The sequence below is a fragment of the Bacillus sp. JST-5 genome (assembly GCF_057747715.1).
In genome coordinates this window covers 1-99,254 of sequence record NZ_JBYLHW010000004.1, presented here as the reverse complement: position 1 = coordinate 99,254, position 99,254 = coordinate 1, and the positions used below count along the sequence as shown (strand labels likewise).

General features: G+C 35.4%; 100 protein-coding genes. 99 read left to right on the top strand and 1 reads right to left on the bottom strand.

The window, feature by feature from the left end:
• Nucleotides 1-181 precede the first annotated feature (181 nt).
• Nucleotides 182-370: a 50S ribosomal protein L28 gene (gene rpmB, locus AC3ASS_RS02345; RefSeq protein ID WP_488281896.1), complete on the bottom strand. Its 189-nt coding sequence runs from the start codon at nucleotides 368-370 to the stop codon at nucleotides 182-184.
• Nucleotides 371-617: 247 nt separating this feature from the next.
• Here rpmB and AC3ASS_RS02340 point away from each other — a divergent pair, with 247 nt between their 5' ends.
• The 99 genes from AC3ASS_RS02340 to AC3ASS_RS01850 form a co-directional block, all read left to right on the top strand.
• Nucleotides 618-980 carry an Asp23/Gls24 family envelope stress response protein gene (locus tag AC3ASS_RS02340; RefSeq protein WP_488281895.1) on the top strand — a complete coding sequence of 121 codons (363 nt, stop codon included), beginning with the start codon at nucleotides 618-620 and terminating at the stop codon, nucleotides 978-980.
• A gap of 15 nt (nucleotides 981-995) precedes the next feature.
• Nucleotides 996-2,666, top strand: a complete 1,671-nt coding sequence (locus AC3ASS_RS02335) for a DAK2 domain-containing protein (RefSeq protein WP_488281894.1) — start codon at nucleotides 996-998, stop codon at nucleotides 2,664-2,666.
• A gap of 80 nt (nucleotides 2,667-2,746) precedes the next feature.
• On the top strand, nucleotides 2,747-3,409 hold the full coding sequence (gene sdaAB, locus AC3ASS_RS02330) for an L-serine ammonia-lyase, iron-sulfur-dependent subunit beta (protein ID WP_488281893.1): 663 nt from the start codon (nucleotides 2,747-2,749) through the stop codon (nucleotides 3,407-3,409).
• Between the two features lie 105 nt (nucleotides 3,410-3,514).
• Nucleotides 3,515-4,357, top strand: a complete 843-nt coding sequence (gene sdaAA, locus AC3ASS_RS02325; RefSeq protein WP_488281900.1) for an L-serine ammonia-lyase, iron-sulfur-dependent, subunit alpha — start codon at nucleotides 3,515-3,517, stop codon at nucleotides 4,355-4,357.
• Nucleotides 4,347-6,395: an ATP-dependent DNA helicase RecG gene (gene recG, locus AC3ASS_RS02320; protein WP_488281892.1), complete on the top strand. Its 2,049-nt coding sequence runs from the start codon at nucleotides 4,347-4,349 to the stop codon at nucleotides 6,393-6,395. The genes sdaAA and recG overlap by 11 nt, the downstream gene beginning before the upstream one ends.
• A gap of 84 nt (nucleotides 6,396-6,479) precedes the next feature.
• Nucleotides 6,480-7,073: a transcription factor FapR gene (gene fapR / locus AC3ASS_RS02315; RefSeq protein WP_488281891.1), complete on the top strand. Its 594-nt coding sequence runs from the start codon at nucleotides 6,480-6,482 to the stop codon at nucleotides 7,071-7,073.
• Entirely contained in the window at nucleotides 7,057-8,055 is a 999-nt protein-coding gene (gene plsX / locus AC3ASS_RS02310) for a phosphate acyltransferase PlsX (protein ID WP_488281890.1), read from the top strand. Before fapR ends, plsX begins: the two co-directional genes overlap by 17 nt.
• Before the next feature lie 12 nt (nucleotides 8,056-8,067).
• Nucleotides 8,068-9,009 carry an ACP S-malonyltransferase gene (fabD, locus tag AC3ASS_RS02305; protein WP_488281889.1) on the top strand — a complete coding sequence of 314 codons (942 nt, stop codon included), beginning with the start codon at nucleotides 8,068-8,070 and terminating at the stop codon, nucleotides 9,007-9,009.
• A 2-nt stretch (nucleotides 9,010-9,011) separates the two neighbouring features.
• The gene (fabG, locus tag AC3ASS_RS02300; protein ID WP_488281888.1) at nucleotides 9,012-9,755 is read left to right on the top strand and encodes a 3-oxoacyl-[acyl-carrier-protein] reductase; all 744 of its coding nucleotides are present in this window, start codon (nucleotides 9,012-9,014) and stop codon (nucleotides 9,753-9,755) included.
• An 85-nt stretch (nucleotides 9,756-9,840) separates the two neighbouring features.
• Complete coding sequence (locus AC3ASS_RS02295) at nucleotides 9,841-10,074, top strand: acyl carrier protein (protein WP_488281887.1); 234 nt, start codon at nucleotides 9,841-9,843, stop codon at nucleotides 10,072-10,074.
• Nucleotides 10,075-10,484: 410 nt separating this feature from the next.
• Nucleotides 10,485-11,249, top strand: a complete 765-nt coding sequence (gene rnc, locus AC3ASS_RS02290) for a ribonuclease III (protein WP_488281886.1) — start codon at nucleotides 10,485-10,487, stop codon at nucleotides 11,247-11,249.
• Nucleotides 11,250-11,269: 20 nt separating this feature from the next.
• A complete protein-coding gene (gene smc, locus AC3ASS_RS02285) occupies nucleotides 11,270-14,833 on the top strand; it encodes a chromosome segregation protein SMC (RefSeq protein ID WP_488281885.1) in 3,564 nt (1,187 codons plus the stop codon).
• A gap of 22 nt (nucleotides 14,834-14,855) precedes the next feature.
• Nucleotides 14,856-15,839, top strand: coding sequence for a signal recognition particle-docking protein FtsY (ftsY, locus tag AC3ASS_RS02280; RefSeq protein WP_488281884.1), 984 nt, complete (start codon nucleotides 14,856-14,858; stop codon nucleotides 15,837-15,839).
• A 122-nt stretch (nucleotides 15,840-15,961) separates the two neighbouring features.
• Nucleotides 15,962-16,294, top strand: a complete 333-nt coding sequence (locus tag AC3ASS_RS02275) for a putative DNA-binding protein (protein ID WP_488281883.1) — start codon at nucleotides 15,962-15,964, stop codon at nucleotides 16,292-16,294.
• Between the two features lie 11 nt (nucleotides 16,295-16,305).
• Complete coding sequence (gene ffh, locus AC3ASS_RS02270) at nucleotides 16,306-17,649, top strand: signal recognition particle protein (RefSeq protein ID WP_488281882.1); 1,344 nt, start codon at nucleotides 16,306-16,308, stop codon at nucleotides 17,647-17,649.
• A 116-nt stretch (nucleotides 17,650-17,765) separates the two neighbouring features.
• The gene (gene rpsP, locus AC3ASS_RS02265; RefSeq protein ID WP_488281881.1) at nucleotides 17,766-18,038 is read left to right on the top strand and encodes a 30S ribosomal protein S16; all 273 of its coding nucleotides are present in this window, start codon (nucleotides 17,766-17,768) and stop codon (nucleotides 18,036-18,038) included.
• A gap of 8 nt (nucleotides 18,039-18,046) precedes the next feature.
• Complete coding sequence (locus AC3ASS_RS02260; protein ID WP_488281880.1) at nucleotides 18,047-18,280, top strand: KH domain-containing protein; 234 nt, start codon at nucleotides 18,047-18,049, stop codon at nucleotides 18,278-18,280.
• A 169-nt stretch (nucleotides 18,281-18,449) separates the two neighbouring features.
• Nucleotides 18,450-18,836 carry a YlqD family protein gene (locus AC3ASS_RS02255; protein WP_488281879.1) on the top strand — a complete coding sequence of 129 codons (387 nt, stop codon included), beginning with the start codon at nucleotides 18,450-18,452 and terminating at the stop codon, nucleotides 18,834-18,836.
• A gap of 12 nt (nucleotides 18,837-18,848) precedes the next feature.
• The gene (rimM, locus tag AC3ASS_RS02250) at nucleotides 18,849-19,364 is read left to right on the top strand and encodes a ribosome maturation factor RimM (protein WP_488281878.1); all 516 of its coding nucleotides are present in this window, start codon (nucleotides 18,849-18,851) and stop codon (nucleotides 19,362-19,364) included.
• Nucleotides 19,364-20,104: a tRNA (guanosine(37)-N1)-methyltransferase TrmD gene (gene trmD / locus AC3ASS_RS02245; protein ID WP_488281877.1), complete on the top strand. Its 741-nt coding sequence runs from the start codon at nucleotides 19,364-19,366 to the stop codon at nucleotides 20,102-20,104. The genes rimM and trmD overlap by 1 nt, the downstream gene beginning before the upstream one ends.
• 135 nt (nucleotides 20,105-20,239) lie before the next feature.
• Nucleotides 20,240-20,584, top strand: coding sequence for a 50S ribosomal protein L19 (rplS, locus tag AC3ASS_RS02240; RefSeq protein WP_488281876.1), 345 nt, complete (start codon nucleotides 20,240-20,242; stop codon nucleotides 20,582-20,584).
• Nucleotides 20,585-20,732: 148 nt separating this feature from the next.
• Nucleotides 20,733-21,263 carry a signal peptidase I gene (gene lepB, locus AC3ASS_RS02235; protein ID WP_488281875.1) on the top strand — a complete coding sequence of 177 codons (531 nt, stop codon included), beginning with the start codon at nucleotides 20,733-20,735 and terminating at the stop codon, nucleotides 21,261-21,263.
• 16 nt (nucleotides 21,264-21,279) lie between these two features.
• Nucleotides 21,280-22,146, top strand: coding sequence for a ribosome biogenesis GTPase YlqF (gene ylqF, locus AC3ASS_RS02230; protein WP_488281874.1), 867 nt, complete (start codon nucleotides 21,280-21,282; stop codon nucleotides 22,144-22,146).
• A 67-nt stretch (nucleotides 22,147-22,213) separates the two neighbouring features.
• Nucleotides 22,214-22,987, top strand: coding sequence for a ribonuclease HII (gene rnhB / locus AC3ASS_RS02225; RefSeq protein ID WP_488281873.1), 774 nt, complete (start codon nucleotides 22,214-22,216; stop codon nucleotides 22,985-22,987).
• A 20-nt stretch (nucleotides 22,988-23,007) separates the two neighbouring features.
• Nucleotides 23,008-24,636, top strand: a complete 1,629-nt coding sequence (locus AC3ASS_RS02220; protein ID WP_488281872.1) for a hypothetical protein — start codon at nucleotides 23,008-23,010, stop codon at nucleotides 24,634-24,636.
• The gene (locus AC3ASS_RS02215) at nucleotides 24,633-24,917 is read left to right on the top strand and encodes an EscU/YscU/HrcU family type III secretion system export apparatus switch protein (protein WP_488281871.1); all 285 of its coding nucleotides are present in this window, start codon (nucleotides 24,633-24,635) and stop codon (nucleotides 24,915-24,917) included. Before AC3ASS_RS02220 ends, AC3ASS_RS02215 begins: the two co-directional genes overlap by 4 nt.
• A gap of 332 nt (nucleotides 24,918-25,249) precedes the next feature.
• The gene (sucC, locus tag AC3ASS_RS02210) at nucleotides 25,250-26,410 is read left to right on the top strand and encodes an ADP-forming succinate--CoA ligase subunit beta (protein WP_488281870.1); all 1,161 of its coding nucleotides are present in this window, start codon (nucleotides 25,250-25,252) and stop codon (nucleotides 26,408-26,410) included.
• Between the two features lie 44 nt (nucleotides 26,411-26,454).
• Entirely contained in the window at nucleotides 26,455-27,357 is a 903-nt protein-coding gene (gene sucD, locus AC3ASS_RS02205; RefSeq protein WP_488281869.1) for a succinate--CoA ligase subunit alpha, read from the top strand.
• A gap of 49 nt (nucleotides 27,358-27,406) precedes the next feature.
• Nucleotides 27,407-28,285: a DNA-processing protein DprA gene (gene dprA / locus AC3ASS_RS02200; protein WP_488281899.1), complete on the top strand. Its 879-nt coding sequence runs from the start codon at nucleotides 27,407-27,409 to the stop codon at nucleotides 28,283-28,285.
• A 156-nt stretch (nucleotides 28,286-28,441) separates the two neighbouring features.
• Entirely contained in the window at nucleotides 28,442-30,520 is a 2,079-nt protein-coding gene (topA, locus tag AC3ASS_RS02195) for a type I DNA topoisomerase (RefSeq protein WP_488281868.1), read from the top strand.
• 230 nt (nucleotides 30,521-30,750) lie between these two features.
• Nucleotides 30,751-32,058, top strand: coding sequence for an FADH(2)-oxidizing methylenetetrahydrofolate--tRNA-(uracil(54)-C(5))-methyltransferase TrmFO (gene trmFO / locus AC3ASS_RS02190; RefSeq protein ID WP_488281867.1), 1,308 nt, complete (start codon nucleotides 30,751-30,753; stop codon nucleotides 32,056-32,058).
• A 62-nt stretch (nucleotides 32,059-32,120) separates the two neighbouring features.
• Nucleotides 32,121-33,014, top strand: coding sequence for a tyrosine recombinase XerC (gene xerC / locus AC3ASS_RS02185; RefSeq protein WP_488281866.1), 894 nt, complete (start codon nucleotides 32,121-32,123; stop codon nucleotides 33,012-33,014).
• 23 nt (nucleotides 33,015-33,037) lie between these two features.
• Nucleotides 33,038-33,580 (top strand): ATP-dependent protease subunit HslV, encoded by a 543-nt coding sequence (hslV, locus tag AC3ASS_RS02180; protein WP_488281865.1) that lies wholly within the window; start codon nucleotides 33,038-33,040, stop codon nucleotides 33,578-33,580.
• 12 nt (nucleotides 33,581-33,592) lie between these two features.
• Entirely contained in the window at nucleotides 33,593-35,005 is a 1,413-nt protein-coding gene (gene hslU, locus AC3ASS_RS02175) for an ATP-dependent protease ATPase subunit HslU (protein WP_488281864.1), read from the top strand.
• A gap of 78 nt (nucleotides 35,006-35,083) precedes the next feature.
• The gene (codY, locus tag AC3ASS_RS02170; protein WP_488281863.1) at nucleotides 35,084-35,863 is read left to right on the top strand and encodes a GTP-sensing pleiotropic transcriptional regulator CodY; all 780 of its coding nucleotides are present in this window, start codon (nucleotides 35,084-35,086) and stop codon (nucleotides 35,861-35,863) included.
• 485 nt (nucleotides 35,864-36,348) lie between these two features.
• Nucleotides 36,349-36,738, top strand: coding sequence for a flagellar basal body rod protein FlgB (flgB, locus tag AC3ASS_RS02165; RefSeq protein WP_488281862.1), 390 nt, complete (start codon nucleotides 36,349-36,351; stop codon nucleotides 36,736-36,738).
• A 2-nt stretch (nucleotides 36,739-36,740) separates the two neighbouring features.
• A complete protein-coding gene (gene flgC / locus AC3ASS_RS02160; RefSeq protein ID WP_488281861.1) occupies nucleotides 36,741-37,184 on the top strand; it encodes a flagellar basal body rod protein FlgC in 444 nt (147 codons plus the stop codon).
• Nucleotides 37,185-37,201: 17 nt separating this feature from the next.
• The gene (gene fliE, locus AC3ASS_RS02155) at nucleotides 37,202-37,516 is read left to right on the top strand and encodes a flagellar hook-basal body complex protein FliE (protein WP_488281860.1); all 315 of its coding nucleotides are present in this window, start codon (nucleotides 37,202-37,204) and stop codon (nucleotides 37,514-37,516) included.
• 48 nt (nucleotides 37,517-37,564) lie between these two features.
• Complete coding sequence (fliF, locus tag AC3ASS_RS02150; RefSeq protein WP_488281859.1) at nucleotides 37,565-39,166, top strand: flagellar basal-body MS-ring/collar protein FliF; 1,602 nt, start codon at nucleotides 37,565-37,567, stop codon at nucleotides 39,164-39,166.
• A 15-nt stretch (nucleotides 39,167-39,181) separates the two neighbouring features.
• Nucleotides 39,182-40,198: a flagellar motor switch protein FliG gene (gene fliG, locus AC3ASS_RS02145; RefSeq protein ID WP_488281858.1), complete on the top strand. Its 1,017-nt coding sequence runs from the start codon at nucleotides 39,182-39,184 to the stop codon at nucleotides 40,196-40,198.
• Complete coding sequence (fliH, locus tag AC3ASS_RS02140; protein WP_488281857.1) at nucleotides 40,191-40,937, top strand: flagellar assembly protein FliH; 747 nt, start codon at nucleotides 40,191-40,193, stop codon at nucleotides 40,935-40,937. Before fliG ends, fliH begins: the two co-directional genes overlap by 8 nt.
• Nucleotides 40,938-40,948: 11 nt before the next feature.
• Complete coding sequence (gene fliI, locus AC3ASS_RS02135; protein ID WP_488281856.1) at nucleotides 40,949-42,265, top strand: flagellar protein export ATPase FliI; 1,317 nt, start codon at nucleotides 40,949-40,951, stop codon at nucleotides 42,263-42,265.
• A gap of 1 nt (nucleotide 42,266) precedes the next feature.
• Nucleotides 42,267-42,710: a flagellar export protein FliJ gene (gene fliJ / locus AC3ASS_RS02130; protein WP_488281855.1), complete on the top strand. Its 444-nt coding sequence runs from the start codon at nucleotides 42,267-42,269 to the stop codon at nucleotides 42,708-42,710.
• An 8-nt stretch (nucleotides 42,711-42,718) separates the two neighbouring features.
• Nucleotides 42,719-43,312, top strand: coding sequence for a MotE family protein (locus tag AC3ASS_RS02125; protein ID WP_488281854.1), 594 nt, complete (start codon nucleotides 42,719-42,721; stop codon nucleotides 43,310-43,312).
• 29 nt (nucleotides 43,313-43,341) lie between these two features.
• Nucleotides 43,342-44,601, top strand: a complete 1,260-nt coding sequence (locus AC3ASS_RS02120) for a flagellar hook-length control protein FliK (RefSeq protein WP_488281853.1) — start codon at nucleotides 43,342-43,344, stop codon at nucleotides 44,599-44,601.
• 8 nt (nucleotides 44,602-44,609) lie between these two features.
• Complete coding sequence (gene flgD, locus AC3ASS_RS02115; RefSeq protein ID WP_488281852.1) at nucleotides 44,610-45,257, top strand: flagellar hook assembly protein FlgD; 648 nt, start codon at nucleotides 44,610-44,612, stop codon at nucleotides 45,255-45,257.
• Nucleotides 45,258-45,269: 12 nt separating this feature from the next.
• On the top strand, nucleotides 45,270-45,674 hold the full coding sequence (locus AC3ASS_RS02110; RefSeq protein WP_488281851.1) for a TIGR02530 family flagellar biosynthesis protein: 405 nt from the start codon (nucleotides 45,270-45,272) through the stop codon (nucleotides 45,672-45,674).
• A gap of 76 nt (nucleotides 45,675-45,750) precedes the next feature.
• A complete protein-coding gene (locus tag AC3ASS_RS02105) occupies nucleotides 45,751-46,926 on the top strand; it encodes a flagellar hook protein FlgE (protein WP_488281850.1) in 1,176 nt (391 codons plus the stop codon).
• A 56-nt stretch (nucleotides 46,927-46,982) separates the two neighbouring features.
• The gene (locus AC3ASS_RS02100; protein ID WP_488281849.1) at nucleotides 46,983-47,201 is read left to right on the top strand and encodes a flagellar FlbD family protein; all 219 of its coding nucleotides are present in this window, start codon (nucleotides 46,983-46,985) and stop codon (nucleotides 47,199-47,201) included.
• Nucleotides 47,194-47,613, top strand: a complete 420-nt coding sequence (fliL, locus tag AC3ASS_RS02095) for a flagellar basal body-associated protein FliL (RefSeq protein ID WP_488281848.1) — start codon at nucleotides 47,194-47,196, stop codon at nucleotides 47,611-47,613. The genes AC3ASS_RS02100 and fliL overlap by 8 nt, the downstream gene beginning before the upstream one ends.
• Before the next feature lie 35 nt (nucleotides 47,614-47,648).
• A complete protein-coding gene (gene fliM / locus AC3ASS_RS02090; protein ID WP_488281847.1) occupies nucleotides 47,649-48,647 on the top strand; it encodes a flagellar motor switch protein FliM in 999 nt (332 codons plus the stop codon).
• Nucleotides 48,637-49,806 (top strand): flagellar motor switch phosphatase FliY, encoded by a 1,170-nt coding sequence (fliY, locus tag AC3ASS_RS02085; protein WP_488281846.1) that lies wholly within the window; start codon nucleotides 48,637-48,639, stop codon nucleotides 49,804-49,806. The genes fliM and fliY overlap by 11 nt, the downstream gene beginning before the upstream one ends.
• Nucleotides 49,807-49,824: 18 nt before the next feature.
• The gene (locus AC3ASS_RS02080; protein ID WP_488281845.1) at nucleotides 49,825-50,187 is read left to right on the top strand and encodes a response regulator; all 363 of its coding nucleotides are present in this window, start codon (nucleotides 49,825-49,827) and stop codon (nucleotides 50,185-50,187) included.
• A 20-nt stretch (nucleotides 50,188-50,207) separates the two neighbouring features.
• Nucleotides 50,208-50,897, top strand: coding sequence for a flagellar biosynthetic protein FliO (locus tag AC3ASS_RS02075; RefSeq protein WP_488281844.1), 690 nt, complete (start codon nucleotides 50,208-50,210; stop codon nucleotides 50,895-50,897).
• The gene (gene fliP, locus AC3ASS_RS02070; protein WP_488281843.1) at nucleotides 50,894-51,562 is read left to right on the top strand and encodes a flagellar type III secretion system pore protein FliP; all 669 of its coding nucleotides are present in this window, start codon (nucleotides 50,894-50,896) and stop codon (nucleotides 51,560-51,562) included. Before AC3ASS_RS02075 ends, fliP begins: the two co-directional genes overlap by 4 nt.
• Nucleotides 51,563-51,578: 16 nt before the next feature.
• Nucleotides 51,579-51,848 (top strand): flagellar biosynthesis protein FliQ, encoded by a 270-nt coding sequence (gene fliQ, locus AC3ASS_RS02065; protein ID WP_488281842.1) that lies wholly within the window; start codon nucleotides 51,579-51,581, stop codon nucleotides 51,846-51,848.
• A gap of 5 nt (nucleotides 51,849-51,853) precedes the next feature.
• A complete protein-coding gene (gene fliR, locus AC3ASS_RS02060; RefSeq protein WP_488281841.1) occupies nucleotides 51,854-52,627 on the top strand; it encodes a flagellar biosynthetic protein FliR in 774 nt (257 codons plus the stop codon).
• 3 nt (nucleotides 52,628-52,630) lie between these two features.
• Nucleotides 52,631-53,710 carry a flagellar biosynthesis protein FlhB gene (gene flhB / locus AC3ASS_RS02055; RefSeq protein WP_488281840.1) on the top strand — a complete coding sequence of 360 codons (1,080 nt, stop codon included), beginning with the start codon at nucleotides 52,631-52,633 and terminating at the stop codon, nucleotides 53,708-53,710.
• Nucleotides 53,711-53,737: 27 nt separating this feature from the next.
• Complete coding sequence (flhA, locus tag AC3ASS_RS02050) at nucleotides 53,738-55,774, top strand: flagellar biosynthesis protein FlhA (protein WP_488281839.1); 2,037 nt, start codon at nucleotides 53,738-53,740, stop codon at nucleotides 55,772-55,774.
• Complete coding sequence (flhF, locus tag AC3ASS_RS02045) at nucleotides 55,771-56,904, top strand: flagellar biosynthesis GTPase FlhF (protein ID WP_488281838.1); 1,134 nt, start codon at nucleotides 55,771-55,773, stop codon at nucleotides 56,902-56,904. Before flhA ends, flhF begins: the two co-directional genes overlap by 4 nt.
• Nucleotides 56,897-57,763, top strand: coding sequence for a MinD/ParA family protein (locus AC3ASS_RS02040; protein ID WP_488281837.1), 867 nt, complete (start codon nucleotides 56,897-56,899; stop codon nucleotides 57,761-57,763). Before flhF ends, AC3ASS_RS02040 begins: the two co-directional genes overlap by 8 nt.
• Nucleotides 57,764-57,767: 4 nt before the next feature.
• On the top strand, nucleotides 57,768-58,832 hold the full coding sequence (locus tag AC3ASS_RS02035; RefSeq protein ID WP_488281898.1) for a protein-glutamate methylesterase/protein-glutamine glutaminase: 1,065 nt from the start codon (nucleotides 57,768-57,770) through the stop codon (nucleotides 58,830-58,832).
• 17 nt (nucleotides 58,833-58,849) lie between these two features.
• A complete protein-coding gene (locus tag AC3ASS_RS02030; RefSeq protein WP_488281836.1) occupies nucleotides 58,850-60,904 on the top strand; it encodes a chemotaxis protein CheW in 2,055 nt (684 codons plus the stop codon).
• Nucleotides 60,905-60,935: 31 nt separating this feature from the next.
• Nucleotides 60,936-61,370: a chemotaxis protein CheW gene (locus AC3ASS_RS02025; RefSeq protein WP_488281835.1), complete on the top strand. Its 435-nt coding sequence runs from the start codon at nucleotides 60,936-60,938 to the stop codon at nucleotides 61,368-61,370.
• A 10-nt stretch (nucleotides 61,371-61,380) separates the two neighbouring features.
• Nucleotides 61,381-62,010, top strand: a complete 630-nt coding sequence (locus AC3ASS_RS02020; RefSeq protein ID WP_488281834.1) for a chemotaxis protein CheC — start codon at nucleotides 61,381-61,383, stop codon at nucleotides 62,008-62,010.
• A complete protein-coding gene (locus AC3ASS_RS02015; protein ID WP_488281833.1) occupies nucleotides 62,010-62,501 on the top strand; it encodes a chemotaxis protein CheD in 492 nt (163 codons plus the stop codon). The genes AC3ASS_RS02020 and AC3ASS_RS02015 overlap by 1 nt, the downstream gene beginning before the upstream one ends.
• A 37-nt stretch (nucleotides 62,502-62,538) precedes the next feature.
• Nucleotides 62,539-63,294 carry a FliA/WhiG family RNA polymerase sigma factor gene (locus AC3ASS_RS02010; RefSeq protein ID WP_488281832.1) on the top strand — a complete coding sequence of 252 codons (756 nt, stop codon included), beginning with the start codon at nucleotides 62,539-62,541 and terminating at the stop codon, nucleotides 63,292-63,294.
• A 23-nt stretch (nucleotides 63,295-63,317) separates the two neighbouring features.
• Nucleotides 63,318-63,626, top strand: coding sequence for a hypothetical protein (locus AC3ASS_RS02005; protein WP_488281831.1), 309 nt, complete (start codon nucleotides 63,318-63,320; stop codon nucleotides 63,624-63,626).
• Between the two features lie 14 nt (nucleotides 63,627-63,640).
• Nucleotides 63,641-64,192: a hypothetical protein gene (locus tag AC3ASS_RS02000; protein ID WP_488281830.1), complete on the top strand. Its 552-nt coding sequence runs from the start codon at nucleotides 63,641-63,643 to the stop codon at nucleotides 64,190-64,192.
• 142 nt (nucleotides 64,193-64,334) lie between these two features.
• Nucleotides 64,335-65,051: a 30S ribosomal protein S2 gene (gene rpsB, locus AC3ASS_RS01995; RefSeq protein ID WP_488281829.1), complete on the top strand. Its 717-nt coding sequence runs from the start codon at nucleotides 64,335-64,337 to the stop codon at nucleotides 65,049-65,051.
• A 185-nt stretch (nucleotides 65,052-65,236) separates the two neighbouring features.
• Nucleotides 65,237-66,118 carry a translation elongation factor Ts gene (tsf, locus tag AC3ASS_RS01990; RefSeq protein WP_488281828.1) on the top strand — a complete coding sequence of 294 codons (882 nt, stop codon included), beginning with the start codon at nucleotides 65,237-65,239 and terminating at the stop codon, nucleotides 66,116-66,118.
• An 87-nt stretch (nucleotides 66,119-66,205) separates the two neighbouring features.
• Complete coding sequence (pyrH, locus tag AC3ASS_RS01985; protein WP_488281827.1) at nucleotides 66,206-66,931, top strand: UMP kinase; 726 nt, start codon at nucleotides 66,206-66,208, stop codon at nucleotides 66,929-66,931.
• The gene (frr, locus tag AC3ASS_RS01980; protein ID WP_488281826.1) at nucleotides 66,931-67,488 is read left to right on the top strand and encodes a ribosome recycling factor; all 558 of its coding nucleotides are present in this window, start codon (nucleotides 66,931-66,933) and stop codon (nucleotides 67,486-67,488) included. Before pyrH ends, frr begins: the two co-directional genes overlap by 1 nt.
• Before the next feature lie 230 nt (nucleotides 67,489-67,718).
• On the top strand, nucleotides 67,719-68,498 hold the full coding sequence (gene uppS / locus AC3ASS_RS01975) for an undecaprenyl pyrophosphate synthase (protein ID WP_488281825.1): 780 nt from the start codon (nucleotides 67,719-67,721) through the stop codon (nucleotides 68,496-68,498).
• A 21-nt stretch (nucleotides 68,499-68,519) separates the two neighbouring features.
• Nucleotides 68,520-69,314: a phosphatidate cytidylyltransferase gene (locus AC3ASS_RS01970; RefSeq protein WP_488281824.1), complete on the top strand. Its 795-nt coding sequence runs from the start codon at nucleotides 68,520-68,522 to the stop codon at nucleotides 69,312-69,314.
• A gap of 31 nt (nucleotides 69,315-69,345) precedes the next feature.
• Nucleotides 69,346-70,500, top strand: coding sequence for a 1-deoxy-D-xylulose-5-phosphate reductoisomerase (gene dxr / locus AC3ASS_RS01965; protein ID WP_488281823.1), 1,155 nt, complete (start codon nucleotides 69,346-69,348; stop codon nucleotides 70,498-70,500).
• Nucleotides 70,501-70,568: 68 nt separating this feature from the next.
• Nucleotides 70,569-71,837, top strand: coding sequence for an RIP metalloprotease RseP (gene rseP / locus AC3ASS_RS01960; RefSeq protein WP_488281822.1), 1,269 nt, complete (start codon nucleotides 70,569-70,571; stop codon nucleotides 71,835-71,837).
• An 826-nt stretch (nucleotides 71,838-72,663) separates the two neighbouring features.
• Nucleotides 72,664-76,923 carry a PolC-type DNA polymerase III gene (locus AC3ASS_RS01955; RefSeq protein ID WP_488281897.1) on the top strand — a complete coding sequence of 1,420 codons (4,260 nt, stop codon included), beginning with the start codon at nucleotides 72,664-72,666 and terminating at the stop codon, nucleotides 76,921-76,923.
• Between the two features lie 875 nt (nucleotides 76,924-77,798).
• Nucleotides 77,799-78,269 carry a ribosome maturation factor RimP gene (gene rimP / locus AC3ASS_RS01950; RefSeq protein WP_488281821.1) on the top strand — a complete coding sequence of 157 codons (471 nt, stop codon included), beginning with the start codon at nucleotides 77,799-77,801 and terminating at the stop codon, nucleotides 78,267-78,269.
• A 32-nt stretch (nucleotides 78,270-78,301) separates the two neighbouring features.
• Nucleotides 78,302-79,414 (top strand): transcription termination factor NusA, encoded by a 1,113-nt coding sequence (gene nusA, locus AC3ASS_RS01945; RefSeq protein ID WP_488281820.1) that lies wholly within the window; start codon nucleotides 78,302-78,304, stop codon nucleotides 79,412-79,414.
• A gap of 13 nt (nucleotides 79,415-79,427) precedes the next feature.
• Nucleotides 79,428-79,715, top strand: a complete 288-nt coding sequence (gene rnpM / locus AC3ASS_RS01940; protein ID WP_488281819.1) for an RNase P modulator RnpM — start codon at nucleotides 79,428-79,430, stop codon at nucleotides 79,713-79,715.
• The gene (locus AC3ASS_RS01935) at nucleotides 79,712-80,014 is read left to right on the top strand and encodes a YlxQ family RNA-binding protein (RefSeq protein WP_488281818.1); all 303 of its coding nucleotides are present in this window, start codon (nucleotides 79,712-79,714) and stop codon (nucleotides 80,012-80,014) included. The genes rnpM and AC3ASS_RS01935 overlap by 4 nt, the downstream gene beginning before the upstream one ends.
• A 19-nt stretch (nucleotides 80,015-80,033) precedes the next feature.
• Nucleotides 80,034-82,298, top strand: coding sequence for a translation initiation factor IF-2 (infB, locus tag AC3ASS_RS01930; protein ID WP_488281817.1), 2,265 nt, complete (start codon nucleotides 80,034-80,036; stop codon nucleotides 82,296-82,298).
• On the top strand, nucleotides 82,295-82,573 hold the full coding sequence (locus tag AC3ASS_RS01925; protein ID WP_488281816.1) for a DUF503 domain-containing protein: 279 nt from the start codon (nucleotides 82,295-82,297) through the stop codon (nucleotides 82,571-82,573). Before infB ends, AC3ASS_RS01925 begins: the two co-directional genes overlap by 4 nt.
• A 14-nt stretch (nucleotides 82,574-82,587) precedes the next feature.
• The gene (gene rbfA, locus AC3ASS_RS01920) at nucleotides 82,588-82,953 is read left to right on the top strand and encodes a 30S ribosome-binding factor RbfA (RefSeq protein WP_488281815.1); all 366 of its coding nucleotides are present in this window, start codon (nucleotides 82,588-82,590) and stop codon (nucleotides 82,951-82,953) included.
• Nucleotides 82,954-82,995: 42 nt separating this feature from the next.
• On the top strand, nucleotides 82,996-83,916 hold the full coding sequence (gene truB, locus AC3ASS_RS01915; RefSeq protein WP_488281814.1) for a tRNA pseudouridine(55) synthase TruB: 921 nt from the start codon (nucleotides 82,996-82,998) through the stop codon (nucleotides 83,914-83,916).
• A gap of 17 nt (nucleotides 83,917-83,933) precedes the next feature.
• Nucleotides 83,934-84,893 (top strand): bifunctional riboflavin kinase/FAD synthetase, encoded by a 960-nt coding sequence (gene ribF / locus AC3ASS_RS01910; protein WP_488281813.1) that lies wholly within the window; start codon nucleotides 83,934-83,936, stop codon nucleotides 84,891-84,893.
• Nucleotides 84,894-85,111: 218 nt separating this feature from the next.
• On the top strand, nucleotides 85,112-85,381 hold the full coding sequence (rpsO, locus tag AC3ASS_RS01905) for a 30S ribosomal protein S15 (RefSeq protein WP_488281812.1): 270 nt from the start codon (nucleotides 85,112-85,114) through the stop codon (nucleotides 85,379-85,381).
• A 200-nt stretch (nucleotides 85,382-85,581) separates the two neighbouring features.
• On the top strand, nucleotides 85,582-87,687 hold the full coding sequence (gene pnp, locus AC3ASS_RS01900; protein WP_488281811.1) for a polyribonucleotide nucleotidyltransferase: 2,106 nt from the start codon (nucleotides 85,582-85,584) through the stop codon (nucleotides 87,685-87,687).
• Nucleotides 87,688-87,831: 144 nt separating this feature from the next.
• Nucleotides 87,832-88,770 carry a polysaccharide deacetylase family protein gene (locus AC3ASS_RS01895; RefSeq protein WP_488281810.1) on the top strand — a complete coding sequence of 313 codons (939 nt, stop codon included), beginning with the start codon at nucleotides 87,832-87,834 and terminating at the stop codon, nucleotides 88,768-88,770.
• Nucleotides 88,771-88,802: 32 nt separating this feature from the next.
• A complete protein-coding gene (locus tag AC3ASS_RS01890) occupies nucleotides 88,803-90,038 on the top strand; it encodes a M16 family metallopeptidase (RefSeq protein ID WP_488281809.1) in 1,236 nt (411 codons plus the stop codon).
• 155 nt (nucleotides 90,039-90,193) lie between these two features.
• A complete protein-coding gene (locus AC3ASS_RS01885) occupies nucleotides 90,194-90,445 on the top strand; it encodes a YlmC/YmxH family sporulation protein (RefSeq protein WP_488281808.1) in 252 nt (83 codons plus the stop codon).
• Between the two features lie 145 nt (nucleotides 90,446-90,590).
• The gene (dpaA, locus tag AC3ASS_RS01880; RefSeq protein WP_488281807.1) at nucleotides 90,591-91,493 is read left to right on the top strand and encodes a dipicolinic acid synthetase subunit A; all 903 of its coding nucleotides are present in this window, start codon (nucleotides 90,591-90,593) and stop codon (nucleotides 91,491-91,493) included.
• Entirely contained in the window at nucleotides 91,490-92,086 is a 597-nt protein-coding gene (gene dpaB / locus AC3ASS_RS01875; protein WP_488281806.1) for a dipicolinate synthase subunit B, read from the top strand. Before dpaA ends, dpaB begins: the two co-directional genes overlap by 4 nt.
• A 228-nt stretch (nucleotides 92,087-92,314) precedes the next feature.
• Nucleotides 92,315-93,361, top strand: a complete 1,047-nt coding sequence (gene asd, locus AC3ASS_RS01870) for an aspartate-semialdehyde dehydrogenase (protein ID WP_488281805.1) — start codon at nucleotides 92,315-92,317, stop codon at nucleotides 93,359-93,361.
• A gap of 42 nt (nucleotides 93,362-93,403) precedes the next feature.
• Complete coding sequence (gene dapG, locus AC3ASS_RS01865; RefSeq protein WP_488281804.1) at nucleotides 93,404-94,642, top strand: aspartate kinase; 1,239 nt, start codon at nucleotides 93,404-93,406, stop codon at nucleotides 94,640-94,642.
• A 116-nt stretch (nucleotides 94,643-94,758) separates the two neighbouring features.
• The gene (gene dapA, locus AC3ASS_RS01860; protein WP_488281803.1) at nucleotides 94,759-95,634 is read left to right on the top strand and encodes a 4-hydroxy-tetrahydrodipicolinate synthase; all 876 of its coding nucleotides are present in this window, start codon (nucleotides 94,759-94,761) and stop codon (nucleotides 95,632-95,634) included.
• A gap of 311 nt (nucleotides 95,635-95,945) precedes the next feature.
• On the top strand, nucleotides 95,946-97,607 hold the full coding sequence (locus tag AC3ASS_RS01855; protein WP_488281802.1) for a ribonuclease J: 1,662 nt from the start codon (nucleotides 95,946-95,948) through the stop codon (nucleotides 97,605-97,607).
• A gap of 303 nt (nucleotides 97,608-97,910) precedes the next feature.
• Nucleotides 97,911-99,254 (top strand): IS1182 family transposase (locus AC3ASS_RS01850; protein ID WP_488281801.1); only part of this gene is annotated, 1,344 nt, incomplete at its 3' end.

The window sequence follows — 99,254 nt, the reverse complement described above, 5'->3', positions numbered from 1 at the left end:
AAATACAAAAGCAAGTGGAGAAAAACGAGTCGTTTTTCTCCACTTGCTTCATTATTAGGGACTTATCGGACAGCCCCTTTCTTTTATTTATCTCATGGAAATGACATATGTTTATAGAGAATAGGTGAAACTAAATAAAAGTAAAAAGACATCTATAGAACATAGATGTCTGATTCAAACATTATACACGTTCAACTTTACCTGATTTTAACGCACGTGCTGAAACGTAAACACGTTTAGGTTTACCATTAACAAGAATACGAACTTTTTGAAGGTTCGCACCCCACTTACGCTTGCTTGCATTCATAGCGTGAGAACGTGAATTACCGAAGCTTGTTTTTTTACCAGTAACTACACATTTACGTGGCATATATGACTCCCTCCTCACTGCCAAACTAAAGGATTGCATGATTCTTTCATTATCCAATCAGATACTTTAATAATTTATCATACTAACTATAAGAATGCAACTATCGTTTTTATTGGTTTAAAGAAAAAATACTTGACATCTATTTCGGTTCATTGCTTCAATAGGAAAGGGGACTTATCTTTTAAAAAAAGTTCTATTATAGTAAAATGTGTTTAGCTTCTAAAAAGCTATAAAGGGGGAAAAGTAAATGTCCATTGAATTAAAAACTAAGCACGGACATATTGAAATTTCCAATGATGTTATAGCTGCAATTGCAGGTGGAGCTGCAGTTGATTGCTACGGAATAGTTGGAATGGCGTCTAAAAATCAACTGAAAGATGGATTATCTGAAATTTTAAGAAGAGAAAACTTCTCTAAAGGAGTAGTTGTACGTCAGGAAAACGATGATCTACATATCGATATGTACATTATTGTCAGCTACGGAACGAAAATTTCTGAAGTAGCACATAATGTTCAATCAAAAGTGAAATATACGTTAAATAAAACACTTGGCTTATCTGTAGAATCTGTTAATATATATGTTCATGGAGTTCGAGTTGTGAACCCTTAATAAGGAGGAAAGATTGTGGCTATTACAGTATTAGACGGAAAACGTTTCGCAGAAATGGTGATTCAAGGTGCCAATCATTTAGCAGCAAATGCAAAAGCAGTCGATGCGTTAAACGTTTTTCCTGTACCTGATGGAGATACGGGAACGAATATGAATCTTTCTATGACATCAGGTGCAAAAGAAGTGAAACAACATGTACAAGAGCATATTGGAAAAGTGAGCAGTGCTTTATCGAAAGGACTGTTGATGGGCGCAAGAGGGAACTCAGGCGTTATTTTATCTCAATTATTCCGTGGATTTGCAAAAGCAATAGAAGCTAAACCTACATTAACGGCCCAAGAATTTGCCAATGCCCTTCAAGCTGGGGTGGATACGGCATATAAAGCGGTAATGAAGCCAGTAGAAGGTACGATTTTAACGGTTGCAAAAGATGCAGCGAAAAAAGGAATCGAAACAGCTAAACGTAATAAAGATATTACGGTTGTCATGGAAGAAGTTTTAAAAGAAGCGAAAGCATCGTTGCAACGTACCCCGGAACTTCTTCCTGTACTAAAAGAAGTTGGTGTCGTAGACAGTGGTGGTCAAGGACTCGTTTATGTCTATGAAGGGTTTTTATCTGTATTAAAGGGAGAAAAGCTACCTGCATCTACGGAACCATTAAATTTAGAAGATATGGTGAAAGCAGAACATCATAAAAATGTTCAAAGCCATATGAGTACGGAAGATATAGTTTATGGATATTGTACGGAATTTATGGTGAAATTTGAGAAAGAAAAATTGCGTAATCATCCGTTTTCCGAAGAAAAATTCCGTCAAGATTTAAGCCAATATGGTGATTCGTTATTAGTAATAGCGGATGATGAAATTGTGAAGGTACATATCCATTCTGAACAGCCTGGTGAAGTTTTAACATACGGGCAAAGATATGGTAGCCTAATTAATATGAAAATTGAAAACATGCGTGAACAACATTCCAGCTTAGTTGGTGAAACCTCTCCGTTAAAAACGGAAGAAAAAACAAAAGAAAAGCAACCATACGGTATCGTTACGATTGCGATGGGAAGTGGAATTGCAGATTTATTTACAAGTATAGGTGCACAAAAAGTTATTGAAGGCGGACAAACGATGAACCCGAGCACGGAAGATATCGTTAAGGCTATTGAAGAGGTTCATGCGGAAACAGTTTTTGTATTACCGAATAATAAAAATATTATTATGGCAGCTGAGCAAGCTGTAGAATTAGCGACATGTAAAGTTATTGTCATTCCTACAAAAACCATTCCACAAGGTATAAGTGCATTACTTGCTTTTAATCCTTCTATTCTTCCGGAAGAAAATGAAGAAAACATGAAGGAAGCAATGAATCATGTGAAAACAGGTCAAATTACCTTTGCCGTAAGAGATACGAATATTGATGGAATGACCATTGAAAAAGGCGACTTTATGGGTATCGCTGAAGGCAAGATCGTAATAAAAAATAAAGAAATGGTTCTAGCTGCGAAGGAATTACTTCAAAACCTTATCGATGATGATACGGAAATAGTAACCATTTTAAAAGGTGAAGATGCATCTGAAGAAGATGTCGACCATATTGTTTCATTTGTAGAAGAAAATTATCAATTTGTGGAAATTGAAGTCCATGATGGAAAACAGCCTTTATATGCGTTCATTTTTTCGATAGAATAGAGTTAAGTGAAAATAGAAGGGTTTAACCCTTCTATTTCATTGTAAACGTTTTTTTTATTTTTCCTTAAGGGGAGATGAAGATGAAATATAAAAGCGTTTTTGATATTATCGGACCGATAATGATTGGTCCATCAAGTTCTCATACCGCGGGTGCAGCAAGAATTGGAAGAGTCGCAAGAGAGTTATTCGGCCGTGAGCCGAAATGGGCAAATGTATATCTTTACGGATCTTTTGCTAAAACATATAAAGGTCATGGTACAGATGTTGCAATCGTAGGTGGACTGTTAGATTTCGATACGTTTGATGAACGAATTAAAGATTCCTTAAATATTGCCAATCAAAAAGGAATGAAAATTGAATTCTTTGAAGAAGATGCCATCACTGAACATCCAAATACCGCTCGTATTCATCTTGGTGATGACCAAGGGGATTTAGAATTAGTTGGCATCTCGATTGGTGGCGGAAAAATTGAAATTATTGAATTAAATGGTTTTGAATTAAAACTGTCCGGACACCACCCTGCCATTCTTGTTGTTCATAATGACCGATTTGGTACGATTGCCAATGTTTCAAATATCCTAGCAAAATATGAGATTAATATTGGTCATATGGAAGTATCTAGAAAAGAAAAAGGAAAAATTGCACTTATGGTCATTGAAGTTGATCAAAATATTGATCAGCATGTTATAGATGAAATTATTAAACTACCGAATATTTTACAAGTAACAAAAATTGTTGATTGAGTACGTAGTGCTTTTTTCATACACTAATGGTGAAGGAGGGAAATCCGAGTGAATATTTTATTTAGAAACGTTGCTGAACTTGTAGAATTAGCAGAAACGAAAAAAATGAAAATTGCTCATATTATGGTTGAGCAAGAAATGTTAGTAACAGGGAAAAGTAAAGAAGAAATATATGAGCAAATGGATCGAAATTTAACTGTGATGGAGCAAGCAGTCGAACGAGGATTAAATGGTGTCAAGTCTCATTCCGGTTTAACGGGAGGAGATGCGGTACTATTACAAAAATATATTGAAAAAGGTAACTTCTTATCAGGTGAATTATTACTTGACGCTGTAAGTAAAGCGGTTGCAACAAATGAGGTAAACGCTGCAATGGGAACCATTTGCGCTACCCCAACGGCTGGGTCTGCAGGAGTAGTTCCAGGAACGCTTTTTGCGGTAAAAAATAAATTGAATCCAACACGTGAGCAAATGATTGATTTTCTATTCACTTCCGGAGCATTTGGTTTTGTTGTCGCCAATAATGCATCCATTTCTGGAGCAGCAGGGGGATGTCAAGCAGAGGTTGGATCTGCAGCGGGTATGGCTGCTGCAGCAATTGTAGAGATGGCTGGAGGAACACCTAGACAATGTGCTGAAGCGATGGCAATCACATTAAAAAACATGCTGGGACTAGTATGTGATCCTGTTGCCGGGCTTGTTGAAGTTCCTTGTGTAAAAAGAAATGCGATGGGTGCGGCAAACGCAATGGTTGCTGCGGATATGGCACTTGCAGGAATTTCAAGTCGTATTCCATGCGATGAAGTCATTGAAGCAATGTTTAGAATTGGACAATCAATGCCTGTAGCATTAAAAGAAACTGCACAAGGAGGGTTAGCGGCAACTCCGACTGGCCGAGAACTGGAGGCAAAAATATTCGGAATTCCGCTTACGAAAAGTGAAGCCTAGTATTTATGATTCAGTCACGGTGATTAAAGGTATTGGCGAAGAAAATGGACAAAAGTTAGCAGACATGAATATTTTTTCTGTATATGATCTCCTTATGCACTTGCCATACCGTTATGAAGACTATTCATTACGAGATTTAGCCGAAGCACAACATGATGAGAAGGTTACTGTTGAAGGGAAAATCCACAGTGAGCCTTCTCTTGTTTATTACAATCGAAAAAAATCACGGTTAACAGTACGAGTGTTAGTTGACCGATATTTAATTACAGCTGTTTTTTTTAATCAGCCATATGTAAAAAACAAACTTCAAATAAACGACATAATTACCATAACTGGAAAATGGAATAAACATCGACAGCAAATAACGGTAAATGAATGGAAAATTGGGGTTCATAACCAACAACAAAGAATTGAACCGATATATTCTGTTAAAAGCAATTTATCAACAAAAACAATGCGTCGTTTTATTTATATGGCAATGAAACAATTTGGACAAGAGATTGAAGAAAACTTACCAGTTTCCTTAAGAGAGAGATATCGTCTCGTTACAAAAAAAGATGCCCTTCGCATGCTACATTTTCCATCCAATCCTTATGATTTGAAACAAGGGAGAAGAAGACTTGTCTATGAAGAATTTTTGCTGTTTCAACTAAAAATGCAAGCGTTGCGAAAGTTTGAGCGAGAACTTTCTAAAGGGGTTATGATGAAGTTTGAAGAAGAGAAAGTTCAACAATTCATCCAGTCTCTTCCGTTTGAATTGACGGATGCCCAACAGAAGGTAGTTAAAGAAATATTAACAGATTTGTCATCGCCTTATCGGATGAATCGTCTTTTACAAGGGGATGTTGGTTCTGGGAAAACAGTAGTTGCTGCCATAGCGTTATTTGCATCCTATACAGCTGGGTATCAAGGAGCTTTAATGGTGCCAACAGAAATTTTAGCAGAGCAACATGCAGAATCTTTGTTTCAATTGCTTGAACCATTCGGCATACATGTGGCTTTGTTAACGAGCTCTGTAAAAGGTAAAAAGCGAAAAGAAATACTCGAACGTTTAGAAAATGGTTTGATCGACGTGATCATTGGTACACATTCATTAATCCAAGATGATGTACATTTTTCTAATCTTGGACTAGTCATTACCGATGAACAACATCGCTTTGGAGTAGAGCAAAGAAGAGTATTACGAGAAAAAGGGATCAATCCTAATACGTTGTTTATGACTGCAACACCAATTCCAAGAACATTAGCCATAACCGTATTTGGTGAAATGGATGTTTCCATTATTAATCAAATGCCAAAAGGTAGGAAACCGGTGAAAACGTATTGGGCGAAACATGAGATGTTAGAGCGAGTTCTTGCTTTTATGGAGAAAGAGTTAGAAAAAGGAAGACAAGCCTATGTCATATGTCCGTTAATAGAAGAATCGGAAAAATTAGATGTGCAAAATGCGATAGACGTTTATACGATGCTCGTTCAACATTTTCAAAAAAGATATTCGATTGGCATAATGCACGGGCGTTTGCATCCAGATGAAAAAGAAGAAGTGATGAAAGCTTTTAGTGAAAATAACGTTCAAGTTTTAGTTTCCACTACTGTTGTAGAAGTGGGAGTAAATGTACCGAATGCAACCTTTATGCTTATATATGATGCCGATCGTTTTGGACTAGCTCAATTACATCAGCTTCGAGGACGTGTAGGAAGAGGGCAAGAACAATCATATTGTATTTTACTTGCGGATCCGAAATCTGAAATAGGTAAAGAACGAATGAGGATTATGACTGAGACGAATGATGGATTTGAATTGAGTGAACGTGATTTAGAATTAAGGGGTCCTGGTGACTTTTTTGGTAAAAAACAAAGCGGACTTCCGGAATTCAAAATAGCCGATATGGTTCATGACTATCGCGCTTTAGAAACAGCTAGACAAGATGCTGCTATTCTCATTCAATCAGAGGCATTTTGGAAAGATGAGCAATATCGCTTCCTTCGTAAAGAGTTGGAACAATCGAATATTATTCATGGTGAAAAATTAGATTAAAGAATGCAAACTATTGCATTCTTTTTTTTGTTTTTATATACTACTATTAGTACCTAGTCATAATAGTTGAATGGTGTGAATCAAATGCGAAGAAGTAAAAAAGAAAGGCAAGCGTTATTAAAGCAGAAGATTGAGGAAAATCCATTTATTACGGATGAAGAACTTGCCGATAAGTTTGGAGTTAGTATTCAAACAATTCGCCTTGATCGATTGGAGCTATCAATCCCAGAATTAAGAGAACGAATTAAACATGTGGCGCAAACCAATTTTGCCGAGCAAGTTCGTTCACTTCCAATCGATGAGGTAGTTGGTGAAATTATAGATATCGAATTAGATAAAAGCGCCATATCGCTTTTTGAAGTAAGACAAGAACACGTATTTAAAAGAAATCAAATTGCACGGGGTCATCACTTATTTGCTCAAGCGAATTCATTAGCCGTGGCTGTTATCAATGATGAATTGGCTTTAACAGCCAAGGCTAATATTTTGTTTACACGTCAAGTTCGTCAAGGTGAACGAGTAATAGCTAAAGCGAAAGTTATTCATCACGAAAAAGAAAAGAATCGCACAATTGTTCAAGTTGAAAGTTTCGTTGGACAAGAGCTCGTTTTTAAGGGAGAATTCCATATGTATAGAAACTCTACAGTAAAGGATGAAAGTAATGAAAATAGCAATTGATGCAATGGGAGGAGACCATGCACCTGTTGAAATTGTTAAAGGTGCAATAAGAGCGGTGGATCAATTTAAAGACCTAGAAATACTATTAGTTGGTGATGAAAAACAAATGACTCCACTGCTAACAAAAAACGAAAGAATATCCATTTTACATACAGAAGAAGTTATTAAAAGTGATGATGATCCTGTTTTTGCGGTGCGAAGAAAGAAGCAATCATCCATGGTTTTAGCAGCGAAAGAAACTGCCGAAGGGCGCGCAGATGCTTGTATTTCTGCCGGGAATACAGGTGCACTTATGACTTCAGGTTTATTTGTAGTTGGGAGAATAAAAGGGATTGAACGTCCGGCATTAGCACCAACTCTTCCTACCATCGATGGAAGCGGATTTTTGTTGTTAGATGTTGGTGCCAATAGCGATGCAAAACCAATTCATCTCGTTCAAAACGCCATCATGGGATCAATTTATTGGGAAAAGGTTCGTGGAAAAGCCAATCCTACAGTAGGATTACTAAATATCGGAACAGAAGAAAATAAAGGGAACGAATTAACGAAACAAGCATATGATTTATTAAAAGAAACGAATATTAATTTTATTGGAAATGTTGAAGCAAGGGATCTTTTAAGCGGAGTTGCCGACGTCGTTGTAACCGATGGATTTACAGGAAATATGGTATTAAAAACGATTGAAGGAACAGCTCTGTCATTATTTAAAATGTTAAAGGGAGCTTTAACCAGTAGTTTAAAAAGTAAGTTAGCTGCAGCTGTATTAAAGAACGATTTAACATCATTAAAAAATAAGCTCGATTATTCGGAGTATGGTGGTGCAGGTTTATTCGGATTAAAAGCACCTGTTATTAAAGCACATGGATCTAGTGATTCAACGGCGATCTTTCATGCCATTCGCCAAACAAGAGATATTGTCATGAATCAAGTTCCAGAAACAATCGCAAAATTTCTAGAATCAGAAAACGCACAAAAAGAATAAGGAGGAAAATGAATGGGGAAAATCGCTTTTCTTTTTCCTGGACAAGGCTCCCAAACGGTAGGGATGGGAAAAGAATTTTATGATCGATATGAAGAAGTTCGTTCAATCTTTGAAAAAGCTGATGAACGATTAGGAGAACCATTATCGCAATGTATTTTTGAAGGGCCACAAGAAAAATTAACGTTAACAACAAATGCTCAGCCAGCTTTATTAACAACAAGTATTGCTGTATTGCAATTAATAGAAAAAGAAGGAATTAAACCAGATTATGTTGCTGGTCATAGTTTAGGTGAATATTCAGCGTTAGTTGCAGCAGGTGCAATATCTTTTGAAGATGGAGTCTATGCGGTTAGAAAAAGAGGAGAATTCATGGAAGACGCTGTTCCTAATGGTGAAGGAACAATGGCAGCCATTCTTGGCATGGATCGTGAAAAAATTAAATTGATTACCGATGAAGTAACAAAAGAAGGACATTTAGTTCAACTCGCCAATTTAAATTGTCCTGGACAAATTGTCATTTCAGGAAAAAGAAAAGGTGTCGAAATAGCTGTTGAGCGTTTAAAAGAAAACGGTGCAAAACGTGCCGTCCTCCTTGAAGTGAGTGGACCGTTTCATTCCGAATTAATGAAACCTGCTTCTCAACATTTAGAAAAAGTATTAAATGAAATTACTATCAATGATGCGAAAGTACCGCTTATTGCCAATGTTACAGCTAAACCGGTTCAAGATGCTCATGAAATTAAAGATTTGTTAATTAAACAGCTGTATTCACCTGTGTTATGGGAAGATTCTGTACGCACATTGGTCGAACTAGGTGTTGACACATTTATCGAAATTGGTGCAGGTAAAGTTTTATCTGGTCTTGTTAAAAAAGTTGATCGTTCATTAAAAGTACATTCAGTCTACGATGAGAAAAGTTTAGCTGATTGTATCCAACAGTTGAAGGGGGAATAAGTGTGAGGTTAAATGGAAAAGTTGCGTTAGTGACTGGCGCATCACGTGGAATAGGAAGAGAAATTGCGCTCGAACTAGCTCGTGAAGGTGCCGATGTAGTGGTAAACTACGCAGGTAGCGAAGCAAAAGCAAAGGAAGTCGTTCAAGAAATTATCGCCATGGGGAGAAAATCTTTTTCTATCCAAGCGAATATTTCTTCTAGTGAAGATGTACAAAAAATGGTTGATGAAACGATTCAACAATTTGGAAAACTTGATATTTTAGTTAATAACGCAGGAATCACAAGAGACCAATTGTTAATGCGTATGAAAGAATCTGATTGGGACGATGTGATGAATACAAATTTAAAAGGTGTATTTCTCTGTACAAAAGCTGTCACACGTCAAATGATGAAACAACGTTCGGGAAGAATCATTAACATTTCTTCGATCGTCGGTTTTAGCGGAAATGCTGGACAAGCTAATTATGTGGCAGCTAAATCTGGTGTCATTGGGTTAACAAAGACAGCAGCTAGAGAACTTGCTGCAAGGGGAATTACAGTTAATGCAGTAGCACCTGGGTATATTGCCACTGATATGACGGAACAATTGCCGGAAGAGGTAAAAGCGGAAATGTTAAAACAAATACCACTTGCTAGAATCGGAGAACCAAAAGAAATAGCGAAAGTCGTTTCCTTTTTAGCATCTGATGATAGCAGCTATATTACCGGACAAACTATTCATGTCAATGGTGGTATGTATATGTAAATTCATCATCAATTCGATTTGTTGAAAGAAAATATAGCTTTCATCAAATGGATTGTCTATAATGACTTGAGGGGAGGTGATACATATGGCAGATGTATTAGAGCGTGTAACTAAAATTATAGTAGATCGTCTTGGAGTAGATGAATCTCAAGTAACAATGGAAGCAACTTTCAAAGATGATCTAGGAGCAGATTCCCTTGATGTAGTAGAACTTGTCATGGAATTAGAAGATGAGTTTGGAATGGAAATTTCAGACGATGAAGCTGAAAAAATCGTTACAGTTGGGGATGCTGTAAATTACATAAAAAGCAAAATGTAATGAATACAAGGGTGCCTAAATAGAAGGGCACCCATTTTTTCTAAGAAAGATTATTACTTCTTTTCAACGTAGTTTCATAAAATTTGTGTATAATCGGTTACATAAACGGCCATATACCTCAACAAATGGATTGAAACGAATCTTGCCACTTCTTTTTTACTTCAATGAAAAATTTGTTACCATATATGAACTCCATTGATTATTTATCGATAATAAAATTGTAACGATTAAAATGTGACGTTTCAAAAGATGAATTTTATTCTTGTATATTCAATGAAAAAACATATTTATGTACAATTTTATAAATGATATGATAGAAGGGTTATAGCGTAAATATTACTGTATCTCTTTTGGGAAAGATTCAGTTTGAATAAACTTTATTTGTAAAATGTTGTAGATGGAGGAACGTCATGAAAAAACTTAACCGTGACAGAGATAAACATTATCAATCCATAATTGACGCCAATTTTAAAAGGTTTCAAGAAAAAATTGGGATTCGCTTTAAAAATGAAGCGATATTAAAGCAAGCATTTACCCATTCATCGTATGTGAATGAGCATCGTAGAAAAAGGAAGGAAGACAATGAGCGTTTAGAATTTTTAGGAGATGCCGTTTTAGAATTACTTGTGTCCCATTATTTATATAAGACATATCCAACCATGAGTGAAGGGGATTTAACAAAACTTCGAGCTGCCGTTGTTTGTGAACCTTCTTTAGTCAAATTTGCAATGGAACTAAATTTCGGTGAACTTGTCCTTTTAGGAAAAGGAGAAGAAATGACAGGTGGAAGGACAAGACCAGCATTGTTAGCAGATGTATTCGAAGCATTTATTGGGGCGCTTTTTTTAGATCAAGGTATTGAAACGGCTCAACACTTTTTAGAAGAGATTGTCTTTCCAAAAATTAAAGAAGGTGCTTTTTCTCATGTGATGGATTTTAAATCTCAATTGCAAGAACTAATTCAAAGAGAATCGGCTGGCGTGATCGAATACGAAATATTATTGGAAACAGGTCCGGCACATAACCGAGAATTTGTTGCGAAAGTTTCTTTAAATGGTACGGAACTTGGTACAGGAAAAGGAAAATCGAAAAAAGAAGCGGAACAGCACGCTGCCCAAATGGCTTTAACACATTTAAAGTCCAATCATACATTCGGTAAAATCAATGAATCATAAGAAATGGGAGGAAAAAGAAAATGTTCCTCAAAAGATTAGATATAGTAGGTTTTAAATCCTTTGCAGAAAGAATTTCCGTAGAGTTTGTTAATGGTGTTACAGCGGTTGTTGGTCCTAATGGAAGTGGAAAAAGTAATATTACCGATGCCATCCGTTGGGTATTAGGAGAACAATCTGCTAAAAGTTTACGAGGAGCAAAAATGGAAGATATCATTTTTGCCGGAAGTGATTCGAGAAAACCGTTAAACTTTGCGGAAGTTACACTAACATTAGATAATGAAGATCATTTTTTGCCTATTGATTACAATGAGGTAAGTGTAACAAGAAGGATCTATCGTTCTGGCGAAAGTGAGTTTCTAATTAATAAACAAAGCTGTCGTCTAAAGGATATCGTTGATTTATTCATGGATTCCGGATTAGGACGGGAAGCTTTTTCAATTATCAGTCAAGGAAAAGTAGAAGAAATTTTGAATAGTAAGGCTGAAGAACGCCGATCCATTTTTGAGGAAGCAGCTGGAGTTTTGAAGTATAAAACGAGAAAAAAGAAAGCTGAAACGAAATTATTTGAAACCCAAGATAATTTAAATCGCGTTAATGATATTTTACATGAGTTGGAAAATCAACTTGAGCCATTGAAAATTCAATCATCCATAGCAAAGGAATATTTACAGAAAAAAGAAGAACTAGAACAATACGAAGTTGCTTTAATTGTTAAAGATATTGAAGATTTAAATAAACGATGGAACGAATTAAAACAAAAAATTGATTTACAAAAGGATCAAGAAGTACAGTTATTTACTTCCATCCAACAAAGAGAAGAAGAGATTGATAAGTTAAAAGTAGAAATTTCAGAGTTAGATCAACATATCACTCATCTACAAAATGTTCTTTTACATACTAGTGAAGAATTAGAGAAACTAGAAGGTCAAAAAGAAGTTTTAAAAGAGAGAAAGAAAAACGCTGGTCAAAACGAAGAACAGTTAAAGAAAAATATTGAAGAAATAAAGCAGCGTTTAGCTCGATTTACACAAGATAGAAATACATACGAAAAAGAGTTAAAAACATTACAAGATGAGAAATCAGAACTGACTTCAATTCTCAAAGAAAAAGAGAAATTACTTCAACTATTCTCCGAAGATGTGGAAGAAAAAATTGAAACACTAAAAAGCGATTATATAGAGCTTTTAAATGCAAAAGCTGGCAGTAAGAATGAGAAAAATTATATTGAACAACAACTATTACAACAAGAAGCCAAACTAGAAAAATTAGTTCATGAAAATGAAAAATTTTTAGAGGAAAGAAACGAAGTCATCACCAATAAAGAAAAAATAAATCAATCTTTAACATTATTAAGGAATGAGATCGAAGACTTAGTAGCCATTTATCGAAATGAGCAAAAAGAATTGGAATTAACTTTAAATCAATATAAAAAGTCCGAATCTGACCTATACAAAGCATACCAGTACATTCAACAAGCAAAATCGAGAAAAGAATTGTTAGAAGAAATGGAAGATGACTATGCAGGCTTTTTCCAAGGTGTTAAAGAAATTTTAAAAGCAAAAGGTGAATTATCTGGTATTGTAGGTGCTGTTGCGGAACTAATTCAAGTAAGCAAGGAATATGAAGTTGCTATTGAAATTTCTTTAGGTAATGCGATGCAGCATATTGTGGTAGAAAATGAAGCGAATGCCCGAGAAGCGATTCAGTTTTTAAAAAGACATTCCTTTGGAAGGGCAACATTCCTTCCGCTATCAGTAATGAAAGGCCGAGAAATTCCGCCTTCCGTCTTAAAATCCATTGAAAATCATCCTTCTTATGTAGGACTTGCGGTCCAGCTAATTACATTTGATTCAAAATATAATAATATTTTCAATCATTTGTTAGGAAATGTCGTTGTTGCAAAAGATTTAAAAGGTGCGAATGAACTAGCAAAGCATTTACAATATCGCTACCGAATCGTAACTTTAGAAGGTGATGTCGTCAATCCTGGTGGATCGATGACAGGTGGTGGTTCCAAACAAAAAACGAGTTCATTATTAAGTAGAAAAACAGAGCTCGAACAATTAAAAAAACAACTAGTTAATATGGAAGAAACCACGAAAAAATTAGAGGACAAAGTTAAATCATTAAAAGAAAAGGTAAAAATTCAAGAAGAAAAACTTCAACAGGTGCAAACAAAAGGTGAAGAGCTTCGCGAACAAGAACAGCAATTAAAAGATCTATTAAAAGATATCGAATGGGAAGAAAAAAATGTTAACGAAAGACTTTCATTATATGATCAAGAGAAGAAAACCCTTGATGAAGAACGTTCTCGCCTAACAGCAAGAAAACAAGAATTAGAATTGATGCTAGAAGAATATGAACAAAATATTCAGCAATTGGATTTGGAAATCAATCGTTTGTCCGAAAAGAAAACGTCGGATCAAACGGAAAAAGAATCGATTATGCAAGAAATTCAAGAATTAAAGATTTCACTTGCTAAAAAGGTTGAACAAGTCAACCATGCTGAAAATCAATTGAAACAAATCAATAAAGAAATTGAAGAAAATGAGAATCGTCTTTCCATGTATGAGAATGACCTACAACTGCTTCAACAAGAGATCGTCGAGAATGTTTCTGGTGAATCCGTTCTTGAAGAAGAAGCCAAAATTAAGGCAATGAAAAAAAATGAAACGATGGAAGCTATAAGCCAACATCGAGAGGAACGATTAACATTACAACAACAACGAGAAGATATTGAAAATGAATTAAAAGAATTAAAAAGGCTTCATAAAGGTGTTTCTGATTCTTTAAAAGATGAAGAAGTGAAACTAAACCGCATGGATGTAGAATTGGAAAATAAACTCGATCATTTACGTGAAGAATATATGATTTCTTTTGAAGCGGCAAAAGAACAATTCCCGCTTACTGTCCCTCATGAAGAGGCACGGAAAAAAGTAAAGTTAATCAAAAAGACGATTGACGAACTTGGTACCGTGAATTTAGGGGCCATTGAAGAATACGAAAGAGTTTCAGAGCGATATGAATTTTTGTTAGAACAAAAAAATGATTTACAAAATGCGAAGGACAATTTATTCCAAGTGATTGATGAAATGGATGAGGAAATGAAGAGACGTTTTGAAGAAACGTTTCAAGCGATTAGCAGTCACTTTGAATCCGTCTTCCAGTCATTGTTTGGTGGTGGACGTGCAGAATTAAAACTAACCGATCCGAATGATTTGCTTCATACAGGAGTAGAAATTGTAGCACAACCACCAGGGAAAAAGTTACAAAATTTAGGACTACTTTCCGGTGGAGAAAGAGCATTAACAGCTATAGCTTTACTATTTTCAATTTTAAAGGTGCGACCGGTTCCGTTTTGTGTTCTTGACGAAGTAGAGGCTGCATTGGATGAAGCTAATGTTGCGAGATTTAGTCAATACCTAAAAGCATTTAGTAAGGAAACCCAATTTATCGTCATCACTCATCGTAAAGGAACGATGGAAGGCGCGGACGTCTTATATGGAATTACGATGCAAGAGTCTGGTGTGTCCAAACTTGTATCAGTCCGTCTAGAAGATAAAGAAACGGTCGAACTAGTTTAATACGTTTGAAGGAGTGGTTGTATTGAGTTTTTTAAAAAAATTAAAGGAAACGATCGCTAAACGGACAGATTCCGTAACGGAAAAATTTAAAGAAGGGTTAGCGAAAACAAGAAATAGTTTTTCCGAAAAAGTGAACGACCTTGTAGCTCGTTATCGAAAAGTTGATGAAGATTTTTTCGAAGAATTGGAAGAAATTTTAATCCAAGCAGATGTTGGCTTTGAGACAGTAATGGAATTAGTCGACGAATTAAAAATGGAAGTAAAACGCCGTAATATTCAAGAACCGAGCGAAATGCAAGATGTTATTTCTGAAAAGTTAGTGGAGATTTATCAAGACGGCGAACAAGCACTGTCGAAAATGAATATTCAAGAAGATGGATTGACTGTTATTTTAATGGTTGGAGTAAATGGAGTTGGAAAAACAACAACGATCGGAAAATTAGCTTATAAATATAAACAAGAAGGTAAAAAAGTATTGTTAGCTGCTGGAGATACGTTTCGTGCGGGTGCTATTGACCAATTGGAAGTATGGGGAGAGCGCGTTGGAGTAGAGGTCATTAAACAAAGTGAAGGATCTGATCCAGCAGCAGTCATGTATGATGCTGCTCAGGCCGCGAAATCTAGAGGTGTAGATATTTTACTTTGTGATACAGCAGGACGTCTACAAAATAAAGTAAACTTAATGAAAGAACTTGAAAAAGTAAAAAGAGTTATTGAACGGGAAATTCCAGGGGCACCACATGAAGTATTGTTAGTTCTTGATGCTACCACTGGACAAAATGCCTTAGTGCAAGCGAAAACGTTTAAAGAATCTACAGATGTAACAGGAATAGTATTAACAAAGCTCGATGGAACCGCTAAAGGTGGAATTGTTTTAGCGATACGAAAAGAACTTAAGATTCCTGTAAAATTTGTCGGCCTTGGGGAAAAAATGGATGATTTACAGGAATTCGATCCAGAACAATATGTATATGGCTTATTCTCAAATGTGATCGAACAACAATAAGTGAGGATTGACCTCACTTATTTCTATATGAGTCCCTATTCCCTTTATAAAGTTGACAGTCTCAAATTTATTTTGTAATATATACCTGTAAAGGTTTTTCACTTAACACTGGAGGGATAACGATGCTTGAGAAAACAACGCGAATGAACTATTTATATGATTTTTATCAGTCGTTGTTGACTCCTAAGCAGCGTAGCTATATGTCCCTTTACTATCTAGATGATTACTCACTTGGTGAAATTGCGGAAGAATATAATGTTAGCCGTCAAGCAGTCTATGACAATATTAAAAGAACAGAAGCGATGCTTGAAGAGTATGAAGAAAAACTTTTACTGTTTAATAAATTTCAAGAGCGCACAAAGTTGCTTTCAAAAATGGAAAATATGATCGAAAACGATTCTTTTGATAAGAATCAATTGTTAGAAATGATTCAAACGCTTAAGAAATTAGATTAGGAGGCGGCATCATGGCATTTGAAGGGTTAGCCGACCGACTGCAACAGACGATTCAAAAAATTCGCGGAAAAGGTAAAGTTTCTGAATCTGATGTTAAAGAAATGATGCGTGAAGTCCGATTGGCATTACTGGAAGCGGACGTTAACTTTAAAGTGGTCAAAGACTTTATTAAAAAAGTAAGTGAACGAGCGGTTGGACAAGAAGTTATGAAAAGTCTGACGCCCGGTCAACAAGTAATAAAAGTGGTTAAGGAAGAATTAACCGAACTTATGGGTGGAGAACAAAGCAAAATTGCTGTTAGTTCTCGTCCTCCTACTGTCATTATGATGGTTGGGTTGCAAGGGGCTGGTAAAACAACAACAACCGGGAAATTAGCGAATTTTATTCGGAAAAAACATAACCGAAATCCGTTATTAGTTGCAGCGGATATTTATCGGCCTGCTGCGATTAAACAATTAGAAACATTAGGAAAGCAATTATCCATTCCTGTTTTTTCCCTAGGTGATCAAGTTAGCCCGGTTACGATAGCTAAAGAAGCAATTGAAAAAGCGAAAGCAGAGCATCATGATTATGTATTCATTGATACAGCCGGTCGTCTACACATCGATGTACATTTAATGGACGAATTAAAAGCCATTAAAGAAGAGGTACAACCAGATGAGATATTCCTTGTTGTCGATGCCATGACAGGTCAAGATGCAGTTAATGTTGCTAATAGCTTCAATGAACAGCTAGGGATTACCGGTGTTATATTAACTAAACTTGATGGCGATACAAGAGGTGGAGCCGCATTATCCATTCGGGCTGTAACCAATAAGCCGATTAAATTTGTCGGTCTTGGGGAGAAAATGGATGCGATTGAACCTTTCCATCCAGAACGTATGGCGTCAAGAATTTTAGGAATGGGCGATGTATTAACCTTAATAGAAAAAGCACAGGCAACAGTGGACGCAGAAAAAGCAAAAGAGTTAGAGCGGAAAATGAAAACTGCTTCATTTACACTCGATGACTTCCTCGAACAGCTTAGCCAAGTGAAAAAGATGGGTCCACTCGATGAATTGTTAAAAATGCTTCCTGGTGCAAATAAAATTAAAGGATTAAATAATTTGCAAATTGATGAAAAACAAATTAGTCATGTGGAAGCAATTATTCGCTCGATGACGCCGGAAGAAAAGATGAATCCGGAAATTATCAATGCAAGCCGCAGAAAACGAATTGCTAAAGGTAGCGGAAGAAATATTCAAGAAGTAAACCGACTATTGAAGCAATTTGAAGATATGAAGAAAATGATGAAACAAATGACCAATATGGGTAAAGGTAAGAAAAAAGGTGGATTTAAATTTCCATTTATGTAATGGACCATATATAATTTATATTGGAAAATCATACTGTTAAGAAAAAACACTTTACAAACTAAAAACTAATTGATATTATACTATCTTGTGTGAAACTATTCGGAGGTGCTTAAATAATGGCAGTAAAAATTCGTTTAAAACGTATGGGAGCAAAAAAATCTCCTTTTTATCGTATTGTAGTAGCTGACTCTCGTTCTCCACGTGACGGTCGTTTTATTGAAACGATTGGTACGTACAACCCAGTAAGTGAGCCAGCACAAATCGAAATCAACGAAGAATTAGCTCTTAAATGGTTACAAACCGGTGCAAAACCTTCTGACACAGTTCGTAACCTACTTTCTAAAAAAGGGATTATGGAAAAATTTCATAATCTAAAATACAACAAATAATGATGGCGATGAAATCATTAATTGAAACGATTGTAAAGTCGTTGGTAGATTCTCCGGATGACGTGAATGTTACCGTCACGGAAGAAGATCACCGTATTGTTTACAAACTTTCCGTTCATAAAAACGATATGGGGAAAGTTATCGGTAAACAAGGAAGAGTCGCCAAAGCTATTCGAACTGTTGTTTATGCAGCAGCAGGATCGACAGAAAAAAAGAAGGTTTTCCTAGAAATCGGTGAATAAAAAGGTGTCCCTTAGTTTGGGACACCTTTTTTCAACTAGACAATATAGAAAAAGTATGTAACCCTAACATTTGACGAAGGATTGCTTTCATCAAAGGAAATGGTATATCGGTTATAATGGGTTTTAAGGTCATAAGAAAATGGGTATTGTTGAATGGGAGGCCATATGGATGCAAATAATACAGAAGGTTGTGGTAAAACAAGTATTAACGGAAGAAAGTAAAAAATGGCTTCATGAACAGTTTCAACAAAGAAAAAATCAATGGCAAAAAGAATGTGATCAGCTTCGGTTTGAAATGAAGCGACTAAGAAAAGAAAAAAAATATCCGCCCAGCCAAGTTGTAACATATTTTGAAAAAGAAATATCCAATCGGCAAGAAAAAATAAAATTATTAGATTTTCAATTGAAACAATTAGAATTATTGCCATTAGGCAGTGAAATTAAAGATCGTGAAGTACAAGCAATCATAAATGTAGAAGTTGGCGACAAGTGGGATGAAAAAACAAGAGATAAAACGATTGTTATTAAAGATGGAATAGTAGTTGATATTCGTTAGAGGTGATAGACATTGAGTAATTGGTTTAATGTAGGAAAAATTGTTAATACACATGGGATAGCTGGAGAAGTACGTGTTATCTCTCGTACCGATTTTAAAGATGAACGATATAAAAAGGGAAATAAATTGTATTTGTTTATGCCTGACAATGCAGAACCTATTCCATTGACCGTTAAAAGTTGGAGAACACATAAAAACTTCGATTTATTATCCTTTGAAGGATATAACTCTATTAATGATGTTGAAAAATGGAAAGGAGGAATATTAAAAGTTTCTGAAGAACAATTGAATTCTCTTGATGAAGATGAATATTATTTCCATGAAATCATTGGTTGTAAAGTTTTATTACCAAATGATGAAGAAATTGGGAAAGTTACAGAAATTTTAACTCCCGGTGCGAATGACGTATGGGTGGTTAAAGGAAAAGGAAAGACGTATTATATCCCATATATTGAACATGTAGTGGTAGAAGTGAACGTAAAGGAAAAGTATATTGTCATTGAACCGATGGAAGGATTGTTAGACTAATGCGGATCGATATTTTAACGTTATTTCCAAATATGTTTACAAATGTCCTAGGAGAATCGATGTTGCATAAAGCAACATTAAATGGACAGGTTGAATACAATGTTGTGAATTTCCGCGATTTTGCTGACAATAAACACCATACTGTTGATGATTATCCTTATGGTGGAGGAGCGGGAATGGTGTTAAAAGCACAACCTATCGTAGATGCGGTTCAAGATATTAAAACAAAAAGTAATAGTAAAAATCCGAGAGTCATTTTATTATGTCCACAAGGAAAACGATATAATCAAAAGATGGCGGAACAATTGTCGAAAGAGGAACATTTAATTTTTATTTGTGGTCATTACGAAGGATATGATGAGAGAATCCGAGAAATGGTAGTAACGGATGAAATTTCGATTGGGGATTTTATTTTGACTGGTGGAGAACTTGGGGCGATGGTCATAATAGACAGTGTCGTCCGTCTATTACCTGGTGTTCTAGGGAATGAACAATCCCCAGTCCAAGATTCATTTTCTACCGGACTTTTAGAACATCCTCAATATACTAGACCTAGAGACTTTAGAGGCTATAAAGTTCCAGATGTATTACTATCTGGTGATCATAAAAAAATAGAAGAATGGAGAAAAAAAGAATCTTTGAAGAGAACACTTCAAAGAAGACCTGATCTATTGGAAGAATATCCATTGACCGAGCAAGAGAAGAAATGGCTAATCGAGTTGAAAGAGGAACAAAACTAGCTATTGCAACAACAAAACACATATGTTATGATTAATTTTGTGACTTAGGGTAGTTTTGCCCTTTTGTCTTGAAAACGATGTTCCGCTGCAATATTTTTTAGATTGTAAGAGCATCCGGAGAAGGAGTTGAGTAAAGTGCATAAATTAATTCAAGAAATCACTAAAGAACAACTTCGCACTGATTTACCGGATTTCCGCCCTGGTGACACAGTACGTGTACACGTAAAAGTTGTTGAGGGTACACGCGAGCGTATCCAAATTTTTGAAGGCGTTGTTATTAAACGTCGCGGTGGCGGAATCAGTGAAACTTTTACTGTTCGTAAGGTTTCTTACGGAGTAGGAGTTGAGCGTACATTCCCGGTTCACACTCCAAAAATTGCGAAGTTAGAAGTTGTACGTCGTGGTAAAGTACGTCGTGCGAAACTTTATTACTTACGTGAACTTCGCGGTAAAGCAGCACGTATTAAAGAAATTCGATAATAAACCGTTAAAAGGAGCTTATTTTAATAAGCTCCTTTTCCTTTTCAGAAAAATTGTTTTTTCTATTATTTTTATTTTCATTGTTTTGAAACCATATAATTATGTAAAATAAATAATAGAGCAATTATATAATTGGAGGAACTGCAAATTGACTAAGAAAAAGAAAAACGAGCTTTGGGAATGGACGAAAGCTTTATTAATTGCAGCGGCATTAGCGGGAATCATTCGATATTTTTTATTTACTCCTATTATTGTCGATGGGTCATCTATGTACCCTACCTTAAAAGATGATAATCGCATGATTGTCAATAAACTTTCCTATGTGTTTGGGGAACCGAAACGCTTCGATATCATTGTTTTCCATGCTGCAGAAAAAAAGGATTACATAAAAAGAGTGATCGGTTTACCGGGGGAAACGGTTGAATATAGAAATGATACGTTATACATAAATGGTAAAAAATATGATGAACCTTATTTAGACGAATTAAAAAAAGAAACGGAAGGCTTATTGACGGAATCTTTTATCGTAACAGTACCTAAGGATCATATATTTGTTTTAGGTGACAATCGACGTTTTAGTCGAGATAGTCGACATATTGGGGCGATCCCATTGAAAGAAATTTTAGGGAAAACGAATTTCGTTTATTGGCCATACAAAGAAATTAGATTTGTAGACTAGAAAGGAGACATTCGGTTTGACAATCCAATGGTTTCCTGGACACATGGCAAAAGCCAGGAGAGAGATAACTGAAAAATTAAAACTTATCGATATTGTTTTTGAAATTTTAGATGCTAGAGTACCATATTCTTCGCAAAATCCGATGATTGAAGAAATGATTCAACAAAAACCTAGAATCATATTATTAAATAAGGCAGATATGGCTGATCCGGATAAAACAAAATTATGGGTAGACTATTTTCAGAATAAAAATATTCCAACATTAGCCATTAACGCTCAAGAAGGAATCGGAATTAAGCAAATCGTTCAAATTTCGAAAGAATTGTTAAAAGAAAAATTCGATAAAATGAGAGCAAGAGGAATTCAAAATCCTAGAGCGATTCGCGCGATGATTGTAGGGATTCCGAATTCAGGGAAATCTACACTAATTAATCGATTAGCAAAGAAAAATATTGCTAAAACGGGGAATACACCAGGTGTCACGAAAGCTCAAAGTTGGATTAAAGTAGGGAAAGAATTAGAACTGCTCGATACACCTGGAATATTATGGCCAAAATTTGATGACCAAGAAGTTGGTTATAAACTTGCTGTAACTGGAGCGATAAAAGATACAATATTAAATTTACAAGATATCGCCGTTTATACGTTAAAATTTTTAATGAAAGAATATCCGCATCGACTAAAAGAACGGTACCAACTTCAAGAAATCCCAGAGGAAATCGTTGAATTATTTGATGCTATTGGGAAAAACAGAGGTTGTCTTATGAGCGGTGGTATGATTGATTATGATAAAACGTCTGAAATCATCATCCGCGATATTCGTTCTGAAAAATTTGGCAGAATTACGTTAGAAACGCCTATAGATATAAAGGATGTTGAGTGAAAGGTCCTACAAGGGCCTTCATTTTCTTTTTTCAGAACCGATAAAAAATAAGAGGAGAAAGTCTTTTATGGATACATATACAATAAAAGAAATTGAAGAAAAGTTACAATCCATTAAAAGTGTCGATGATCCTTTTTTCATTCGTTGTAAAAATGATTCAAGAAAAGGAGTTCAATTGCTCGTTAAAAAATGGGAGAAAAATTTTCAAAAGAGTTTAGAGCTTAACAAACAATTTGAAAACATGATGATATTTGAAAAATCATTAAAGCAAAAAGGATTCCAACGGATTGCAGGAGTTGATGAAGTTGGAAGAGGACCGCTTGCAGGACCAGTTGTAGCAGCTTCCGTCATTTTACCTGATGATTTTTATTTGCCTGGAATAAATGATTCAAAAAAATTAACGGAAGCAAAGCGGGAACAATTGTATGAAGATATCGTGAAAAATTGTGTAAGTTATGGAATTGGTATTGTTCAAGCGGAAGAAATTGACGTATTGAATATATATCAAGCAACAAAAAAAGCAATGGTCCATGCTGTCCATGCTTTATGTATGAAACCTGATTACTTACTTATTGATGCTCTCGAAATAGATGTGCCTTTCCCACAGGAAAGTATTATTAAAGGGGATGCGAAGTCTGTTTCAATTGCAGCTGCGTCGATCGTTGCGAAAGTAACCCGAGACCGCTTAATGGTGGAATATAGTAAAAAATATCCTGAATATGGATTTGAGAAAAATGCAGGATACGGGACGAAAGAGCATTTAGAAGCCATTCGACGTTACGGTCCAACACCGATCCATAGAAAATCTTTTAGTCCCATTAAAGAAATGATTGATCTATAAAGAAAAAGGAGGGGAGAGTTGTGAATGTTAATAAAGTGGATGGAACTATATCTCAAACCATTACAGATCAATCTCTCCCAATATTTCAAAAAGGCGAAGTATTTTACGGAAAAATAAAACAACTTTATCAACATCAATATGCAACCATTACAATCGGTGGTCGTGAACTAACAGCACAACTTTTAACACCTCTTGAATTAAATAAAAGTTATTGGTTTCAAGTTGTAGATGTAGACGGAAAATTAATAGTAAAAACGATCACTCCAAAATTTTTGGACGACCCAAATGATTTTATATTGAAACATTTATCCATTCCATTGACAAAAGAACGAAGAATGATTGTGGAATATTTTCAAAAGCATCAACTCCCGTTAACGAAAGAGTTGTTAATGGAAGCGAGCCACCTGATAAAACAAAGCCAGTCAATGGAAGTTGGAGTTAATGTAATAGGGGAAATGGTTAAAAAGGGCCTTCCAATACGACATGAAATATTTCAATCATTATTGGAGCAAACTCTCAATCACCCCGTTACTCATTTATTAAACCAATTACTAAATGAGATTCCTGAGGAGGATCATTCAAATCCTACGATCAAAAAACTTGAACATATGTTACAACAATTGCTTTGGAGTAATCCAAAAAAAATCGATGATATACAAAATGAGCTCCTCTTAAGGGTGATTGAGCCACAGTCTAGTGAACATATAGCACAAAACTCATTTCAATTATTAAAAAACTGGGGGTTATTCCCCAATTTAGCAACAAAAGAGCAATTTATTCAAATCCTTTACCACTCGCTTTTTGAACCAATCGAGCAAGATGTTTCCATTAATCAAATGAAAGAAAAGATAGTGGTCATGCTAAATAAACAAAATAATGACCATGCTCCGCTTTTGAATGTATTAAAACAAATGGAAATTATTTCTTCCAATGTAAAACATGAAACTATTTTTCAATTTTTGCGAAAAGATCATTTATTAGTTCAACAGTTACTAAATCAAAAAATTCCCAAGGTTGTTGAATGGAAGAACGGAACTGAAGTAGCTCATTTTATACGAGATATTATTAAAGAAATTGGATTTCAATACGAATATGATAAATTTGTAAAATTGAACGTTCAAGAGGAACAGACAACCCTTAAGGAATTACTGCTTCAATTGGTTAAAAGTGAGCAGGCTTCATCATTAAGTAAAACAGCGGAACAAGTTCTTTATCGAATTACTGGTCAACAATTATTCAATGAATCTTCTTCTACAATGATTCAATATCAATTACAAATCCCAATCGCAATGTTTGATCAACCGATCGATGCAACAATCTCTTGGACGGGGAAAAAGGATGAAACTGGTAAAATCGATCCGAATTTTTGCAGAATTTTATTCGTGTTACAATTAGAAAGTTTGGGAGATTTAGCGATTGATTTAAATATACAAAATCGGATCATTTCGATGAGAATTTTCAACGATCATCCATTGATTGAAAAAGGAATTCAACAATTTTTTCCTATGCTAAAAGAACGATTACAATCGATTGAATATCATTTGCAAAGTGTTGTCATAAAACCATTTCAGGAACAAAAGAATTTAAAAATGGTTACCAAAGGTAAAAACGATCCGATCGTCCATTCTAAATTGGATGTGAGAATATGAAACCATATGTTAGAAAAACGGCTATTGCTTTAAGATATGAAGAAGGAAAGCATAAAAGTCCAATTGTCACTGCGAAAGGTAAAGGGAAAATTGCTGAAAAAATCATTGAAAAAGCAAAGGAAAATCAAATTCCCATACACGAAGATCCGTCTCTTGTTCAAATGTTAAGTAAATTGGACATTCACGATTCAATCCCTGAAGAATTGTATGTCGCAGTAGCAGAAGTATTTGCTTTTATTTATCAAATTGAAAAGGATATTGAAAAAAATGCTGAAGAATAATGTACTTTAACATGAAAAGCTCGATTACAGCTAATTAGTAGTCGAGCTTTTTATACTCTTTGCTTCTTTACATCTAGATATTGAATTGCTATTGTTAAGGGCTCGCTTAAGGAAGGCGGTAATGTTTACTATAAAACGAAACTATGAATAAAAGTTCTTTAATTTCTTAGTTCAAAATGTCAAAATTCCATAGTTTTACCCAAATTTTTCTATTTGAATTTAGGGAATTATTTTTTTAGATTTTAAGCTCGAACGGTAGACAATAATGTCGTCATTTTATAAAATGGAGACGCAGTGTATTTTTATTGAACAGTTTGATAGGAGGATGGAAAATGAATATCCATGAGTACCAAGGAAAAGAAATCCTCAGAAAATATGGGGTTAGCGTTCCTAATGGGAAAGTTGCGTTTACTGTTGAAGAAGCAGTAGAAGCAGCGAAAAGTCTTGGGACGGATGTAACAGTAGTAAAAGCGCAAATCCATGCTGGTGGCCGTGGAAAAGCTGGTGGAGTAAAAGTTGCGAAAAATTTAGATGAAGTTCGTACATATGCTAGTGAAATTTTAGGTAAAGTTTTAGTTACCCATCAAACAGGTCCAGAAGGAAAAGAAGTTAAGCGCTTACTTATTGAAGAAGGCTGCGATATTAAGAAAGAATATTATGTAGGATTAGTTTTAGACCGCGCAACTTCTAGAGTGGTATTAATGGCATCTGAAGAAGGTGGAACAGAAATCGAAGAAGTTGCAGCGAAAACTCCTGAAAAGATTTTCAAAGAATATATCGATCCTGTTGTAGGACTAACAGCTTTCCAAGCTCGTCGTATTGCATTTAATATTAATATTCCAGCAGAGCTTGTCAATCAAGCAGTGAAATTCATGATGGGCTTATACAATGTATTTGTGGAAAAAGATTGCTCCGTTGCGGAAATCAATCCACTTGTTGTAACTGGTGACGGAAAAGTTATGGCGCTTGATGCTAAATTAAACTTTGATTCCAACGCGCTATATCGTCATAAAGACATTTTAGAATATCGTGATTTAGATGAAGAAGATCCAAAAGAAATTGAAGCTTCTAAATATGATTTAAGTTATATTTCTTTAGACGGAAATATTGGATGTATGGTTAATGGTGCCGGTCTTGCGATGGCAACGATGGACATCATTAAATATTACGGTGGTGAGCCAGCTAACTTCTTAGATGTTGGTGGCGGTGCTACAGCTGAAAAAGTTACAGAAGCGTTCAAAATTATTCTTTCTGATCCAAATGTAAAAGGAATTTTCGTCAACATTTTTGGTGGAATTATGAAATGTGACGTTATCGCAACTGGTGTTGTTGAAGCTGCGAAACAAGTTGGTTTATCTGTTCCGTTAGTTGTACGCTTAGAAGGTACAAACGTGGACTTAGGTAAAAAGATTCTAAATGAATCTGGATTAAATATTATCGCTGCTGAATCAATGGCTGACGGTGCTCAAAAAATTGTTGAACTTGTAAAATAAATAGGTAAATATTGCTTGTCTAGAAATGAAAGGTGGGAAAGAACGTGAGCGTTTTTATTAATAAAGATACAAAAGTGATTGTTCAAGGTATCACTGGTAAAACAGCTCTCTTCCATACAAAACAAATGTTGGAATATGGAACAAACATCGTTGGAGGAACATCACCTGGTAAAGGTGGTACAGAAGTTGAAGGTGTACCTGTATTTAATACAGTTGAAGAAGCTGTAAAAGCAACTGGTGCGAATGCTTCTGTTATATATGTTCCAGCACCATTTGCAGCTGATGCGATTATGGAAGCAGTAGACGCTGAATTAGATTTAGTTATCTGTATTACAGAACATATCCCTGTTTTAGATATGGTAAAAGTAAAACGTTATATGGAAGGGAAAAAGACTCGTTTAATTGGTCCAAACTGCCCTGGAGTAATTACACCTGGCGAATGTAAAATTGGAATTATGCCTGGATACATTCATACAAAAGGCCATATCGGTGTCGTTTCTCGTTCTGGTACGTTAACTTATGAAGCAGTACATCAATTATCTCAAGCAGGTATCGGTCAATCAACAGCAGTTGGTATCGGTGGAGACCCTGTCAATGGTACAAACTTTATTGATGTATTAAAAGCATTTAACGAAGATCCTGAAACATATGCGGTTATTATGATTGGGGAAATTGGCGGTACTGCGGAAGAAGAAGCTGCTGAATGGGTAAAAGCAAATATGACAAAACCTGTTGTTGGCTTTATCGGTGGTCGTACAGCACCTCCTGGAAAACGTATGGGCCATGCTGGTGCAATTATCTCTGGTGGTAAAGGTACGGCAGATGAAAAAATTCGTGTAATGAACGAATGCGGCATTCAAGTAGCTGAAACGCCTTCTGTTATTGGTGAAACATTAATTAAAGTATTAAAAGAAAAAGGTTTATACGAAAAATGTAAAACACATTAATGAATACCCGCCTCCTGAAATAGGAGGCGTTTTCATCATATTGCAAAGGGTGATAGTTTTGGATGATGTGCGAAAGCGATTAATCCATTTACATCATTGTGACGGTATTGGTTGGAAAACGATCTATCAATTGTTGAAAATAGATTCCACTCTTAAATTCCTCAACGATAGTAATGAACTATTAAAATCCTCACCTTTAAAACTCCCAAACCACTTTGTCGATAATTTTCAAAACATTGATATTGAAGAAAAGTTGAAAACTTATAATAATCATGGTATAAAAATAATCACGATTATGGACAAGGAATACCCACCATTGCTTAAACAAATATTTGAACCACCATGGGTATTATATTTGAAAGGAAATATAAACTTATTACATAATAGAAAGAAAATCGCAGTTGTTGGTTCGAGAACGCCAACAGATTATGGACGACAATGCACAAACTATTTTGTAACAGAATTAGTTAAAAATGGATATACCATTATAAGTGGATTAGCAAGAGGGATAGATTCTCATGCTCATATAACTGCGATTAAGACTAATGGTCACACGATTGCGGTTCTTGGAAGTGGTTTTGCTCATATTTACCCAAAAGAACATACGTCCCTTGCGAACCTGATCGGGGAAAACCATTTATTAGTTTCTGAATATCCCCCGATGAGAAGGCCAGCTAAAATGAATTTCCCCGCGAGAAACAGAATTATTAGCGGCTTATCACAAGCAGTATTAGTAGTAGAAGCGAAAGAGAAAAGCGGCTCATTAATTACTGCACAATTCGCATTAAACGAAGGTAGAGACGTATATTCTGTACCAGGTTCCATCTTTAGCGAATGGTCTAAGGGAACCAATCAATTAATTCAAGACGGAGCAAAACCGGTTATTTCCATCGATGACATATTAGAGGAACTTCAAATATTTGAGTGAATGTTGGAAACAAACAAGCAAAAATGTATATATAAAATAATAAACGGGTATTTTTACAATCATTGAAAGAATTAATGGAATACAGTTGACAAATGTTAAATAATTCTTTAATAATTAGTGGAGATTTGTAATTTACCCCTCTAAGGAGGATAATAGATGTCAGACTACTTAGTAATAGTGGAATCGCCAGCAAAAGCAAAAACTATTGAACGTTATTTAGGAAAAAAATATAAGGTTAAAGCATCTATGGGACATGTTCGTGATTTACCGAAAAGTCAAATGGGTGTTGATATAAAAAATCATTATGAACCAAAATATATCACCATTAGGGGAAAAGGTCCCTTATTGAAAGAGTTAAAGAATGCTGCAAAAAAAGCGAAGAAAGTATTCCTAGCAGCTGACCCTGACCGAGAAGGGGAAGCAATCGCATGGCACTTAGCAAATAGCTTAGACTTAGATATTCATTCCGATTTAAGAGTTGTGTTCAATGAGATTACAAAAGATGCGATCAAAGAATCTTTTAAACATCCACGTCCAATCAATATGGATTTAGTAGACGCTCAACAAGCAAGAAGAATTTTGGACCGACTAGTCGGATATAATATTAGCCCTTTATTATGGAAAAAGGTGAAGAAAGGACTAAGCGCAGGTAGAGTTCAATCTGTAGCTGTTCGATTAATTATCGACAGAGAAAAGGAAATCAAAAATTTCAAACCTGAAGAATACTGGACAATTGATGGTCATTTTCTCATAGATAAACATTCATTTACCGCATCTTTTTATGGTAAAGGCGGGAAAAAGATTCAGCTTAAAACGGAAGATGAAGTGAAAGCAATTTTAAGGGAAATTGAAAATTCTGCTTTTACTGTTAAAACGGTTACAAAAAAAGAGCGTAGAAGAAGTCCAGCACCGCCGTTTACGACATCATCACTTCAACAAGAAGCAGCTCGTAAATTAAATTTCCGAGCGAAAAAAACAATGATGTTGGCTCAACAATTATATGAAGGAATCGATATAGGAAAAGAAGGAACAATCGGATTAATTACATATATGAGAACCGATTCCACACGTGTGTCAGAAGTGGCACAAAAAGAAGCAACTCAATATATTGAACAACAGTTCGGAAAAGAATTTGTATCAAATGAGTTGAAAAAAGAAAAGAAACAGCAGAATAAAACGCAAGATGCACACGAAGCGATTCGTCCAACAAGCGTTTTTAGGGACCCGAATTCAATAAAACCATACTTGTCCCGAGATCAATGGAGATTGTATAAATTAATTTGGGAACGATTTATCGCTAGTCAAATGGCTCAGGCGATTATGGATACAATGACCGTTGATTTATCAAACGGGTCCGTTGTTTTCAGAGCTAATGGATCAAAAATAAAGTTTCAAGGTTTTATGAAAGTATATGTTGAAGGTACCGATGATCAAAACGAAGAAAGGGAAAATATGCTTCCGGATTTAAAAGAAGGAGATCAGGTAAAAACAGACAAAATCACACCAAAACAGCATTTCACACAACCGCCTCCTCGATATACGGAAGCAAGACTGGTGAAAACTTTAGAAGAGTTAGGGATCGGGCGTCCTTCTACGTATGCACCGACACTAGATACGATTCAGCGACGTGGTTATGTATCATTGGAAAATAAACGCTTTGTTCCCACCGAGCTTGGGGAAATTGTTACAGAATTGATGTTGCAATTTTTCCCGGAAATATTAGATGTTGAATTTACGGCAAAAATGGAAAAAAATCTTGACGAGATTGAAGAAGGTAAAGTCAAATGGGTAACGATTATTGATGAATTTTATAAAGGTTTGGAAAAGAATTTAAAAAATGCTGAGCAAGAAATGCAAGAAGTTGAAATAGAAGATGAACAAACCGGAGAAAACTGTGAATTATGTGGCAATCCGATGGTCTATAAAATGGGGCGTTTTGGAAAATTTATGGCTTGCAGTAACTTCCCTGAATGTCGAAATACAAAAGCAATCGTGAAAAACATTGGTGTCAAATGTCCGAAATGTCATGAAGGAAATATTGTAGAACGAAAAAGTAAAAAGAAAAGATTATTTTACGGTTGTGATCGTTTCCCAGCTTGCGACTTCGTTTCTTGGGATAAACCGTTACAAAGACCTTGTCCAAATTGTAATGGTTTACTCGTAGAGAAAAAATTAAAAAAAGGAATACAAGTTCAATGTACTGAATGTCAATATAAAGAGGAACCGCAGCAATAGAGTAGAGTGGGCGTTTGCTCACTCTTTTCCAATTGCCTTCAATATTGGAATTTTCTTTAAAAGTTGTTACAGTCATTTGTCAATTTTATTACAGCTGAATATGAAACTTTTTTATTTTTGTTTCGTATTGTAAAATGCTATTGGTTACAATCAATATAGAAGAGTAAGATTTGAATAAAATGGGTAGAAAAATATACATAAGAAGCTATTAGCTCCATAGGAGGATGAATATGACTGAACCGATCGTAAATGTAGTGGGAGCAGGGTTAGCAGGAAGTGAAGCCGCATGGCAAATCGCTAATCGTGGAATTAAAGTGAAACTTTATGAGATGAGACCGGTTAAACAAACACCGGCCCATCATACCGATAAATTCGCTGAATTAGTATGTAGTAATTCTTTAAGAGCTAATTCGCTGACGAATGCTGTTGGTGTCATAAAAGAGGAGATGAGAAAATTAAATTCATTAATTATTTCCTCTGCCGATAAATGTCAAGTACCAGCAGGTGGTGCATTAGCTGTTGATCGTCACGAATTTGCCGGATATGTAACATCGAGTTTAAAAAATCACCCGAATGTAGAGGTAATTCATGAGGAAGTTACTTCGATTCCAGAAGGTATTACGGTTATAGCAACTGGACCATTAACAAGTCCAACTTTATCTGAACAACTAAAAAAATTAACAGGCGAGGACTACTTATATTTTTATGATGCTGCTGCTCCGATTATTGAAAAAGAGAGCATTAACATGGACAAAGTTTATTATAAATCTCGCTATGATAAAGGGGAAGCGGCTTATATAAATTGTCCAATGACAGAAGAAGAATTTGATCGTTTTTACGAAGCATTAATCTATGCGGAAACAGTACCTTTAAAAGAATTTGAAAAAGAGATATTCTTTGAAGGATGTATGCCCATTGAAGTAATGGCTAAACGAGGAAAAAAGACGATGTTATTTGGACCATTAAAGCCTGTTGGTTTGGAAGATCCAAGAACAGGTAAAAGGCCGTATGCAGTCGTTCAACTCCGTCAAGATGATGCAGCTGGGACATTATATAATATAGTAGGTTTCCAAACACACTTAAAATGGGGACCTCAAAAAGAAGTCATTCAAATGATACCTGGTCTTGAAAACGCAGAAATTGTTCGTTACGGTGTCATGCATCGAAATACTTTTATTAATTCACCGAAAGTTTTAATGCCAACCTATCAATTTAAAATGAAATCTACCTTATTTTTTGCTGGTCAAATGACAGGTGTGGAAGGGTATGTTGAATCTGCTGCAAGCGGTCTAGTTGCAGGGATCAATGCCGCTAGAATAGCCGCTGGTCAGGATCCAGTGATTTTTCCTGAAGAAACTGCTATTGGTAGTATGGCACGATACATTACAACGGCTAATCCAAATAATTTCCAACCGATGAATGTGAATTTTGGCTTATTCCCAGAGCTTCCTTATAAAGTGAAAGGGAAAGCTGAAAGAGCGGAACTTCACGCAAAAAGGGCATTAGAAACAATTCAGAACTTTGTGAAAAAATTGTAAAATTCGTTGCTTTTACAAGAAAACTATGTTAATATTTAGTAGCCCTTTGTGAGGTGAAGGCCATGAAAGAGCGTTCGTTATATACATTTATTGAATACTTAACGATTGAAAAAAATTATTCCGAACATACTGTTAGTCAATACAAAAAGGATATCGAAGATTTTTTTATGTTCATGAATGAACAAGGAATCTCAGATATCTGTGAGGTTGACGTAAATGTTGCAAGATTGTATATGACGAGCCTTTATGAAAAAAGGTATGCCAAAAGGTCAATATCACGCAAAATTTCTAGCTTACGCAGTTTTTACAAACTATTAAATCGTGAAAAAATCGTGGAAGATAATCCTTTCTCCTATGTCTCTACACCCAAACTGGAAAAACGGCTTCCGCAATTTTTTTATGAAGAAGAGTTAGAACATTTGTTTCATGTTTGTGATGAGTCAACACCTATAGGGCAGAGAAATAAGGCATTGCTTGAACTACTATACGGAACAGGTATACGTGTAAGTGAATGTGTGAATATAGAGTTACAACATATTGATGAATTTTTATCCGTTATTTTAGTTAAAGGAAAAGGAAATAAAGAAAGATATGTTCCTTTTGGTTCAATGGCCAAGAATGCTATCGTTCAATATATCAATGATGGCAGAAAAAAATTAATGGAAAATAAACAAAGTCACTCGTTTTTGTTTGTTAACCATCGAGGCGGTAAATTAACGGATCGAGGAATCAGACATATTTTAAATGACTTAATAGAAAAAACAGCAAAGTTATCCCACATTCACCCGCATATGTTGAGGCATACCTTTGCTACTCACATGTTGAATAATGGTGCAGATTTACGTTCTGTTCAAGAGCTTTTAGGTCATTCATCATTATCTTCAACGCAAGTGTATACACATGTTACGAAGGAACATTTAAGAAGGTCATACTTAAAGCATCATCCACGCGCATAATTGAGCGGGAGGGAGGTTTTTTTATGGGCAACTTTCATGCAACTACCATTTTTGCCATCCATCATAAAGGAAGTGCTGCAATGGCAGGAGATGGTCAAGTAACTTTTGGAAATGCAGTTGTCATGAAACATACTGCAAGAAAAGTAAGAAAGTTATTTAACGGAAAAGTATTAGCCGGTTTTGCGGGGTCAGTTGCGGATGCATTTACATTGTTTGAAATGTTTGAAGGGAAGTTGGAAGAATTTAATGGAAATCTCCAAAGAGCTGCGGTGGAACTTGCGAAACAATGGAGAAGCGATAAAGTATTAAGGAAGCTAGAAGCCATGTTAATCGTAATGAATGAATCTCATTTATTATTAATTTCAGGAACCGGAGAAGTAATTGAACCGGATGATGGTATTTTAGCCATTGGTTCCGGTGGGAATTATGCTTTAGCTGCAGGAAGAGCGTTAAAAAAATTTGCTGGTGGCCAACTAACAGCAAAAGAAATTGCAAAAGCAGCGTTAGAAACCGCGGCAGAGATATGTGTGTATACAAATGAAAATATTATTGTTGAAGAACTATAATGGGGTGATCCAATGAACCAAAAAGGGTTTCAATTAACTCCTCGACAAATTGTTGAAAAGCTTGATCAATATATTGTTGGTCAAAAAGAAGCAAAACGAGCTGTTGCCATTGCATTAAGAAACCGCTATCGCAGGTCATTATTAGGAGAAAATATTCGTGACGAAATTGTTCCAAAAAATATTTTAATGATTGGACCAACAGGAGTAGGGAAAACTGAAATTGCTCGGAGAATTGCCAAACTAGTAGGAGCGCCTTTCGTAAAAGTTGAAGCGACTAAATTTACGGAAGTAGGTTATGTCGGTCGTGATGTTGAATCGATGGTTCGTGATTTAGTGGAAACGAGCGTAAGATTAGTGAAAGAAGAAAAAATGCTACAGGTAAAAGAAAAAGCAGAAATTAACGCCAATCGTCGTCTTGTAGAAATTTTAGCACCATCATCTAATAAGTCTAACAATCAATTTAAAAATCCTTTCGAAATGTTGTTTGGAACAAATAACCAACAACAAAACAATTCTGAATCAGAAGAACAAGAAATGAAACTAACTGAACGAAGAAAAATGATTCGTGAAAAACTTGAAAAAGGCGAGCTAGAAAATGAGCTTGTAACCATTGAAGTTGAAGAACAAGCTCCATCCATGTTTGATTTATTCCAAGGTTCTGGTTTGGAACAAATGGGAATGAATATGCAAGATGCTTTAAGTAGTTTAATGCCAAGGAAAAAGAAAAAGCGGAAACTCCCTGTGAAAGATGCAAGAAAAATTTTAACAAATGAGGAAGCACAAAAATTAATTGACATGGATGAAGTTACACAAGAAGCAATTTTCCGCGCTGAACAAACAGGCATAATTTTTATCGATGAAATTGATAAAATTGCTAGTAAATCTTCCAATCAATCATCAGCGGATATTTCGCGGGAAGGTGTTCAACGAGATATTTTGCCAGTGGTAGAAGGATCAACAGTTGTTACAAAATATGGTCCAGTAAAAACGGATCACATCTTATTTATTGCAGCTGGGGCCTTTCATATGGCAAAACCATCCGACTTAATACCAGAGCTTCAAGGAAGATTTCCGATTCGAGTGGAATTGAAGAAATTGTTAGTTGAAGATTTTGTTCGTATTTTAGTGGAGCCGGATAATGCGCTCATCAAACAATATATTGCGCTACTTGAAACGGAAGGTATAAAAATTGAATTTTCTGACGATGCTATTCGTAGAATTGCAGAGATTGCGTTTGAAGTAAACCAAACGACGGATAATATCGGCGCAAGACGATTGCATACGATTATGGAAAAACTATTAGAAGATTTGTCATTTGAGGCGCCAGATATTACGTTAGAAAAGATTACGATTACCCCTCAATATGTGGATGAAAAATTACAAGCGATTTCGAAAGATAAAGATTTAAGTCAATTTATTTTATAATTAACTCGATTCAATCTTACATAGCAATGAACCTACATTATATCGAAATAATGAATATAGTATTAGGAGGAAACGAAAATGAATTTATTATCAAAAACAAGAAAAATTAATTCAATGTTACAAAATGCTGCAGGAAAACCCGTAAACTTTAAAGAAATGGCGGAAACTTTAAGAGATGTAATTGAAGCGAATGTATTCGTCGTAAGTAGACGTGGAAAATTACTTGGATTTGCTATTAACCAACAAATTGAAAATGAACGTATGAAAAAAATGTTAGAAGATCGTCAATTTCCAGAAGAATATACAAAAAACTTATTTAATGTTAAAGAAACTTCTCCAAACTTGGATGTTAATAGTGAATACACTGCTTTCCCTGTGGAAAACAAGGATCTATTCAAAGATGGTTTAACAACCATCGTTCCAATTATCGGTGGAGGAGAACGTCTAGGAACGTTAATTTTAGCTCGCTTGGATAAAGAATTTAATGACGATGACTTAATTTTAGGAGAGTATGGTGCAACAGTTGTAGGGATGGAAATTCTTCGTGAAAAAGCTGAAGAAATCGAAGAAGAAGCAAGAAGTAAAGCCGTTGTACAAATGGCAATCAGCTCACTTTCATATAGTGAATTAGAAGCTATCGAACATATTTTTGAAGAGTTAAAAGGAACAGAAGGACTTTTAGTTGCATCAAAAATTGCCGATCGTGTTGGAATTACTAGATCTGTTATCGTTAATGCACTTAGAAAATTAGAGAGTGCAGGAGTTATTGAATCTCGCTCATTAGGTATGAAAGGTACGTATATTAAAGTATTAAATGACAAGTTCCTAGTTGAATTGGAAAAATTAAAATCAAATTAATATAGTTAAATTAAAGCAGGTGTTTAGCATCGCCGAAAAGAATAGAATTGCTCTATCTTTTGGCGATTCAACACCTGCTTTTTTATTGTAATTATTGACAATATTTTTTCATGAGTTTGACAATATATTTTCGAATTTTATATTCATGTAATAGTTGTTACATATGTTAATTTAGTATAAAAGGACTATATAATAAGGCAGGAAATTTGAGAAATATGTCGAAAAATAGAATTATTCATGGAATTTTTTCGAATTTAACTTAAAAATAATAAAAACGTTTTTTCTTTTTTGGTAATCTATAAATATTCGTAAATAAGTATATTTTATGAGGGTATTTTATAAAAAACAGGAAAAAAGACACAAGAAATATTACTTATTTCACATAGACAATTGGGAATACCTACCTTAAAATGTAACGTAGATATCGAAATTTGTCAGAAAATAAAATGTAATAAATGATACAAAAAGATTACGAGGTGATGAAATTGTTATTCTCCAATACTATTTCAATATTGGAAAAAGGACTAGATTATTCTTCTGTTAAGCAAAAAGTCATATCTAGCAATATAGCTAATGTTGATACACCAAACTATAAGGCAAAAGATGTAAACTTTAGTGCATTTTTCGCACAAGAAAAAGCAAAAGTGATCGAAGCTAAACGCACAAATATCCGTCACATTCCTTTTCAATCATCATCTGGTAATCTTTCAATTGTTAATCGAAAAAATGTTCAATATAACCATAACGGAAATAGTGTCGATTTAGATAAAGAAATGGCAGATTTAGCAACGAACCAAATTTATTACAACGCATTAACGGAAAGAATAAATGGGAAATTTCAAACGTTACAAACGGTCATTAAAGGAGGGAAATAGAGATGTTTCATAGCTTGAATGTAACGACAAGCGCATTAACGGCACAACGATTAAGAATGGATGTTATTTCGTCTAATATGGCCAATGTCGATTCTACTAGAGCTAATTACGTAAATGGGCAATGGGTACCTTATAGGAGAAAAATGGTTGTTATGCAACCGAACGGAACGTCCTTCTCCAATATGTTACAAAGAGCGATGAATGATCACCAAGGGACAGGCGGTGTGAAGGTTTCTAGAATTGTAGAAGATCGAACTCCTTTTAAAATGGTTTATGATCCTGAGCACCCAGATGCCAATGACGAAGGTTATGTTGCTATGCCGAACGTTGATCCATTAAAAGAGATGGTCGATTTAATCAGTGCTACTCGTTCTTATGAAGCAAATGTTACGGTATTCAATGCGTCAAAAGGTTTACTTATGAAAGCATTAGAAATAGGAAAATAATTTAGGAGTTGAATCAAATGGAAGGATTGACTTTGCCATTAGTTAATAAATCCCCAATATTAACAAATGGAACAACAACAAACAAACTTAAAGTTACTCCAAATGAAGCTCAACAATCGTTTGCAACGTTTTTAAAAAAATCATTAAACAGTGTAAATGAATTACAAAATCAATCAGATTTAATGACTGAGAAATTAGTAAAAGGTGAAAATATAGATTTACACCAAGTGATGATTGCAGCCCAAAAAGCTTCTATCAGTTTACAGACAACGATTGAAATTAGAAATAAAGTCATTGAAGCATACCAAGAAGTAATGAGAATGCAAATTTAATCTTTTTTCAGCAAATTAATGTTAATAAGTAGATAGCGGAGGACTAGAATGAATGGCACGTTACAAAATCTAACAGAAAAAATAAAAACGTTTTGGTCAGATAGAAGTAAAAAGCAAAAAGGAATATTCATCGGGTCCGTTTTCGTTTTCATTATTCTGATTATTACTTTATCAATCTTTTTTTCCAGTCCTAAAATGGTTCCACTATATAGTGACTTAACACCTACTGAAACAGGAAGCATTAAAGAAAGCCTGGATTCCAGAGGAATTAAGTCGGAAATTACCAATGGTGGAACAACCATCAAAGTACCTGAAAGTGAAGTAGAGACTTTGTTAGTTGAATTGGCAGCTGAAGGGCTTCCACAATCAGGAAATATCGATTATTCCTTTTTTGCACAAAATTCTGGAATCGGAATGACTGACAATGAATTTAACGTAATGAAAATCGATGCTATGCAAACAGAAATCGCAAATTTAATAAAAGGCATCGATGGAATTAAAGATGCGAAAGTGATGATATCTATACCTGAACAAGGAATATTTGTTTCTGATCAAAAACAAGAAGCATCAGCATCAATTGTTTTAAATACAAAACCTGGATATCACTTCGAAGAAAAACAAATTAAAGCATTATATCATTTAGTTTCAAAAAGTGTTCCAAACCTTCCTACTGATAATATCGTCATCATGAATCAAAATTTTGAATATTTCGACCTAGAAAATACTGATAATTATTCATCTGGAAATCAACTTGCAACACAGCTTGCATTTAAAAAAGAAATAGAGAAAGACTTGCAGCGCCAAGTGCAAAATATGTTAGGAATGCTTATGGGTCATGATAAAGTTGTTGTTTCTGTAACAGCTGACCTGGATTTTACTCAAGAAAGACGAGATGAAAATATTGTTCTACCAGTTGACGAAGAGAATATGGAAGGTATAGCAATTAGCGCTCAACGGATTACTGAAACTTATACTGGGAGCGGGGCGACCGTAGGTGGAGTTCCTCAAAGTGAAGATCCTGCTGACTCATTAGGTACATCTTATTTAGAAGGTACTAATGGGGATGGTGAATACGAACGAATTGAAGAAACAATCAATAACGAAGTAAGTAGAGTACAAAAAGAAATTATTGAAAGTCCATATAAAATTAGAGATTTAGGCATTCAAGTAATGGTAGAACCACCAAATGCGAAAGATCCGAATTCATTATCTGCACAAACAGTAGAAGATATTACCAAAATATTAAGTACAATAGTCAGAACAACGATCGATAAAAGTTACACAGATCCATTAACAGATGAAGATATTAAAGATAAAATAGCAGTTTCTGTTCACCAATTAAATGGGAAGTCTTTATTTGATCAAGCAAATAGTAAAAATACATCGATCCCATGGTGGGTATACATTGTCGGTGCTGCTTTAATATTAGCCATCATCTTATTGCTAGTTTTATTCCTTCGATCTAGAAAAACTAAAGAGGAAGAGATGATGGAAGAAGTAATTGAATCGGAAGAAGTATTTGACATTCCTGATGTAAATGAAGAAAAAGAAACCGAGGATAAAGTACGAAGAAGACAATTAGAAAAGATGGCAAAAGAAAAGCCAGAAGAATTTGCTAAACTTATTAGAACTTGGCTTGCACAAGATTAGGAGGACAATAGAATTATGGTTGCTAGAAAAGAAAGAGACCTAACAGGCAAGCAAAAAGCGGCAATCCTTCTCATTGCTCTAGGTCCTGATGTGTCAGCGTCAATATATAAATACTTAACCGAAGAAGAAATAGAAAAATTAACATTAGAAATTTCAAGTATAAAAAAAGTTGATTCCGCCAAAAAGGAAGAAATCATCGAAGAATTTCATGAACTTGCTCTAGCACAAGACTACATTTCTCAAGGTGGAATTGGTTATGCAAAAATGCTTCTTGAAAAAGCATTAGGAGAAGATCGAGCTTCTGTCATTATCAATCGTCTAACATCAGCTTTACAAGTTAAACCGTTTGATTTTGCAAGGAAGGCAGATCCGAATCAAATTTTGAACTTTATTCAAAATGAGCATCCGCAAACAATTGCCCTTGTTCTATCTTATTTAGATCCAAACCAAGCAGGACAAATTTTATCTGAACTGCCACAGGAAATGCAAGCGGAAGTAGCTAGAAGGATTGCTACAATGGATCGAACATCGCCAGAGATTATTAACGAAGTCGAGCAAATTCTAGAACAAAAATTATCATCGACTTTCACGCAAGATTATACGCAAACGGGTGGAATTGAAGCTGTTGTAGATGTGCTTAACGGTGTAGACCGAGCAACTGAACGAACAATTTTGGAATCTTTGGCAATTCAAGATCCTGAGTTGGCTGAAGAAATTAAAAAGCGGATGTTCGTATTCGAAGATATTGTTACTCTTGATAACCGTGCGATTCAATATGTCATCCGTGACTGTGACAATGATGATCTATTGTTGGCATTAAAAGTTGCTAGCGATGAAGTGAAAGAAGTTATTTTCCGAAACATGTCAAAACGTATGGCTGATAATTTCAAAGAAGAAATGGAGATTATGGGGCCAGTACGATTGCGTGATGTTGAGGAAGCACAAACTAGAATTGTATCTGTGATTAGAAGATTAGAAGAGGCTGGAGAAATTGTCATTGCTCGCGGTGGAGGTGATGACATCATTGTCTAAATTCATTAAGTCATCTCAAGCTGAGTTGTCCAAAGGAAAAATCATTTCAATAAAAATGATCGAAATAAATAAAAAAGATGAAAAAGACAATAACGATCACGGTGTTCCTTTGTACCCTATACAGTTGATCGAAGATGCAAAATTAAAAGCTTCACAATTATTAGAAGAAGCACGAAATCAAGCAGAGGAAATTAGACAACAAATTCAAATAGAGAAAGAAAACTGGAAAACTGAGTGTGAAAAACTAAAAGAAGAAGCGTTTAAGCAAGGTTATCAAGAAGGGTATTCTCAAGGCGAAAGAACAGGATTTGAAAGTGTAAAAGAGCAGATAGAACTAGCAAAATCTGTTGTAGATACCGCAAAAAACGACTATCGAGCGAAAATTGAGTCTTCGGAGCAAACAATCTTGCTTATTGCTATGAAGGCTGCCGAGAAAATTATTAATAGAGAAATAGAAAATGACCCTTCTTATATGAAAAACGTAGTAAAAAAAGTTCTCAAAGAAGCTAGAGACTATAGAGAAATACAAATTATCGTACATCCTAGTCATTATAGTTTTATCGTTTCGCAAAAAGATGAATTGTTATCTTTATTTCCGAGAGAAATAGAATTGTACATTTATCCAGATGATCAAGTAACGCCAACTTCATGCGTTATCGAAACAGAAGGTGGCAGGATTGATGCTTCCATTGACAGTCAATTGGAAATGTTGAAACAAACATTACTTGAAAAAATTTAAGGTGAACACTAATGGAAATAACAGATATTTTTTCACAAATGGATGAAATTGATACATATAAACGATTTGGACGCGTGAAACGAGTCGTTGGCATCATGATTGAATCACAAGGACCAACAAGTTCCATTGGTGATGTATGCTACATATATCTAAGTCATCAAATGTCAAAGAAAATCATGGCTGAAGTCGTAGGATTTAATGGTGATGCGGTCATCTTAATGCCTTATTCATCGATTTCTGATATAGGACCTGGGTGTCTGGTAGAAAGTACTTCAAAACCATTGCAAATAAAGGTTGGTTCGGCTCTCATCGGAAAAGTGCTCAATTCTTTAGGGCAACCGTTAGATGATTCCGTACTTCCAAGAACATTGTCTGTATATCCAACCGAACAAGAACCACCGAATCCTTTACAAAGGCCGCCAATCCAAGAACCACTACAAGTAGGAGTAAAAGTGATCGATAGTATGTTAACGATCGGTAAAGGACAAAGGGTAGGGATTTTTGCGGGAAGTGGAGTAGGGAAAAGTACTTTGCTTGGAATGATTGCAAAAAATACAGAAGCCGATATAAACGTAATTGCGTTAATTGGAGAGCGGGGTCGTGAAGTTCGTGAATTTATCGAACGAGACTTAGGTGAAGAGGGACTGAAACGATCAATTATTGTCGCTGCAACCTCTGATCAGCCGGCATTAATGAGAATTAAAGGAGCGTATACCGCTACTGCTATAGCCGAATATTTTCGTGATCGTGGTTTAAATGTCATGCTTATGATGGATTCTGTTACTCGGTTTGCCATGGCACAAAGAGAGGTGGGACTTGCTGTAGGAGAACCACCAGCAACAAAAGGATATACACCAAGCGTATTTGCACTGTTGCCAAAACTGTTAGAACGTACAGGAACAAATGATAAAGGTACGATAACTGCTTTTTACACAGTTTTAGTTGACGGTGATGACATGAATGAACCGATTGCCGATGCGGTAAGAGGTATATTAGATGGACATATTGTACTTGATCGTTCGTTGGCAAATAAAGGGCAATATCCAGCCATTAACGTGTTAAAGAGCATTAGTCGTTTAGCTAACCATTTATCAACAGAAAAACATTTAGCAGCATCAGAAAAAATTAGAGGGTGGCTAAACACTTATATTCAGTCGGAAGATCTCATCAATATTGGCGCATATAAAAAGGGATCTTCAAGAGATATAGATGAAGCGATTCAAATGTATCCAAAAATTATTCAATTTATTAAACAAAAAGTGGATGAAAAAATATCTATGAAAGAAAGCATCGAATCTCTCATTCAACTTTCAGAAGCTGGTGATTAATATGACATATCAGTTTAAATTTCAGAAAGTGTTAACGATAAAAGAGCAAGAAAAAGAAGAAGCAAAGCTTAAATTTGAACAATCATTAAATACTTTCGAAAATGAAGCAACAAAGCTGTACCATCTATTAAAAAAGAAAGAAGAGTTGGAAGAGATTCAACGTAACGAATTACAAAAAGGAATAAGTGTTCAAATGATTCGACATCATCAATATTTTTTAGCTAATTTAATGAAACAAATTCAATTACAACAAGAAAAAGTCATGAAAGCTAGAATGAAAATGCAATATGAAGAGCAAAAATTGTTGGATAAAAATATAGAAGTTAAAAAATTTGAAAAAATGAAAGAAAAAGATTTTGCCAACTTCAACTATGAAATGGATAAACTTGAGAGCAAATGGTTGGATGAATTAACGATGCTTCAATTGGCAAATAGGGGAAATTAGGTGAGTGTATGAATAGAGAAAATGTTCAAAGTGAAAAAAAATATAGCCCTTTTCAATGGATATTATTTGTTTTTATCATTCCCCTTTTTTTTGCAATTACTGTTGTTCTTATTGTTTTATCCGTTTCAGGAATTAATGTTTTTGAGGGAATGAAAAACATAGGAGAAAAAATTCCAGTCGTTTCTTCTTTCATTGACTCCGATGATAAAGAAGGGAAAAGTAGTGAACCTGATTATAAAAAACGTTATGGTGAACTACAAAGCGATCTTAAAAACCAAGAAGCTTATATAAAATTGGTTGAAAACAAACTAAAAGAAAAAGAGGACGAGATTCAAGAGCTAATGTTAGAAAATGAAAGATTAATAAGCCAATTGGAAGAATTAGAACTGAAGAATGAGAACCGAAACCTTGAATTAAAGGAAATTGTTAAAACGTATGAATCGATGTCCTCCAAAAAAGCAGCAGCAATTCTAGTGGAAATGGAAGATGAAAAGGCTCTTCAAATATTATCAAATTTAAAAGCTAACACATTAGCAGCTGTGTTGGAAAAAATGCCACCGGAAGATGCAGCCAAATTTACATCATTATTAGCAAATGAATAAAAATTCAAAACTTGAAAGGAGGTGAAAATGTGAAACTAGGAGCGGTACAACTATCCTTAAATGAAATTAGTTTAAATAAAGGGAAAAATACAATCCCGAATGTGAAAAATAATGAAAATTTCTCAAGCTTACTATCCAATTTAAAAAGTTTGGAGACAAATATGGAAGAGTCATTGATAAATGAAGACTCAACACAATCGATGCATAATTTGCTAGAAATATTAAATTTCCCTATTGACAATACTGATATCCAATTTCTATTTGGTGAACCGTTTGAATTGGCAACTCAATTAGCAAATCTTTCTTTGGAAGATATACAATCAAGTATCCGAAACATATTGGAACAAGTTTCCTCTATGGAGGAAATGAATTTACAACGGTTGGAAGAATGGTTATTGAAATTGGAATCAGGGGATATGCAAGGAATGGAAGAATATTTCCTTTCTTTTATAGAGCTTTTTCGATCACAATTTCAAACTATACTAACAAATGCTTCTGAAGTGGATTTGCGAAACATTTTACAGGTGGCTAAATATCTCGACCATGTTTTAGCTAATAAAGATGTATCTGCCTACCAACAACAAATGGGGCAAACTTTAAAGGAACAATTACAATCATTAAAAGAAATACTTAATCGTCAATTGGAGCAAAAAAAATCTGCTAATCAAACAACTTTTCAAACGATCTTGAATCGTCCAAACACAAAAACAGTAGAAAATGTAATGATTCATCCACCATATTATAAAATTCAACTTAATAAAACTCAAGGAAGTACACTTGAATTGACTCCTACGGCAATATCATTGCCAAATATGAATAAAGTAGAACAATTAGTTTTACTTTCGGAACAACAACGACCAGTGTCTTCTGAACAATTAATGAAACAATTTGAATCGATTTTGCAAAAAGCAACATTTTTACGTTCAGGTAATATTCAAACAATGAACTTACAGCTACATCCAGCTCATTTAGGAACATTAAAAATTGAATTAATTCGAGATCAACATGGACTAACTGCTCGTATGCTTGCTTCATCATCAATGGCAAAAGAATTAATAGAATCTCAATTGCACATTTTAAAACAAGCATTTGCCCAACAAAATATTCAAATTGAGAGACTAGAAGTATCGAATCAAATTTATCAACAGCAGGAAAGGTTTGAACAGCAAAATCAACATTTTCATTCTTCTAAGGACGATCGTTCGAATGAAAATACCCATTCAAACGATGAAACAGACAATGAGTTCGTTGAATCTTTACAAGAAGCTTTATTAAACTATGAAGTTTAGGTGATACCATGAATAATACCATTGACCCATCATTGCTCTATTCAAAAGTAAATTTAGGGAACAGAACTACTCCTTCTAACGATTTAGGTAAAGATGCATTTTTAAAAATTTTAATGACCCAATTACAAAATCAAGATCCATTAAATCCAATGGAAGATAAAGAATTTATTGCACAAATGGCATCATTTTCATCACTAGAGCAAATGCAAAATTTAAATCAAACCTTTAATAAATTTATTGAATCTCAATGGCAAAATCAATTGATTTCCTTTCAGCAATTTGTTGGAAAAGACGTCACTTGGCACGCGATTGAGTATTCAAAAGGAAATTCCGAACCAATCATAAAAACCGGCAAGGGTACTATTCAATCGATTCAATATATCGATCAAAATGTTGTGTTTATTTTAAAAGATGGAACAAAACTTTATCCTGAAAATATTTCTGAAGTTCATGAACCTTCTTCATCTCAAGCATCATTACAAGATGCCGCTCATTTAATAGGAAAGAAGGTTACATGGTTAAATAAAAATAACGAGGAGGCTACAAGCATCGTTATAGCTGTATCTTGGAAAGACGGAAAAATTCTTTATCACCTAGACGATGAACAACAATCAAAAATAACCTCCTCAGATATCACAAAAATAGAAATCACATAAGGAGGGTGATGAATGGATACGAACAAGATGTTCATTCCACCTAATGCCATTGGCATACAAAGGACTCCTTATCCGGTAAAACAACCAAAAATCCTTGCGACAACTACAAAACCGTCGTTTAAGGAACATTTTAAAGCTGCTATAGCTAAACCAAATTGTGAATTAACGGTTAGCAAGCATGCGAAACTGAGATTAATGCAAAGAAATATTCATATTACTCAAAATGATTGGGAAGTCATCGGAGAAAAGATTAAAGAAGCAAAACAAATGGGAGTTAAAGAATCACTAGTGTTATTAAATAATGCTGCTCTTATAGTTAGTGCAAAAAACCAGACCGTCATTACAGCCATGGATCGAAATGAAGCCAGTTCTCAAATTTTTACGAACATTGATGGGACAATCATTATTGACTCATAAAGGCTGGACCTTTTAAAAGGGGGCCTGGCTGTGGAACGACAGAAGCAGCCAATAAAAATGAAAGGAGAATGAATGTATGCTTCGTTCAATGTATTCCGGTATTAGCGGGTTGAAAAACTTTCAAACAAAATTAGATGTTATTGGAAACAATATTGCAAATGTCAATACATATGGGTTTAAAAAAGGAAGAGTGACTTTTAAAGATACTATGAATCAAACAATTGCAGGGGCAAGTGCGGCAACTGCCAACCGTGGAGGTAAAAACCCTACTCAAGTAGGATTAGGTGCCACATTAGCTTCCATTGATACTATTCATACGCAATCAAGTTTACAAACAACTGGTCGCTCTTTAGATTTAGCGATTGATGGGGATGGCTACTTTATTGTTCGTCAAGGAAACGCAAACTATTATACAAGAGCTGGTAACTTCTATTTAGATAATTTCGGAACGTTAGTAAACAGTGATGGATTGAAAGTACAAGCCTATGATCAAAATGGTGTTTTAGGAGATGTTGTAGTCAATGTCAATGCAGTACTACCTGCGATTGCTACAACTAATATTGATATTTCCGAAAATTTATCCAGTCAGGCAACAGTGGGTACAATTTACGATCAGCAAATAGAAGTTATTGATGAAAATGGAAACGCTCATCGAGTTGATGTTACTTTTACAAAAACTTCTGCTACAATGTGGGAATTAACAATGTCAGGAGATCCTGAAGTTGTTATAGAATTGGAATTTGACGCAAATGGTCAATTGATAGATCCAGCTGGAACTCAAAATATTACGCTTACTCCACAAGTTGGAACTGCGATGAATATTACATTAAATTTTAACGGTTTAACTCATAATCCTGGTTCATCATCAGCAATTTTAGTCCCAGATGGAAATGTGGAAGGTATGCTCGAGAGTTTCAATATTGGTGCTCAAGGGGAAATTAACGGAATCTATTCCAATGGATTAGTTAGACAAATTGGAACGCTTGCTATTGCAAAATTTAGTAACCCATCTGGATTATCAAAAGCAGGCAATAACTTATTCCAAGAATCTATTAACTCTGGAACAGCAAATATCGGAATGCCTGGAGAGGGACGCGGAGTCATTGCCTCCGGTGCGTTAGAAATGTCAAACGTTGATTTATCAGAAGAATTTACAGAGATGATTGTTGCTCAACGCGGGTTTCAGGCTAATACGAGAATCATTACTACTTCTGACGAAATCCTTCAAGAACTTGTGAACTTAAAACGATAAGTTTATAGCAAGGGAGGTAGGGGCTTAAACGCCTAGTTTAAGCCCACTGATTCAAATTGATTACATTAACTAGACTAAATGGAACGACATTCACACTTAATGCATTATTTATCGAAACAATTGAAGCTTTTCCAGATACGACCATTACCTTAACCAATGGAAAAAAATATGTCGTAAAAGAAAAAGAAGAATCAGTTATCCAATTAGTAAATAACTACTACCAAAAAATTGGATTAGTATCATTACGTCAGATGGGAGGCGATACTGATGAATAAATTAATGGTTATTATGTTAACAATTCTTTCTTCTATTATTATCGCAGGCGGGATATTATATTTTACAATTTTAAATGTATCCGGTAATGAAAAAAGTGAACCTTCCATTGACGATATTCTTGATCATTCTGTCGATATTGAAGAAATAACAACGAATATTAAGAATAATGATTTTATACGCATCTCTTTTAAAATTCAAGCAAATAGTTCAAATGCTAAAAAAGAGATTGAAAAGAGAGATTTTCAAGTGAAAAACATCATAATTAAACATTTATCAGGATTAAATCCGGAAGATCTCCAAGGTGCTGAAGGAAAAACAAATTTAGAAGAGGTTATTAAGTCAAAACTAAATGATATGTTAGAAAATGGGAAAGTTGTACAAGTTTATATTACATCTAGTATCCTCCAATAAAAAAATATAGTTTACATGAAACGGAGGTGACAACCTTGACAGCAGAAATACTTTCACAAAGTGAAATAGATGCGTTGTTGTCCGCGTTATCCACAGGAGAAATGAATGCAGATGAATTAAAGAAAGAAACGACGGAAAAAAAGGTAAAAGTTTATGATTTTAAGAGAGCCCTTCGTTTCTCCAAAGATCAAATTCGCAGTTTAACGAGGATACACGAAAATTTAGCGAGATTATTAACAACTTATTTTTCAGCACAATTAAGAACGTATGTACAAATATCTGTTGCATCAGCTGATCAACTTCCTTATGAAGAGTTTATACGTTCGATCCCTAAAATGACGATATTAAATGTCTATGAGATGGCACCACTGTCAGGTAGGATTTTGATAGAAGTGAATCCGAACATAGCGTATGCGATGCTCGACCGCGTATTAGGCGGAAGGGGAATGAGTTTTAATAAAATTGATAGTTTAACAGAAATTGAAACAACGATTATGTCGAATATGTTTGAAAAAGCGTTTGAACATATGAAAGATGCGTGGTCTAACATTGCAGAGATTGATCCCATTTATTCGGATTTTGAGGTGAACCCACAATTTTTACAAATGGTCTCACCAAATGAGACGGTTGTAGTCATCTCCTTAAATGCTCTAATAGGTGAAACAAGTGGAATGATCAATATATGCTTACCTCATGTAGCGTTAGAACCGATCTTACCACGATTATCCGTTCATTATTGGATGCAAACAGAAAAGAAAGAGCCAAAACAAGAAGAAGTAAATGCATTAGAAAACAGAGTAAAAAAAGCTATTATACCAATCGTTGCAGAATTAGGAAAATCCACCATTACTATAGAAGAATTTTTATCACTTGATATAGGAGATGTGATTGAACTTGACAGTAAAATAGACAAACCAATTGTCGTAAAAATTGGTGGTATTCCAAAGTTTTTGGCACAGCCTGGAATAATTAATAAGAAAAAAGCATTTCAAATTTTAGAAGCTTACAAGGAGGGAGACACAAATGAGAAATGATGGATTGCTCTCTCAAGATGAGATCGATGCATTATTAAATGGTGATTCTCAAGAGAACGATGCCAATCAAGAAAATTTAAATACTTCAGATTATTTAACAGCAATGGAACAGGACGCAATTGGAGAGATTGGGAATATTTCTTTCGGTAGTTCTGCAACGGCACTTTCTCAATTACTAAATCAAAAGGTAGAAATTACAACACCGAACGTGTCGGTAGTGTTTAAGAATAAACTTGCGGAAGAATTTCCACAACCTTATGTTGTAGTGCAAGTAGAGTATACGCAAGGGTTTAGCGGAATAAATGTATTAATTATTCAAGAATCTGACGCTGCTATTATTGCGGACTTAATGTTAGGTGGTAATGGACATGCTAGTGGAGAAATTGGTGAAATTCAATTAAGCGCAGTTCAAGAAGCGATGAATCAAATGATGGGTTCAGCCGCTACATCAATGTCAACCATATTTCATAAAAGGGTAGATATATCTCCTCCTAGCATTGATTTTCTGTTTCTCCCGGAAGGACAAGGAAAGGAAACATTTCCTCCGGAAGATATATTAGTAAAAGTCTCTTTCCGTTTAAAAATAGGAGAGTTAATTGATTCTACCATTATGCAAGTTTTACCATTAGATTTTGCTAAAAAATTAGTAGAAGAATTAATGAATCCGAGTCAAGAACAAAATATGGAAAGCGTTGATGCTTATAAAAAGGAGGAAACACCAATTTACGAATCAAAAGAATCGCAAGTTGAATCTCCTTTATTAAAACAAGAACCAATGATGAATCCAACGGGATCGCAAGCAAAAACTACTGTGAATGTAAATCGTTCAGCTCAAACAAACGTGCAACCAGCCGTATTTTCTAATTTTGAACAAGTACCAGTTCAAAGTGAAACCGATACGAAAAATTTAGATATACTTTTAGATATTCCTTTACAAGTAACGGTTGAACTTGGGAAAACAAAACGTTCTGTTAAAGAAATACTTGAATTATCTTCCGGTTCAATTGTTGAACTTGATAAATTAGCAGGTGAACCGGTTGACATTTTAGTAAATAATCGTCTTATTGCTAAAGGTGAAGTAGTAGTCATCGAAGAAAACTTTGGCGTACGTGTGACGGATATTGTCAGTCAAAAAGATCGTCTAAAAAAACTTAAATAATCTTACGGAGGGAATACTATGGCACAAAGAATCTTAATCGTAGACGATGCAGCTTTCATGAGAATGATGATTAAAGACATATTAGTAAAAAACGGTTATGAAGTAGTCGGAGAAGCAGCTGATGGATTCCAAGCAGTAGAGAAATTTAAAGAATTAAAACCAGATTTAGTTACATTGGATATTACAATGCCGGAAAAAGACGGAATTTCAGCGTTGAAAGATATAAGAAGTATAGATCCAGAAGCAAAAGTAATCATGTGTTCTGCAATGGGACAACAAGCGATGGTAATCGATGCCATTCAAGCGGGAGCAAAAGATTTTATCGTTAAACCGTTCCAAGCAGACCGAGTTATTGAAGCTATCAAAAAAATTCTTGGGTAATTAAGAAGGTGGCAAATACATTGCTTCAAAAACATCTACGAATATTTTTCTTATTCATTTGTTTCATCGGTGTGTTTTTCTTAATTGAAGGAACGCATAAAGCTTTTGCTAATTCTGAAAACGATAGTGTTGAAGAATATTTCAAAAAAAAAGAATTGAATAATAACCAATCCGAAGTTAGTGAGCAAAAAGAAAAGCAAAATATAGATGCAACGGCAAATGAGTCGGATTCTCAAGTAGGTGTCACTTTTCTCGATATCGTTCGAACCGTATTCGCTTTAGTTTTTGTCGTTGCCCTATTATATTTTCTATTGAAGTGGATTCAAAAAAAGAGTCGGAACTATCAATCGACGAAACTATTAGAAAATCTAGGTGGTACTCAACTTGGAGGAAATAAATCTGTTCAATTAGTTCGCGTAGGTGAAAAGATTTTAGTGATCGGTGTAGGTGAAAATGTACAGTTATTATCAGAAATTACCGATCCGGTTGAAGTGAAAACGATGTTAACTAAGGTCCAAGAACAATTTGAGCAAACGAACAAGAAAGATATTTTTCTATCCATTTTCTCCAATATAAAAGAAATGCAATCGACCAAAAAAGACGAGCCAACGAAATTTAAACAATTGTTTCAAAAGCAATTGACCGACATGTCGAAAAGGAGAAAAGAACTATATGATGAAATCGAGAAGAAGGGAAAACAAGAACGATGAATGAATTTATGGAGTTCTTTAATAGCAGTTCACCGGAAAATGTTTCGACATCTGTTAAACTTCTTCTTCTATTAACGGTTCTTTCGTTGGCACCAAGTATATTAATTTTATTAACTTCTTTTACTAGAATTGTAATAGTTTTATCATTTGTGCGATCAGGTCTTGCAACTCAACAAATGCCACCGAATCAAGTATTAATCGGCATTGCGTTGTTTTTAACGTTTTTTATCATGGCACCTACGTTTAAAGAAGTCAATGATCAAGCTTTAAAACCATTATTTAATAATGAAATAAATTTAGAAGAGGCTTACGATCGGGCGAGTGTTCCATTTAAAGAATTTATGAGTAAACATACAAGACAAAAAGATTTAGCATTATTTTTAGATTATTCAAAAGCAGATGCGCCTGAGTCGATTGAAGATATTCCACTGACGGCATTAGTCCCTGCTTTTGCCATAAGTGAATTAAAAACTGCTTTTCAAATTGGATTTATGATTTTTATTCCATTTTTAGTTATTGATATGGTGGTTGCAAGTGTCCTCATGTCTATGGGGATGATGATGTTGCCACCAGTAATGATTTCCCTACCGTTTAAAATATTGTTATTTGTCTTAGTAGATGGTTGGTATTTAGTAATCAAATCGTTACTACAAAGCTTTCCGTAAAGCAGGTGAATAATTGATGACTCCTGAAGATGTTATCTCAATCGCTGAACAAGGAATTATGATGATCTTATTTATTGCTGGTCCACTTTTAATTTTGGCCCTTGTCGTCGGATTAATTGTCAGTATTTTTCAAGCTACAACACAAATTCAAGAGCAGACACTGGCATTTATTCCGAAAATTATTGCCGTATTAGTGGGAGTTGTATTTTTTGCTCCATGGATGATTGGGCAAATGGTGAGTTATGCAACGGAGATTTTTTCCAACTTAACGAGATTTGTAGGTTGATATAAATGGTAGATATTCTTCCTGCATTTTCAGTATTTTTACTCATATTCGTTCGAGTAGCATCCTTTTTCTTGACGGTACCGATTTTTTCCTATCGTACTGTGCCAGCAATGTTTAAAATAGGAATCGCATTTTTTCTTGCGTTGACGATGTTTTTCGTTGTTGATTCAGAACCAATACCAATCGATCATTTGTATTACATACTTATTTTGAAAGAAGCAATGGTAGGAATCATTTTAGGGTTTATTGGTTATTTAATTCTATCGGCTGTTCAAATTGCAGGTGGATTTATTGATTTTCAAATGGGCTTTGCGATTGCGAATGTTATGGACCCACAAACCGGCGCACAAAGCCCTATTATAGGACAATATTTATATATGTTTGCCTTTCTATTTTTATTATCGGTTAATGGTCATCATCTTTTACTAGATGGCATTTACTATAGTTATCAATTCATTCCGTTGGACCAAGTTTTTATCCATTTTCATAGTGAAAATATGGTTCAATTCATATTGAAACTATTTAGCCAGATGTTTGTCATTGCTTTCCAACTATCGATTCCAGTTGTTGCTTGTTTATTTTTAGTCGATTTAGCACTTGGAATCGTTGCTAGAACGGTACCACAATTAAATGTATTTGTCGTTGGCTTACCGTTAAAGATTATGGTGAGTTTTCTCGTTTTATTTGTTGTTATTGGCGTAATGATTTATACCGTAGGAGAATTGTTTGATTTAATCTTGCGTTCAATGAGAGCATTCATGGAGATTGTTGGGGTGTAGTTAATGATATTAAAACTAGATTTACAGTTTTTCGCCGGAGAGAAAACAGAGAAAGCTACACCGAAAAAGAGACAAGAAACAAGAAAAAAAGGGCAAACCGCAAAAAGTCAAGATGTAAACAGTGCTATTATTTTCTTATTCGTCTTTTTATCCTTGTTTATGTTAGGACCTTATTTACTCGATGGATTGCTCTCCATTCTCCGTGAATCGTTTCAAACATTTCTCTTAATGGAAGTTTCTGAAAAGAGTTTATTAATCATTATAAAGCGCCTATTTCAAGAAATCATGTTCATTATAGGTCCGGTAATGATCATAGCTTTAGTAGCTGCCATCTTTTCAAACTATATTCAAATTGGCTTTTTGTTTTCAACCGAACCATTGAAAATGAAACTTGAGAAAATAGATCCAATCAAAGGATTTAAACGAATTTTTTCTATCCGTGCTTTAGTGGAATTGTTTAAATCTCTATTAAAAATTGTTTTTGTTGGAACTGTTACTTTTCTATTTTTATGGTTTCACTTGGACGATATTTTAATGTTAATCAATAAAAAAGTGGAAGTTTCGTTTTTCACCATCTCAAAATTAACGATCCAGATGGGTCTTTATGCAACAGTAGCTTTGTTGTTTTTAAGTATATTAGATTACATGTACCAAAAATATGATTTTGAAAAAAATATTCGAATGTCCAAACAAGATATTAAAGATGAATACAAAAATACTGAAGGGGATCCACTGATTCGTTCTAGAATTAAACAACGGCAAAGAGAAATGGCGATGAGACGGATGATGCAAGAAGTGCCTAATGCCGATGTAATCATTACGAACCCGACTCATTATGCTGTTGCCTTAAAATACGATGAGAACAAAATGGATGCTCCGTATGTTGTAGCTAAAGGTGTCGACTTTGTTGCTCAAAAAATCAAGTTAATTGGAAAAGAAAATGATATTGTCATGGTTGAAAATAGACCTTTAGCAAGAGCATTACACGACCAAGTGGAAATCGGAGAGGCAATCCCCGATGAGTTTTTCAAAGCAGTAGCTGAAATATTAGCTTATGTATATCGAATTAAACAAAAAATTTAGAAATCCGTTAACTAGGAGAGAACCAACATGTCAGCAAAAGATTTGTCAGTTTTATTAAGTGTAGTATTAATAGTAGCGATGCTCATCATACCATTTGCACCATGGATGTTAAGTATATTAATAATTATTAATATTTCGTTGGCATTGCTTGTTTTGCTGACTTCAATGAACATGAGAGAACCGCTACAGTTCTCTATTTTCCCATCATTACTATTACTATTGACACTTTTCCGCCTCGGTCTGAATGTTTCCACAACGAGGTCGATTTTAAGCAAAGGTGACGCTGGGGGCGTTGTTGAAACATTTGGAACTTTTGTCGTTGGTGGAAATGTCATAGTAGGATTAGTCGTCTTTTTCATTCTCGTTATTATTCAGTTTGTCGTTATTACAAAAGGGGCTGAAAGGGTATCGGAAGTTGCAGCTCGATTTACATTAGATGCGATGCCAGGGAAACAAATGAGTATTGATGCAGATTTAAATGCAGGTATCATATCTGAACAAGAGGCGAGAGAAAGACGAGAAAAAGTAAGTCGTGAAGCTGATTTTTATGGGGCAATGGACGGAGCAAGTAAATTCGTTAAAGGGGATGCGATTGCCGGAATTATTATCGTGTTTATTAACTTAATTTTTGGTATGGTTATCGGAATGATGCAACAAGGAATGAGTATGGGAGATGCTGCTAATCATTATTCACTATTAACCGTCGGTGATGGGATTGTTAGTCAAATACCTGCCTTGCTCATTTCAACTGCAACCGGGATTGTCGTCACTCGTGCAGCATCCGATGGAAATATAGGTAAAGACATTACATCCCAGCTATTTTCCTATCCGTATATGTTATATGTGGCAGGAGGAACTATATTTTTATTAGGTTTATTAACACCTATTTCTGATTTATTAACAATGCCGATTGCTGGAGTTCTTGCTCTTGGTGGATGGATGCTAACGAAAAATAACAAACAAGATGAATTAGAATTGCAAGAAGTGGAAGAAGAAGTCGCAACGGATGAAATGCGAAGCCCAGAATCGGTTGTTAATTTATTAAATATTGACCCTATTGAGTTTGAATTTGGGTATGGATTAATCCCACTGGCAGATGCTAATCAAGGGGGAGATTTATTAGACCGAATCGTCATGATTCGTAGACAGTTAGCCGTGGAATTAGGATTGGTGATTCCGGTCGTACGAATTCGTGATAATATTCAGCTTCAACCGAATGAATATCGCTTAAAAATTAAAGGAAATGAAGTGGCTCGCGGCGAACTGATGTTAGACCATTATTTATCGATGAGTCCAGGTGTCGATGATGATTCGATTCAAGGAATCGATACGATTGAACCTTCATTTGGTATCCCTGCTAAATGGATTACTGAAGATATGAAGGAACAAGCAGAAATGTCGGGATATACAGTCGTAGATCCACCATCTGTCGTATCCACTCATATTACGGAAGTTATTAAAAACTATGCGCATGAGTTATTAGGTAGACAAGAAACGAAACAGCTTGTGGATCATTTAAAAGAAACATACCCAATATTAGTTGAAGAAGTAACTCCAAATCCTCTTTCTATTGGCGATATTCAAAAAGTGTTAGCCAAACTATTAAAAGAAAGAGTGTCTATCAGGAATTTACCGATTATATTCGAAACGTTAGCCGACTATGGAAAATATACAACGGATACAGATTTACTGACTGAATATGTAAGACAGGCATTAGCTAAACAAATTACGAATCAATATAAACAAAATGATGAAGTCATTAAAGTCATCACCCTGTCTGGAAAAATAGAAAAATTGATTGCCGATAGTATTCAACAAACAGAACATGGAAATTATTTATCGATTGATCCGCAAGATTCTCAAAAAATATTAGAAAATATGGCAGCCATCATTGAACAAGTGTCTTTAATGGAAGAACAACCAATTATTCTTTGTTCACCAGCCATTCGGATGTACGTAAGGCAATTAACAGAAAGATACTTTCCACAAGTACCGATTTTATCGTATAACGAATTAGAAGCAAATGTAGAAGTCCAAAGTGTTGGGGTGGTGAATATAGATTGAAGGTAAAAAAATATGTTGCAAAATCGATGCCAGAGGCAATGAAACAAATACGTTCTGAACTAGGACCTGATGCTGTCATTTTAAATTCAAAAATTGTTTATCAAGGTGGATTTTTAGGTCTATTTAAAAAAAAGAATTTTGAAGTGATTGCTGTAGTTGATCAAAAAATACCTCCACAAAAACAAATGAATTATGACACTTTGAAAAAAAATGTTGAAGACAAAAAGAAATTAGTCGAGTTGAAACAAGACGAAAATTTGGTGAATGAAATAAAAAAACTTAAAGAAATGATCTTACAGCAATCACCGAATGAATCACTTTTTAATCATGAATATCCTAGCGTCATTAAAGAAAGTTTAAAGCCATTTACCCAGCAAGGAATCAATCCATCGGTTATTCATGGGCTAACACAAGATGCGTTAGAATACTACTATTTAAATGGAAAAAACGTAACAAAAGAATCGATGTTTGCTCATCTCCAAGACTCATTGAAAAGAAAAATTTCTAAGTTATCTTTTGGTGGAGTCAGTTACTCGAAGAAATTTGTAAATGTCGTTGGACCAACAGGGGTAGGGAAAACAACGACTCTTGCTAAAATGGCAGCTGAGGCAGTATTGAATAAAGGAAAAAAGATCGCCTTTATTACAACGGACACTTACAGAATCGGTGCCATTGATCAATTAAAAACTTACGCCAAAATATTAAACGTTCCTGTTTCCGTTTGTTACAATCTCGATGATTTTGAGAAAGCAACAAAAGAATATGAAAATTTTGATGTGGTATTTATTGATACAGCAGGAAGAAACTATCGAAACGAACAATATGTTCAAGAGTTAAAAACGATCATAAACTTTGAAAAAGATTTAGAGACATTTTTAGTTTTATCGTTGACTTCTAAAGAAAGCGATATGAAAGAGATTTATCAAAAATTTTCTACGATTCCAATCCAAAAACTCATTTTTACGAAACTAGATGAAACTTCTTGCCGGGGAGCATTAATCAATATGCCTATGGAGTTTCAAAAAGGAATTGCCTATTTAACAGTTGGTCAAAATGTACCAGATGATATTGTCGAAGCAAATCCAGAATTAGTCATGAAACATGTGTTTGGTGATTATCGCTATGAGTGATCAAGCAGAAGCATTACGTCAGAAAATCTTAAATAAGCATCAACCGAATGTAGCTAAAACAATTAGTATCATTAGTGGCAAAGGTGGAGTAGGGAAATCAAATTTCACTTTAAACTTTGCTATTACTCTATCTAAATTAGGGAAAAAAGTATTAATTTTCGATTTGGATATTGGAATGGGAAGTATTGATATTTTAATGGGGAAAAGCCCGAAATATACGATAGCTCATTTTTTTGAATCAAAAATCAATCTTCACCACATCATTGAAAAAGGGCCAGAAAATATTTCGTTTATTGCTGGTGGATCAGGATTAAATCATTTTATTTCCATCAGCAATGAAATCGCTGATCAATTTTTAAAGGAGTTAGAAATCCTAACTAAAGAGTATGATTATATCCTTTTCGATATGGGTGCAGGGATGAGTGAAACTTCTATAAAATTTATATTAAGCACACAAGATGTGTTCGTCATCATCACACCTGAGCCAACATCGATTATGGACGCATATTCTGCTGTCAAGTATTTGCATTTACAAGGTGCTCCGTTAACGTATTATTTAGTAGGGAATCGAATGAAAAATAAAAATGAAGCCCATTTAACATTAAATAAAATGGTTCAAACGATGGATAGATTTTTGAATGAAAAAGCTGAAGTGTTAGGATTTCTATTTGATGACCCTATTGTATCGGAAGCAGTAATGAGACAAGTCCCTTTTACGATATACAAACCAAAAAGCAGAGTAACATTTCATCTAAGAGAAATTGCTGAGAAATATATTCTAAAAGGCGAACCTATAAATCTTTTAAATAAAAATAGAAGTTTTATCAACAAGTTAAGTCGACTTTTGTTCAAAAGGTAGGGGAATCATGAGAAAAAAAGTGTTAGTTGTTGACGACTCTGCATTCATGAGAAAAATGATTAGCGATTTTTTATCCGAAGATGATCGGTTAGAAGTAATTGGAACGGCCCGAAATGGCGTTGATGCAATAGATAAAATAAAGCAGCTTAAGCCTGACTGTGTAACGATGGATATTGAAATGCCAGTGATGAATGGATTGGATGCCTTAGCAATCATCATGAAAGAATGTCCGGTACCTGTTGTCATATTATCCAATTTGACAAAAGAAGGAGCGGACCATACAATCCGTTCGATGCAATATGGTGCAGTCGATTTTTTATTGAAACCTTCTGGGGCTATTTCCCTAGATTTGCATAAAGTGAAAAAAGAACTAATTGAAAAAGTGGTCCAAGCTAGTTATGTCAATCCTTTGAAGCTAAATTCAATAACAAGAGATCATAACATCATACCTAAATCTGGAAACGATGATCAAATAACCCCGATGAAAAAAAATCGGTTAAAGAAAATCGTTTTAATTGGGACTTCTACCGGAGGACCGAGAGCATTACAACAAGTACTTCAAAACATACCGTCTACGATAGAAGCACCAATACTTATTGTTCAGCATATGCCGCCAGGATTTACAAAATCGTTGGCTGAACGTCTGAATCATTTGTCTGAAATAACCGTGAAAGAAGCACAAGATGGGGAAATTTTGAAAAATGGCACAGCTTATATTGCACCAGGAGGATCTCACCTTCAATTAAAAAAAATGGAAAGATGTCTTGTTGCACAGATAGACGATACAACTCCTCCAAGAAATAACCATAGACCTTCCGTCGATGTATTGTTTGAATCCGCACGTCAATGTATTGACTATGCGAAAATTGCCGTCGTCATGACCGGAATGGGTTCAGATGGTGCACAAGGCTTAAAACTATTAAAGAGAAGCGGGAATACAAACGTAATAGCCGAATCGCAAGAATCATCCATTATATTTGGTATGCCAAAAGCTGCCATTCAAACAGGTTATGTTGATCAAGTTGTCCATCTAAATGATATAGCTTCTACCATAATGAAATATATGTAACGAGGGGTGTAAACGGTATGGATATGAATCAATATTTGGAAATATTTTTAGAAGAAAGTAGAGAACATTTACAAGCATGTAATGACCAATTATTGTTGTTGGAAAATAATCCTGATGATATTTCAATTGTTAATGAAATGTTTCGCTCTGCTCATACTTTAAAAGGTATGTCTGCAACCATGGGTTTTGAAGATTTAGCAAATCTAACTCATCAAATGGAAAATGTGCTTGATGCTATTCGTAATGGGAAAATTTCAGTCACGCAAGAGGTAATAGATGTTGTTTTTGCTTCTGTTGATCATTTAGAAGCGATGGTCAATTCCATTGCAGAAGGTGGAGACGGAAAAAGAGATGTTACTGAAATCGTATCATTATTAAAACAAATTGAAAACGGAGAGCCACTTCAACCAACAACTGCAACGAAAGAAATAGCTGCAACTGCAGAACCAGCTACTGCTGTTAGCGATTTACCGTATAAATCTAATTACGATGACTTTGAAATAACGATTTTGGAACAATCACTTGAACAAGGTTTTAGCAGTTGCGAAGTTACTGTTACATTACGCTCTGATTGTTTGTTAAAAGCAGCACGTGTATTTATGATTTTTGAAGTGTTAGAAAAAATAGGAGAAGTAATAAAATCCAATCCTCCTGTTGAAAAGCTTGAAGCGGAACAATTTGATCAATCGTTTACTGTTACCCTCGTTACGAAAGATTCAGCAGATGAGATCAAGAACAAAATTATGAAAGTATCTGAAGTTGAAAGTGTTGAAGTTTTAGAGCTTTCCGTAGAAAAAATTAAAAACGGTGTAGTTAATCAAGAACCAAAGACAAACAGTGAACCAAAAGTAGAAAAGCAGGAATCTAAAAGCTCTGAATCAAAAGTGGAAAAGTCAAACGCAACGAGTCCATCAACAAATAAACCTCAACAAAAGACAATAAGAGTGAATATCGATAGACTCGATGTATTAATGAATTTATTTGAAGAACTTGTGATAGACCGTGGAAGACTTGAGCAAATCTCAAAAGAATTAAAAAATAGCGAATTAACGGAAACGGTAGAGCGAATGTCTCGCATTTCTAGTGATTTGCAAAATATTATTTTACAAATGCGAATGGTTCCTGTGGAAACCGTATTTAACCGTTTTCCACGAATGGTCCGACAAGTGGCTAGAGATTTAAATAAAAAGATTCATTTAGAAATCATTGGTGCGGAAACTGAGCTAGATCGAACGGTAATTGATGAAATTGGCGATCCGCTCGTCCACTTATTAAGAAATGCCATTGACCATGGAATTGAATCACCGGAAGTTCGTAAAGAAAAAGGAAAGAATGAAGAAGGTACGGTCAAACTAAGCGCCTTCCATAGTGGAAATCATGTTTTTATCGAAATTACCGATGATGGTGCAGGGATCAATCGTGAAAAAATATTGCAAAAAGCGTTATCGAAAGGAATTATTACCGAAGATCAAAAAGAGAAACTTTCCGACCAAGAAGTTTATTCATTAATCTTCTCTTCAGGTTTTTCTACAGCAGATAAAATTTCAGATATTTCTGGAAGAGGAGTCGGTCTTGATGTTGTTAAATCAAAAATAGAGTCATTGGGTGGAAGCGTTACTATTTATTCAGAGGAAGGGAAAGGTTCCACGTTCTCTATCCAACTGCCTTTAACTTTATCTATTATTACGGCACTTTTAGTAGAAATAGAAAAAGAGAAATATGCAATTCCATTATCGTCCATCATTGAAACAGCCATCATTAAAAAAGATGCTGTTTATTATGTACATAATCAACCATCGATTGATTTTAGAGGAAAAGTAGTTCCACTAGTGAATTTGAAACAAATCTTCCAACTAGAATCATCGAGTGAAGATGATTACTATTCAATCGTTGTTGTGAAAAAAGGTGAAAAATTTGCAGCTCTAGTCGTAGATTCCTTCATCGGACAACAAGAAATCGTTTTAAAATCATTAGGAGAATATTTACAAAATGTGTTTGCCATCTCTGGTGCCACCATTTTAGGTGACGGACGAGTAGCGTTAATTATTGATTGTAATGCCTTAATCAAATAGGACCTAAAAATTTAAAAAAGGGTGTTGATCTATGTCACTCAGTTTAACGGCCGAACAAAAGTATATTACTTTTACATTAAACAATATGGAATATGCGTTCGAAGTTGAACATGTTCAATCCATTGAGAAAATGTTACCTATTACAAGAGTGCCTGGCACAAAAGACTATGTAGAAGGGGTAATTAATTTAAGGGGAGTTATTGTCCCTGTTATCGATTTACAAAAAAAATTAGGTCTAGGAGAATATGAAAATCGTTCTACAACGAGATTGTTAATCGTATCCATTCAATCGTTTGAGATAGGTCTCATTGTCGATGCCGCTAATGATGTTTTAGATATAGCGAAAGAAAATATCGAAGGGCCACCAGAAGTCGTTGGAAGTGTCAAACATGATTTCATTAAAGGTGTAGTGAAAGTAGATGATAGTCTAATCATCATTTTAAAACTTGAAGAGATTTTGAATTGAGGGAATAACGATGTCATTTATGGAACGAATGAATTCTTTTCATTTAGATATTTTAAAAGAAATTGGTAATATCGGTGCGGGAAATGCAGCAACAGCATTATCATTACTCGTCAATAGAAAAATTGATATGTCTGTCCCAAGTGCAAGAATTGTAACTTTTAAGGAAATGATGGAACTTGCCGGCGGTGCTGATGAGCCGGTTTGTGCCGTATTTTTGCGAATTGAAGGAGATGCACCTGGCAGCATGTACTTTATTTTATCTATCGATCAAGCGGATCTATTTGTCCAATCATTAACTTCATCTGATTATTCGTTCCATCAAACACCGTATGATGAAATGGCCATGTCTGCACTTCAGGAAATGGGCAATATTTTGGCAGGTTCCTATTTATCGGCACTCTCCGATTTTACTAGCCTATCGCTCATGCCATCAGTCCCGGCAGTCAATGTCGATATGTTTGGTGCTTTAATGAGCTTTGGACTTTATGAAGTTTCAAAAGAAAGCGATCAATGTATAGTCATAGAAACATTGATTACTGATTCGTTAAAAATGGACAAGGCAGTAAAAGGCTACTTCTTTTTATTGCCGGATCCCGATTCATTTGAAATCATTTTTCAATCATTAGGAGTACAAGAATAATGATCGAAACATTATCTGTCGTAAAAGTTGGAATTGCTGATATGAATATCGTTCATTATCCGGGAAGTATTCGTACATCAGGTCTAGGCTCATGTGTCGGAGTAGTTATTTATGATGAACGTGCAAAAATTGCTGGAATGAGTCATGTGATGTTACCAGATTCCAATTTATCTAGGGGAAAAACGGTACATTTGGCAAAATATGCTGATACGGCCATTAAACATTTGTATCAATGGTTGATTGATGAAGGTGCTTGTCATTTTAAAGCAAAGATTGCTGGTGGAGCACAAATGTTTAAATTCGCACATCAAAGCGAAGCAATGCGCATTGGCCCACGTAATGTAGAAGCAGTGAAAAGAGAATTAGCCTTATTACGAATTCCTATTGTAGCAGAAGACGTAGGCGGTTCAAGCGGAAGAACGATAGAATTTGATACAAAAACCAATATGTTAACAATACGAACAGTTAATCAAGGAATTAAAGAGATTTAATATGAATATGCTCTTTCTTAATGTGAGGTGGAAAAAGATGCAGGCGACAATAAATGAACAAGAGTTATGGAATTTGTGGGTAAAAGAAAAAAGTGAACGAGCAGCGAATGAATTAATCAGCAAGTATAAGCCCCTTGTTTATTATCATGTTGAACGTATTTCTCAAAGTTTACCAAAAAATATATCGAAAGACGAATTAAGAAGTTTAGGATATATTGGACTTTACGATGCTTTAGAGAAATTCGATCCTAGTCGTGATTTAAAATTTGATACATATGCATCTTTTCGCATAAGAGGAGCAATCATTGATGGGTTAAGAAAAGAAGATTGGTTGCCACGAAAAACAAGGGAAAAGGCAAAAAAAATTGAAGCGACCATTGAGAAATTAGAACAAAAATATTTAAGAAATGTAAGTGCTGAAGAAGTGGCATCTGAATTAAACATTCCGGTTGAAGAAGTATATACGACAATAAATGAATATTTTTATGCTAATATATTATCCATGGATGATACTATTAATGACCAAGACGATTCCGAGCAATCATTTGTTTTGAAAGATCATCGAGAAAAAACACCTGAAGACCATCTAATTGAAGCCGAAAGAATTCAAGATTTAAAAAACGTTATTCGTGAATTAAACGAAAAAGAACAATTAGTGTTAAGTCTATTTTATAAGGAAGAATTAACATTTACTGAAATTGGGCAAATGTTAAACTTATCGACATCTAGAATTTCTCAAATTCATTCGAAAGCTCTTTTTAAGCTTAAAAGTTTGTTAGAAAAATGGATGTAAGGAATATTTAGGTGGGGATAGGGATGTCTTTAAAATCAATTGAAATGCAAATTGCTCTTCCACGGACACAGGATGCGAGTAAAATGCAAGAGCAAATCCAAGCAAGAAGTCAAGTGCAAAATGAACTAGCACTCAATGACGTTCAAAAAGAGGTAGAACAAAAAAGGACAACCGTGACAAAGCAAGAACAAAAAGACCCAGCAAAATGGAATCAAGAATCAAACGATAAAAACGATCAATCTCCAAAAGAGCGAAAAAAGCAACCGGAAAAAAAATCATCGGATCATTTACCGCATCCATATAAAGGGAAATTTATTGATGTAAGTGGATAAAAGGAGTTATCAATATGGAAGTTTTGCTTATTTTAAATGTATTGGCAACGGCTAGTTGTATTTTCATGATTGTTATTCTTTATTTAAGACAAAACCGTTTAATGGAAACCGAGAAAAATAATAAAAAAATTCAAAGTGAGTTGGAAGAACTATTTACATCATATCTTTTAGAAATGAAAGAAGAAAATGATAGTTTCTTACGTAAAGTAAAAAATTTGGTCGACGAAAAAATTGAAAATCATGACAAACCATATGAGCAAACAACAAAGCCGGCCACGGAATTGACGGAAGAAGTTCCACCCCCACTTAAGAACATCCAAATATTGTCTGCAAAAAAAGCTTATAAAAAAGTAAAGAAAGATCCGAATACGGAAGAAAAAGATCGCTTGAATGAGAAAGTTAAAGGGGAAAACGAGCTTCATTCGATGAACACTGTTTTAAAAGAAGCATTAAAACTACAAAATGAAGGATTATCGATAGATGAAATCGCTAAACAATTAAATAAAGGAAAAACCGAAATTGAACTGTTATTAAAATTTTCTCAAATTGAACGAACCGATACTTGATTGTTTGAAATGATTATGCTATATTAGTTGATGGTGTAATTACACACGTCCATGGATTTAGACAGTTGGTGCTATTTTTATAGTCCTGTCTGAAGAAGAAATGGGCGGAGGTCAAGAAAACCAATATATAGGAGGAAATTTAATGTCAGTAATTTCAATGAAGCAATTACTTGAAGCTGGTGTACATTTCGGACACCAAACACGCCGTTGGAACCCAAAAATGAAAAAATACATTTTCACTGAGCGTAACGGCATTTACATCATCGACCTTCAAAAAACAGTTAAGAAGGTTGAAGAAGCATATCAAGCAATGAAAGAATTAGCTGCAAACGGTGGTACAGTTCTTTTCGTTGGTACGAAAAAACAAGCTCAAGAATCTGTTAAAGAAGAAGCTGAGCGTTCTGGAATGTACTATGTAAACCATCGTTGGTTAGGTGGTACATTAACAAACTTCGAAACAATCCAAAAACGTATTGAACGTTTAAAAGCTATTGAAAAAATGGCTGAAGATGGAACATTTGATGTACTTCCTAAAAAAGAAGTCGTTCAATTGAAAAAAGAACAAGAACGTCTTGAGAAATTTTTAGGCGGTATTAAAGAAATGAAAGAGCTTCCAGACGCACTTTTCGTTATCGACCCTCGTAAAGAAAGAATCGCCGTTAGTGAAGCACGTAAATTAAATATCCCTATTTTCGGTATCGTTGACACTAACTGTGATCCAGACGAAATCGATTATGTTATTCCTGCTAACGACGATGCTATTCGCGCTGTTAAATTATTAACTGCTAAAATGGCAGATGCTATTTTAGAAGCGAAACAAGGCGAAGAGGAAGCTGTAACTGCAAACGCAGAAGCATAATGTTCATAAAAGGTGATAAGAGGGTGTACCCTTATCACCTTTTTTTAAAGATTGCATACATACAATCTCAAAACATATGTAATCAACACTCTTGAATGAGTCATACTAGGTATATGATGAATGCAGTCGTATACACATGATTGGAACGTTAATCTTAATGGATGGAATCAAAGGAGGAAAAATTTATGGCTATTACTGCACAAATGGTAAAAGAGCTTCGTGAAAAAACCGGAGCTGGTATGATGGATTGTAAAAAAGCACTTCAAGAAACAAATGGTGATATGGAAAAAGCGATCGATTATCTTCGTGAAAAAGGTATTGCGAAAGCTGCGAAAAAAGCAGACCGTATTGCTGCTGAAGGAACTACTTACATTCAAACTGAAGGAAATGAAGCGGTAATCTTAGAAGTTAACTCTGAAACAGACTTCGTTGCAAAAAATGAAAACTTCCAAAACTTAGTAAAAGAATTAGCAAATCACTTATTAAGCAAAAAACCTGCTAATTTAGAAGAAGCATTAGAACAAAAAATGGACAACGGTACAACTGTTTCTGAATATATTAACAGTGCTATTGCGAAAATTGGTGAAAAAATCACTCTTCGCCGTTTTGAAATTTTAACTAAAGGCGATAACGATGCATTTGGTTCCTACCTACATATGGGCGGACGTATCGGAGTTCTTTCCGTTCTTGAAGGAACAACTGATGAAAGTGTAGCAAAAGATGTTTCTATGCATATTGCTGCATTAAACCCTAAATACGTAACTCGTGATCAAGTATCACAAGAAGAAATCGACCGTGAGCGTCAAGTATTAACTCAACAAGCATTAAACGAAGGAAAACCAGAAAATATTGTTGCAAAAATGGTAGAAGGTCGTTTAGGCAAATTCTTTGAAGATATTTGCTTAGTAGACCAAGCATTTGTTAAAAACCCTGACCAAAAAGTTGGTCAATTCGTAAAATCTCATGGTGCAACTGTTAAAACTTTTGTACGTTATGAAGTTGGCGAAGGTATTGAAAAACGCCAAGAAAACTTCGCTGAAGAAGTTATGAACCAAATGAAAAAATAATTGTGAAATAGGGAACACCTCAGTGTTCCCTTTTTTAAAGAAAATTGAGAAATTTCAAATTTTGAAATGACTTAACGGAGGTTCATAATGACAAATCCTAAATATAAACGAATTGTATTGAAGTTAAGCGGAGAAGCACTAGCAGGAGATCAAGGATTCGGTATTAACCCAAACATTATTCGTTCAGTGGCTCAACAAGTAAAAGAGGTCGTAGAATTAGGCGTTGAAATCGCTGTAGTTGTTGGCGGTGGAAACATATGGAGAGGTAAAATTGGCAGTGAAATGGGGATGGATCGTGCAACTGCCGATTATATGGGAATGTTGGCAACAGTGATGAATTCTCTAGCACTGCAAGATAGTTTAGAACAGCTTGGCATTGAAACTCGTGTTCAAACATCTATCGAAATGAGACAAGTAGCAGAACCATACATAAGAAGAAGAGCCATTAGACATTTAGAGAAGAAACGAGTTGTCATCTTTGCCGCTGGAACAGGAAACCCTTATTTCTCAACAGACACAACTGCTGCATTAAGGGCTGCTGAAATTGAAGCTGACGTGATATTAATGGGTAAAAACAATGTAGATGGCGTTTATTCTGCTGACCCGATGAAAGACAAAACAGCTGTTAAGTTTGATGAATTATCTTATTTGGACGTATTAAAAGAAGGATTAGCTGTTATGGATTCAACAGCATCCTCATTATGTATGGACAATGATATTCCTCTCATAGTATTCTCTATAATGGAGGAAGGAAATATTAAACGAGTTGTCCTTGGCGAAAAAATTGGAACAATCGTAAGGGGGAAAAAATAATGGGAAAAGAAATTATTAATCAAGCAAAGGAAAAAATGGCAAAAGCAATCCAAGCGTATACACGTGAATTGGCAACTATTCGTGCAGGAAGAGCAAACGCATCTTTATTAGATAAAATCGTTGTTGACTACTACGGTGTTCCAACTCCAGTCAATCAGTTAGCATCCATCTCTGTTCCTGAAGCACGTTTATTAGTTATTCAACCTTATGATAAATCCGTTGTCAGTGAAGTAGAAAAAGCGATCATGAAATCAGATCTAGGTCTAAACCCAACTAGTGACGGAAGCATTATTCGCATTTCTATACCACCGTTAACGGAAGAAAGAAGAAAAGAATTAGTCAAAGTGGTGAAAAAAGAGTCTGAAGATGCAAAAGTTGCCGTTCGTAATATTCGCCGTGATGCCAATGATGATTTGAAAAAGCTTGAGAAAAATGGCGAAATTACAGAAGACGAACTTCGTGGATATACTGATGACATCCAAAAAATAACGGATGAACATATTCAAAAAATTGATCAAATTACAAAAGATAAAGAAAAAGAAATATTAGAAGTTTAATTTTAAAATCATTATAAATTCCAGTATAATAATGTTGTGGCTACAAACCCCTAATTTTTAAGGGGTTTTTTTATCCATTTCATACTATAAATATTTTATCATTCCTCTAAAAAATTCATGGCAATTATGTTAAATCTCATTTTTCTTAAAAAATATAGAATGAATTTGTTATGATAGAGGCATGAGATTGTTATCTTCCAACGATAACAATCATTAATGGAGGATGGGTCATGTTTAATCGACTTAAGTTTTGGAAAAAACAACCACTTTCCAATCTACAATTAAAAGAGAGAATTGAAAGAATAAAGAATATTGGCGTACCTGCTCATGTGGCGATTATTATGGATGGCAATGGCCGCTGGGCAAAGAAAAGAGCACTCCCTCGCATTGCAGGGCATCATGAAGGAATGAAAGTCGTCCGAAAAATTGCACGACTCGCAAATGATTTAGGGGTACAAGCGTTAACATTATACGCTTTTTCTACTGAAAATTGGAAAAGGCCAAAAACAGAAGTAGAATACTTAATGAAACTTCCAGAAGAGTTTTTAAGTACATTTTTGCCCGAATTGATTGAGCAAAATGTAAAAGTTCAAGTGATGGGGGATATAGAGAAAATTCCGACCCATACTCGAAATGCTGTTGAAAAAGCAATGAATGAAACAAAAGATAATACCGGATTAATTTTAAACTTCGCTTTAAATTATGGGAGTCGAGCGGAAATTCTTGAAGCAGTAAAACATATATGTAAAGATGTTCAAAATGGTCAAATGTCAACTGAACAAATCAATGAAGACGTTTTTTCCAGTCGTTTAATGACAAGCGGATTACAAGATCCAGATTTACTCATTCGTACAAGCGGTGAAATTCGTCTTAGTAACTTTATGTTATGGCAATTAGCTTATACAGAATTTTGGTTTACAAACGTTTTATGGCCAGATTTTAATGAAAAACATTTTTTAGAAGCGATTGAAGAATATCAAAGCCGCTCACGTAGATTCGGCGGAGTGTAGTAAAGTGAGGAATAGAAAAATATGAAGCAAAGAATCATAACCGGAATCATAGCCGCAGCGATTTTTTTACCTATAGTTTTTATTGGCGGAATTCCGTTTCTTGTCTTAATGTATGTAATGGCATCTGTTGGTTTATATGAATTATTAAAGATGCAAAAAACCTCAATATTCACTGTACCGGGAATCTTATCTTTACTCCTGTTATGGATATTCCTTGTACCAACTGAATATGAATCTTGGTTTCGAAATCTAATGTTTTCTAAAATAGAAATTTTCTTACTTGGCATTTTATTGTTTCTCATTTACAGTGTCATCGTAAAAAATCGCTACACTTTTGATCATGTATCAAGAGCCGTTCTATCTGTTCTATATGTCGGGATAGGGTTTTATTATATGATTGAAACAAGATGGACGGACAATGGATTAATCTTAATGTTTTTTGCGTTAATGCTCATTTGGGCTACGGATTCTGGTGCGTATTTTACAGGAAGATCTTTTGGGAAACGGAAACTTTGGCCTGAAATCAGTCCGAAGAAAACAGTGGAAGGTTCCGTTGGTGGAATCTTTTATGCTATTGTTGTGGCATTCGCTTTCTACTTTTTCTCAGACTTAAATATTCCTTTCATACAATTATTAGCCATGTCTGTTCTACTCTCAATTATTGGTCAAATGGGAGACTTGGTGGAATCAGCTTTTAAACGTCATTATGGAGTGAAAGATTCAGGGAATATATTGCCGGGACATGGAGGAATATTAGACCGAGTAGATAGTTGGTTGTTTGTTTTTCCATTCCTATATTTTTTCCTATCCCTATAATTAAACAGCGCTTTTGTAGGAGTTGAATACATTGAAAGTTATCAGTTTATTAGGAGCTACCGGTTCCATAGGAAAACAAACGCTCGACGTCATTCGTGAGCATCGCGATGTTTTTCAATTAGCAGCCATTTCAGTAGGAAGGAATATAGAAGCTGTTCGTGGAATTATACAAGAGTTCTCTCCGAAGCTAGTTTCGGTTCAATTAAAAGAAGACTATGAACGATTAAAATTAGAATTTCCTCATGTAAAGTTTACATATGGTGATGAAGGACTCGTTGAAGTAGCTGTTTATCCTGATTCAGAAATCGTTGTGAATGCCGTGATAGGAAGTATCGGGCTTCCCGCTACTATTCAAGCGATAAAAGAAAAGAAAAAAATCGCTATAGCAAATAAAGAAACTTTAGTTACCGCTGGACATATCGTGATGGATATGGCGAACCAATATGGTGTTCCGATTATTCCCGTTGATAGCGAGCATTCAGCAATTTTCCAATGCTTACAAGGCGAAGAAAAGAAAAATATTGAACGCCTAATCATAACTGCATCTGGAGGAAGCTTCAGAGATAAAAAAAGAAGTGAGTTAGAAAATGTGACTGTCAATGAAGCGTTAAACCACCCAAATTGGTCTATGGGTAAGAAAATCACCATCGATTCAGCAACGATGATGAATAAAGGTTTAGAAGTGATAGAAGCTCATTGGTTATTTAATATTCCATACGAGAAAATTGATGTATTATTACATAGAGAAAGTACAATTCATTCGATGGTTGAATTTCATGATAGCAGTATTATTGCTCAACTCGGAACCCCAGATATGAGGGTGCCGATTCAATATGCCCTTACATATCCAGATCGGTTACCGTTAGTCAATTCGAATCGTTTAAATCTCGCAACTTTAAAAACTCTCCATTTTGAAGAAATGGATTTTGAGAGATTTCGTTGTTTAAAATTTGCATACGAAGCGGGAAAAACTGGAGGAACTATGCCGACAGTTCTAAATGCAGCAAATGAAATTGCCGTAGATGCATTTTTAAAGGAAAAAATAAAATTTTTAGAAATTGAATCATTAATTGAGGAAGCATTAGAATATATTGAAGTAATCAATCATCCAAGTTTGGACGATATCCTATCTATTGATCAGTACACAAGAGAATTTGTTTTAGGAAAAATAAACTGCATGAAATAATCCATCATTGCCCATTGTAAAAAGTAAGAGAAAAACTTTTGAATTATATATAAAAGGTGGTTTTTCATTTGGGGACTTTAGGAACAGTCATTGCTTTCATCATCATTTTTGGAGCTCTTGTATTCTTTCATGAATTAGGCCATTTTGTGATGGCGAAAAGGGCGGGGATTCTTTGCCGAGAATTTGCCATTGGGTTTGGTCCGAAAGTATTTTCGTTTAAAAAAGGAGAAACCGTATATACGATTCGTTTACTACCGATTGGCGGATTTGTTCGCATGGCTGGGGAAGATCCCGAAGTTATCGAAATAAAACCAGGTTATCGAGTCGGATTAATCGTTAATGAAAACAATATTGTTCAAAAAATTATCTTAAGTGGAAAAGAAAAGTTTTCAAATATCCGGGTCATGGAAGTGGAAGAAGCGGATATTGAAAAAGGGTTATATATTAAAGGTTATGAAGATGTCGAAGAGGAAAAACTAGTTACATATAAGATTGATCCGAAAGCTATTTGTATTGATAATGGAATGGAAACGCAAATTGCTCCTTACGATCGACAATTTGGTTCGAAAACGTTAGGACAACGGACATTAGCAATTTTTGCAGGTCCATTCATGAATTTCGTGTTAGCTTTCATTATCTTCTTATTAATCGGCTTTTTCCAAGGAGTTCCTTCAAATGATCCAAAATTAGGGAAGATTACAGAGGACGGAGCAGCTAAGCAAGCCGGATTGTTGGAAGGTGACATCGTTCAATCTATTAACGGGGAAGAAGTGGACAGTTGGATTGATGTCGTTGAAATCATCAGAATGCATCCAAATGAAGAACTCCTATTTAAAATTGATCGCAAAGGCGAGATCATGGATATTCCAGTCATTCCTAACGAGTCGGAACTAGATGGAGAGAAGATTGGACTGATTGGTGTATATAACCCAGTTGAAAAATCTCCGTTTAAGGTGCTAACTTATGGTTTTACCGAAACTTATAATTGGACAAAGCAAATCATAATCTTGCTTGGTAAACTTGTTACCGGTCAATTTTCCATTGATATGTTATCAGGTCCTGTAGGAATCTATGTTTCCACAGAAGAAGTTGCCAAATCGGGAATCTTCTATTTAATGAAATGGGCGGCCCTTTTAAGTATCAATTTAGGAATCATGAACTTACTTCCAATTCCAGCATTAGACGGTGGTCGATTATTATTCTTCGGAATTGAAGCCCTTAGAGGAAAACCTATTGATCCGCATAAAGAAGGAATGGTCCATTTCATCGGTTTTGCGCTGCTCATGCTTTTAATGCTCGTTGTCACATGGAATGACATTCAAAGATTCTTCCTATAAAAAATATAGTGGAAAGCATAAATACAATTGCTTTCCACTTTTCTTTTTGAAATTTCATCTAAGGTTAGAACATTTTTATTGCAAATTTTCCTTTCGACAATTCAACGATCCCCTCAATTCGATTGTCAATTCTCCTATTTGAAATGAGAGAATAATTGGTCGTTTCACTTGCAAATAAATTAAAACGAGTTGCAAGATTTTTTTATGACTATAAAACAAATTAACAACAAATGTTCAACTTACAAATAAATTCAATATAGTTGCAAGATTGTTTGATGACCTACAAGAAAATGTACTAGAGTCACAAATAAAGTTCCGATAGTTACAAATTTTTCTTTAGCACTTGCAAATACGATGATTTCTAGTTGCAAATGATTCTTTCAAAGTTACAAATACGATTCATAAACTTACAAATTCAATCACCAAAGTCGCAAATATACATCCAATCGGTCAGGATTGGCATCATCCAATCCCATCCTTTTTAAGATAAACCACCCTTGAATGTTCCACTTGCAAATAAATTAAAACGAGTTGCAAGATTTTACAAGCACTTGTTAATCAAATTCTCTTTCGACTGTTCCACTTGCAAATAAAATGATTTTGATTACTAGTTATATCTTTTTAACAAAAGCAAAAAAAATAACTCAATATTGAAAATAAAGCCATTTTTTAAATGACCACCAATTTTCAATCATGAGATCAAATCCGATTAAGCAATATTATGCTATAATGATGAATAGATTGTCGAAAGATGGGAGAGAAAAGTATGTCTGATCTTGCCAAAGGTAAAAAGGAAAGGTTTCAGTTATTACTTCAACAATTAAATATGGTAGATGCTGAAACCGTTCGTTTTTTCCAAAATGGGCAAATTGAAAAGCTTGTTGTTGAAAAAGATGCCCGCAAATGGCATTTTTATTTCTTGTTGGAAGAACTCATCCCAAGTCAACTGTATCAACAATTTTCAACTAGATTAATAAAAGCATTTGAACATATTGCAAATGTAACATTTACACTGACAGTATTAAATAATGAAATAACAGAAGAACATATTCAAGATTATTGGAAACTGTCCATTCAAGAGCTAGACGGAATTTCTCCAGCTTTATTATCTTTACTTAATGGACAACTTCCTAAAGTCCAAGGAAATAAAGTTCTTATTTTTGCAAGAAATGATGCAGAAGCTTTAACGATTAAAAGAAAATATTCCACCGTCATTTCCGATATTTATCGTTCCTATGGTTTTCCACCAATCCAACTCGATGTTTCTGTTAATGTCAATGAAACAGAAAATCAAGAGTATGAGCAATTTTTAGCAGAAAAGCAAAAAGAAGACGAAGAACGTGCTAAACTTGCCATGCAGGAGTTGAAAAATAAAGAGGAATCTTCACAAGAGACAGTTGATGAAGGTCCGCTTGTAATCGGTTATGAAATTAAAGGTGAACAAGATTTCCGCAGATTAGAACAAATTGTAGAAGAAGAAAGAAGAGTTGTCATAGAAGGATACGTGTTTTTTGCTGAAACAAAAGAACTAAAAAGCGGAAGAACGTTATTAACGTTAAAAATCACCGACTATACAGATTCCATTTTAGTTAAAATGTTTTCAAAAGATAAAGATGATGCCAGTCTGCTAACAAAAGTGAAAAAAGGGATGTGGATTAAAGTTCGTGGAAGCATCCAAAATGATACATTCGTTCGCGATTTAGTGATGATTGCCAATGATATTAATGAAATCAAACCAATTGAACGAATGGATACAGCTCCAGAAAACGAAAAACGAGTGGAACTCCATCTTCATACGCCAATGAGTCAAATGGATGCAGTAACGTCTATCAGTGATTATGTGGCCCAAGCGAAAAAATGGGGACATAAGGCAATCGCCGTAACGGACCACGGTGTAGTTCAATCGTTCCCTGAAGCTTATAGCGCATCGAAAAAACACGGGGTAAAAATTTTATATGGTCTAGAAGCAAATTTAGTCGATGATGGAGTGCCTATTGCCTATAATACGGCTCACATACGATTGGATGAAGCCACCTATGTCGTATTTGATGTTGAAACAACAGGACTTTCCGCCGTTTATGATACAATCATTGAACTTGCCGCGGTAAAAATGAAAAATGGCGAAATCGTTGATCGTTTTGAATCTTTTGCGAATCCTAAACATCCACTTTCAGCTACAACGATAGAATTAACTGGAATTACGGATGATATGGTAAAAGATGCTCCAGATCCAGAAGAAGTATTAAAACGATTTTACGATTGGTCCGAAGATGCTGTTTTAGTCGCCCATAATGCCACTTTTGACATCGGCTTCTTAAATGTCGGGTATAAAAAAATAGGATTGAATAAAGTCGCAAATCCTGTTATCGACACGTTAGAATTGGCGCGTTTGTTATATCCAGAATTGAAAAATCACCGATTAAACACTTTGGCGAAAAAATTTGATGTTGAATTAACGCAGCACCACCGGGCGATTTATGATGCGGAAGCGACCGGCCACCTACTGCAAAGAATGTTAAAAGACGCCATAGCAAAAGGAATGGAATACGATGATCAATTAAACGAAAATATGGGGAAAGGGAATGCTTATCAAAGGGCAAGACCATTCCACTGCACCATTTTAGCTAGAGATGAAGTAGGATTAAAAAATCTATTCAAACTTGTCTCTTATTCTCATATTCACTATTTTTATCGTGTTCCTCGCATCCCGCGATCTGTGTTACAATCCCACCGAGAAGGATTGTTAATCGGTTCTGGATGTGATAAAGGAGAAGTATTTGAAGCGATGTCTCAAAAGCCGATCGATGAAGTTGAGGAAATCGCTAGTTTCTATGACTTTTTAGAAATCCATCCGAAAGAACTATATGCACATTTAATAGAGTTAGATGTTATTCAAAGTGAAAGTAAAATTGAAGCAATTATTGAAAACATTGTGAAATTAGGTGAACGCTTGAACATCCCTGTTGTGGCGACGGGAAATGTCCACTATTTAAATCCGACAGATAAAATCTATCGAAAAATATTAATTAGCTCACAAGGTGGTGCGAATCCGTTAAACCGTCATAAGTTACCGGATGTTTATTTCCGTACAACAAATGAAATGTTAGAAGCATTCGCATTTTTAGGGGAAGAAAAAGCGAAAGAAGTTGTCGTGGAAAATACAAATAAAATTGCAGATCTCATCGGTGATGTGAAACCAATTAAAGATGAACTATATACTCCAAAAATTGAAGGTGCCGATGAAGAAATCCGGAAACTAAGTTATGATATGGCAAGACGCATCTATGGTGATCCGCTTCCTGAAATTGTAGAAGCTAGACTTGAAAAAGAATTGAAAAGTATCATTGGGCACGGATTTGCCGTTATTTATTTAATCTCTCATAAACTAGTAAAAAAATCACTTGATGACGGATACCTAGTAGGTTCACGTGGGTCTGTAGGTTCCTCTTTTGTCGCAACGATGACAGAAATCACAGAGGTCAATCCATTACCTCCACATTACGTTTGTCCAAGTTGTAAACATTCCGAATTCTTTAATGATGGTTCGGTCGGATCTGGATTTGACTTACCAGATAAAAACTGTCCAAAATGTGGAGCGGTATATAAAAAAGATGGACATGACATTCCATTTGAAACCTTTTTAGGGTTTAAAGGGGATAAAGTTCCCGATATCGATTTGAACTTCTCGGGTGAATATCAACCACGAGCCCATAACTACACGAAAGTGTTATTTGGAGAAGATTATGTTTACCGTGCAGGAACGATTGGTACGGTTGCGGAAAAAACAGCTTATGGTTTTGTCAAAGGATATGCTCAAGATCATAATTTGCAACTGAGAGGAGCGGAAATTGATCGCTTAGTAAGTGGTTGTACGGGTGTAAAACGGACTACAGGACAGCATCCGGGTGGGATTATCGTTGTCCCTGACTATATGGATATTTATGACTTTTCACCAATTCAATATCCTGCTGATGACAATAGTTCCGAATGGAGAACAACTCATTTTGATTTCCATTCCATTCACGATAATTTACTAAAACTAGATATTCTCGGTCACGATGATCCGACGGTAATTAGGATGCTTCAAGACTTAAGCGGTATTGATCCTAAAACCATTCCAACCGATGATCCGGAAGTTATGAAAATTTTTAGCGGAACGGAATCGTTAGGTGTAACAGAAGAACAAATTATGTGTAAAACCGGGACATTAGGAATCCCTGAATTTGGTACAAGATTTGTCCGCCAAATGTTAGAAGAGACAAAGCCGACCACTTTCTCTGAACTTGTGCAAATCTCTGGATTATCGCACGGAACGGATGTATGGTTAGGGAACGCTTCAGAATTAATTAAAGAAGGAATTTGTACGTTAAGCGAAGTAATCGGATGTCGGGATGACATCATGGTTTACTTAATTTACCAAGGGTTAGAGCCTTCTTTAGCATTTAAGATTATGGAATCGGTCCGTAAAGGGAAAGGATTAACTGAGGAAATGGAAGCAGAAATGCGGAAAAATAACGTCCCGGACTGGTATATAGATTCTTGTAAAAAAATCAAATATATGTTCCCGAAAGCACACGCAGCTGCCTACGTTTTAATGGCGGTTCGGATCGCTTATTTTAAAGTTCATCATCCGTTGTTATATTATGCGACTTATTTTACGGTACGTGCAGAAGATTTTGATATTGAAACGATGATTAAAGGTTCGCAAAGTATCCGTGCAAAAATTGAAGAAATCAATGAAAAAGGATTAGATGCGACAACGAAAGAGAAAAACTTACTAACCGTATTGGAAATTGCTTTAGAAATGTGCGAACGCGGCTTCTCTTTCCAACAAATTGACTTATACCGTTCCCAAGCTTCTGAATTTATCATTGATGGGAATACATTAATCCCACCGTTTAATTCCATTCCGGGATTAGGAACGAATGCTGCGCAAAACATTGTAAAGGCAAGAAACGAAGGAGAATTTCTTTCGAAAGAAGATTTACAAATAAGAGGTAAAGTTTCCAAAACAATTTTAGATTACTTAGACCGTCAAGGAATATTAGCATCTCTTCCAGAACAAAATCAACTTTCATTATTTTAAATGAATTTTAATCGAAGTCTCCCATCCTCAAGCAAGCACGTCGCTTAAAGAGAGATGGGAGATTTTTCTGTTCGATTAAAAACCTTCAATTAGTTATATAATATAAATAGAAGAATCAATCATTGAATTACCAAATGACTTGACTACAAATATATTCATAACTTCATTTATGTTTACAACACGCAATTTCAAAATATAATAAATTTATCCAAAATTATAAAAACGCGAACCGGCGACAATTGCGGAAAACGTTGATTTTTCGTGAGAGGTTCGCAAAGTGGGGAAATCCCTTTATTTTCAACGATTTTTTGGAATGAAATTCGCTGAGATGGAGCCTTATTTTTATTTCATTTCGGAGGTTCGCAAAATTGACTGATTTCATGCAGTCATCATGCGGGTTTGAAGAATGTACCGTTGCGACGCTAGCCCCGAGATAAGGGGATTGAAACTTCTTTTTCCATAGTCTCTTGAATTTCACGTATTTGATCTGTTGCAACGTTACTCCCGTTATCAGAGGATTGTCCAAATTGAAAAAGAACAGTCCATCATCCGCAGGACTGTTCTTTTTCAATTGGAAGAGTTTCCACTTTAATGCCATTCTCAATGTCCAACTTTCATTTCTTCCGATCTTATAGCCATTCATTCAAAATAAAAGAAAGACAAAAATATGAGTATGTTTGCAATGATAAAAACCGTTAATACGAACCATCTTATGAATGATTTGCATAAAAATATTGGTTATGGTATAGTTTTATTGGAAATACTAACGATAATCTCGCGTTAAAGAGTGGGGAGCAACCCACTCTTTCGTTATTGTATTAGGTAAATTTTACAAATTTCGAGTACATAATGTAGATCATTGCAGGAGGGACTGTATGAGTAAAGTAACGGAAATTGTTGAACAATTAGCCGTTCCCATTGTTGAAGAACTAGGTTTAGAAATTGTTGACATTGAATATGTCAAAGAGGGAAAGGATTGGTTTTTGCGAGTCTTTATTGATAAAGAAGAAGGTGTTGATATAGAAGAGTGCGGAATCGTAAGTGAAAGATTAAGTGAAAAACTAGATGAAGTTGATCCGATTCCACATAATTACTTTTTAGAAGTATCATCACCAGGTGCGGAGCGCCCGTTAAAAAAACAAGCAGATTTCGACAAAGCTATCGGCCGAAATGTTTTCATTAAAACATATGAGCCCATCAATGGTGAAAAAACGTTTGAAGGTACATTAATCCACTTTGATGGAGAAACGGTTACATTACAAGTAAAAGAAAAAACAAGACGAAAAGAAGTTCAAATTCCGTATGAAAAAGTGGCTAATGCACGTTTAGCCATTTCATTTAATTAACATTTGTAAGGATTGAAGGGGGATACCACCAAATGGAAATTTTAGATGCCTTGATATTGCTAGAAAAGGAAAAAGGTATATCAAGAGAGGTGCTCATTGAAGCAATTGAGGCAGCGTTAGTTTCAGCATATAAAAGAAATTTCAACCAAGCTCAAAATGTTCGCGTAGACTTAAATGTTGAAACAGGAACTATGAAAGTTTTAGCAAGAAAAGAAGTCGTTGAAGAAGTTTTTGATCCAAGACTTGAAATCTCACTGGCTGAAGCACATAAAATAAATCCTAACTATGAAATTGGGGATATTGTTGAAATCGAAGTGACACCAAAAGATTTCGGACGTATTGCTGCACAAACTGCGAAACAAGTTGTCACTCAACGTGTTCGTGAAGCAGAAAGAGGAATTATTTACGAAGAATTCATTGATCGTGAAGACGATATCATTACAGGAATCGTCCAACGTCAAGATGGAAGATTTATCTACATTAGTTTAGGAAAAACAGAAGCTATTCTTCCTGCAAACGAACAAATGCCTAATGAGCGTTATCAACATAACGATCGAATTAAAGTGTACATTACCAAAGTTGAAAAAACGACGAAAGGTCCACAAATTTTCGTATCAAGAACACATCCTGGTTTATTAAAACGACTCTTTGAACTAGAAGTACCTGAAATATACGATGGAACAGTCGAAATAAAATCTGTCGCTAGAGAAGCAGGAGACCGTTCGAAAATTTCTGTTCATTCCGATAATCCAGAAGTGGATCCAGTCGGAGCATGTGTTGGACCAAAAGGTGCTCGCGTACAAGCGATTGTCAATGAGTTAAAAGGGGAAAAAATTGATATTGTAAAATGGTCTAAAGATCCAGTTGAATTTGTGGCAAATGCTTTAAGTCCATCCAAAGTGCTAGATGTAATTGTAAACGAAGAAGAAAAAGCAACAACAGTTATCGTTCCAGATTATCAATTGTCTCTTGCCATTGGAAAACGTGGTCAAAATGCTAGATTAGCCGCAAAATTGACAAATTGGAAAATTGATATTAAAAGTGAGTCAGAAGCAAGAGAAAAAGGAATATATCCACGTGAAGAATCTCCTTTTGCAAACCTAGTATTAGATGATGTTGATTCCGATGATGATCATATGGAATAAGAGGTGATGAAATATGAACAATCGGAAGAAAAAAGTTCCGTTACGGAAATGTGTAGCAACGGGAGAAATGATGCCGAAAAAGGAATTAATACGCATTGTTCGCACGAAAGAAGGAGAAATATCGATTGACTTAACAGGAAAGAAATCCGGTAGAGGTGCTTACCTTTCAAAAAATGAAGAAGCTATTATGCTTGCGAAAAAGAAAAACATCTTAGCGAAACATCTCGAAAGCGAAATAGATGATTCCATCTATGAAGAATTATTACAGCTAGTTCATAAGGAGAACAAGAAAGAAGCATGACTCAACAACCGTGGATGTCAATCGTTGGTTTAGCGAATCGAGCGAGAAAACTTATTTCAGGTGAAGAATTAGTTTTAAAAGAAATTCGTCAACATCGCGCCAAACTTGTGCTTTTATCCATGGATGCATCAGCAAACACAAAAAAAAGAATTGAAGATAAATGTCGATATTATGAAGTACCAATTAAGTATGTAGAAAATCGATATGTACTAGGGAAATCCATTGGAAAAGAGGCTAGAGTGGTAATTGCGATTTTAGAAAGAGGTTTTTCTGAAAAATTAATGCAATTGCTCGATTAAATTTTGTGGGGGTGAAACTATGGCAAAAATGCGTGTCTATGAATATGCAAAAAAATATAATATGTCAAGTAAAGAAGTCATTCAAATGATGAAAGAATTAAATATGGAAGTATCCAACCATATGACAACTATCGATGATGAAAATATTAAGAAATTAAACGAAGCTTTTGGTAAGAACAATCAACCAAAACAAAACGATCAAAAGCCTGCGAACACTGGAACGAAACATGTGAATAAAATTGATGAAAAAAATCAAAAACCACATAATAAACCAAAAGGAAAACAGCCAATGAATCATAAAACAGAAGACGATCCTTATGAAGTTTATGAACGTAAAGTGAAAGGACCGGAAAAAATAAAACCTGCTCCAAGTAAAGGGGAAGTAAAGAAAAATACGGACGTAAAAGCAAAAGAATCAAAAGTATTCAATAAGCCAAAAAATAAAAACAAAAATAAAAACAAACAAAACGATCGCCATCAAGGTAAACATCAACCTGTTCAAGAACAAGAAAAGAAAAAAGAAAAAGAATTACCGTCAAAAATTACTTTTACTGACTCCTTAACGGTTGCTGAACTAGCGAAAAAATTACACCGTGAGCCATCAGAAATTATTAAAAAATTATTTATGCTTGGAGTAATGGCAACGATTAACCAAGAATTAGATAAAGATGCGATTGAATTAATCGCAAGTGAATACGGAGTCGAAGTAGAAGAGAAAATAGAAGTTGACGCAACAGATTTAGAAGTTTACATGACAGAAGATAAAGAAGAAGATTTAGAAGAGCGTCCGCCTGTCGTTACTATTATGGGTCACGTAGACCACGGGAAAACAACTTTATTAGACTCAATTCGTAATTCTAAAGTAACAGCTGGGGAAGCTGGCGGTATTACACAACATATCGGAGCTTATCAAGTCGTTGTTAATAAAAAGAAAATTACATTCTTAGATACACCAGGACACGCTGCATTTACAACAATGCGTGCAAGAGGTGCTCAAGTGACGGATATTACCGTTCTAGTTGTAGCTGCTGATGATGGTGTCATGCCACAAACCATTGAAGCAATTAACCATGCAAAAGCAGCCAATGTTCCAATTATTGTTGCTGTCAACAAAATGGATAAACCGACCGCAAACCCTGATCGTGTCATGCAAGAATTAACTGAACATGGACTCGTTCCAGAAGATTGGGGTGGAGATACAATCTTCGTTCCGATCTCCGCTTTAAAAGGAGAAGGTATTGATAACTTATTAGAAATGATTCTCCTTGTTAGTGAAATGGAAGAGTTAAAAGCAAATCCAAATCGTAAAGCATATGGTACGGTGATTGAAGCGCAATTAGATAAAGGTAGAGGTCCTGTAGCAACATTACTTGTCCAAAATGGAACATTACACGTAGGAGATCCGATTGTTGTAGGTAATACTTTTGGTCGTGTTCGTGCAATGGTTAACGATATGGGTCGCAGAGTAAAAGAAGCTGGACCTTCATCACCTGTTGAAATAACAGGATTAAATGAAGTGCCTCAAGCTGGAGATCGTTTTGTTGTATTTAATGATGAAAAAACTGCTCGTCAAATTGGGGAAGCAAGAGCTCAACAAGCGATACAAGCACAACGCAGCGAAACTGCACGTGTAAGTCTTGATACATTATTTGAACAAATGAAACAAGGAGAAGTAAAAGAACTTAATGTCATTGTTAAAGCAGACGTACAAGGTTCTGTTGAAGCTGTTTCTGCTGCTTTACAAAAAATTGATGTTGAAGGTGTAAAAGTAAAAATTATTCATACGGGTGTAGGTGCTATCACTGAATCTGATATTTTATTAGCGACTGCATCCAACGCAATTGTTGTCGGATTTAATGTTCGTCCGGATGCCAATGCAAAACGTGTCGCTGAAAGTGAAAAAGTTGACATTCGTCTTCATAGAATTATTTATAAAGTAATCGAGGAAATGGAAGCTGCGATGAAAGGGATGCTTGATCCAGAGTTTGAAGAGAAAACAATTGGTCAAGCTGAAGTCCGTCAAACATTTAAAGTTTCTCGAATTGGAACAATTGCAGGTTGCTATGTAACTGACGGAAAAATCACACGCGATAGCGGCGTTCGTCTCATTCGCGATGGCATTGTCATTTTTGAAGGCGAAATCGATACGTTAAAACGATTCAAAGACGACGTGAAAGAAGTTAACCAAGGTTACGAATGTGGAATCACCATTAAAAACTTTAATGATGTCAAAGAAGGAGACATTATTGAAGCATATGTAATGGAGGAAGTTGAACGAAAATGATCGGATTAGCCGAAGTTGAGTGCATGATCTACGACGCTCAATCATTAAAGGATAAACGAGCGGTCTTACAGCGAATTTTAACGAGATTAAAACAAAATTTTAATGTATCGGTTGCTGAAATGGAACATCAAGATGTATGGCAACGTACGAAAATCTCCATTGTAACGGTAGCTTCATCAAAAGTGGCAGCCGAACGTGAACTAAATCATGCACTCCGGCTAATTGATTCTTTTCCAGAAATTGAACGAACGATTACAGAAATCGAGTGGCTATAAATGAGGTGTTAATCATGAGCCTAAGAGCGAATCGTGTTGGCGAACAAATTAAAAAAGAATTAACAGATATTATTGGCCGAAAAATTAAAGATCCTCGAATTGGCTTTGTTACAGTAACAGATGTAGAGGTTACGGGTGATCTTCAACAAGCGAAAGTATATATTTCAATCCTTGGAGATGAAACGCAAAAAGAGAATACATTAAAAGGATTGTCTAAAGCGAAAGGCTTTATTCGTTCTGAAATCGGCCAACGAATTCGATTAAGAAAAACACCTGAAATCATTTTTGAAATTGATCAATCGATTGATTATGGAAATCGGATTGAAACGCTCATTCACGAAATCCGTCAATCGGAACAAAAAGATGAGGACAATAATTAAAAAAGATAGACAATGGTCTATCTTTTTTTATGGAGGTTTCATATGGATGGAATATTACCATTATGGAAGGAAAAAGGATATACTTCACATGATTGCGTCGCGATTGTTCGAAAACTGCTAAAAACGAAAAAAGTCGGACATACAGGCACGTTAGACCCAAATGTAACAGGAGTTTTGCCATTATGTATTGGACATGCGACAAAAATAGCTCAATTTATGACGGACGCCGGAAAAGCTTACATAGCTGATATTACACTTGGTGTTTCTACAACAACGGAAGATGCAGACGGAGAAGTGGTCGAACAAAAACGTGTTATTGAGCCGATTCCTTCCAATAAAATTCTTGAAGCATTAAAAAGTCATTCAGGGAAAATCAAGCAAATTCCACCTATGTTCTCAGCTGTGAAAGTAAGAGGAAAAAAACTTTATGAATACGCCCGACAAGGAATAGAAGTAGAACGTCCAGTTAGAGAAGTGACGATTGATGAAATCACTCTCCTTGATGCAAATGTACATTTTGACGAGGAAACCTTTACGTTTAGAATTTATGTTAAATGTAGTAAAGGTACGTATATTCGCACATTAGCCGTAACAATTGGTGAAATGTTAGGTTATCCGGCGCATATGTCGAATCTAGTGCGGGTGAGTAGCGGTGGTATTGAAAAAGAACAATGTGTCACATTAGAAGAGATAAAAGAAGCCGTAGAGAAAGGCACGATTGGAAACGTTATTTTACCATTAGAATTTGGCCTTTTACAATTGCCGAAATTCGTAATTAATGATACATTAGCAAAGAAAGTATTAAATGGGGCTGTTCTACCGATTTCTCATTTCACGGAATCGTTGGAAGACGGACCAATAGTCATCATGAACGAACATGAAAAAGCATTAGCCATTTATCAGAAACATCCTACAAAACAACATTTGATGAAGCCGATAAAAGTTTTATCAATGAATGAATGAAAAAGGTGAGTACAACAGTGGAAGTCATTCGCATTACCCATCCATTTAATCAATTTGAAAATCACCAACATCCGAAAGTTATGGCTTTAGGATTTTTTGACGGGCTACACCTCGGTCATCAAAAAGTGATTCAAACGGCCATTCAAAAAGCAAAACAATTACAAATAAAAAGTGCTGTAATGACCTTTGACCCTCATCCAAGAGTCGTTTTAGGATTAAGTGATAAACCGATGAAATGTATCACTCCATTGGAAGAAAAAATTCGCCTAATGGAAGAGTTAGGTGTTGATTACTTATATATTGTCAACTTCGATCGCTCTTTTGCTAGTCTATTACCTGAAGATTTTATTGAACAATATATTATATCCTTCAATGTAAAACATGTCGTAGCTGGATTTGATTATACCTATGGCAAATTTGGAAAAGGAAATATGGAAACGATGATAGTCCATGCAAAAGGAAGATTTGAAGTCACCGTTGTCGAAAAATTAACTTCCGCTGGAGTCAAGGTCAGTTCATCACATATTCGTCATTTATTAGAAGAAGGACAAACCGATGAGGTTCCTCAATTTCTTGGTAGACATTATGTGACAAAAGGAACGGTCATTCACGGGGATAAACGAGGTCGAACAATTGGTTTTCCAACAGCGAATATACAAATGGAAGAGGATTATTTTCTACCGAAGAAAGGTGTTTATTCCGTCCGTATAAAAGTGAAAAACCAATGGCATTTTGGTGTTTGTAACATTGGGTATAAACCAACGTTTCATTCCGATAACTTTGTTTTATCTGTTGAAGTTCATATTTTAGACTTTAATGATGAAATTTATAATGAACCAGTGGTCGTTGAATGGCATGGTAGAATAAGAGATGAAAAGAAGTTTTCTGGAATAGATGAATTAAAAGCGCAATTAACTCGTGATGCCAAAGAAGCTAGTCTATATTTTTCAAAATTTACTGCACCAATAAGTGAATAAACTTCTTTAATTGAATAAGTATATGGAAAAATATTTATGTTCAAAATGTAGATATAGTAGATATTCTTGAAAACTTCACGAATCAATGTAGAAAGTTACTTGCTTTTTTCTATAAAAAATAGTATTCTAAATAACGTACTATGAACCATTGCTTGGCAAGTCGAGTCACCGACGCTTGCTCAGTAATTGGGGATATAAATGTTAGGAGGTGAAATAGGATGGCTTTAACACAAGAGCGCAAAAACGAAATCATCAATGAATTCAAAACTCATGAAAATGATACTGGTTCACCAGAAGTTCAAATTGCTATCCTAACGGAACAAATTAACAATTTGAATGAACATTTACGTGTTCACAAAAAAGACCACCATTCACGCCGTGGGCTAATGAAAATGGTTGGTAAACGCCGTAACCTATTAACTTACTTGCGTAACACTGATGTACAACGTTACCGTGAGTTAATTAACAGACTTGGTTTACGTCGATAGTTGATTAAAAGCGGGGATCATTCCCGCTTTTTTATTAGAAAAAATAAAATAAAAAAAGATTGGAAATATTCGAAAAATAATTTTTATTCATATTCATACCAAAAAATTACGTTATGACTTTATGTGGTTTGATTACAATACATAATAATCATAAGAAATGAAATTGAAGTTCGTTAATTTTTTAAGAGAGGAGTCCATTTATGGAGCAAGACAAACATATATTTTCCATAGATTGGGCTGGCCGTAAATTGACCGTTGAAATTGGCCAGCTGGCAAAACAAGCCAACGGGGCAGTACTAGTTCGTTATGGAGAAACTGTTGTTTTATGTACGGCTACTGCTTCAAAAGATGCAAAAAGCGTTGACTTTTTCCCGTTAACGGTTAATTATGAGGAACGTTTATATGCAGTTGGGAAAATCCCGGGCGGCTTTATAAAAAGGGAAGGACGTCCAAGTGAAAAAGCGATTTTAGCCAGCCGTTTAATTGACCGGCCGATACGTCCATTATTTGCAGAAGGTTTTCGCAACGAAGTTCAAGTAGTTAGTACCGTAATGAGTGTTGATCAAGATTGTTCATCTGAAATGGCAGCGATGTTCGGTTCTTCACTTGCTCTCACCGTTTCTGACATTCCGTTTGAGGGTCCCATTGCTGGAGTCATTGTTGGAAGAGTAGATGGAGAATTTATCATTAATCCAACCGTTGAACAAATGGAAAAAAGTGAGATGAACTTAACAGTTGCCGGTACAAAAGATGCCATCAATATGGTTGAAGCTGGTGCTAACGAAGTTCCAGAAGAAGTAATGTTAGAAGGCATCATGTTCGGTCATGAAGAAATCAAACGACTCATTGCGTTCCAAGAAGAAATTCGTGAAAAAATTGGGAAAGAAAAAATGGAAGTTGTTTTATTTGAGCTTGATCCTGAATTGGAAAAAGAAATTCGTGAGAAATGTGAAACTCAATTAAAAGAAGCCATTCAAGTTCAAGAAAAACATGCCCGTGAAGATGCCATTGAAGCGGTGAAAAATGAGGTAATCGCTCAATACGAAGAACAAGAAGCGGACGAAGAAACGATTAAACAAGTAAAGAAAATTTTGGACAAGCTTGTTAAAGAAGAAGTTCGTCGCCTCATTACCGTTGAAAAAATTCGTCCAGATGGCCGTAAAGTTGATGAAATTCGACCATTATCATCAGAAGTTGGCATTTTACCTAGAACACATGGTTCAGGCTTATTTACACGTGGTCAAACACAAGCATTAAGTATTTGTACACTAGGTGCTTTAGGAGACGTTCAAATTTTAGATGGTCTTGGCATTGAAGAAGAAAAACGTTTTATGCATCATTACAACTTCCCGCCATTCTCTGTAGGAGAAACAGGCCCAATGAGAGGTCCGGGAAGAAGAGAAATTGGACATGGTGCGTTAGGTGAACGTGCTCTTGAACCAGTTATTCCAGATGAAAAAGACTTCCCATATACGATTCGCTTAGTTTCTGAAGTATTGGAATCAAATGGATCGACATCACAAGCGAGTATTTGTGCAAGTACATTAGCGATGATGGATGCGGGTGTACCGATTAAAGCTCCTGTCGCAGGTATTGCAATGGGATTAGTTAAATCTGATGAACACTACACCATTCTTACAGATATTCAAGGTATGGAAGATTTTCTCGGAGATATGGACTTTAAAGTTGCAGGTACAGCCAAAGGTGTAACTGCTCTTCAAATGGATATTAAAATTAAAGGATTATCTAGAGAAATATTAGAAGAAGCATTACAACAGGCGAAAAAAGGCCGCATGCAAATATTAGAGCATATGTTATCAACAATATCTGAAACAAGAAAAGAACTATCTCCACACGCTCCGAAAATTTTAACAATGGAAATTAATCCTGAGAAAATCGGAGATGTCATTGGACCAAGCGGAAAAACGGTGAAGAAAATCATCGAAGCAACTGGAGTTAAAATTGATATTGAGCAAGACGGTACGATTTATATTTCTTCGATCGATGCAGAAATGAATCAAAAAGCGAAGAAAATGATTGAAGATATTACTCGTGAAATCGAAGTTGGCCAAATTTATTTAGGAAAAGTAAAACGAATTGAAAAATTTGGTGCTTTTGTCGAAATCTTTAGTGGTAAAGATGGACTCGTTCACATTTCCGAATTGGCAGAGGAAAGAGTAGGAAAAGTAGAAGACGTGGTTAAAATCGGAGATGAAATTTTAGTTAAAGTCACTGATATTGATAAACAAGGTCGCGTCAATTTATCAAGAAAAGCGGTTTTAAAAGAGCAAAAGAAAGATCAATAATGAATGAGCGAAGTCAGGGAAAAACCTGACTTTTTAATTTCCCCTAATTCATAGATTTGGAAGCAATGAGCAAACTAATGTTAAATGAAGAGTACATTCTAGCAAGTCCAAATTAATCATACTATAATATTAGGGGGAATAATGATGAATGGTCGAAAGATTTTCCGAACCTTGATCGTCCTTGTCACATTTTGTTTCATACATACTTTTTCAACATCTAATGTAAATGCGAAAGATCAACTTTATTTAGAAATAGAAAAACGTGCAAAAGATTATGAAATTCAACCTTCGGATGCTAAAATTGATAAAGTATGGAAAGCAATTCCCGGATATAACGGGTTAACAGTGGATGTTCGTGCATCTTATGAAAAGATGAAAAAAGACGGGAAATTTGACGAAAAAAAACTTGTATATAAACAAGTATCCCCAAACGTTCATTTAAAAGATTTACCACCATCCCCTATTTACAAAGGTCATCCAGAAAAACCGATGGTGGCGTTATTAGTCAATGTGGCATGGGGAAATGAATATTTGTCAGATATGTTGGCAACATTGAAAAAACATAAAGTTTATGCAACTTTCTTTCTAGAAGGACGATGGGTGAAAGAAAACTCGGAATTAGCAAAAATGATAGCAACCGGTGGACATGAAATCGGAAACCATTCTTATTCTCACCCTGATATGAAGACATTACCGACGAACAAAGTACGGGAGGAATTGGAAAAAACAAACGCTGTGATTAAAGCAACAATCGGAAAAGATGTTCAATGGTTTGCCCCACCGAGTGGCAGTTTTCGAAATGAAGTGGTAAAAATCGCTCACGATTTGAATATGAGAACGATTATGTGGAGCGTCGATACGATTGATTGGCAAAATCCAGCACCGCACGTACTTATTCAACGCGTTTTGAACAAAGTTCATCCTGGTGCAATGATATTAATGCACCCAACGGAAGCTAGTGCAAAATCTTTAGAAACATTAATCATCGAAACTCGGAAAAAAGGCTTACACTTCGGAAAAGTGAGCGATTTAATGGATGAAAGACGAATTATTACGAATATACATGATAAAAAAGATGGATAGAGCGTTTTTTTGAAAAATGGAGGAGAGCAACATTGATAAAAAGATACACATGTCAAAACGGAGTAAGAATCGTACTCGAGCAAATTCCAACCGTACGATCTGTTGCTATTGGGGTTTGGATTGGTACAGGATCAAGAAATGAAACACCTGCAAATAATGGAATCTCACATTTTTTAGAACATATGTTTTTTAAAGGAACAACGACAAGGACTGCAAAAGAAATTGCGGAATCATTTGATAGCATCGGTGGGCAAGTCAATGCCTTTACATCAAAAGAATATACTTGCTATTATGCAAAAGTATTAGATAATCATGCTTCCTATGCATTAGAGATTTTATCCGATATGTTTTTCCATTCAACGTTTGATGAAACAGAATTGAAAAAAGAAAAAAATGTTGTTTTTGAAGAAATAAAAATGTATGAAGATACTCCGGATGATATCGTTCACGATTTATTAAGTCAAGCCGTCTATGAAAATCATCCGTTAGGCTATCCAATTTTAGGAACGGAACAAACGTTAGAAACCTTTTCAAAAGATACGTTAAAACAATATATGCATGATTATTATACTCCTGATAAAGTAGTTATTTCTATTGCTGGCAATGTCGATGAATCTATCATAAAAGAAGTGGAAAAACTCTTTGGTCACTATGAAGGTGGAAAAAAAGCGAAAGAATCATTGCAGCCTACTTTTCATACGAATCGTTATGCAAAGAAAAAAGATACAGAACAAGCGCATTTATGCATAGGATTCCAAGGATTAAACATTGGTCACGATGAAATTTATTCTTTAATTGTTTTAAATAATATTTTAGGTGGAAGTATGAGTTCCCGCTTATTCCAAGAAGTAAGAGAACAGCGAGGACTTGCGTATTCGGTCTTTTCTTACCATTCTTCTTACGAGGACAGTGGTATGGTCACCATTTATGGTGGTACAGGTGCGAACCAACTGGACTTATTATTTGAAACTATCCAAGAAACGCTATATAAATTAAAACAAGACGGGATTACAGAAAAAGAATTAAACAACAGTAAAGAACAATTAAAAGGAAATTTAATGCTAAGCTTAGAAAGTACAAATAGCCGAATGAGTAGAAATGGGAAAAATGAGCTGTTGTTAGGTATGCATCGTTCCATGGATGAAATGATTGAACTAATCGACCAAGTCACAATGGAAAATATTCATCAACTAGCCAATACGATTTTTACTGACAAATATTCTATAGCGTTAGTTAGTCCAGACGGAAAAATTCCTAATCACTGGTAATAAAATAAAATCATCATTTTCATTATTGGAAATGATGATTTTTTCTTTTTGTTACAACATTTTGGAATAAATCAATAGAAATTTCTCTCTTTTTTCAATTCTAATTCAGAAGGAAAACGATACATTAGTATTAGATGAAACAAGGAGTGATAGGTATGCGGTTAAGTGAATTAAGTGGAAAAGAAATCGTCAATGTGAAAAAAGCTGAACGTCTCGGAATACTAGGAAATACCGATTTAGAAATCAATGAAAAAACTGGCCAAATTCAAGCATTAATAATTCCAACAGGTGGGAAATGGTTTAAACGCAAATACGGTGGGGAAATTCGTGTTCCATGGAAACATATTAAAAAAATAGGAACGGATATGATCATTCTTGATATCGACGATCCTACCGAAGATGAGTAATAATTTCTATGCCTCTCAAAAGGTTGATTTGAGGGGCATTTTTTTATTTTGGGCGATTTTCACCATCTATGACATCTGCACATATGATGAAGAGGAAATGAAGTTCATTTTGAAGGATTCTTCAAAAAGAAAGGTGAAATTGTTCATGCTTACAGGTTTGCAAGTCGCATTACTTGGCGGGGATGCAAGGCAATTAGAAATTATTAAAAGGCTAATTGAACTGGATGCAAGAGTATCATTAATAGGTTTTGAGCAGTTAGATCACTCGTTTCCCGGTGCGATTAAAGAAAAATTAGATGAACTCGAATATGAGTCAATCGATGCAATCCTTTTACCTGTCTCAGGGACGAGTAAAGATGGGGAAGTTGAAACGATTTTTTCAAACGAAAAAGTGATTTTAACCGAAGATATATTAAAGAAAACTCCGCCACATTGTACCGTATATTCTGGAATTAGTAATGAATATTTAGATGGGATTACCAACAGAGCCAATCGAAAACTTGTGAAATTATTCGAACGGGACGATGTTGCGATCTATAATTCCATCCCTACGGTCGAAGGAACGATCATGATGGTGATCCAACATACAGATTTTACAATTCACGGTTCTAAAACGGCTGTTCTTGGATTTGGAAGAGTCGGGATGAGTGTCGCAAGAATCTTCTCTGCATTAGGAGCAAAAGTAAAAGTTGGCGCAAGAAGAAGCGAGCATATCGCTCGAATTACTGAAATGGGTTTACAACCATTTCACATTAAAGACTTACAAAATGAAGTTCAAGATATTGATATTGTTATCAATACAATTCCTCATAAAGTAGTTACAGCTGCAGTCATTTCAAAAATGCCATCCCATACACTAATCATTGATTTGGCATCCAAACCAGGTGGAACTGACTTCCGTTATGCAGAAAAACGGGGAATAAAAGCACTTTTAGCACTTGGATTGCCAGGAATCGTTGCCCCTAAAACAGCCGGTCAAATATTAGCGACGGTTTTATCCCAGCTGTTAGAAGAAGATTTATTACAGAGAAAGGGGAAATCCTCATGACATTAAAAGGGAAACGTTTAGGGTTCGGAATAACAGGTTCTCATTGTACGTATGATGAAGTTGTTCCGCAAATACAAAAGTTAATCGATACAGGTGCAGAAGTTGTTCCGATTGTCACGTTTACAGTAAAAAATACAGACACAAGATTTGGAAAAGGCGTTGATTGGATTGAAAAAGTAGAAGAACTCACCGGTAGAAAAGTGATTGATTCCATCGTAGAAGCGGAACCGTTAGGACCAAAATATCCGTTAGATTGCATGATCATTGCTCCACTGACAGGTAATTCTATGAGCAAGTTAGCCAATGCCATCACAGACAGCCCAGTTCTAATGGCTGCAAAAGCAACGATGAGAAACCAAAGACCAATCGTGTTGGGGATATCTACTAATGATGCCTTAGGGTTAAATGGTCAAAATTTAATGAGATTAATAGCGGCGAAAAATTTATATTTTATTCCATTTGGGCAAGACGATCCTTTTAATAAACCAAATTCAATGGTTAGTGACATGGATCTTCTTGTAGACACGGTGAAAGCGGCCTTAGAAGGAAAACAACTTCAACCAATGATTATAGAACGATATAAAAAATCATGAAACTTACGCGGAATAGGGTCCCTATTCCGTTTCATCTTTTATAGAGAAAAATGTAAGGCAAATACCCTTCTCAATCAATATCTTCCTACATATGATAAAAGGAATGGTTAATTAATAATGTAAGAATTTCATTAAATAATTCCATTTCAACTATCATGGAATATGGTAAAATAATTATATTTAGATCAATGGTTGAAATTTTTTGGTCACTTGGGAAGGAGAATGAAAATGGCTGTTACAGGCTTTAATGTAGCCATTGTCGGTGCTACCGGAGCAGTTGGCGAACAATTAATTCAAATGTTAGAGAAAAGAAATTTTCCAATCCATACATTAACATTACTATCTTCAGCAAGATCAAAAGGAAAAACATTAACATTTAAAGGTCAAGAAATTGTTGTACAAGAAGCAACTCCTGATAGTTTTGAAGGAATAGATATTGCATTTTTCTCTGCAGGAGGAAGTGTTTCAAAGGTTTTATGTCCTGAGGCTGTCAAAAGAGGAGCCATTTGTATAGATAATACAAGCGCTTTTCGAATGGATCCAAATGTTCCATTAGTAGTTCCAGAAGTAAATGAAAATGATTTATACGACCATCAAGGAATTATTGCCAATCCAAATTGTTCTACGATTCAAATGGTTGTTGCACTTGAACCTATCCGTAAAGCGTTTGGTTTATCGAAAGTTATTGTCTCTACTTACCAAGCCGTATCTGGTTCAGGAGCGTCCGCAGTCTCCGAATTGTACGATCAGACGAAAGCTGTTTTAAACGGAGAACCGTATGAACCGAAAATTTTGCCTGTAAAAGGAGATAAAAAGAAATTTCCTATTGCCTTTAACGCGATTCCACAAATAGACGTTTTCCAAGAGAACGGTTTTACGTTTGAAGAAGTGAAAATGATGAACGAAACGAAAAAAATTATGCATATGCCTCAGTTAAAAGTGGCAGCTACATGTGTGCGTTTGCCAATCGGAACCGGACATTCTGAATCTGTATATTTTGAGATTGAAAAAACAGGTGTATCCATTGAAGATATTTTTGCTGTTCTTAGGGAAGCACCAGGAGTTGTAGTAGAAGATGATATGACAAATCAAGTCTACCCGATGCCAATCAATTGTGTTGGAAAAGAGGAAGTTTTCGTAGGAAGAGTAAGAAAAGACTTGGATGAAGATAACGGGTTCCATATGTGGGTAGTTGCAGACAATCTATTAAAAGGAGCTGCCTTAAACTCCATACAAATTGCAGAAAGCATGATTAAACTTGGATTAGTAAAATAAAATTATCAAATTATTGGTGGTGCGGAAGGTAGAGGTGTACAAATGAAAATAGTCATCCAAAAATTTGGAGGTACGTCTGTAAAAGACAAAAATAGCCGAAAACATGCACTTAGACATGTGCTAAAGGCGATAGAAGATGGATATAAACCAGTAATCGTCGTATCCGCAATGGGAAGAAAAGGAGATCCATATGCAACGGATACATTGCTTTCATTAGTAAACGGCGATCAAACAAAAATTTCGAAACGAGAAATTGACTTATTATTATCGTGCGGTGAAATTATTTCTTCAGTCGTTTTCACGCAAATGTTATTAGAAAATGGAATCAATGCCACTGCTCTTACTGGAGCACAAGCAGGATTTCGAACGAACAGCGATCATACAAATGCGAAAATCGTTGAAATGAAATGTGATCGACTATTAAGAGAGTTAAAACATCATGATGCAGTTGTTGTTGCTGGATTCCAAGGACAATCAAAAATCGGAGATGTAACGACAATTGGAAGAGGTGGAAGTGATACAACGGCAGCTGCATTAGGTGTGGCACTTCAAGCAGAATGGATTGATATTTTTACCGATGTTGAAGGAGTTATGACAGCTGATCCTCGTATTACTGATAAGGCTCGACCTTTATCAGTAGTAACGTATAATGAAATATGTAATATGGCATATCAAGGAGCGAAAGTGGTTCATCCTCGTGCCGTTGAAATTGCTATGCAATCGAAAGTACCTATTCGGGTAAGATCAACGTACTCAGATTCTTTAGGTACACTTGTGACAACCCTTCATCGTGATGGAAAGACTAGTGAAATTGTTGACCGATTAGTAACGGGCATTGCCCACGTTTCAAATGTGACACAAATAAAAGTATTTGCAAAGAAAAATCAATATGATTTGCAAGTTCAAGTGTTTAAAGCAATGGCCAATGAACAAATTTCTGTTGATTTTATCAATATTTCACCAAATGATGTTGTCTACACCGTTTCGAATCAAATGGCAGACAAAGCGGAAGAGATATTAAGATCACTCGGATACGATCCGATCATTGAAAGGGATTGTGCCAAAGTATCGGTTGTCGGGGCTGGAATTACTGGTGTCCCTGGTGTAGCTTCAAAGATTGTTACAGCCTTATCAGAACAAGGAGTAAGAATTTTACAATCTGCAGATAGTTATACAACTATTTGGGTGTTAGTCAAGGAAAAAGATTTAGTTAAAGCGGTAAATGCCTTACACGATGCATTTGAGCTTGATAAAGTGGCAGAGAAAACGTTAATCGAATAATTTTTAGCCCCCATTTTGGGGTGCTACATATATGATTATGATTGAAGGAATTAACTTGTTGGGCGTTGAACACATATGTTATAGGAAAATGAATGATTTTTAGGAGGCGAGGTTGAATGGCTTTATTCGGACGTATATCAACCGCAATGGTCACTCCGTTTGATCATAAAGGAAATATAGATTTTCAGAAAACGACGCAATTAGTTGAATATTTAATCCAAAATGGAACGGATTCTCTAGTCGTAGCAGGTACAACAGGAGAATCCCCAACTTTAACAACGGAAGAAAAATTGGCTTTATTTCGCCATGTGGTAAAAGTGGTGAATAAGCGAATACCAGTCATTGCTGGAACAGGCTCCAATAATACTAAAGCATCGATTGAACTTACAAAGAAAGCGGAAGAAATTGGTGTAGACGCTATTATGTTAGTAGCCCCATACTACAATAAACCAAATCAAGAAGGAATGTACCAACATTTTAAAGCAATTGCTGAAAGTACATCCCTTCCTGTCATGCTTTATAATATACCAGGGCGAGCAGTTGCTAATATTCAACCAGAAACCATTATCAAATTATCTCAAATTCCTAACATAAAGGCTGTCAAAGAAGCAAGCGGAAACTTAAATGCGATGACTGAAATCATTGCCAATACTCCGGAAGATTTTGAACTTTATAGCGGGGATGATGGATTAACATTACCAATATTAGCGATTGGAGGAGTTGGTGTCGTTTCCGTTGCATCCCATATTATTGGGAATGAGATGCAAACGATGGTTCAAGCGTTTTTCAATGGAGATTATCAACAAGCAGCAAAACTTCATCAAAAACTTCTTCCGATTATGGAAGGATTGTTTGCTGCACCTAGTCCAGCTCCGGTGAAAACCGCCTTACAATTAAAAGGATTAAACGTTGGATCTGTTAGACTTCCGTTAGTACCATTAACCGAACAGGAAAGACTAACATTATCAAAATTGCTAGAAAGTCTGTCTTGATCCAAAATGGTTAAAAGTGACTGCACCTTAGTGTGCAGTTTTTTTATATACTCCTAAAGACTAGATTTAAAGCTATTGTTGTTTAACAAACAATAGAAAGAAATGGGGGTTCATTTAACCGTTGAAAAATTTGTAACCAAAAAGTTTGAAGAAGAGACAAATTACAGAGATACGAGTTTACAAATCCAACAAAGTGAAAAAATTGATTAAAATAATATTCTTGTGAATTAGTTGTAAAGCAACTAAACCTCAATTATAATAAATGAAATGGGACTTGAACGGATGATCTCAACATAGGAGGATTGCTTGATTTGAATAAAAATAGTCAAATTAAAATAATTGCCCTGGGCGGAGTAGGAGAAATGGGCAAAAATATGTTTTTAGTAGAAGTCGATGAAGAAATTTTTGTCATCGATGCAGGCCTCATGTTTCCGGAAGATGAAATGCTTGGAATAGATATTGTTATCCCAGATGTCTCTTACTTACTTGCCAATAAAGAAAGAGTGAAAGGGATATTTTTAACACATGGACACGAAGATCATATCGGTGCTCTCGCATACATATTAAAAGAATTGGACGTCCCTGTTTACGGAACGAAGCTAACGATTGCCTTAACGAAATTAAAAATGGCTGAACAAGACTTTAAAGGAAAAGTTGATTTCCACACCATTCATTCAAATTCAGTTTTAACCTTTTCTTCAGCAAAAGTTTCCTTTTTCAAGGTAAACCACAGTATTCCAGATTCCGTAGGTGTATGTATTCATACTTCAGAAGGTGGAATCGTTTATACAAGTGATTTTAAATTTGACCAAGCCGCTTCAAAATTATATCAATCTGATATGAGCAAGATGGCGTTGCTCGGTGAAAAAGGTGTTCTTTGTTTATTGTCAGACAGTACAGAAGCTGAAAAACCAGGTTATACGACTTCTGAAGCAATTGTTGCGCGCGAAATGGAATCGGTGTTTGAATCGGCTAATGGTCGAATTATTTATGCTTGTTATGCTTCAAATATTAACGGGGTACAACATGTATTAAATGCTGCAAAGATAACAAAACGCAAAGTTGTCATTGTTGGTCGTACATTATTAGACGTTTACCAAACTGCCAAAAAACTAGGATATTTAACGGTTCATGAAGATTTGGTCATTTCACTTAATGAATTAGAAAAGTATAAAGATCGAGAAATTGTTATTTTAATGAGTGGTGCGCAAGGAGAACCGTTAGAAGCGTTACAAAAAATGGCGAAACAAATGCACCGTCATGTAAATATTAAAAAAGGGGACAGTGTACTAATTGCTGCATCTCCACATCGCGGTGGCGAATTGTTTTTGATCAAAACGGTGGATATGCTTTATCGAGCTGGTGCGGTTGTTTTATCCAATCGTAAAACCATTCATGTTAGCGGACATGGACGACAAGAAGAATTACGGCTAATGATTAATTTAATGAAGCCGAAATTTTTCATCCCTGTGCATGGAGAATATCGAATGCTTCAAGCTCATGCTAAAATAGCGAAATCATGCGGAATAAAAGAAGAAAATATCTATATTCCAGAAAAAGGCGAAATCTTATTATTATCGAGTGAAAGTATCCAATCTGTTGGAAGAGTTCCTTCCGGAAACATATTAATCGATGGTATCGGAGTTGGAGATGTTGGAAATATTGTTTTACGTGATCGTCGATTGCTCTCACAAGACGGAATCTTTATTGTAGTTGTATCACTAGATCGAAAAGAAAAGAAGATCGTCTCAGGTCCCGAGATTATTTCAAGAGGTTTTGTTTATGTGAGAGAGTCTGAAAAATTAATGGAAGAATCAACAAAAATAGTGAGAGAAATCGTTGAAAAGAATATGACGATTGACGTTTTTGAATGGTCAGGAATTAAACAGGAAATCCGTGACCAATTACATTCATTCTTATTTGAAAAAACAAAACGAAGACCGATGATTATCCCGATCATCATGGAAATCTAGCCATAGATGTTAGGGGATAAAGAAGAGGGGGCTGTCCAAAAAGTACAGCCCCTCTTCGTCGTAAATGAAATTCGGTTGATTTCAATTCGGTGGCGGACGCTTTCCGCGGGCACGGCTTCAGCCTCCTCGACTCGCAAGCTCGTCTGCGGGGTCTTCGGCTCGTGCTGTTCCCGCAGGAGTCGCCGCCACCTTCCTTTCAATCAACTCATCTTCTCTGTGATTCGTTCAAAAAAAGAGCACAAAAAAATCGCCCTTTTTAGTAAAATGAAGTTACCACACCACATTTTAGAAAGGACGATTTTTATGAGCAATCAAATGATTACTACTGAAGATTATAACACGCAAACAACACTTCCTCTAGATGTAAATGAAGAAAAACTTCCTACGAAACGAAAACTAGCTCCTACATTCAAACCCTACGATAACCGTCAAGTTCAAGTTATTTTTGATCTTGAAGCACTTATACCCGAACATCATGTCGCACGTGTAGTGGACGAAATGGTTGAAGCTGTACCAGATGACGTCTTGTTTTCCCATTACAAAGGTGGCGGCAGAAGTTCTTACCATCCGAAAATGATGCTTAAAGTCATTCTGTATGCCTATTCCCAAAAGGTTTATTCCTGCCGTGGAATTGAAAAGCTCATTCAAGAAAACATTCCAGCCATGTGGTTGGCAGCGATGCAGCAACCAGACTTTCGCACCATTAATGAGTTCCGAGGAGAACGGATGAAAGCCTTGATGGATGAGTTATTCGAATCCATGATTTTGAAATTGATAAAAGAAAATTACATTTCGATGGAAAACTACTTTTTGGATGGTACCAAAATTGAAGCCAATGCCAATAAGTTTTCTTTCGTATGGAAAAAATCAACGTCGAAATTTGAAGCGATGTTAAGAGAGAAAATTCAAGAAACACTCCAATACATTCAGCAATTAACACAAGAAGAATCGGGAGAAGTTCAAAAGGAAATCGTAGAAAATCCAGAGATCACGGAACAAAATCTGGAGGCAATCGCAACGAAAATAGAGGAAAAGGTAGAAAGCCTAACGGAGGAGATTGAAAACGAACAAGACCCAAAGACTCGAAAGGAAAAGAGACAAGAACGCAGTCAATGGAAAAAACCTTTGAAGTTGATTCGAGAAAATTTCTTACCCCGACTGGCGAAATATAAGGAACAGAACGAAACATTCGGTGATCGGAATAGTTACTCCAAAACAGATAAAGATGCCACCTTTATGCGTATGAAAGAAGATCCCATGAAAAACGGTCAACTGAAGCCCGGATATAACGTACAAATAGGGACGGAAGACCAGTTTATTGTGTTTTACAGCATTCATCAGCGTCCTACAGACACGCGTTGTTTGATTCCGCATTTGGAGAAACTGGCGTCAACCTCTTTACCAATGCCCAAAACCATTATTGCCGATGCAGGATATGGCAGTGAAGAAAACTATGTGTATGCACTTGGCGACGAGAAAGAACCTCGATTTGATTTTCTGATTCCTTATGGAACCTATGAACAAGAACAGACACGCAAATACCAAGAAGACATCCGACACGCGAAAAACTGGACCTATCTTGAACAGGATGATTGTTTTATCTGCCCGAATGGAAGGAAAGTCTTGTTTAAAAAGTATCAAACCAAA

What these genes read in the sequence shown, in the direction of transcription:
- rpmB (WP_488281896.1), bottom strand. Translation starts at nt 370, where the DNA reads ATGCCACGTAAATGTGTAGTTACTGGTAAAAAAACAAGCTTCGGTAAT.
- AC3ASS_RS02340 (WP_488281895.1), top strand. Translation starts at nt 618, where the DNA reads ATGTCCATTGAATTAAAAACTAAGCACGGACATATTGAAATTTCCAAT.
- sdaAB (WP_488281893.1), top strand. Translation starts at nt 2,747, where the DNA reads ATGAAATATAAAAGCGTTTTTGATATTATCGGACCGATAATGATTGGT.
- sdaAA (WP_488281900.1), top strand. Translation starts at nt 3,515, where the DNA reads ATGAAAATTGCTCATATTATGGTTGAGCAAGAAATGTTAGTAACAGGG.
- fapR (WP_488281891.1), top strand. Translation starts at nt 6,480, where the DNA reads ATGCGAAGAAGTAAAAAAGAAAGGCAAGCGTTATTAAAGCAGAAGATT.
- plsX (WP_488281890.1), top strand. Translation starts at nt 7,057, where the DNA reads ATGAAAATAGCAATTGATGCAATGGGAGGAGACCATGCACCTGTTGAA.
- fabD (WP_488281889.1), top strand. Translation starts at nt 8,068, where the DNA reads ATGGGGAAAATCGCTTTTCTTTTTCCTGGACAAGGCTCCCAAACGGTA.
- AC3ASS_RS02295 (WP_488281887.1), top strand. Translation starts at nt 9,841, where the DNA reads ATGGCAGATGTATTAGAGCGTGTAACTAAAATTATAGTAGATCGTCTT.
- rnc (WP_488281886.1), top strand. Translation starts at nt 10,485, where the DNA reads ATGAAAAAACTTAACCGTGACAGAGATAAACATTATCAATCCATAATT.
- smc (WP_488281885.1), top strand. Translation starts at nt 11,270, where the DNA reads ATGTTCCTCAAAAGATTAGATATAGTAGGTTTTAAATCCTTTGCAGAA.
- AC3ASS_RS02275 (WP_488281883.1), top strand. Translation starts at nt 15,962, where the DNA reads ATGCTTGAGAAAACAACGCGAATGAACTATTTATATGATTTTTATCAG.
- ffh (WP_488281882.1), top strand. Translation starts at nt 16,306, where the DNA reads ATGGCATTTGAAGGGTTAGCCGACCGACTGCAACAGACGATTCAAAAA.
- rpsP (WP_488281881.1), top strand. Translation starts at nt 17,766, where the DNA reads ATGGCAGTAAAAATTCGTTTAAAACGTATGGGAGCAAAAAAATCTCCT.
- AC3ASS_RS02260 (WP_488281880.1), top strand. Translation starts at nt 18,047, where the DNA reads ATGAAATCATTAATTGAAACGATTGTAAAGTCGTTGGTAGATTCTCCG.
- AC3ASS_RS02255 (WP_488281879.1), top strand. Translation starts at nt 18,450, where the DNA reads ATGCAAATAATACAGAAGGTTGTGGTAAAACAAGTATTAACGGAAGAA.
- trmD (WP_488281877.1), top strand. Translation starts at nt 19,364, where the DNA reads ATGCGGATCGATATTTTAACGTTATTTCCAAATATGTTTACAAATGTC.
- rnhB (WP_488281873.1), top strand. Translation starts at nt 22,214, where the DNA reads ATGGATACATATACAATAAAAGAAATTGAAGAAAAGTTACAATCCATT.
- AC3ASS_RS02215 (WP_488281871.1), top strand. Translation starts at nt 24,633, where the DNA reads ATGAAACCATATGTTAGAAAAACGGCTATTGCTTTAAGATATGAAGAA.
- sucC (WP_488281870.1), top strand. Translation starts at nt 25,250, where the DNA reads ATGAATATCCATGAGTACCAAGGAAAAGAAATCCTCAGAAAATATGGG.
- topA (WP_488281868.1), top strand. Translation starts at nt 28,442, where the DNA reads ATGTCAGACTACTTAGTAATAGTGGAATCGCCAGCAAAAGCAAAAACT.
- trmFO (WP_488281867.1), top strand. Translation starts at nt 30,751, where the DNA reads ATGACTGAACCGATCGTAAATGTAGTGGGAGCAGGGTTAGCAGGAAGT.
- xerC (WP_488281866.1), top strand. Translation starts at nt 32,121, where the DNA reads ATGAAAGAGCGTTCGTTATATACATTTATTGAATACTTAACGATTGAA.
- hslV (WP_488281865.1), top strand. Translation starts at nt 33,038, where the DNA reads ATGGGCAACTTTCATGCAACTACCATTTTTGCCATCCATCATAAAGGA.
- hslU (WP_488281864.1), top strand. Translation starts at nt 33,593, where the DNA reads ATGAACCAAAAAGGGTTTCAATTAACTCCTCGACAAATTGTTGAAAAG.
- codY (WP_488281863.1), top strand. Translation starts at nt 35,084, where the DNA reads ATGAATTTATTATCAAAAACAAGAAAAATTAATTCAATGTTACAAAAT.
- flgC (WP_488281861.1), top strand. Translation starts at nt 36,741, where the DNA reads ATGTTTCATAGCTTGAATGTAACGACAAGCGCATTAACGGCACAACGA.
- fliE (WP_488281860.1), top strand. Translation starts at nt 37,202, where the DNA reads ATGGAAGGATTGACTTTGCCATTAGTTAATAAATCCCCAATATTAACA.
- fliF (WP_488281859.1), top strand. Translation starts at nt 37,565, where the DNA reads ATGAATGGCACGTTACAAAATCTAACAGAAAAAATAAAAACGTTTTGG.
- fliG (WP_488281858.1), top strand. Translation starts at nt 39,182, where the DNA reads ATGGTTGCTAGAAAAGAAAGAGACCTAACAGGCAAGCAAAAAGCGGCA.
- fliI (WP_488281856.1), top strand. Translation starts at nt 40,949, where the DNA reads ATGGAAATAACAGATATTTTTTCACAAATGGATGAAATTGATACATAT.
- fliJ (WP_488281855.1), top strand. Translation starts at nt 42,267, where the DNA reads ATGACATATCAGTTTAAATTTCAGAAAGTGTTAACGATAAAAGAGCAA.
- AC3ASS_RS02125 (WP_488281854.1), top strand. Translation starts at nt 42,719, where the DNA reads ATGAATAGAGAAAATGTTCAAAGTGAAAAAAAATATAGCCCTTTTCAA.
- flgD (WP_488281852.1), top strand. Translation starts at nt 44,610, where the DNA reads ATGAATAATACCATTGACCCATCATTGCTCTATTCAAAAGTAAATTTA.
- AC3ASS_RS02110 (WP_488281851.1), top strand. Translation starts at nt 45,270, where the DNA reads ATGGATACGAACAAGATGTTCATTCCACCTAATGCCATTGGCATACAA.
- AC3ASS_RS02105 (WP_488281850.1), top strand. Translation starts at nt 45,751, where the DNA reads ATGCTTCGTTCAATGTATTCCGGTATTAGCGGGTTGAAAAACTTTCAA.
- fliL (WP_488281848.1), top strand. Translation starts at nt 47,194, where the DNA reads ATGAATAAATTAATGGTTATTATGTTAACAATTCTTTCTTCTATTATT.
- fliY (WP_488281846.1), top strand. Translation starts at nt 48,637, where the DNA reads ATGAGAAATGATGGATTGCTCTCTCAAGATGAGATCGATGCATTATTA.
- AC3ASS_RS02080 (WP_488281845.1), top strand. Translation starts at nt 49,825, where the DNA reads ATGGCACAAAGAATCTTAATCGTAGACGATGCAGCTTTCATGAGAATG.
- fliP (WP_488281843.1), top strand. Translation starts at nt 50,894, where the DNA reads ATGAATGAATTTATGGAGTTCTTTAATAGCAGTTCACCGGAAAATGTT.
- fliQ (WP_488281842.1), top strand. Translation starts at nt 51,579, where the DNA reads ATGACTCCTGAAGATGTTATCTCAATCGCTGAACAAGGAATTATGATG.
- fliR (WP_488281841.1), top strand. Translation starts at nt 51,854, where the DNA reads ATGGTAGATATTCTTCCTGCATTTTCAGTATTTTTACTCATATTCGTT.
- flhB (WP_488281840.1), top strand. Translation starts at nt 52,631, where the DNA reads ATGATATTAAAACTAGATTTACAGTTTTTCGCCGGAGAGAAAACAGAG.
- flhA (WP_488281839.1), top strand. Translation starts at nt 53,738, where the DNA reads ATGTCAGCAAAAGATTTGTCAGTTTTATTAAGTGTAGTATTAATAGTA.
- AC3ASS_RS02040 (WP_488281837.1), top strand. Translation starts at nt 56,897, where the DNA reads ATGAGTGATCAAGCAGAAGCATTACGTCAGAAAATCTTAAATAAGCAT.
- AC3ASS_RS02030 (WP_488281836.1), top strand. Translation starts at nt 58,850, where the DNA reads ATGGATATGAATCAATATTTGGAAATATTTTTAGAAGAAAGTAGAGAA.
- AC3ASS_RS02025 (WP_488281835.1), top strand. Translation starts at nt 60,936, where the DNA reads ATGTCACTCAGTTTAACGGCCGAACAAAAGTATATTACTTTTACATTA.
- AC3ASS_RS02020 (WP_488281834.1), top strand. Translation starts at nt 61,381, where the DNA reads ATGTCATTTATGGAACGAATGAATTCTTTTCATTTAGATATTTTAAAA.
- AC3ASS_RS02015 (WP_488281833.1), top strand. Translation starts at nt 62,010, where the DNA reads ATGATCGAAACATTATCTGTCGTAAAAGTTGGAATTGCTGATATGAAT.
- AC3ASS_RS02010 (WP_488281832.1), top strand. Translation starts at nt 62,539, where the DNA reads ATGCAGGCGACAATAAATGAACAAGAGTTATGGAATTTGTGGGTAAAA.
- AC3ASS_RS02005 (WP_488281831.1), top strand. Translation starts at nt 63,318, where the DNA reads ATGTCTTTAAAATCAATTGAAATGCAAATTGCTCTTCCACGGACACAG.
- AC3ASS_RS02000 (WP_488281830.1), top strand. Translation starts at nt 63,641, where the DNA reads ATGGAAGTTTTGCTTATTTTAAATGTATTGGCAACGGCTAGTTGTATT.
- rpsB (WP_488281829.1), top strand. Translation starts at nt 64,335, where the DNA reads ATGTCAGTAATTTCAATGAAGCAATTACTTGAAGCTGGTGTACATTTC.
- tsf (WP_488281828.1), top strand. Translation starts at nt 65,237, where the DNA reads ATGGCTATTACTGCACAAATGGTAAAAGAGCTTCGTGAAAAAACCGGA.
- pyrH (WP_488281827.1), top strand. Translation starts at nt 66,206, where the DNA reads ATGACAAATCCTAAATATAAACGAATTGTATTGAAGTTAAGCGGAGAA.
- frr (WP_488281826.1), top strand. Translation starts at nt 66,931, where the DNA reads ATGGGAAAAGAAATTATTAATCAAGCAAAGGAAAAAATGGCAAAAGCA.
- uppS (WP_488281825.1), top strand. Translation starts at nt 67,719, where the DNA reads ATGTTTAATCGACTTAAGTTTTGGAAAAAACAACCACTTTCCAATCTA.
- AC3ASS_RS01970 (WP_488281824.1), top strand. Translation starts at nt 68,520, where the DNA reads ATGAAGCAAAGAATCATAACCGGAATCATAGCCGCAGCGATTTTTTTA.
- AC3ASS_RS01955 (WP_488281897.1), top strand. Translation starts at nt 72,664, where the DNA reads ATGGTAGATGCTGAAACCGTTCGTTTTTTCCAAAATGGGCAAATTGAA.
- rimP (WP_488281821.1), top strand. Translation starts at nt 77,799, where the DNA reads ATGAGTAAAGTAACGGAAATTGTTGAACAATTAGCCGTTCCCATTGTT.
- nusA (WP_488281820.1), top strand. Translation starts at nt 78,302, where the DNA reads ATGGAAATTTTAGATGCCTTGATATTGCTAGAAAAGGAAAAAGGTATA.
- rnpM (WP_488281819.1), top strand. Translation starts at nt 79,428, where the DNA reads ATGAACAATCGGAAGAAAAAAGTTCCGTTACGGAAATGTGTAGCAACG.
- AC3ASS_RS01935 (WP_488281818.1), top strand. Translation starts at nt 79,712, where the DNA reads ATGACTCAACAACCGTGGATGTCAATCGTTGGTTTAGCGAATCGAGCG.
- infB (WP_488281817.1), top strand. Translation starts at nt 80,034, where the DNA reads ATGGCAAAAATGCGTGTCTATGAATATGCAAAAAAATATAATATGTCA.
- AC3ASS_RS01925 (WP_488281816.1), top strand. Translation starts at nt 82,295, where the DNA reads ATGATCGGATTAGCCGAAGTTGAGTGCATGATCTACGACGCTCAATCA.
- rbfA (WP_488281815.1), top strand. Translation starts at nt 82,588, where the DNA reads ATGAGCCTAAGAGCGAATCGTGTTGGCGAACAAATTAAAAAAGAATTA.
- truB (WP_488281814.1), top strand. Translation starts at nt 82,996, where the DNA reads ATGGATGGAATATTACCATTATGGAAGGAAAAAGGATATACTTCACAT.
- rpsO (WP_488281812.1), top strand. Translation starts at nt 85,112, where the DNA reads ATGGCTTTAACACAAGAGCGCAAAAACGAAATCATCAATGAATTCAAA.
- pnp (WP_488281811.1), top strand. Translation starts at nt 85,582, where the DNA reads ATGGAGCAAGACAAACATATATTTTCCATAGATTGGGCTGGCCGTAAA.
- AC3ASS_RS01895 (WP_488281810.1), top strand. Translation starts at nt 87,832, where the DNA reads ATGAATGGTCGAAAGATTTTCCGAACCTTGATCGTCCTTGTCACATTT.
- AC3ASS_RS01885 (WP_488281808.1), top strand. Translation starts at nt 90,194, where the DNA reads ATGCGGTTAAGTGAATTAAGTGGAAAAGAAATCGTCAATGTGAAAAAA.
- dpaA (WP_488281807.1), top strand. Translation starts at nt 90,591, where the DNA reads ATGCTTACAGGTTTGCAAGTCGCATTACTTGGCGGGGATGCAAGGCAA.
- dpaB (WP_488281806.1), top strand. Translation starts at nt 91,490, where the DNA reads ATGACATTAAAAGGGAAACGTTTAGGGTTCGGAATAACAGGTTCTCAT.
- asd (WP_488281805.1), top strand. Translation starts at nt 92,315, where the DNA reads ATGGCTGTTACAGGCTTTAATGTAGCCATTGTCGGTGCTACCGGAGCA.
- dapG (WP_488281804.1), top strand. Translation starts at nt 93,404, where the DNA reads ATGAAAATAGTCATCCAAAAATTTGGAGGTACGTCTGTAAAAGACAAA.
- dapA (WP_488281803.1), top strand. Translation starts at nt 94,759, where the DNA reads ATGGCTTTATTCGGACGTATATCAACCGCAATGGTCACTCCGTTTGAT.